This window comes from Bradyrhizobium sp. RDM12 (assembly GCF_051917485.1).
Classification (GTDB): Bacteria; Pseudomonadota; Alphaproteobacteria; order Rhizobiales; family Xanthobacteraceae; genus Bradyrhizobium.
The window spans coordinates 4,149,489-4,259,299 of record NZ_CM133064.1; the positions used below are offsets into that span (position 1 = coordinate 4,149,489).

Genomic DNA, 109,811 nt, shown 5'->3' on the forward strand with positions numbered 1-109,811 from the left:
GAGATCGGATCTCGCGACGCACATTGCGATGAGCCCGATCGTTGCGGTCGCGCTCGAATTGCTGGAGGGTGCGCCGGAATTGAACGAGTCGCTGCGGGTCACCACGGAGCGCATCCTGGCAACCCTGCCGTCAGCACGGCTTGCCTGTGTCAATGTGCTGAAGCTCAATCGCATTGCCGTCGACAAGACGCTCGACGAACAGGGCTCCAACAAGCACATCGACCGCCTCGTCGCGCTCCGGCACTGGGCGACGCCCCTGAAACTGGACGAGAGCCGGCTGTCGGTTCATGTGCTGGAGGCCGTCGATCCCGCCGCTGCGCTGCTGGAATTCGCCGAGGTCAACCAGGTCGACCATGTCATCATCGGCGCGCGGCAGGGCTCATTTCGGCGCAGTTTGCTCGGCAGTGTCTCGGCCAAGGTGGCTGAGGAGGCGACCTGCACCGTCACCGTGGTGCGGCCGCCGCGGATGGCTGCGGATGCGGGGCAAGCCGATGCGGGCGAGGCTGCGGGTTGACACATCAAGCCACGTGGGCGGCGGCTTGGCCCGAGCGCTTGCGGCGGATCGGCCAGGTGAAGTGCGGGCCAGCCTCGCCGTGATCCGCGCTGCCGCCGAAGTACTGAATGATCTCGCGGCAGGGTTCGCAGTTGAAGAGGTTACGCGACGCTGACGCCTTGGTCATTTCCTTCAGGCAGTTCGGGCAGTGCGGCTTCATCAGTCTTGGTCCAGAAGTTTTCAATGTTGGCGCGGTGACCGGAACGGGTGGTTGAGGTCCGCCGTCTCGGCGCGGGCGTCATCGATCATCTCGCCTTCGGTGCGTTCAAGCCGGCCGAAGAAAAAATCGAGGTTCGGATGCGGACGGCGCGGGATGCGGCATCTGCGTTTCGGCTGACGCTTGACGAGGGCGAGTTGCATGGCATCAGGCCCGATAGCGATCGCGGCCGACGATACCGGCCGAACGCGCGGGAGCCCTTACCGGTCCCGCCGACGGGCCGAACACAACGAACGCACAAAAACCGATCCACAACGCCACGCCAGTCCAAACCAGGGTCGTCGTCATGATGTGCTCCTGTCCAATCAGGCAGGAATCACTAGCGGTGATTTGCACGGATCAGGGAAGCCCGGAGGAGTACGGGTCCTGGTTGCAATTTTGGGCAGTGCGCGTCGCAACACCCGCAAGGATCGCAGGCTTGCGGGCGCGTAGCGGTGCTTCAGATCGCTTCGCCCCGGGCCCCGAGCGCCGCGTTGCGGATCGCTGCGATATTGGTCTTGTAGGCGTCCTGCGTGCCGCCTTTGAACACGGAGGTGCCGGCGACGAAGGCATTGGCACCGGCGGCTGCGAGCGCGCCCGCATTATCGGGGCCGACGCCGCCGTCGACCTCGATGTCGATCGGCCGGCCCGCCATCATCGCGCGCATGTCGCTGATCTTGTCGATCGCCGAATGGATGAAGGCCTGGCCGCCGAAGCCCGGATTGACCGACATCACCAGCACGAGGTCGACCAGGTCGAGCACATATTCGAGCACGCTGATCGGTGTGCCCGGATTGAGCGAGACGCCGGCTTTCTTGCCGAGCGCGCGGATCGCCTGGAGCGAGCGGTGCAGATGGGGCCCCGCCTCGGCATGCACGGTGATGTGGTCGCAGCCGGCCTTGGCGAAGGCCTCGAGATAAGGATCACAGGGCGAGATCATCAGATGCGCGTCGAACACCTTCTTGGTGTGCGGGCGCATCGCCTTGATGACGTCGGGGCCGTAGGAGATGTTGGGCACGAAGTGGCCGTCCATCACGTCGAGATGGATCCAGTCGGCGCCAGCGGCGTCCACCGCGCGAACCTCCTCGCCGAGCTTCGAGAAATCCGAGGCCAGGATCGAGGGCGCGATTGCCAGGGGGCGGGGGGCGAAGGCTTGGGTCATGGCGTGGTTCCCGTGGCGGCCGAAGGGCGTATGGCCTCGCCTAACATGGGCCCCTCGGCCGGGCAATGCAGGCAGGACGAGCATCCTGTGGGCGGAAAATTCTGCCGTCGGCGGCATGAATTGCCGATGTTCCCCGATCCAGGAGAGTGCGGCGGATGCGGATTTCGTTGAGCTTTTCGCGCTGGCACGACGCTTGCTGACCTCACGGCCAGAACATTGGCCGCGGCATGCCGCATGGGTTGGAGTTGTGCAATGTTGTTTGCGCTTGGCGCCGTCTCGGGTGCGCTCGATGCCATTCAATCGCTGACGAACTCGAAGTCGTCGTCGTCGACCCAGAAGACCGGGACGTCTCAAGCAGCGACCGATCCGTTCGCGATCGACACCAGCAGCAGCACGGGCAGTGGCGCGACCTCATCGGTCAATTCCGGCAATTGCGCGCAGATCTCGCCGGAGACGATGAGCGCGCTGATTGCCGCGCAAAGTCAGTCGTCGGAGACCAGGAGCAGCTCGACATCGGCGAGCGCGGCGTCCTCGACATCGACCAGCCGGGATGATGCGCTGAAGGATCTGTTCTCGCAGATCGACGCCAATGGCGACGGCCAGATCACCAAGTCCGAGTTCGAGAACGCGCTTGGCGCCGGCGGCACCAATCTGGCGCAGGCCGACGATGTGTTCTCCAAGCTCGATGGCAATTCCGACGGCAGCGTCAGCCTCGACGAGATGTCGAAGGCGCTGAAGAGCAGCGGACATCATGGCGGCCACCACCACGCGCAGGCCGCGAGCGGTTCGGGCGATGCGTCCGGCAGCGACAGCGACTCCTCGTCCTCATCCTCGAGCGGCGGGTCGACCTCGACCACATCGACCGGCGCCGACGGCTCGACCACCACCACCGTCACCTATGCCGACGGCTTCAAGATGACGACGACGGTGCCGGGAGCTTCCAGCTCCCAGAGCGCCTCGGGCGGCGGTAATTCGCCCTATGACTGGTTCGGCCAGATGATGCAGCGCCAGGCGCAGGCCGCAGCGGGTTCCGCGGCTTCATCGATGTCGATGAGCGTGTAAGGGCGCATTCGCGGTTAGCCCGCATATTCGCGAGTGATGTCACGATAGGCATACCGATCACGGATCTCGTGGTTGAAGAATGTACCTTTGGAGCGGGCGTTCCTAAACGCGGCCGCAACCTCGGGCGGAACATCCTCGTAGAGGTAGAGACGGCCGCTGACGAAAGTGACCTTCAATTCGCGCGTCTCGGGCGCATAGCGGAAGAAGCGGATCACGGAGGGACGGCATGACGGTGCACCTCGGCCCATCCGGATAACGCCGTATCCGGTGGTTCGTTTCTAGCCAAACCGGTCCATCCACGCCGGCTGCGCGCCGGGGAACGGCAGCGCGGTCGCGCTGTAGATGCCGCGGGCGATCGCGCGCGCGACCACGTTGGCCGCGATCATGCCGAGCTCGGTGAGGCCCGCGACCGGATCGATCGGCTTCGCGCACGTCGCGGCGGCAAACAGCACGTCCCCATCGGTCGGGGCATGCACCGGATAGATCGCGCGGGCGAAGCCGGTGTGCGCGATCATCGCCAGCCGCTTGGCCTGGGGCTTGGTCAGCGCCGCATCGGTGACGACGATGCCGATCGTTGTGTTCTCGCGCTCGGTTGCGGCGGGGCCGCCCTTGATGCGCATCTTGAGCATGTCGTCGGTGAATTTGTCGGGCAATCCGCGGCCGCCGAACTCGCCGTCGACCTCGAACGGCGCCGCCCAGAACCACGGTCCGTCGCCGACGGTGGCGCTGCCGACCGCATTGACGGCGATGAGCGCCGCGACCATGACGCCGCCGCTGGTGACGGCGGAGGCCGAGCCGAGCCCGCCCTTGAAAGTCGCGGTGGTGGCACCAAAGCCGGCGCCGACGCTGCCGAGCGCAAAATCCGTCCCGGCTGAGACCGCCGCCGCATAGCCGAGATCGCGATAGGGTGCGAAGCGGCCCCACGCCTTGTCGCCGCCGTTGAGCAGATCGAACAGGATCGCGCCCGGCACGATCGGGATCAGCGCCTCGCGGACGCGGAAACCGCGGCCCTGCTCGGCAAGCCAGGCCTGGATGCCGCCGCCGGCCTCGATCCCGAACGCGGAGCCGCCGGACAGCGCGATCGCGTCAACGCGTTCGACCGTGCTGGCGGGATCGAGCAACGCGTCCTCCCGCGTGCCGGGACCGCCACCGCGGATGTCGATCGCCGCCACCGCCGGCTGGTCGAACACGATCGCCGTCGTGCCAGAAGCGAGTTTTGCATCATGGGCGTGGCCGACGCGGACGCCGGCGATATCGGTGAGGAGGTTTTTCAAGGACGGCACTCCGCTGCATCGCCTCAGCGATAGCGCAGCCGTGCGGCATGCTCAACTCGCCAGCGCCATCCTGAGCATCTTGGCGAGCTCCGACTTGCGATAGGGCTTTGCCAGCAGCAGCACGCCGGAATCGAGCCGGCCGTGATGGACGATGGCGTTTTCCGTATAGCCTGAGGTGAACAGCGTCTTCAGCTCGGGGCGCCGCCGCGCCGCCTCGTCGGCCAGCTGGCGGCCATTCATGTTGCCCGGCATGATCACGTCGGTGAAGAGCAGGTCGATGTCCTTGTCGGCATCGATGATGGCGAGGGCTTCGGCGGCGTTGGCCGCTTCCAGCGCGGCATAGCCGAGGCTCTTGATCTGGGTCATGACATACTGCCGCACCAGCGCGTCGTCCTCGACAACGAGGATTCTCTCGTTGCCGCCGGTGATGGGCACGTTCTGGAGCGCCTCGTACTCGGTCTCCTGCACGCCGGTGGAACGTGGCAGGTAGATCTTCACGCTCGTGCCGTGGCCTTCCTCGCTGTAGATCTTGATGTGGCCGCCGGATTGCTTGACGAAGCCGAACACCATGCTCAGGCCGAGGCCGGTGCCCTTGCCGACTTCCTTGGTGGTGAAGAAGGGATCGAACACCCGCTCGATCAGGTCCGCCGGAATGCCCAAGCCGGTGTCGCTCACCGCGATCATCACGTAATTGCCGGCGACGACGTCGGGATTCATGCTGGCATAGCCGTCGTCGAGGAAGATGTTGCGGGTCTCCAGCACCAGCGTGCCGCCATCTGGCATCGCATCGCGCGCGTTCAGCGCGAGATTGAGGATCGCGGTGGAGAGCTGGCCCGGATCGACCAGAGCGGGCCAGGCATCCTCGGTGAGCTGCGGCAGGATGGTGATCTGCTCGCCGAGCGTCGGGTGCAGCAGCTTGGCGGCCTCGAGCGTCAGCGCGTTGACGTCGATCTCGCGCGGCTGAAGCGGCTGCTTGCGGGCGAAGGCGAGCAGATGTTTGGTCAGTTGCGCGCCGCGCTCGGCGGCATCGTCGATCAGCTTGGTGATGGCTGCGAGTTCGGGCCGATCGGCCACCGCGTCCGCCAAGATACCGATCGTGCCGGTGATGACGGTAAGCACGTTGTTGAAATCGTGGGCGACGCCGCCGGTCAGCTGGCCGATCGAATCCATCTTCTGCACTTGCCGGAACTGGGCTTCCGCAGCCTGCTTTTCGGTCAGGTCGCGCCCGATGAAGAAATGGCGCTTCACGGGCTCCGACCAGGTCCCCATCCAGTTCAATGAGACCTCGTGGCCGTCATAATGGTAGTAGCGTGCCTCGAAGCTGCGCACGGTCTGGCCGCGGCGCGCCGCACGCATCTCGCTCCGCGTCTTATCGAGATCGTCGGGGTGGATGAAGTCGGTCGCGCTGTGCCCGATCATGTCCCCCGGGCTCAAGCCGAGGATATCCTTCACGCTCGGGCTGACCTGGATGAAATTGCCAAAACCGTCGGTGACCAGGATCAGGTCGCGCGAGGTTTCGAAAATGCGCTGGCGCTCCTCGGTCTCGCGGCGCAGCTTCTCCTGCGATTGCTTCTCCTCGGTGATGTCATGGGCGATCTTGGAGACGCCGATGATCTCTCCGTTATCCGATCGCAGCGGCGACACGTTCAGGACGACGTCGAGTAGGCGGCCGTCCTTGCCGATGCGGACCGTCTCGTGCGCGGCGATCGACTCGTTGCTGCTGATGCGGTTGAGAATTCCCCTGGCTTCGGCCCTCCGGTCCTCGGGCACCATGAGGTCGATCGACTGGCCGACGGCATCGACGGCAGAATAGCCGAACAGGCGCTCGGCAGCCTTGTTCCAACCGGTGATGATGCCGTCGAGCGACTCGGTGATGATCGCATCGTTGGAGGACTCGACGACGGCGCCATACAGCGCGAGACGTTTTGAGTAGAAGTCGCGTTCCGAAGCCGACTGCTCGCGCAGCCGCCCGACGAGCCCCACCGTGTGCGCCTGGAGGCGGACATTCTCGATCAGCAATACCGCGAGGACAAAGCTCGCGGCGCAGAGGCCATAAAAGCGTCCGGCATAGAAACCGAGATCATAGCGCGCGACGTTGACGATCGCCGACAGCGCGATGTCGAACAGCCAGGCGCACATCGTGACCATGAGCCAGACGTCGATCACCGTGTGCGGCTTGCGGAACCACAGCGTGATGAGCGCCGCGAAGCTTAGCGACCAGACGAACGACACCACGCCGATCATGGTGGTGGTGTAGCGGCCGTCCCTCAGCAGGACCGGCAGCAGATCGTGCTGCGCCGTGACAATCCAGGCGATCGCCACCATCGCCGCGACCACGCCGAAGGCGACGAGCATGATCGGACGCCCGGTCGGTCCCTCGATCCTGTTGCTACCGTCGCCATCCTTCAGCCATGCGTAGGACAGCACGAACAGCGGGAATCCCCGTGCCAGATCATGTACAGCCAGACCGTGGTCTGTGTGCCGGCGCCCAGCAGTCCGGTCGGCGCGAACAGTCCCGGGAAGGTGAGGGCGTGGGTCATCGCCGCCGCTGCGGTGAACAGGTATCCGGTCGACAGCAGCAGCAACGCGCGGCTGCGCAGCACGGCGAATTGCGACAGCAGCAGAACTGCGGTGATGATGTCGCAGACGGCGAGCGCCGATTGGTAGCTGGCCACGAAGGCCGGCACCTGGATCAGCGGCTTGCCTGCGAACGGGACAGCCAGCGCGAACAGGATCGCGGAGATGCCGACGATCGCCAATGCTGCAGTGCGATCGCTCTGCATGGCCGGCAAGGTCGAAAGGAATGTGCTTCGGTCGTTCTTTGCGTGCACCTTGACCTCTCGTTCGGTCGGCATGGGCAGTCGACATGACTTCGTTGGCCGGCTGCCTTGGTCTTCTGCCTTGGCTTCCATGGTAGCTGGCTTCGGGCGTGTGTCCTGAGGGAACGCGCCTGCGACTCAACCGAGGGTTACAGCTTACTTAACTCGAACAGGGTATCGGAATAGGAATCGGTAAGGTTGGCTTTACCGGAGCAATCCATACTGCCTTGGCGCACCTCGCCGTTGAATTGAACCAATTAATGATGCAGATCCGGGAGTCGTTCCCATGCCCCGTGTCCTCGTTGTCGACGACCAGAAGGACGTCCGCGCCATGGTCTCGATCGTCCTTCGGGTCAATCGTTATGACGTAGTTGAAGCGGAGAGCGGCGCGGCCGGCCTGAAGACCTTCGGCGAGAACGTTTTCGACGCCGCGATTGTCGACATTTTCCTGACCGACACCAGCGGTATCGAGATCATGGCCGCTATTCGCGAGCGGGTTCCCGGATTTCCGATCGTGGCGGTATCAGGCATGACGGCGCTGGACTTCATCGGCGAGGCGCCCGGCCTTGACAGCGTCGTCTGCCTGCAAAAGCCGTTTCGGCCGAACGACCTGCTGCAAGCGCTCCGGAAGGCGCAAGAGGCTGCGGGCGGCGAACTGTCCGCAGCCGTTTGACCGGACTGCAAGAAAACGCCCCGGCGAACCGGGGCGTTGACATCGGTCGGGTGAAAGGGTCAGCCGTCCTGTCTCAGGTGCCGTTGCCCTTGATCTCGGAGTAGCCGCCCTTCGCGTCCCACTTGTAAACGACGTAGTCGAGCTGCTTGATGTCGCCCTTGGCGTCATACTCGATCGGGCCGATCACGGTGTCCCACTTGCCGGCCTTCATCGCTTCCATGACCTTCTTGGGGTCAGTGGTGCCGGCCTTCTTGGCCGCCTGCGACCAGACCTGCATCGCTGCGTAGGTATAGAGCGTGTAGCCTTCGGGATCGATGTTCTTGGCCTTGAAGGCGTCGACGATCTTCTTCGCGGTCGGCTTGTCGCGCGGATCGGGGCCGAAGGTGAACAGCGTGCCTTCCCCGGCAGGGCCGGTGATGGAGGCGTATTCCTTGTCGGCAAGCGCGTCGCCGGCCATCAGGATCGTCTTGAGGCCCTGGTCGCGCATCTGACGCAGGATCAAGCCGCTTTCCTGGTGGTAGCCGCCGACATAAACGAGATCGATGTTGTCGCGCTTCAAGCGCGAGACGATCGCGTTGAAGTCCTTGTCGCCCTTGTTGTAGGACTCGTACATCTTCTCGGTGACGCCGGCCTTGTTGAGCGCCTTCTTGGTCTCGTCCGCAAGACCCTTGCCGTAAGTGGTCTTGTCGTTGAGGATCGCGATGTTCTTGCCCTTGAAGTTCTTGGCGATGTACTGCGCCGCGATCAGGCCCTGCTGATCGTCACGGCCGCAGACGCGGGCCACGTTCCAGAGCTTGCGCTCGGTGAAGAGCGGGTTGGTCGAGGCCGGCGTGATTTCAAGCACGTTGCCGTCGGCATAGGCTTCGGAGGCGGGGATCGACGACGACGAGCAATAATGCCCGGCGACGAAGGGGATCTTGGCGCCGGCGATCTTTTCCGCAACCGAGCGCGCCTGCTTGGGATCGCAGGCATCGTCCTCGACGTCGAGGGCGAGCTTCTTGCCGTTGACGCCGCCGGCGGCGTTGATATCGGCCACGGCCATCTCGGCGCCGTTCTTCATCTGCCGGCCGAATGCGGACTCCGTGCCTGTCATCGGGCCTGCGACTGCGATGGTGACATCCTGCGCGAATGCCGCGCTCGACAGCACGATCGACGCGCCGAAAGCCAGACCGATGAGCTTCAGTGATTTCATGAGATACCTCGTGGGTGATCGCCTGTGGAAGTTGCCGGGTTGGCCCGGTTCAAACCGGCGCCATTCTTGATTGAATCCCGGGAGAAGTCACCGGCAAAATACGGGCATAAGTGCAGATATTTCGGCGCATGCCGCTGCACTGCGCTCTGGCTCGACCAGGATCCGGGCGGCCTCAGCCGTGCCGGCCGCCTTCCAGATAGGCGGCGCGAATCTCGGGGCGCTGCAGCAACTCGGCGCCGGTTCCGGCAAGCGTGATCAGGCCATTGACCATGACGTAGCCGCGATGGGCGAGCTTGAGCGCATGGTTGGCGTTCTGCTCGACGATCAGCACGGTCAGGCCGTCCTGCCGGTTCAGGGTCCGGATCGCGTCGAAAATCTGGCGGGCGATCAGCGGTGCGAGCCCGAGCGAGGGTTCGTCGAGCATGAGCAGGCGCGGGCGGCTCATCAGGGCGCGACCGATCGCAAGCATCTGCTGCTCGCCGCCGGACAACGTGCCGCCGCGCTGGACGTAGCGCTCCTTCAGCCGTGGAAACAGCGTGAACACGCGCTCCAGCGTCGCCTCGCGCTCCGCATCGGTGCATTCGGTGGCGTCCGCGCCCATCTGAAGGTTTTCCGCCACGCTCATGCGCGGAAAGATGCGGCGGCCTTCCGGCGACTGCGCGATGCGCAGATGCGCGATCTCGTGGGTGGGTACGTCGGTGATGTCGCGTCCTTCGTAAAGGATCTGGCCGGCGCGGGCGCGCGGCTTGCCGAAGATCGTCATCATCAGCGTCGATTTGCCGGCGCCGTTGGCGCCGATCAGCGCCACGATCTCGCCGGCATTGATCTCGACGTCGACGCCCTTCAGGGCCTCGATCTTGCCGTAGGCGGCGCGCAAGCTGCGAATCGCGAGCAGGGGAATGGACGCCGACGTCACGACCCGCTCTCCATCACGGCCGCAGCCTCTTCCTCGTCGGTGCCGAGATAGGCGGCGATCACCTTGGGATCGTCGCGGACCTCTTGCGGCGTGCCCTGCGCGATCTTCACGCCATGGTCCATCACCACGATGTGGTCTGAGATCTCCATGACCACCGACATGTCGTGCTCGATCAGCAGGATCGAGGTGCCGAGCTCGTTGCGGATCGACAGCAAGAGCTCGCTGAGCGCGGCGCTCTCGCGCGCATTGAGGCCGGCGGCCGGCTCGTCCAGGCAGAGAAGCGCGGGCTCGGTGCACATCGCGCGTGCGATCTCGAGCCGGCGCTGGTCGCCATAAGCGAGATTGCCGGCGGCGTCATCGGCGCGGTCGAACAGGTTGATCCGCTTGAGCCAGTCGGTGGCGAGCGCGATCGCCTGCTTCTCGGCGTCGCGATAGGCGGGGACACCGATCAGACCGAGAAACGTAAAGCCGGAGGCGCGCATCAAGGCATTGTGCTGCGCCACCATCAGGTTCTCGAGCGCCGTCATGCCGGGAAACAGCCGGATGTTCTGGAACGTGCGGGCGACCTTGGCCTGCTTCGCAATGCGGAAATCGTTGAGCCGTTCCAGCGCGATTTGTCGGCCGTCGTCGTGGGTGAGGCGAATCGCGCCGCTGCTCGGCTTGTAAAAGCCGGTAATGCAGTTGAAGACGGTGGTCTTGCCGGCGCCGTTCGGTCCGATCAGTGCGGTGATCTTCTTCCGCTCGGCCGCAAACGACAAATCCTGTACGGCAACGATGCCGCCGAAGCGCATGGTGAGCCGCTCGACGCCGAGGATTGGCTCGCCGCTCATCCGTGCCCCTCCTTGACGAGATCGGAGGAAATCGCCTTCGCCTTGGTGAGATACACGGTCGGCGCGCGATGGCCGATCAGGCCGCGCGGCCGCCAGATCATGATCAGCACCATGGCCATGCCGAACACCAGCATGCGGTAGGTTTCAAGGCTGCGGAACAGCTCGAAGCCGCCGATCATGGCAAGCGCTGCGAGCGCGACGCCGAGCTGTGAGCCCATGCCGCCGAGCACGACGATGGCGAGCACCAGTGCCGATTCCTGGAAGGTGAAGGATTCCGGGCTGATGAAGCCCTGACGGGTTGCGAAGAACGCGCCGGCAAAGCCGCCGAACATGGCGCCTGTTGCGAACGCCGTGAGCTTGGTGGTCGTGGTATTGATGCCGAGCGCACGGCACGCGACCTCGTCCTCGCGCAACGCCTCCCAGGCGCGGCCGATTGGCAGGCGGCGCAGGCGGATCGTGACCCAGTTGGTCAGCAGCGCCAGCGCCAGGATCAAATAGAACAGGAAGACGATGCGATGGGTCGGCGAATATTCGATGCCGAGCTTTGCAGCCAGGCCGTCGTCGCTGTTGTCGAGCGGAATGCCGAAGAAGGAGGGGCGGGGAATGCCGGAGACGCCGTTCGGACCCCCGGTCAGATCCTGCCAATTGATGATGACGAGGCGGATGATCTCGCCGAAGGCGAGCGTCACGATCGCCAGATAGTCGCCGCGCAGGCGCAGCACCGGAAAGCCGAGCAGCACGCCCCAGAACGCGGCAAGGATGCCGGCGAGCGGCAGGCAGACCCAGAACGACCAGCCGAAATTGGTGGCGAGCAGGGCGTAGGAATAGGCGCCGACCGCGTAGAAGGCGACGTAGCCGAGATCGAGCAGGCCCGCGAGCCCGACCACGACGTTGAGGCCCCAGCCCAGCATCACGTAGGTGAGCACGAGGATCGCGAGATCGAGGATGTAGCGCTGGTTATAGAAGATCACGGGCACCAGCAACGTGAAGATCAGCAGAGCCGGCGCGAGGTAGCGGCCGACGAACGAAATCCCGCTCTGCACGCCAGGCGGCACCAGCTTCTCGGCGCCGGTCGGGCCGATCCATTGCCTGAGCAGCTCGATCGCGATCGAGCCGCCGAACACCGCGGCGACGATCGAAGCGAGGTCGCCGAAGCGCGTCCAGTAAGTCAGCTGGCCGTCGGAGCCCGCCTCGGTGCGGATGCCGATCATCAGCGAGAACAGCACCAGCGCGATCAGCGCGTTGATGAAGGCGGTTTTCAGAAGGAAGGGGATGCCGGCGGTGCGACTTGCGTTGGTGGTCTCGTGCGGGGTGGCTGTCACGCGGGGCGGTCCGTCAGACTTTTTCGACTTCGGGACGGCCGAGCAGGCCTGTCGGCATGAAAATCAGCACGACGATCAGGATCGAGAACGCGGCGACGTCCTTGTACTCGACCGAGAAATAGGCCGACCAGAACGTCTCGATCAGGCCGATCGCAAGACCGCCGAGCATCGCGCCGGGCAGTGAGCCGATGCCCCCGAGCACAGCGGCGGTGAAGGCCTTGATGCCGGCGACGAAGCCCATGAAGAAGTCGACCAGGCCGTAATAGAGCAGGTACATCAGGCCGGCGACCGCGGCGAGCGCAGCGCCGATCACGAAGGTCATGGAGATGGTGCGGTCGACGTCGACGCCGAGCAACGCGGCCATGGTCTGGTCCTGCTCGCAGGCGCGCATGTCGCGCCCAAGCCGGGTGCGCGAGACCAGCCAAGTGAAGATTCCAAGCAGCACGATGGTGGTGACGACCACCATGATCTGGATGTTGGAGAGCTGAATCACGAAGCCGTCTGCGCTCTCATGCAGCGTGTAGCCGCCGGTGACGAAGGGCGGGATCGGCTTGACGCGCGCTCCCTGCGCCACCTGCGAGTAGTTCGTCAGCACGAAGGACATGCCGATCGCCGACAACATCGGCGCGAGGCGGAAGGAATGGCGCAGCGGCCGGTAGGCGATGCGCTCGATGGTCCAGCCATAGAGCGCTGTAATCGCCATCGAGACCAGCAGCACGACCAGCAGGATCACCGGGATCGCGGTCAGGCCGAGCGAGATCAGAATCAGGAAGGTGATCAGTGCAATGAAGCCGCCGATCATGAAGATGTCGCCATGGGCGAAATTGATCATGCCGACGATGCCGTAGACCATCGTGTAGCCAATCGCGATCAGGCCGTAGATGGAACCGAGCACGAGGCCGTTGATGAGCTGCTGGGCGAAATAATCCATAGGCTGCCGTTACCCAAACCTGACGCGACTCAAAGGGAGGTCTTCGAGAGAGTGTTTAAGTTTCTTCTCGGGCCCCGGCAGCCCTTGAGCTTTCTTCCCGTTTTGTAACAGCAGGGAACTGGTGGCTGCAACTGGCCATGCCTCGGCAGAAAGGCTTGTACAGAGATCATTTCGGCTATGGACGTCGTATCCTAGTTCCCGCAGATGCGAGGAACCGGTTCCGCGGGGCAACCAGATAGGCTTCCGCCTGTTATCTCCCCACTGACGTCCCAACAAGGGAGTTTCCCCCAATGACGAAGCAGCAGAACCAGAACCCGGGCCAGCAGAACCAGAGCCCCGGCCAGCAGCGCCCAAGCCAGCAACCGGGGCAGCAGCAGGGCGGCGGGCACAAACCCGGACAGCAGCAGCAGAATGATCCAATGCGCCAGGGCGACAAGCCCAGCCGCCAGCAGCAGGGTGGTCAGCGCGGTCAGGACGATTAGGGATCCCGAGAACCAGGAGTCGTGGAGTGAAGCTGGCCCCGCCGAAAGGCGGGGCCTTTGTCTTTGGACGGGCGATTAAGGTAAACAAAGGGTTTAAATTGCCGCCACAGTCCGATGCGAGTTAGCTCCCCGGCAAAGCCTTCCGTCCGAAGGCGCGGTGCAGGCGAAGCGGGAAGCGGCATGTTCAGGAATTGGCGGATTGGGTCGGTCAACGGCGCGCTGCTGGCGGCTTATTTCATCCCGGCTTGGACCATGGTCGCCTTCAACATCATCGTGGCGCCGGTGCACGGCCTCTATGAGCGGCCGAGCGTTGCGGTGGCGCTGTTCCTCAGCGACCAGCTTCAGATGTCCGGCCTCGGCACGGTGCGCGCCGCCTGGCTGCTGGCGCTCGGGCGTCTGACCGTGGTGGCGTTCTTCGCGATCTATCTCGCGTTGCTCGCCATTCCGCGCACCCGCAAGAGCGGGGCCAGCGACGAGGCGCTCGGCATTGCGCTTGCGATCGGCAGCCTGATCTCGTTTGTGAGCATGGTGATGGCCTCGAAGGTCGGCGAGATGGCCGCGCTTCGGCTGCACGCCACCGAGCTGCTGCTGCTGCTCGGGGCCGCAATCGTGCTGGTGATCGAGCGGCCCGCGGCTGCGCCGAAGACCGTCGAGGTCGCGGACACCGCGCTGCTAGGTCTTGAGCAGGCCGAGCTCCTGCACAATCGCTGAGGCTTCCTTGACGGCGTGGTTCGCCGCCGGAACGCCGCAATAGATCGCCTGCTGCAGCAAAATTTCCTTGATGTCGTCGGGGGTGAAGCCGCCCTCGGCGAGCGCCGCGCGCACGTGCAGGCGGAATTCGTCCCATTGCCCAAGCGCGACCATGGTGCCGATCACCAGAACCCGCCGCGTGCGCTCGTCGAAATGCGGCCGCGTCCAGATCTCGCCCCAAGCGTAGCGGGTGATCATGTCCTGGAAATCGGTGTTGAAGGCGTTGCGGTTGGCAATCGACTTGTCGACCCAGACATTGCCCAGCACTTTTCGGCGCACGTTCATGCCGGCATCGCGGCGCTTCTGATCGTCCATGTTGTTTCCTCCTTCGTCATTGCGAGCGAAGCGAAGCAGTCCAGTCTGCCACCGCGGAGGGATTCCTGGACTGCTTGGCTGCGCTCGCAATGACGGCGTTGCGAGATCAGCGTTGCGTCAAGAAGCCGACCACCGCGTCGGTGAACGCGTGCGGCTGCTCGACATTGGAAATGTGAGCGGCGTCGATGATGGTCATGCTGGCACCGGGAATGCTCGAGCGGATCAGCTCGCCCGCAGAGATCGGGGTTGCCTGGTCGTGGCGGCCGGCGATCACCAGCGTCGGGTTCTTGATGGCAGGCAGCAGCGCGCGCTGGTCGAGGGTCGACAGCGCCTCGCAGCAGGCGAGATAGCCCTCGACCGGGGTCGCGAGCAGCATCGCCTTCATCCTGGCGGTTATGTCAGGTTCGCGCTCGCGGAAATCCTGGGTGAGCCAGCCGGCGATCACGCCGTCGGCGACCGCGGCGATGCCGCCCTTCTTCACGGCGTCGATGCGCTCCAGCCATTTGGTCGGCTCGGCGTAATAGCAGGAGGTATTGGCGAGGATGAGCTTGCCGAAGCGGTCCGGCGCGTTGGCGCCCAGCCATTGCCCGACCATTCCGCCCATCGACAGACCGCACCAATGCACCTTCTCGATGTTGAGATCGTCGAGGATCGCGAGCACGTCACGGCCAAAACGTTCCATCGTATAGGGAGCGGGCGGCACGTTGGACTTGCCGTGGCCGCGGCGGTCGTAGCGGATGACGCGGAACACCTGCGTCAGTGCCTTCATCTGCGGCTCCCACATCTGCAGCGTACAGCCGAGCGAGTTGGAGAGCATCAAGGTCGGCCCGCCGTCGCGGCCCTCGACGGAGACGTTGATCAGGCAACCGTCGGCATCGATCATGGGCATTCGGCGTCTCCGTTTTAATTCCGCTCAGGGCTGCTCTATTCGCGGTCGAGGCTGTCGAGCAGCCGGTCAATCAAGGCCTGCGAGACCCCTTGATAGGCCATCGGCTCAAATAATGCCGTTATCTTCTCGGGCGCCAGATGCGCAGCGACCTGCGAATCGGCGGCGAGAACTTCGCGCAGATGTTTCTTCTCGGCAACCGCGCGCTTGCTGGCGGCCTCGATCAGGTGATGGGCATCGCTCTTGCCGATCTTGTCGGCGAGCGCAAACGTGACGGCTTCCGCCATGATCAGCCCGTGCGTCGCGTCGAGATTGCTGCGCATGCGCGCGGCATCGACATCCAGCCCCTCGGCGATGTCGACGATGGCCGCAAGCGCGCCCGAGGTGACCAGCATCAATTGCGGCAGCGTCGGCCATTCCGCATGCCAAGGCCCGGCGCTGCGCTCGTGGTCCTGCACCTGGGCTGCAAAGATCGTCGCGGCGAGTTGCGGCGCCATCATCGCGCAGCCAAGCGCGCTTGCGGCCGCGACCGGGTTGCGCTTGTGCGGCATGGTCGAGGACCCGCCGCGGCCCTCGCCGGCGGGCTCGAACGCTTCGCCGACATCGGTCTGCATCATGAGCGAGACGTCGCGCGCGATCTTGCCGCAGCTTCCGGCGAGAATCGCGAAGCTTGATGCGGCCTCTGCGATGCGGTCGCGATGGGGGTGCCAGGGGGCTTCCGGCAGCGGCAGCTTCAGCTCCTGCGCGAGCCGTTCGGCCACCGCGAGGCCGTTGTCGCCGAGGGCCGCGAGCGTGCCGGCGGCGCCGCCGAATTGTAGCGCAAGGCCCTCGCGGCGGAGCCGCCGCAAGCGGCAGCGGGCGCGGGCGAGACTGGATGCGTATTCGGCGGCCTTCAGCCCGAACGGCATCGGCAGCGCGTGCTGAAGCCAGGTCCGTGCCACCATCGCGGTGTTGCGATGGGCGCGGGCAAGTGTCGCAAAGCCCTTGATGGCACGGCTGAGGTCGGCGTCCAGTGCATCGATTGCAGCGCGCAAGCCGAGCATGGTTGCGGTGTCGATGACGTCCTGGCTGGTCGCACCCCAATGCACGTAGCGCGCGGCCTCTGCGTCGGCCTTGCCGACATTGGCGGTCAGCGCCTTGACCAGGGGGATCGCGAGATTGCCCGACCGGGTCGCGGCCTCGGCCAGCGCCGCCATGTCGAAGGTATCAGCCTTGCAGCCGGCTTCGATCGGGCCCGCCGCCGATGCGGGAATCACACCCGCGGCGGCTTCGGCCCGGGCCAGGGCCGCCTCGAAATCGAGCATGTTTTGCAGGATGGATCGGTCGTCGCAGACGGTGCGCATGGCTGCGCTCGACAACATCGGCGCAAGCAGGGGGGAGAGGGCTGTGCTCATGTTGCGCCGGACCTAATCACCATGCTTCGGCTCTGCCAATCCCTGACCGACCGCACAACGCATTTTGCAGGTGCGAATATGCATTGCACGTGACCGGGGGCTGCCCTTTCCTTTGCGGCGTCCGTGCGTTACTTGAGCAATATTATTCAGATGTGATCCAGCTCGGGAGGCGCCCCATGGCCATGACAATGAACGGCGAAGTCCAGCTTGCGGCGCCGCGCGAGGCCGTGTGGGAGAAGCTCAATGATCCCGCGGTGCTCAAGGCCTGCATCCCCGGCTGCGAGGAGCTGGAGAGGACCGAGGACGGCGGCTTCCGTGCAACGGCAAAAATGAAGGTCGGCCCGGTGTCGGCGCGCTTCAAGGGCAAGGTGACGCTGAGCGATCTCGACCCGCCGAACGGCTACAAGATATCGGGCGAAGGCGAGGGCGGGGTGGCCGGCTTCGCCAAGGGTGGCGCGGCGGTCAAGCTCGCCGAGAAGGACGGCGGCACGCTGCTGTCTTACGAGGTTGAGGCGCAGATCGGCGGCAAGTTGGCGCAGCTCGGACAGCGCCTGATCAACGGCACCGCCAAGAAGCTGGCCGACGAGTTTTTTGCGAACTTCGCCAAGGCGGTACAGGGCTGAAGGCTATCGTCTTTCGGCATGGCGCCTTGCGTCCGGGGCGATGTTGCCCCAGGGCATAATGGCCCATATGATGGGTCGGAATAATTATAAGAACCGCTTCGACGGGACCCGTCGGGGCGCTGATAGAGAGTGCTTATGGCAAAAATCTCCCTCATCGTGAATGGCAATCCTGTTACCGGCAATGTCGACCCGCGTACGCTTCTGGTGCAGTTCCTGCGCGAGAATCTGCGGCTGACGGGCACCCATGTCGGCTGCGACACCTCGCAGTGCGGCGCCTGCGTCGTGCATCTCGACGGCAAGGCCGTGAAGTCCTGCACCACGCTGGCCGTGATGGCCGACGGTCACGAGGTCAAGACCATCGAGGGGCTGGCGGCCGATGGCGCGCCACTGCATCCGATGCAGGAAGCCTTCCGCGAGCACCATGGCCTGCAGTGCGGCTTCTGCACGCCCGGCATGATCATGACCGCGATCGACATCGTGCACCGCAAGGGTCACGAGATCGACGACCACACCATCCGCGAGGAGCTGGAAGGCAATCTCTGCCGCTGCACCGGCTACCAGAACATCGTCGCCTCGATCGCCGCCGGCGCGAAGGCGATGGCGAAATCCGATCTCGCGTAACCGCGCGCCCTCCGCGATCAGGACACTCTCATGTACGAATTCAAATACCATCGCCCCGGGACCGTGCGGCAGGCCGCCAACCTCCTGGTGAAGAACGAAGACGCCAAGGTGATCGCCGGCGGCCACACGCTGATTCCGGTCATGAAGCAGCGGCTCGCCAGCCCCGCCGCATCTGGTCGACCTCTCCCACATCGAGGGGCTGAACACGATCGAGATGAAGGGCCGTTCGCTGGTGATCGGCGCCACCGCCAGGCATGCCGAGGTCGCGACCTCGGCCATCGTCGGCGAGGCGATCCCGGCATTGGCCGATCTCGCCAGCCAGATCGGCGATCCCGCCGTGCGCCACAAGGGTACGATCGGCGGCTCGCTCGCCAACAACGATCCGACCGCGGATTACCCGGCCGCCGTACTCGCGCTCGGTGCAACAATCGTCACCAACAAGCGCCGCCTCAAGGCGGAAGAGTTTTTCCAGGGCCTGTTCACGACGGCACTGGAGGCCGACGAGATCATCACGAAAGTGATGTTCCCGCTGCCGAAGAAGGCGGCCTACGTCAAGTTCCGCAACCAGGCCTCGCGCTATGCGCTGGTCGGCGTGTTCGTGGCACGGCGGCCCTCGGACGTGCGAGTCGCCGTGACCGGCGCTGGCTCGGACGGCGTGTTCCGCGTCGAGGCTTTTGAGGAAGCGCTGAAAAAGCGGTTCTCGTCGAAGGTGCTTGAAGGCATCGAGGTGCCGGCGGAAGGGCTGAACAGCGACATCCACGGCAGCGCCGAATACCGCGCCCATCTCATCGGCGTGTTGACGCGGCGCGCCCTCGACGCCGCCAACGCCAAAGAATGAGTGGGCCTCACGATCTGGCCCAATACTTGCCCTTTGTGAGGGCGTAGCGAGACTGGTTCTTTCATGACTTCAGCGACCTTGCCGGCATCGGTCGATGCGATGCTCGAACTTTTGACCTCGCGCGGCTATCTCGCCGAGCGGTCGCTGGCGACGGTGACGTATCTCTCGCTGCGCATGGGGCGGCCGCTGTTTCTCGAAGGCGAGGCCGGCGTCGGCAAGACCGAGATCGCAAAGGTGCTGTCGGCGGCGCTGGGGCGGAAACTGATTCGCCTGCAATGCTACGAAGGCCTCGACGTCTCCTCCGCGGTCTATGAGTGGAACAGCGCCGCGCAGATGATCGCGATCCGGATGGCGGAAGCCGCCGGCGATACCGATCGCGAGCAGCTATCGAGCGACATTTTTGCCGACCGCTACATGATCAAGCGGCCACTGCTGCAGGCGCTGGAGCCCGACGTCGCCGGTCCGCCGGTGCTGCTGATCGACGAACTCGACCGCGCCGACGAGGCGTTCGAGGCCTATCTCCTGGAGATCCTCAGCGACTTCCAGGTGACGATCCCCGAATTCGGCACCGTGAAAGCGCCGCATCCGCCGATCGTCATCATCACCTCCAACCGCACCCGCGAGATTCACGACGCGCTGAAGCGGCGCTGTCTCTATCACTGGGTCGATTATCCTGCCGCCGATCGCGAGCTCGCGATCGTCAAGTCGCGCGTGCCGGGCATCTCGGCAAAGCTGTCGCAGCAGGTCGTGCGCTTCGTGCAGGCGCTGCGCGACCAGGACTTCTACAAGTCGCCCGGTGTCGCCGAGACCATCGACTGGGCCACCGCGCTGTCAGAGCTCGATGCCCGCTCGCTGACCCCGGAAGTGGTCGGTGACACGCTGGGCGCCTTGCTCAAGTACCAGGACGACATCACCCGCATGCAGGGCGACACGCTGCAGAAGGTGCTGAAGGAAGCGACGAGCGATTAGCGCGTCATTCCGGGGCGCGCGTAGCGCGAACCCGGAATCCGTTGTGCAGCAGTGACGGCGGATGAATGGAGTCCGGGTTCGATGCTGCGCATCGCCCCGGAATGACGGCAGGGACAGCAGACCATGGCCATCAACCACCTCGCGCCTGAGCAGACCGAGCAGTTCGCCGACAATATCGTCGGCTTTGCGCGGGCGCTGCGTGCGACCGGCATGCCGGTTGGTCCGGGCGCGGTGATCGATGCCATGAATGCGTTGCAGGTGATCGACATCGGCAGCCGCGCCGACGTCTTCACCACGCTGGAGTCGATCTTCGTCATGCGCCACGAGCATGCGCAGATTTTCAAGCAGGCCTTCAACCTGTTCTTCCGCGCCTCCGAAGAGTGGAAGCACATGCTGGATTCGGTGCCGCTGCCGGATGGCGCCAGGAAGAAGCCGCCGGCCGGCTCGCGCCGCGTCCAGGAGGCGATGTCGCAGCCGCGGATGACGGAGACGCAGCAGCACCAGGAGCAGGATCTGCACCTGTCGGTCTCCGACAAGGAGATCCTTCAGAAGAAGGATTTTGCGCAGATGAGCGCAGCCGAGATCGTCGAGGCGCTCCGTGCCATCGAGATGATGCGGCTGCCGCAGGCAGAGCTGCTGACGCGCCGGCGCCAACCCGATCCACGCGGGCTGCGGCTCGACATGCGCCGCACGCTGCGCGCGTCGTTACGCACCGGCGGCGATATCATCGACATCCATCGGCTCGGGCGGATCGAGAAGCCGGCCCCGATCGTCGCGCTGCTCGATATCTCGGGATCGATGAGCGAGTACACCCGCCTGTTCCTGCATTTCCTCCACGCGATCGGGGACGCGCGAAAACGCGTGTCGGTGTTCCTGTTCGGCACGCGGCTCACCAATGTGACACGCGCGTTACGCCAGCGCGATCCCGACGAGGCGCTGGCAAGCTGCTCGGCGGCGGTCGAGGACTGGGCCGGCGGCACGCGGATTGCGACCTCGCTGCACAACTTCAACAAATTGTGGGCACGGCGGGTGCTGAGCCAGGGCGCCATCGTGCTCTTGATCTCCGACGGGCTGGAGCGGGAGGCCGATTCCAAGCTGGCCTTCGAGATGGACCGGCTGCACCGGTCGTGCCGGCGGCTGATCTGGCTGAACCCGCTGCTGCGGTTCGGCGGCTTCGAGGCCAAGGCCCAGGGCATCAAAATGATGCTCCCGCACGTTGACGAATTTCGTCCCGTGCATAATTTGAGCTCTATCCAGGAGCTGATCACCACGCTGTCCCGGCCGCTGCCGCCGCATCACCGCAGCCTGATCCGCCCCGCAGCCTGAGAGGCAAAGCCATGCTCGATCGCGATGAGGATATTCTGAAGGCGGCGGAGGACTGGCAGAAGGCCGGCCGTGGCGTCGCGCTGGCAACCGTGGTCGAGACCTGGGGGTCGGCCCCGCGTCCGGCGGGCTCGAGCCTCGTCATCAACGACGAGGGCACCTTTCTCGGCTCGGTCTCCGGCGGCTGCGTCGAGGGCGCCGTGGTCACCGAGGCCATGGACGTGATCGAGAGCGGCAAGCCCAGGATGCTCGAGTTCGGCGTCGCCGACGAGACCGCCTGGAATGTCGGTCTGTCCTGCGGCGGCACCATCCGCGTCTTCGTCGAGAAGGTCGGCTAGCCGTGAAGCTCGCAATCCTGCACGAACTCAATGCCGAGCGCGCCGCACGCCGGCCCGTGATTTTGGTGACCGACACCGAGAGCGGCGAGCAGCGCCTGGTGAAGGCTGCGGATTTCGCCAGGGATCCGCTGCGCGCCGAGCTGGACAAGCAGCTTCGCATGGGCAAGAGCGCCAGTATCGAGGCCGGCGGCAAGAAGCTGTTCCTGAATGTCTACGCGCCGACCGCAAAGCTCGTCATCGTCGGCGCGGTCCATATCAGCCAGGCGCTTGCGCCGCTGGCGCGCTCGCTCGGCTACGACGTCACCGTGGTCGATCCGCGCACGGCCTTTGCAAGCCCCGAGCGCTTCCCCGATATTCCGCTGGTCGCGGAGTGGCCGGACACCGCGCTGCCGCCGCTCAATGTGGACGCCTATACGGCTTTCGTCGCGGTGACGCACGATCCAAAGATCGACGACCCCGCACTGCTGCATGCCTTCGAGCGCAAGTGCTTCTATATCGGCGCGCTCGGTTCGCGGAAGACGCATGCCAAGCGCGGCGACCGGCTGCGGGCGCAAGGCGCGAAGGACAGCGACATCGCACGTATCCACGCGCCCATCGGGCTTGCGATCGGCGCAGTTTCGCCCTCCGAGATCGCGGTGGCGATCATGGCCGAGATCACGGCGGTGCTTCGGCTACCGCCCAAAGAAAAAGAAGAGGCGGCATGAAGTTCGGCCCGGCGAGCCCCAGGGATGCGATCGGCGGGGTGACCGTCCATACCCTGCGCCAGGGTCCGCTGGTGCTGAAGAAAGGCACGACGATCGGTCCCGCCGAGGTCGAGGCGCTGGAGCGTGCCGGCATCAAGGACATCGTCGTGGTGCGGATGGAGGCAGGCGACGTCTCCGAAGACGTCGCGGCTGCCAGTATCGCGCTTGCCGTCGGCGGCGAGGGCATCCATGTCGAGCGCGCCTTCACCGGCCGCGCCAATCTGTTTGCCGCGCGCCCGGGTTTGCTGGTGATCGACCGCGCCGCGGTCGACCGCATCAACAATATCGATGAGGCCATCACCTTTGCCACGCTCGCCGCCTACAAGCCGGTGGTCGAAGGCGAGATGGTCGGCACTGTCAAGATCATCCCGTTCGGGGTTGAAGGAGACTTGCGCGATGCCGCCGTGAAAGCCGCCGGCAAGGACGTGCTGAAAATCGCGCCCTACGTCATCAAGCGCGTTGGCGTGGTCTCGACGCTGCTGCCGGGCCTGTCGTCCAAGGTAGTCGACAAGACCCTGCGCGTCACCGCCGAGCGTCTCGCGCCGGCCGGTGCGAGCATCATCGCCGAGCGTCGCGTGCAGCATGACGAGCGCGCGTTATCGGCGGCGATCAAGGAATTACTCGCCCTCGGCGCCGAGCTCGTGATCGTGTTCGGCGCGTCGGCGATCGCCGACCGCCGCGATGTGATCCCGGCCGTGGTCACGGGAATCGGCGGCGAGATCGAGCATTTCGGCATGCCGGTCGATCCCGGCAATCTGCTTCTGATCGCGCGCGCCGGCAGCGTTCCGGTGCTAGGCGCGCCGGGCTGCGCGCGTTCGCCGGTCGAGAACGGCTTTGACTGGGTGCTGATGCGGCTGCTCGCCGGCATCAAGGTAACGCGCTCCGAGCTGATGGGCATGGGTGTCGGCGGCCTCCTGATGGAGATCGTGACGCGGCCGCAGCCGCGCGCAAAACCGGAGATCGAGGGTAACAGCCAGGTCGCTGCCATCGTGCTCGCCGCGGGGCGCTCGACCCGCATGGGCGGACCGAACAAGCTGCTGGCCGAGCTCGACGGCAAGAAGCTGGTGCGGATCGCAACCGAGCAGGCGCTGGCCTCGAAAGCGTCCGAGGTGATCGTCGTCACCGGTCACCAGACCGACCTGGTCGAGCAGGCGCTCGAGGGCCTGAAGGTGCGTTTCGTCAAAAATCCGGATTTCGCCGGCGGCATTGCGAGCTCGGTCAAAGCCGGCATCGGCGCAGTGTCCGAAGCGAGCGACGGCGCCGTGGTCTGCCTTGGCGACATGCCGCTGATCGATGCCGGCCTGATCGATCGCCTGATCGACGGCTTTGCCCCGGACCGCGGCAATCTCATCGTCGTACCCGTCAGCAATGGCCGCCGCGGCAATCCCGTGCTGTGGTCACGGCGCTTCTTTGCGGAGTTGATGACGCTCGACGGCGACATCGGCGCGCGGCATTTGATTGCCAAGCACACCGAAGCAGTGGCCGAGGTGCCCGTCGACGGCGAGGGCGCCTTCCTCGATATCGACACGCCGCAGGCGCTGGAAGCAGCAAGACGCGGATGACAGTGCCGTACGGTGGGTAAAGCGAACCGTGCCCACCAATCGCAGGTCACGTTGCGGAGAGATGGTGGGCACGGCGCTTCGCGCCTTTGCCCACCCTACAGCACTGTTTCCGTGGTGACACATTACAGATCGCCGTTTTCAACCACCCGTTCACCATCTGGAAACGGTCCCGCCCTTAGAGTCCTCTCACCTGCCTTGGGGGAGGGGCTTTTCCATGGTTTCGAACGTCGTCGCGCGCCGCTGCGCGATGTTTTTTCTTTGCGCTGTCGGTTTGTGTCGCCGGTGCCCGTCATATCACCGAAGCCCATGCGGCCGGCGCGTTTGCCGTCGGCAAGTGCGGCGCCTTTGGCCAGGCCTATGATTATGGTGCCGAGCACGAAGCGCGTGCCGCGGCACAAAAGCAGTGCAAGGGCGACTGCACGACCGTGACGATGAAGCGCGCCTGTGCGGCGATGTCGGTCGACATGGCCAACCCCTGCGGCGCCTATGGCTATGCTGTGAAGCCGAAGATCTCGGCGACGCTCAACGCCGCCACGCGCGAATGCTACAAATACGGCGGCAAGGAATGCGTGATCCGCGCCTGGGCCTGCGACGCCAAAGGTTGAACCAGGGGCTGAACAAGGCTGGCGCAGCCATCGATGGCTGGCGCAGCTATCCCACTTGGACCAGTTTTGCCGGTTGCTCCTGCGCATCCACTGACCAGGGCACCTTGGCCCCCGTGAATTCCGACCAGGCCTTGAGCAGGCGCGCTTCGATACCGACCATGGCATGGGCCTGCCAGCCGGCGATCGCCGCCGCCGCCATGCCGATACCGGTCGAACCCGCGTCGACGTCCGCAAGCAGTGACGTCGTCGTCGCCATGTCGTTGTAGACACCGAGCTCCTGCTGGAGGTGGGCGAGCCTCCGCGAGAAGCGCCGCGCGGATTTGCGCTGCCCGCAGAGCGGGAGCAGGAAGTCGGCGATGTAGCGCAACTTCTTCGCGGCGAGACGGACCCGGTGCCGCTCTTCCATCGGCAGCGACTTGAAGCGCCGGCCGCGCTTCAGCACCTTCGCATGCTGCGCCGATAGGATGTTTCGTGCAAAATTGATCGCCGGCTCCGCCAGTTGCGAAAGACCTTCGGGAGCAACCTCGCTACGCCAGCCGCGCGCTTCGATCCAGGCGCCGAGCCCGAGCACGAAATACTGACAGCGCCGGTCGGCGAGGGCGAGGCGGGCCTTGTCGTAACAGGCCGCGCGACGCTGGTCGGCGAGCTCACCCAGCGTGTCGAAACCGGCGACCGACGGACAGCCATGCGCGACGGTCCGCAAAGTCTCCTGCCGAAACACGTCCCAATCGCGTGCACCGGAGAGACTTGCCGCAAGCCACTTCGCCTCGGCGCGCATCACGTCGAGCTTGTTCAGCGACACCACCGATCGCATCAGGTCGAGCGCGGAGCGCAGGCGCCGCAGGGCGACGCGAAGCTGATGCATCCCCTCGGCATCGCGCCCGTCCTCCGCGGCGGGCAAGGATTGCAGCAGATGCAAAAGACAGGACCGCAGGATCTCGGAAAACGCCTCATCGAGCGATGTCGATGGATCGAGACGAAGCTTTGGCGGCTTCGGTGCCCGCGGCGGTGTGTCGGCCGCGAGGTCAAAGCCGCGCGCCGATTTGGTCCGGATCGAAGGTTGCACCGAACCATGCTCGGCGAGCCGCAGCGCCAACTCCCAGATGGCGGACGGGCTACCGCTCTTGAGCTCCAGTTCGATCTCGCTCACGGGCAGCGAGCGATCGCCTGATGTCAGATAGCCCTGATCGAAGGCAACCTCGATGGTACCGGACGGCAGGTCGACGAGGCGCTGATGCCGGTGAATGTCGCTGCTGAAGACGGCCTCGACCGGGTGACGTTCGAGATCGGCGCGCCGCTTGTCTGAAACCAGCGGCATGACCAGTGCGATGTCCGGCGCCATCGACGGGACGGCTGCCTCCCACTCGCCACGGCGCAGCGGATCGTTGCCGAAGTCCGCTTTCACCGTCTGCGTGAGCCGCGCGCCGCTCCGGCGAACCCGGAAGCTGAACCCGTCACGCCGGAGCGCGCGTTTGGGCGTGTCATAATACACGGCCTTGAGATGCTTGCGCGTCCCCTTGTTGCGCGCGTTCGTCGCGATGATCGGCGCATTGTTGAAATCCGCCAGGCGATCGGGAGCCACGATCAGCTTGAGTTCGATCTCGGTGGCGCGCGGCGTGGCGTTGCGGGACGATGGCAGTTCCGACGCAGTCGTGTCTGCACGAGCTTCATGCGCGGAGAGGGCACCCTGCAAAAACCAGGTGTGCGAAGATGCGTTGTCAGGGCGCGCGGAACCTGGCGCCTCACCAATGGCGGAAACAACAAAGCTGCTGGATTTGTTCCCGTCCTCGGGGGCGGATGGCCGCTGGCTTTCGCAAGCCGCTGTACGGGTTCGAGGGCTCGCTTGATTGCGCCAGTTTCGGACATGCACGCTTTGTGACAGTTAAGTGACAGGGCGCAGACATATACCCGAGTTGACCCGCAGGGAGAAGCGCAGGCCGTCGCATCTCCATTGAAAATTCCGAGCGGTGATCGATGGGTCAATTCGGGTTACGTTCGTGACGACCGTCGGCGCGAAGGAATCTTCGTTTGTTTCCCGACGCTTGGTTGTGTGTTCGGAGAATCCATGCAGTTCGATACAAAGATTGCCGTTGTCATTCGCAACGACCTCCAGACCTGGCAGAAGCTCAACGTCGCATCGTTCCTGACGAGCGGAGTCGCGGCTGCCTTTCCGGAGTGCATTGGCGAAGCCTATGAGGACGCCTCGGCGACGAAATATCTTGCGCTGATCGGCCAGCCGATCCTGATCTATGGTGCCGATGGTCCGGCCTTGTCACGCGCACTCGATCGTGCACTCACACGCAGCGTCACGCCCGCGGTCTATACCGAGGACATGTTCAGGACCACGCATGATGCAGCCAATCGTGAGGCCGTGAAGGTGGTTGCGCGTGCCGACCTCAACCTCGTCGGCATCGCGATGCGCGCCGATCGCAAGGTGATCGACAAGATCGTCGACGGGTTGAAGTTTCATAGTTGAGATAGAAGGTGTTGGTCGTTGACCTCTCCCGCTTGCGGGAGAGGTCGCGCCGAAGGCGCGGGCAAGGGAGCGCACCTCCGCCGTAGCAGCATTGATCGCCTCACGTTGGCGGCATCGTCTCGAACTTCGTCAACCGCGCATCGACATGATCCCAGGCATACGCGCGCGCAGCGTAAGTGACCGCTTGCGGCTTGTAGCGGGCGGGCTCGTCGAGGCTCGCGGCGCGAATGGTGAAAATGTCGGGCATCGCTGCGAAGGTCATGTAAACGGCCAGGCCGCATGTGGGACAGAACGCGCGCGTCTTCACATTGCCGCTGTCGCCGACCATGTCCCATCTCCTGGCCTCGCCTGTCACGGTGACACCGCCGCGCGCGAAGGTGGCGTACGAGCCGTGGCCGCTGCCGCTTTCACGCTGGCAGTCCCGGCACTGGCAATGGTTCGCGAACAGGGGCTCGCCGGCGATCGAATAGCGGATCGCGCCGCAGGCACAGCCGCCGGTATAGGGTTTCTCCATCGTGATCACTCCTTGCTTGTCTGTTGCTTGCCTTCGCCGCTGATCTCTTCGAGCTGCCGGACGACCTTCTTCCAGCCGCCGCTCATGATCGTGTAGGCACTCTCGTTGCTGGGCAGCACGAAGCCCGCATGCACCAATTGAATCCGCGTGCCCGCTTCGACCCGGGTGAGGGACCATGTCACGACGGTGTCGAGCGGGGCGCCGTAGCCGGTATTGCGCTCGTCACCGCCCTTCCAGGCGTAGACGAGGCGTCGGTTTGGGATGACCTCCAGAACGCGGCAATAGATGACGCCGTCCCAGTTGCCGCCCGGCTTGGTCTGGTACGTGAAGTCATTGCCGACGACGGCCTCGAAGCCGGTCGGTGGCATCAGCCAGCGCGCGATCAACTGAGCGCTGGTCAGCGCTTTCCAAATCGTCTCGGGTGCGTGAGGGAATACGTCGTCCAGCACGATGTCTTTGGTCTCGGCTTTCAACGCGGCTGCATTCACGGGTCGATCTCCTTCAAGAGGTCACGCAGGTTCTCGAAGCGCTCGCGCCAGAAGACGCCGTAATGATCCATCCAGGTCACCAGCGGCTCGAGGCCTTGCGGAGCGGCGCGGTAATAGACGTTGCGGCCCTCGGCACGCTCGGCGACGAGGCTCGCCTGTTTCAACGATTTCAGGTGCTGCGAGATAGCGCCCTGCGTCACGCCGCTGCCGCGCGTGAGTTCGGCGACGCTGATTTCCTTGCTGTCGAACACGCGCTCGAACACCGCGCGCCGGGTCGGATCGGCGAGGGCGCGCATCACGGCGGTGACAGGATTTGGGGCGGCTTCGATCATGTCGACAAATTAGCAATCACTAATTAATTAGTCAATGCTAATTCGTTTGTTCGTCGACGGTGACTGACTGGTCAGTCATAATTAAAGAATGAAAACCAGGTCCACTAAAGCAGCAAGTCGCAAGCCCGGAGCCGGCGGCGGGGAAGCGGCTGCTACGGCATCGAACCGCGCCACGCGCGCGGCGGAGCGGCGCGCGGCGATCGTCGAGGCGGCGATGGAGGAGTTCATTGCGCGCGGCTTTGCCGCGACGCGGCTCGATGACATTGCGAAGCGCGCAGGCGTCGCGAAGGGCACGATCTACCTGCACTTCAAAGACAAGGAATCGATGTTCGAGGAGCTCGTGCGCACCGTGATCGTGCCGGTGGTCGCGCGGCTCAACGCGTTGCCGCCGCCGACGGGCTCGGTGCGCGATCTGATCGAAACCTTTGCCGGCAACTTCCTCAAAGAGGTGATCGGTACACGGCGCGGCGATCTCGTCCGCCTGATCGTGGCCGAAGGGCCGCGCTTTCCGTCGGTGGCCGACTTCTACTACCGCGAGGTCGTCTCGCGCGGGATGGCTGGCATGCGCGCGCTGATCGAGCTCGGCGTGGCCCGCGGGGAGATTCGCCAGAAAGATCTCGCGCGCTATCCGCAGATCCTGGTCGCGCCGGCGATGATCGCAGTGATCTGGCAGAGCCTGTTTGCGCGGCACGCGCCGCTCGATACGCAGGACATGCTGCGCGTCCATCTCGATCTGATTTTCGGCGAACGGAGGACGACATGAGGTCGTCGCGAAGAATTTTGGAATTGCATTGGTCACCCTGCTCGCAACCGGTGTTGCCGGCTGCAAGGAGCAGCGCGATCCCGGCTTTCAGGGCTGGGTCGAGGCGGACATGATTTTCGTCAGCCCGGATGAGGCCGGCCGGGTCACCAAGCTCAGCGTTCGCGAGGGCGACGAGGTCAAGATCGGCGATGCGCTCTATTCCGTCGACGACGATCTCCAGCTTGCCGATCTCAACCAGAACAAGGCGACGCTGGCGAACGCGCAGCAGACCTATGATCGTGCGGCCTCGCTGAGCAAGACCGGCTCGGGTACGCAGGCCAATCTCGACTCGGCCGTCTCTGCCTTGCGCGTCGCCGAGGCGCGCGTGGCGACGTCGGAGACGCGCTTGTCGCGGCGCAAAGGCTTTGCCCCGGTCGCCGGCACCATCCAGCAGATCTATTTCCGCGAGGGCGAGATGGTGGCGGCGCAGCGGCCGGTGCTCTCGATCATGCCGCCCGGCAACATGAAGCTGCGCTTCTTCGTGCCGGAAACCGAGCTGCCGAAGCTCGCGATCGGCGACACGGTGCGGGTGACTTGCGACAATTGCGCTGCCGATCTCACCGCAAAGATCTATTTCATCGCGACCACGGCCGAATATACCCCGCCGGTGATCTACAGCCTCGATGAGCGCAACAAGCTCGTCTATCTCATCCAGGCCCGGCCCTCGCGGCCCGATGCCTTGCGCGTCGGCCAGCCCATCAGCGTCTATCTCAACCCAAAAACGCCGGTGGCGGACAAGCGATGAACGCCGGCAACGACATCGCGATCGACGTCAAGGGCCTGACCAAATCGTTCGGCGGCCGCGAGGTCGTGCACGATCTCTCGATGCAGGTGAAGCGCGGCTCGATCTACGGCTTTCTCGGCCCGAACGGTTCGGGCAAGACCACGACCATCCGCATCCTCTGTGGCCTGCTGACGCCCGACAGCGGCGAGGGCACCTGCCTCGGCTTCGACATCCTGAAAGACGCGGACAAGATCAAGCGCCAGGTCGGCTACATGACCCAGCGCTTCAGCCTGTATCAGGACCTGTCCGTGCGCGAGAATCTCGAATTCGTCGCGCGGCTCTACGGCCTCACCGACCCGCGCGGTGCGGCGCGCGACATGATCAAGCGGCTCGGGCTGTCGGGCCGCGAGGAGCAGCTTGCCGGCGAGCTCTCCGGCGGCTGGAAGCAGCGGCTGGCGTTGGGTGCCTGCACGCTGCCCAGTCCAAAACTGCTGCTGCTGGACGAGCCGACGGCCGGCGTCGATCCCAAGGCGCGGCGCGATTTCTGGAACGAGATCCATGCGCTCGCCGCCGAAGGGCTCACCGTGCTGGTCTCGACCCATTACATGGACGAGGCCGAGCGCTGCCACGAGATCGCCTACATCGCCTACGGCCATTTGCTGACCCACGGCACCGTGGAGGAGGTGATCGCGGGATCGGCGCTGACGACCTACACCGTCACAGGCGCGGATTTGAACGACCTCACGGCCGCGCTCACCGGCAAGCCCGGTATCGACATGGTGGCGCCATTCGGCACGTCGCTGCATGTTTCTGGTCGCGATGTTGCCGCGCTCGAGGCCAGCATCGCACCGTGGCGCGACAACAGCGGTCTGCACTGGCACAAATCGGCGCCGTCGCTGGAAGACGTGTTCATCGAGTTGATGGGTCGTTCCAAAGACAATTTTCAAGGATAGTTCCAATGAGCGCCGTCGATCGTCTCGCGCCAGCGCACGAAATCCGGGAACGTTTCGGCTTCTGGAAGCGCTCCTATGCGATGCTGATCAAGGAATTCATCCAGCTCAGGCGCGACCGGGTCTCGTTTGCGATGATCGTGATGCTGCCGGTGATGCAGCTTCTGCTGTTCGGCTACGCCATCAACACCACGCCGCACAATCTGCCGAGCGCGGTGCTGCTCCAGGAGGATTCCGATCTCGCCCGCTCGGTCCTGAAGGCGCTGGAGAATACGGCCTATTACCGCTTCATCTACGAGGTGCACGATGTCGAGGAGTTCGACAATCTCCTGAAGTCGGGCAAGGTGCTGTTCGGCGTCGAGATCCCGCGCGGTTTCGAGCGCGCGGTGCGGCGCGGCGACAAGCCGGCGCTGCTGGTCGCGGCCGATGCCACCGATCCGGTGGCGGCGAGCGCCGCACTCGGTTCGCTCGGCATGGTCGTGCAGACCGCGCTGGCGCACGATCTCTATATCGGCAATCCCCCGGAAATGCCGTTCGAGATCCGCGCGCATGCCCGTTACAATCCGGCTGCGAACTCCAGCCTCAACATCGTGCCGGGCCTGGTCGGCACCATCCTCACCATGACCATGCTGATCTTCACCGCGCTCTCGGTGACGCGCGAGGTCGAGCGCGGCACCATGGAGAGCCTGTTGTCGATGCCGATCAAGCCGGTCGAGGTGATGTTCGGCAAGATCATCCCTTACGTGCTGGTCGGTTTCGTCCAGGCCTTCCTGATCATCGGCATCGGCGTGTTCCTGTTCGGCGTGCCCGTGCTCGGCAATCTGTTCCTGCTGGCGCTGCTCTCGACCCTGTTCATCACCACCAATCTGTCGATCGGCTACACGATCTCGACGCTGGTGCAGAACCAGCTCCAGGCCATGCAGATGTCGATGATGTTCTTCCTGCCGAGCATCCTGCTGTCCGGTTTCATGTTCCCGTTCGCGGGCATGCCGAATTGGGCGCAATATATCGGCGAATGCCTGCCGCTGACGCATTACATCCGCATCGTCCGCGCCATCATGCTGAAGGGCGCGTCCATGCCAAATCTGCGCTTCGACGCGGCTGCGCTCGTCATCCTGATGCTGGTTGCCATGACCATCGCCGTGACGCGCTTCCGCCGCACGCTGGATTGAGGCAGACTGCCCCGGAATCGAGGGGGTGGAATGGTCAGCTTGGTCAGTGGGAAAGCCCGGCGGAAAGCCGTCTTGTCGGAGGAGTTCGAGCGCGAGCTGACGCGCGAGGTGCTGCGCACCGAGCTGTTGCGGGTGAAGGCGCTGATCGCCACCGGCTTGGTCATGATGGTCTTGCTCACGGCGACCTTCGTCATCGACCCTGCCATCGTGAACCGGATCTGGCGCGGGACCGAGGGCATATTCCGCGAATACGTCCTCCTGGTGGGCTTCCTGCTGTTCGAGGTCTGGGTCCACGGCCAGATCAGGCGAAACCTCAAGCTCGATCGCGACCTCCCGGTAATCAGGCGCTATATCGGCGCAACAATCGAAACGTCGCTGCCGACCCTCATCCTGATCCTCCAGATCCGCAGCATGGGTGCAAGCCAGGCGCTCGGTTTCGTGTTGCCCTTGGTCTATTTCATCTTCGTCATTCTTTCGACGCTGCGGCTCGACTTCTGGCTGTCCACCTTCACGGGATTTGTCGCCGCAGCCGGGCTGCTGGCCGTCGCGCTGTACTACAATTCGATCAGCGACGCCGGCGAACCGCTGATCTATTTCCACGTCGTGCGCAGCCTGGTGATCCTGGTCTGCGGCGTGTTGGCGGGCTCCGTCGGCGCGCAGTTGCGGCGGCAATTCGCCGCGAGCATCGCGGCGGCCACCGCGCGCGACCGGGTGACCAATCTGTTCGGCCAGCACGTCTCGCCGCAGGTGGTCGAGCGGCTGATGGCGGAGGGGACGAGCGCTGCGGGCGATCTTCGCCGTGTCGCCGTGATGTTCGTCGATTTCCGCGGCTTTACCGCCGGCGCGCAGTCGCGCACGCCGCAGGAGGTCGTCGATAGGCTCGACGGCGCCTTTGCGGTGCTGGTCGATGTTCTCGACCGCCACGGCGGCATCGTGAACAAGTTTCTCGGCGACGGCTTTCTCGCGCTGTTCGGCGCGCCGCTGGAGGCGGCCGATGCCGTGCATCGATCGGTCGCCGCAGGCCGCGAGATGCTGACTGCAATGGACCGCATCAATGCGCAGACGAGCTGGCAGCTGCGTATCGGCATCGGCATCCATTTCGGAGACGTCGTTGCCGGCAACATCGGCTCGCCCCGGCGCAAGGAATACACCGTGATCGGCGACACCGTGAACTTCGCCTCGCGGCTGGAGGCGCTCAACAAGGAGTTCGGCTCGCAGCTCCTGATCTCCGCGTCGGTGCGCGAGGCGCTGGGCGACGATGGCGGGGATGCGGTCGCGCTCGGCGAGGTCATGGTGCGCGGTTACGAGCAGCCGGTCGCGGTGTTTCAACTGGGGTGAGGGGCGCTGCTCGCGTTTCTTTGAAGGTGCGGTTGAAATATCTGACGCGGCATTCCGCTCTTGCATTCAGGACGTCGAAGACACGTCGATGTCCGCTTGTCACGCGGAGGAAATCCATGACTCGACTGACCTTCGTCTCAGCCGCCCTGATCGCCGCTTCCGTCTATCAAACCCAGGCTGCCGCCGCCCGCGATGTCGCGCTCGCGCGGCGTGCTTCAACGCACGCAACGGCGGATTGCGTCAGGGCTCCCGCGGAGGGCGCCTATGCCACGGCGCCCTACAAGGAGCCGCCCTGCATGCCCAAGACCACGAACTGACGATCGACACGGGCGAGGCCGGGCGGCGAAGTCCGCAACCCGGCCTCGCGCCGCTTCGCGAGGAGCCCGCTCCGGCATCGTCGGCATTCGCCTCAGTTCGAGGCCGACACAGGCTTACGCGAAAAACCGGCAATTCCTCGACACGCTGATCGTCGACAAGCGCGAGCGCGCGCAAGTTCTGGCATCGCGGCGACCTCTTTTCCGCTTCTGACACGCGAGCGTGATTGCTCCGATTGCTCCGAATTTTGGGGCATGACGGGCGATGTTGAGGGCTTGTAGAGTGCTGCGCGAGGTGGCCGGTTGCGGCCGCCATTTGCGTGAGGATTTTGCATGCAGCGCCGCTACATCACCGTCGACGTGTTCACCGACCGCGCCTTCGGCGGCAACCAGCTTGCCGTGGTGCTCGACGCCGGCGGACTCACAACGCAGCAGATGCAGGCGATTGCGACCGAGTTCAACTATTCCGAGACGACCTTTGTGCTGCCGCCGCGCGACAAGGCCAACGACGCCGAGGTGCGGATCTTCACGCCAGTAAGGGAGATGCCGTTCGCCGGCCATCCGAATGTCGGCACCTCCTTCGTGCTGGCGAGCCTCGCGAAAGATCCGAAGCCGCGATTGCTGTTCGAGGAGATAGCCGGGTTGGTCCCGGTTGATATCGTGCGGGAGCAAGGAAGGGTGGTCAGCACCGAGCTCACCGCGCCGCAGCCGCTGTCGCGACTGGCGGAGGTTTCCGCCGCCGACGTTGCAGCCTGCATCTCCTTGACTGCCGATGACATCAGGACCGATCACCATGTGCCGCAAGTCGTCGGCGTCGGAACGCCGTTCCTGGTGGCGGAGCTGCATTCGCGCGATGCGCTCAAGCGAGCGAGGCCCGACGCGGCCGCGTTCGGCAGGGTCTTGCCGCGCGACGAGGCCCGCTCGGTGTGGTTCTACACCCGCGATGTGCCGGCATCGGAGGCGCCCAGCGAGCGTCAGGCGCGCATGTTCATGCGCGGCGCCGGCGGTCTCGCCGAGGACCCCGCCACCGGCAGCGCCACGGTCGCGGCCGCCGCGCTGTTCGCCGATCTCGATCCCACGCGCGACGGTGAATTGAAGCTCACGGTCGGCCAGGGCTTTGACATGGGCCGGCCCAGCATCCTCCAGACCCGCGTGCGCAAGCGGGACGGCAAGATCGTCTCCGCCCATGTTGGCGGGCAATGCGTGCAGATGATGGAGGGGACGTTTCGGCTGGCGGGGTAGGGGTAAGTCGTCATTCCGGGCTCGCGCCAAGAGGCGCGCCCCGGAATGACAGCGCAGCTACACCTGGCACCCCGCCAAATTCTTCACCGCCACCCCGTCGCGCTCCTCGATGATCTCCGCGATCATCTGGCGGTGGCAGTGGGTGTGGTCGCGCTCGTAGCAGAGCAGGCAGACGGGGCCGGCCTTCTTCACCAGCGCCGAGAGCTCGTCCATCGCTTCCCTGGCCTCAGGCGCCTTCAAGTGCTTTGAGTAGATCTTCTCCAGGGCATCGTATTGGCCGCTGCGCGCGGCGAGGCGGCCCTCTTTGGGCGTGCCCAGCGCTGCGAGGTGGACATAGGCGATGCCGCGTTCGTCGAGGCCTGCGGCAAGCTGCTTCTTGGAAAGCCCGGCCGACGCGACGACGTCACCGCGCGCACGTCGACCACGAGCTTGACGCCGGCCTGCTCCAGCTCGTCCAGCACAGCCTTGGGCGGCGTCTGCTCATAGCCGATCGTGAAGAGCTTTTTCGCCCTCGCCATGAATGATCCTCAGCTCACCCGCGCGATCAGTTCCATGGCGCCGTGCGGCGCGCGCACCTTGCCCTCGTGAATGACATAGGCGAACACGTCGCGCGGTTCCTTGTTCGGCTTCGCCTTGTCGACTTTCGGCAGATCGTCGGGTTCACCACCCGCTGCCCAGGCCTGGAAGCGTTCGGCCCAGGCGTCTAATTGCTTCGGCGGATAGCAGGTCTTGATCTCGTCATTGCCCTTCTGCAGCCGGGCATAGACGAAATCGCCGGCGACGTCGGCGATGGCAGGATATTTGCCGTGCTCGGCGAATACCACCGGCGTCTCGAATTCGCGGATCAGCGCGATAAAGTCCGGCGTGCAGAAGCTGTCGTGGCGCACCTCCACGACATGGCGGAGCGCGCGGCCCTCGAGCTTGCGCGGCAACAGCTCGAGAAACTTGCCGAAATCAGCGCCGTCGAATTTCTTGGTGGGCGCGAACTGCCACAGTACCGGACCGAGATGATCGCCGAGTTCCAGCACCCCGGAATCATAGAACCGCTTGATGGAATCGCCGGCCTCGGCGAGCACGCGGCGATTGGTGGCAAAGCGGGGCCCCTTCACCGAGAACACAAAACCATCCGGCACCTCGGCTGCCCATTTGCGAAAGCTCTCCGGCTTCTGCGAGCCGTAATAGGTGCCGTTGATCTCGATCGAGGTCAGCTTCGAGGCCGCGTAGGACAGCTCCTTCGCCTGCGTCAGCTTCTCCGGATAGAACACGCCGCGCCAGGGCTCGAACGTCCAGCCGCCGATGCCGATGAAGATGTTGCCGGATTTTTTGGTCACGGTTTTTGCTTTGGCCACGGGGGATCTCGCATCGACGGGAAGGGGAGGTCTGCATCCTAGTCAAACCAGAAGTGATTGGCCAGTTGCGGCGTCCCGTCTAAGCTCACGACGAAATCTGCGCAAAAAGGAGAACAAGATGCGGATGCTGATGCTGGGAGCGGCGCTCGTCATGATGACATCTGCTGCCATGACAGCTACGGCTTCGGCTGACGATGACGATGCGAAGGGCGCGCAGAAGCTCGCCATGCAAGGCCGCGACGATTATTGGCATTGCCTGGCGCGGGAATATTCGCGCGACAGTAATCAGGGACTGTCGGAACAGGATTTCGGCCGGTCGGTTGCGGGGGCCTGTCCGTCGGAGCGGCAATATTACCGGGTGGCGCTGCTCGACTATCTCACCTCGCAATATCCGAACATCGAATCCGGCGCCCATCTCGCGACCGCGAACAGGGCGGTCGAGTCGGCCCAGAAGGACATCGTGACCGCCTACGTCAAGCACCGGCCGCCGCAGAAATAAGGAGGTGACGAATGGTCAATAGGGAATAGGGAAGACGGGCCTTGCCTTGTTCGCTACTCGCCATTCACCATTCGCCCCTTCGGCAAGCCCTTCCGGCCGCGCATTCATCCGTGGTATGACTGGCTGCATCTGGAACGGGGACGGGGTGGCATGTCGTCTGAGTCGGTTGGTGGCATCTGTGGCGTGATCGTCGCGGCGATTGTGCTTGCGGTCGCCGTCGTCTTCGGGCCGATTGGGCAGTACGGCAAGCCGCCGAAGCCAGCCAAGGTCGAGCCGGCCCCCTCCGCCATGGCGCCCGCACCTGCAGCGCCGGCGCCGCGGGGCCCGGTGATCCGGGAAGTCCCAAACCAGTAGCGGTCCGAAAAAGCGCGCTTCAGCCCCTTGCGAAGCCGGTTTGTCGTCCCCATCTAGCTTCTAACGGCGACGTTGAGCGAAAACTCCGTTGCTGGGACGACCTTGGAATTGCTTGGGCTCGCGCCGGATGTACGCGCGGTCCGCCGTTCCGGGGTCGTTGGCATTTTAGGGCCTCTTTGGGCCATCTCCAGAGAACCCCGGCCTGGCACCGCAAGACCTTGGCATCGCTGGATGCGGCGGTTATACGCTGCCGTCATGAACGAAGCGATCAGACCGGGCGTCGACGGTCAGGCCCAAGAGGGGCCTGAACTGTCGGTCATCGTCCCGACCTTCAACGAGCGCGACAACGTCACGGTGCTGTACCGGCGGCTGGAGGCGACGCTCGTTAACGTCGCCTGGGAGGTCGTGTTCGTCGACGACAATTCGCCCGACGGCACCTCGGACGTGGTGCGGGCACTGGCGCAGCAGGACAGCCGGGTGCGTTGCATCCGCCGCATCGGCCGCCGTGGCCTGTCGGGCGCCTGCATCGAGGGCATCCTGGCCTCCAGCGCGCCTTACGCCGCCGTGATCGACGCCGACCTCCAGCACGACGAGACGCAGTTGCCGCGGATGCTGCTGCTGCTCGCAAGCGATCAGGCCGACCTCGTCGTCGGCAGCCGCTACATCGAGGGCTACAAGAGCGAAGGTTTCAACAAGCAGCGCGCCGGCGCCAGTGCGTTGGCGACCGAGGTCGCGAAAAAGATGCTCCGGGTCGGGATCGCCGATCCCATGAGCGGCTTCTTCATGGTTCGCCGCGACCGTTTCGAGCAATTGGCGCCAAAACTGTCGGTGCACGGCTTCAAGATATTGCTCGATGTCGTCGCAAGCGCGCAGGGCAATTTGCGCGCGGTCGAGATCCCCTACACGTTCGGCGCCCGCCAGCATGGCGAGAGCAAGCTCGATTCCATGGTCGCGCTCGACTTCCTCGGCCTGGTGCTGGCGAAACTCACCAACGATATCGTCTCGCTCCGTTTCATCCTGTTCGCGATGGTGGGCGGCATCGGGCTCGTGGTGCATCTCACCACGCTGTTCATCGCGCTCGAACTGATCAAGGTTCCGTTCGCGGAGGCGCAGGCCGCCGGCGCCATCGTCGCCATGACCACCAATTTCATCCTCAACAACTTCCTGACCTATCGCGACCAGCGGCTGAAGGGCTTTGCGATTCTGCGCGGCCTGATCATGTTCTACATCGTGTGCAGCGTCGGCCTGCTCGCCAATGTCGGCGTCGCTTTCTCGGTCTACGACCAGGAGCCGATCTGGTGGCTGGCGGGCCTCGCCGGCGCGCTGATGGGCGTGGTGTGGAATTACGCGATGTCCGGACTGTTCGTCTGGCGCAAGAAATAGCGCGTCAAGGCTTGCAAGGAAGCTTGTATGGGCGGGGCTGACGCGCGGATCGTCCGCAATACGGTGCTGGTGATCCTTGCGCTGGTCGCATTGCGGCTGGTCGCGGCCGCCTTCACGCCGATCACCTTCGACGAAGCCTATTACTGGATGTGGTCGAAGAATCTGGCGGGCGGTTATTATGACCACCCGCCGATGGTGGCTTACGTCATCCGCGCCGGCACCATGATCGCCGGCGACACCGAGCTCGGCGTCCGCCTGGTCTCGATCCTGCTCGCGCTGCCGATGAGCTATGCGATCTATCGTTCGGCCGCGATCCTGTTCGGCGGTGCCCGGGTGGCGGCAACCAGCGCGATCCTGCTCAACGTGACGATGATGGCCTCGGTCGGCACGCTGATCGTGACGCCGGATGCGCCGCTGCTGGTCGCCTCCAGCTTCGTGCTGTTCTTCCTCGCAAAAGTGCTGGAGACCGGTCGCGGTGCCTGGTGGCTTGCGGTCGGCGTCGCAATCGGCGCGGCGCTGCTGTCGAAATACACCGCGATGTTCTTTGGCGCGGCGATCCTGATCTGGCTCGCTTCCGTGCCGAAACTGCGGCGCTGGTTCCTCTCGCCCTGGCCCTATCTCGGCGGCCTCGTTGCGCTCGCGCTGTTCTCGCCGGTGATCCTCTGGAATGCGGATCATCAATGGGTCTCGTTCGTCAAGCAGCTCGGGCGCGCCAGGATCGAGGATTTTCGCCCGGTGTTCATTGCCGAGCTGATCCCGACCCAGATTGCGTTTGCGACCCCGCTGGTCTTCATCCTCGGTGCGATGGGGCTGCATGCGCTGACCTGGCGGAGGGCAGGCGCGCTCGCCTCGCGCGCGCTGATCGAAACGATGTTCTGGACCATCGTCGCCTATTTCGTCTGGCATTCGCTGCACGCCCGGGTCGAGGCGAACTGGTTTGCGCCGGTCTATCCACCCTTCGTCGTTGCCGCCGCTGCCGCAGCCAACCTCGTGCAGTGGAAACCGGGTGCGCGACGCCTGGTGGATTTTTGCCTGCGTTGGGCCGCGCCCACCGGCATCGTGATGTTTGCCGCACTGATCCTGCAGGCCAATACGGGGCTGCTGTCCGGCTATCGCCGCGATGCGACCGTGCGCAGTGTCGGCGTCGGCTGGCGCGAACTCGCCGCCGGTATCGAGGCGGCCCGTGTCCGCAGCGGTGCGACCTGCGTGCTCACGCCGGATTACGGCACCACGGGCTGGCTCGCCTTCTATCTGCCGCACGGCACTTGCGTGGTGCAGCAGAACCAGCGCATCCGCTGGGTCAATATGCCCGAGCCGGATCCAAAGCTACTCGCGGGCAAGCTGATCTATGTCGACGAACTGCGCCCCGATGGCCATCCGTTCCTGAATGACCTTTTCACGCACGTGACGCGTATCGCCGAGCTGCAGCGCAAGCGCGGCCCGCTCGTGGTCGAGACTTACGGAATCGATCTGCTTGAGGGCGCCAAGGGCGACGTGCTGGACCGCTCGCCGCCGCCTGAGCTTGTGCCCTGAACCGGGCGCACCTCGCGGCGCGGGCTGCACTCACCAGCGGGGAATTTCACCGGTCGGAACGGTTGTCGAAACAGCGTTGTTGTTCTTGGGAATGACAAGCGGACCGAGGCAGGCGAAGGCCTCGATCGAATTGTAGATGAAGTTCATCATACCATCGACCCCCACGACCGGGATCGTGCGACCAAGCCCTGCAACCCGAAGAAACCGGTTTTCCATGGGAAAGCAGAGCTCCAGAAGTCTCTTCGCGCCCCTGGGCGAAACCACATAACCTGCCGTGCCGAAGCAATTGACGAGCCGAAACGCGGTGACCTCTGCGGTTGATCTCCGAAAAACGGCCGCGCTTTCGTCGCTTGGCTGCTTGGGCGTGAACACCATCCCGGACTTGAAGCCGGGCGTCAGCTCAAGCTCCAGAATGGAGTCCGTGTTGTAGCCGAGTGCGACGTAATCCCAGCCCTTGAGACGCTCGAGAAAGTCTAGACGCTCGGTGATGTCATTGCGGATGATCGCATCGTCCTCGAACACGAGCGCCGGCACTGCGGATTGAGCCGTCTGTTGCCAGATCCGCAGATGTGAGGCCGCGCAGGCGACGGCACCAGGCGTGAACTGTGCTCCGGGCACGACCAGGTTCATCCCCAGCACATCCTGCGATGACAACGATGCGCCGTCGGAGGCCTCAAATCGTTCGAACGCGATCTTCGACCCGGCATTCAGTCTGAGGAAGCTTTCGTATTTTTCCGGCTGACGGTTGAGGTTGACGACGAAGTTCTTCATGCAAGGACCAGATTCAAAGATCGGATAAAGCGCCGATCACTGGTTGAGGCATATCAACCGCCCCCTTGATTCGCCACGCGCCAGCGCGCGAAGGCGAAGGTGGTGTCCAGCCTCGAGCAAGCTCCAGGGAATAGTTGAGAAGCGGCAACCTTCCTGCAATCCTGGGAATCGGGTTGCCGTCTGCTCTCCCATGATCCGGAAGGTCCCCGATGAATCATCACGACGGCACTCTCGCAAGAGCAGACGAGATCTCGACAGAGCCATCATCGCCGACGCGCGATGAATACTACAGGATCTGCCTTCAACACTTGAAAACGGGTGAGCTTGAGCAAGCCGAAGCCCGTTGCCGGGGGCTGGTCTCGGACGCGAACCATGCCGGCTTGCTTCATCTGATGGCTGGCGTGTCCCTGCTCAACGGGAATTACGACGCCGCCGTGGAATGGGCTTGCCGCGCTCTCACCAGCGAGATGAAGGCGACCTATCTCGCAACGCTCGGGACAGCGCTGCAAGGCAAGGGACTTCAGGAACAGGCGTTCGAGGCGTTTCAGCGGGCCGTTGCGCTTGATCCCGTTGACCCGAGTGTCTGGGAAAATTTCGGCAACGCCTTGAACAGGGCGGGGCACGTCAACCAGGCGAGCCTTTGCTCTCTGATCGCTCGCGCGTACCAGAAATTGCCGTTCCTTGCGGAGTGCCGGTCTGTCCCTCGCAGCGGCTGGAATGCACTGACACGGCAATTCAATCCGCATCTCCAAAGCCGGCCGGGGTTGCAAGAAGCCCGCGATCCCATTCATTGCTTCTGGTCGAACGCGCCGCTGAGCGAGATGTCACGTCTCTCGCTTCAGTCGATGGTTCGTCAGGGCCATGCGGTGAAGCTTTACACTTACGACAATGTCGACGCCATGCAGGCACGTGTGCCGCCCGGCGTCATGGTGGTCGATGCCGGAGATCTCGTGCCGGGCGCGATCTACCAGCATGCCGTCCTGAACAGCGAGATCCGCTACTTCAGCGACATCTTCCGCTATGCCGTTCTCCATGAATTCGGCGGCTGGTGGCTCGATACGGACATCGTGCTCGTGAAGCCGCTGGATTTTGGCAGGGAGCACGTGTTTTCCGCGCAATGGTCGGGAGTCGAGAACGGCCATGTGTGCGTCGGCGACGTGATGCGCGCGCCCAAGGGTTCGGTTCACATGGCCAATCTGTATGCGCTTTCGCTGCAGCGGCTGTTCAGCGAAAAGCGTGTCGAATACGGCGCGGTGGGGCCGCTGTTGCTCAGCGAATATCTGCTCGCGGCAGGCGACGAGGAGCTCCGGTCCTCGATTCTCCCGCCGACGACCTTCAACGCGATCGACTGGCGTGAAGTGGATTTGTTCGCCGCCGAAAATCGGTCCGGGTTCGATCTCCTGAGCGATCCCCGTGTGACGGGTGTCCATCTCTGGGGAAAGATGTGGGCCGAGAGGGGGCTGCGCTTCGATGCGGTCCCCGAGCAGAGCGTGGCGGGCTATCTCAAAAAGCTGGTGCTCGAACCGAACTGGTTGACGCAGCTCGCGGCGAAATACGACTCCGACAAGGGTGCGGTCTACAAGGGCCAGCTCGCCCATCACTATACGCGGATCTATCACGAGTTGTTTCGATCGAAGGCCCTCGAACCCATTCGCATCCTGGAAATCGGTCTGTGCCGGGGGCGGGTCGAAGGCTGGACTCAAGACCAGGTGCCGTCGCTGCAGATGTGGCTGGACTACTTCCCGAATGCCGAGGTCATCGGCGCGGATATCGAGGACTTCAGCTGGTTCTCGCATCCGCGGGTCCGGATCCATCGCGTCGATCAGGGCGATCGCGGCATGCTGGAGCAGCTGGCGGCCAAGGAAAAGCCGCTGGACATCGTCATCGATGACGGCTCTCACGCCTCGATGCACCAGCACTTGACGCTCGGCGTGCTGTTTCCCTCGCTGAAGCCGGGCGGCTTGTTCGTGATCGAGGATCTCGATTGGCAGCCGCCGGAGATCCTGTCCAACGGCGCGCCGCTGGTCAAGGATGTGCTCAACGCCATGAAAGTGAGCGGCATGTTTGCGTCCAATGTCATGACCGAGGCCGAAGCGAAGTTGATCTCGGACGAAGTCGACGAGATCCTTCTCAACGACAGTTTCCGCGAGTTGATGTCGCGCGGCAAGCTCGGCGGCCTGGGCGTATTGAGGCGCAAGAGGCAATAGGCGGATGCGCCAGCGGCCTCAGTCGATCATCTCGACCCTGGCCGCGGACTGGCTCGGCCGATCCTGGTCGCGCCAGAACCAGACGGTCACGACGCCGGAGCGGCCACGGATCTGCGTGAGCAGCGGGCCCGACAGGACACCGTCCGGCGCGCCGTGAAAGTCGGCCGCATCGAGCAATGCGTCGGTCAATGCGAACCGCGCACCGTTTTGCGCGGCGACCTCCATCAGCCGGCTCGCGAGATTGACGGTGTCGCCGTTTGCCGTGATGTGCTGGTGGCTCTCGCCGAGGCGGGAGGCGACGATCGGGCCGAAATGCGCTCCGATCTTGAACCCGAGCCGGCCGCCGATCGCTGATGGCAGTGACGCGATCCAGCGCTCGACGCCGCGATGCAGGTCGATGGCACATTTCAGCGCACGCGCCGCGTCATCAGGCATCGCGCTCGGCAGGCCGAACAGGATCATCGCGCCGTCACCGAGGAAGCTCGTGATCATGCCGCCGCAATCGAGCGCGGCCCGGTCGATCAGCGCGTGGAACGCTTGCAGCATGTCCTGGAGTTCGTCCGGATCGATCCGCTGGCTCAGTGCGGTGAAATCGGAGAGATCGATGAAGACGATGGCCGCATCCTGCCGCACCGGCTTCGCCAGAAAATTGGGATCGCGTGCGAGCCATTCCTGCACGGCCGGTGCCTGAAATTGCGCCAGCGACCGGCTCTTGGCGGCGAGATATTGGGTGCGGCGGCCTCCTGCCCACAATTGCACGCCGACGAACAGCGCGACCGGTGGCACCGCGGCCGCAAGCGTGGTCGCGGCATCGAGCCAGACTCCGTGCGTGAACGCGAGCAGATTGAGCCCGGCCCAGGCGACCATGACCGCGGCTGCCGCGACGAAGCCGAGCGCGCTCCGTCGCCAGGCCAGCAGGCCCACCAGCAGCATCGGCAGCAGGATCGCGGTGAGCGCATCGGCGATGTGAACCCTGCGGTCGCGCACGATGCTGTCGCCGGCGACGAGATGTGTGATCGCGGTCGAGATCACCTCGACGCCCGGCATCAGGGAATCGAACGGCGTCGGGAAGAAGTCGCCGCCGCCGGCAACGGCGGCGCCGATCACGACGATCCGGTTCTCGACCGCTTTCCGGTCGAGCGTCCTGTCGAAAATGCTCTGTGCGCTCACGGTGCGGATGGTGCGGCGCGGGCCGTAATAAGTGATCGGCAGCGCAAACTCGGTGTCGGTCGGCACCGCGCGATTGCCGAGCATGAGATGATCGGGCGCGATCGTCAGCGGCTTGTCGAGTGCGCGGCTTGCGACCCGCAGCGGAAACGACAGCTCGACCTTGTCGTCTGTCCGGAACAGCATCGGCACCGAGAGCGGCGAGCCCGACTGCCCGGTCGCGACGTTGACGATTCCGACATCGGCGTGACCGGCGAAGGCCGGCAACGGCAGCAGGAAGCGCTCGGCCTGGGGCAGGGCGGCGAGCGGGCCTGCGCTTCCGGGCGCCACGGTCTCGCTCGCGCTCGGAAAGATCGCGGCGGCTGCGAGCACCATCGGACCGGTGGCGAGCGTGTGGGCCAGCGTGGCGTCGCCGATCGCGGTGCTACGGTCGACCAGCAGCAGGTCGATCGCGACGACCTTCGGCTTGAACTGCACGATGGTGTCGACGACGCGGGCGAGGTCGGCGCGCGGCAGCGGATAGGTGCCGCCCCGTTTCACCACGGTATCGTCGATCGCGACGATGGTGACGAGATCGGGCGGAGTTTGCACGCCGCGGACCTGCGTTCGCCAATCCGTCAGCGTCGCCTCGAGCCGATCGAGAAAGCGCAGATGACCGCTGGCGTGGGCGGCATAAACGCCCGCGCCCCACAGCGCGGTGAAGACAAGTGCCAGCAGAATTTGAACGCGTCGCTTCATGCCGTTGTACTGCAATCTTTCTTGCCATCCCGGCCCGACCAGGCATTGACCAAGTCCTGCCTTACTGACCGAGCCTTGCCATCAGCGCATCGACGCGCGGCTGGCCCCAAGTCTTGACGGTCAGCGTCTTGACGGTCAGCGTCTTGGCGGTCAGCGTCTTGGCGGTCAGCGTCGCCGCTTCCACGTCGATACCTTCGCCGGGGCCGAGCACCACGCCGCGCCCACGCGCCGCCCTGCGGGTCACGCCGACGCGGCCGTTGGCGACGAACACGGACGTCTTGGCCTCGGCGACATCGACCGCCCATTTGGTGCCGCGGACGGCGGCGATCGCCTGCGGCGTCAGCACCTTGAAGGGATTGCCGCCGGGCCTCTTGGGCACCTCGATCAGCAGCGCCTTGCTGCTCAACTCCACGGAGTCAATATGTCCGTCGCGGTTGGCGTCGTTCAGTTCAAATCTGGCGCCACTTTCTGCAACGATCGTGATGCCGTTGTCGCAGCGCCAGGTCTGCGTCCCCGCGGCCGATGCTGAGGCCGTGCAGCCCGCATTGGCGGCTGGCTGTGCAGTAGCAGATCCGATCAACACACATGACCACGCCAGGGCGCTAAACCCGGCGCACAAAAACCTTCTCATGTCAGCCTCCCTTTGCGTAGCTATTTTGTCGCAGCGTCCCTTTCCAGACCGCCGCGATCAACTTTCGGTCAGGGTGCGCCGTGCCGCGCGAGCGATCGCCGCGCGATGTGTGATGCGCGTGATCTGCTGCCGCCGTTCTGCTGTCATCCGCAGTTGACCGCACCAGCCTCGCGCAACGCTTCCCCGCTATCCTACGGATCGTGATGACCACGAAAACGACTTGGTTGGTGCGTCCAAAGATGCTGCCGGAGACGTTCGCTGGCCGTGCCGAGCCGGCCAAGAATTATGGTTAACAGTTTCGCTTAAGTCCGTAGTTCTGCGGGCTTTTTTCTCGAAATGGCACAGTGTTGGCGACGTGCCCCACATACGCCCGAACTTAATCCGCATTTAACTAAAAGTCGCCTTAATGACGCTCCGACCCTCTGCGAGATGCTGATCCCGGAACGTGACCAGCGGCACTTCGAAGGGGGACTGAGTGACACCGTCCTGGACGCAAGGCGAATGAGTACGAGTATCGCTGCGCAAAGTTACGCGGCACGGAAGCCCAACAATCCGAACAAGAATCCGAACAAGCATTCCCATCGGAAGTCTTCCCGGAAAATGACCACCCAAAACGTGCTTGGCGCGGCCGTGATCGGCTGCATCGTGCTTGCCGGCTGGACCGTCTACAACAACATCTTCGCCGCGAGTGTCTATCCGAGCGTCGGCAGCTCCGGCTACGATGAGCCCGTGGTCAAGCGTGCGCCCAAGGTTGCGCTGCGCGAGGCAGGCGAGGCCATCCGGGAAACCTTTGCGCTGCTGCCCGACCGGCTGCAGGTGGCGGCACCGATTTCACGCGAGATGTTCAACGAGCGCTTTGCCGCGGCCGCGACGCAGGGCGTCGATTCCAACGCGGCGAGCGCTGCGCCCGCGGCGAAGGTCGCCGAAGCCAAGGAAGCGGCGAAGCCCACCGTCGTCGCCAGGGTCGCGGACGTGCTGAAGAGCCCGGCCAAGGCCGTGGAGAAGATCGCGGACGCCGCCAAGACCAAGCGTGCTGAGGCACCGGTGCAACTCGCGTCGGCCGATCCGGCCCAGATCGTGCCGGCGCCCGAAGCGAAGCCAAAGTCGCTTGCCGATCGCGCCAAGGCCGCAGTGATGTCGATCACCGGTCCGCGCCAGTCGATGGTGGAGAAGCTCTGGGGCAAGCGCGAGCCGTCAGGCGGCTTGCTCGCGTATGCTTCGGCCGATGCCAGCGTGACCGCTTCCATCGCGCCGAAGGAGCAGAACCCGATGCTGGGCGGCTCGCCGCCCTATGACCGCTCGACCGCGGTCTACGACATCACGGCGAAGACTGTGTATCTGCCCGACGGCACCAAGCTCGAGGCGCATTCCGGCCTGGGCTCCAACCTCGATGATCCCCGTTCCTCGCGCGTGCGCATGCGCGGCGTGACCCCGCCGCACATCTACGAGCTGAAGCCGCGCGAAGCGCTGTTCCACGGCGTGCCGGCGCTGCGGTTGACCCCGATCGGCGGCGAGAATGCGATCTACGGCCGCGACGGCCTGCTTGCGCACACCTTCATGCTCGGGCCGAACGGCGATTCCAACGGCTGCGTGTCGTTCAAGGATTACTACGCGTTCCTCGACGCCTATCGCAACAAGGGCATCCGCAAGCTCGCGGTGCTGGCGCGGGTGGAGTGAGGCGCGCTCAAGCCGGCATGGCCTTGCGCAGCGCCATCTCGGTGGCGATCGCCTCCCGCACCAAGGGCCGCGCCCGCATGCGTTCGAGATAGGCCGACAATGACGGCCATTGCGCGATGTCGACGCCTGCGGCACGGAGCAGCAGCAACGCCCAGGCGAGATGTGCATCCGCAACGGTGAAGCGTTGGCCCACGAGGAATTCGCGATCCGCCAGATGTTCCGCCGGCACTGATAATGTCTGTCCGATCCTCGCGCGCGGCTTGGCGAGCGAGCCTTCGTCCTTGTACCAGAAGGTCGGAAACAGGAAGGCTTTGTGGATCTCGGCGCCGATGAAGCTCAGCCATTCCTGCAGGCGGTAGCGATCCGCTTCTCCCGGCGGCGGCGCAAGCCCGCGCTCGGGGGCCAGGTCGGCGATGTATTGCAGCACCGCCGCGCATTCCGTCAGCCGCTCGCCGTTCTCCAGCACCAGGACCGGCACCGCGCCCTTCGGCGAAATGCTGCGAAAATCGCTGTCGCCGTCCGCGACTGTCTTGGTGGCGAGATGCACCAGGTGATAGCTCGCATCGAGGCCGGCTTCCATCAGCGCGATGCGGCTCGCAAGCGAGCAGGCCATCGGCGAGAAATAGAGTTGCAGCATCGCTTGCTCCGTTACGTCAGCGCATCGCCGCGCGCGATGATCGCGAAGCGGTCGGATAGCTCGGCGAGTGCAACTTCGTGGATGGTCCGGGCGTCCAGCGTGCCGCCGAGCCCGTCGGGCAGATCGCGCGTGGCGCAGGCGTCGGCGTCGATCGTCGTGCGAAAGCCGAGGTCGAGCGCGGCGCGCGCCGTGGAGCTGACGCACATATGCGTCATGAAGCCGGCCAGGACGATGTTCTTCCTGTCGGTTGCGGCAAGGCGGGCCTGCAAATCCGTACCCGCAAACGCATTCGGCAGCTCCTTCTCGATCACCAGCTCGCCGGCAAGGGGGCTGAGCTCGGCGACGATGGCGCCGCGGTCGGCGCCGCGATCGAACAGGCTGCCGGCCTTGCCGCGATGGGCGATATGGATGATCGCGGCTCCGCTCTCGCGGGCCCGTGCCAGAAGTGCAGCCGCCCGCGCGATCGCGGGCCGGGCGCCGGGCAAGGCGAGCGGGCCTGCAAGATATTCGTTTTGGACATCGATCAGCACCAGCGCGGCGTCGCCAAGGCGCGGCGGGTTGAGATCGGCACCGGCGAGCTGCAGCAGGGTCTTTGCGGTGGTCATGGTCTTGGACATCTCCGGGGCCAAAAGCTGGGCAAACATAGCCGCGGGAATGCCTGCCGATATGCAGGGATATTGCAGCGGGTGGCTGCGATATTGCAGGCCGGTCCCGGCCGGTATAACCTCAATCGATGAATTGGGACGATCTGCGCATCATCGCTGCGGTCAGGGACGAGGGCACCTATGCGGGAGCCAGCGCGCGGCTGCGCGTCGACGAGACCACGGTCGGGCGCAGGCTGTCGCGCATCGAGCGTGCGCTCGGTTTGCGTCTGTTCGAGGCCGCCGACGGCGTCCGCAAGCCGACGCGGCAATGCGAGGCGGTGCTGGCCCATGTCGAGGCGATGGCGGCGCACGCCGCCGAGATCGCTCGCGTCGGCGACAGCCTGGCAGGCCCGGTGGGACGCCTGCGCATCGCCTCCACCAACACGGTCGCCGAGGAGGTGCTGGCGCCGCGCGCGAGCGACTTCCTGCGCGCCAATCCCGGCCTGACGCTGCAATTCCTCACCTCGAGCGAGAACGTCAACTTCTCGCGCTGGGAAGCCGATCTCGCCATCCGGCTGCGCAAACCCGACAAGGGCGACTTCGCGATCTCAAAGCTCGGCGACATCAGCATCTATTATTTCGAGCCCGTTGCGACCGAGGGCGAGCCGGTGCTGTGCGCCTATCCGGACGAGCTCGGTGCCATTCCGGAGATGCAATTCCTGCGCACGAAGCAAGCCCGCGCGCGCTGCGTCACCGACAACGTCCGCGTCATTCGTAACCTGATCCGCTCGTATCAGGTCGCCGGCGTGTTGCCCGAGTATGTCTGCGCGGATCTGCTCGGGGATCGCCGCCTGCGCGCCACGCTGCTGCCGAAGCGACGCGACGTCTGGCTGCTCGTGCAAAACCATCTCAAGCGCGACGCCGCAACGCGCGTGACGATCGACTGGGTGAGGGCGTGTTTCCAGGACATGTCGCGCGGTTGATCGTCAGCAGGCGGTCCTTTGAACGCAGCTTGGCAACTTGACGACCAAGTCACGCAGGCCTGGGGATTGTGCGCGCCCATAGGTTGCGCAACCCTGTGGCGACGACAAATCCCGGGCAGGGCAGGCGATGACCACTCTTGAGAGCACGAACCGGCCGCGCGCCAGATCCAGCGAATGGAAGGCGATCGTCATCCTGATCCTGCTCGTCCCCGTGCTGTGGTCGCCACCGTTCCTGTTTCGCATCCTCCTGTATCAGCCGTTCAATAATCCGTCGGGCTCAATGACGCCCACGCTGGTGATCGGCGACCACGGATGTAATGGCCTACTATGTCTACATCCTCGCAAGTAAGAAGCACGGCACGCTCTACATCGGCGTGACTAACGATCTCGTGCGTCGTGTGTATGAACACAAGACCAAGGCCGTTCCGGGCTTCACGACAAAATACGGTGTAGACAAGCTCGTGCCGTTCGAAATCTTCGATGATCCTGTGAGCGCTATTGCGCGCGAAAAGGAGCTCAAGAAGTGGCGGCGGGATTGGAAGACGCGGCTGATCGAAGAGCAGAAGCCGAACTGGGATGATCTCTATAGTGGGATAGCCAACTGAGGTTCGTGGTTATGGATTCCGGGCTCGCGCCCAAGCGGGCGCGCCCCGGAATGACCAGCCCACAAACAAAAACCCCGGCGTCGCTGCCGGGGTTTCGTAGTCCTCGAGGTGGCTGGACTTAGAAGTCCATGCCGCCCATGCCGCCGCCCGGGGGCATCGCCGGACCGGCGCCGCCCTTCTTGGGCAGTTCGGCGACCATGGCTTCCGTGGTGATCAGCAGGGCCGCAACCGAGGCTGCGTTCTGGATCGCGGTACGGACCACCTTGGTCGGGTCGATGATGCCCTTCTTGACGAGGTCGCCGTACTCACCGGTCTGGGAGTCGAAGCCGAAAGCGTACGACTTGTTCTCCAGCACCTTGCCGACGATCACCGAGCCGTCTTCACCGGCATTGATGGCGATCTGGCGAGCGGGCGCGGAGAGCGCCTTGCGCACGATCTCGACGCCGGTCTTCTGGTCGTCGTTCTTGGTGCGCAGGCCCTTGAGCTGCTCGGAAGCACGGAGCAGGGCGACGCCGCCGCCCGGGACGATGCCTTCTTCCACAGCCGCGCGGGTCGCATGCATCGCGTCATCAACGCGATCCTTGCGCTCCTTCACCTCGACTTCGGTCGCGCCGCCGACGCGGATCACCGCGACGCCGCCAGCGAGCTTGGCGAGACGCTCCTGGAGCTTCTCACGGTCGTAGTCCGAGGTGGTTTCCTCGATCTGTGCCTTGATCTGGGCCACGCGCGCCTCGATGTCGGCCTTCTTGCCGGCGCCGTTGACGATCGTGGTGTTCTCCTTGTCGATCATCACCTTCTTGGCGCGACCGAGCATGTTGAGCGTGACGTTCTCGAGCTTGATGCCGAGATCTTCCGAGATCGCCTGGCCGCCGGTCAGGATCGCGATGTCCTGCAGCATGGCCTTGCGGCGATCGCCGAAGCCCGGAGCCTTGACGGCCGCGACCTTCAGACCACCGCGCAGACGGTTCACGACCAAGGTCGCGAGCGCCTCGCCTTCGACGTCCTCGGCGACGATGACCAGCGGCTTGCCGGTCTGCACCACGGCCTCGAGCAGCGGGAGCAGCTCGTTCAGCGAGGAGAGCTTCTTCTCGTTGATGAGGATGTAGGCGTCGTCCATCTCAACGCGCATCTTGTCGGCGTTGGTGACGAAGTAGGGCGAGATGTAGCCGCGGTCGAACTGCATGCCCTCGACGACGTCGAGTTCGGTCTCGAGCGACTTGGCTTCCTCGACGGTGATGACACCCTCGTTGCCGACCTTCTTCATGGCGTCGGAGAGGAACTTGCCGATCTCGGCATCGCCGTTGGCGGAGATGGTGCCGACCTGGGCGATCTCGTCGTTCGAGGTGACCTTCTTCGAGTTCTTCTGAAGGTCCGCGACGACGGCTTCGACCGCGAGGTCGATGCCGCGCTTGAGGTCCATCGGGTTCATGCCGGCGGCAACCGACTTGGCGCCTTCACGGACGATCGCAGCCGCCAGAACGGTGGCGGTGGTGGTGCCATCGCCGGCCGCGTCAGCGGACTTGGAGGCGACTTCGCGCACCATCTGCGCGCCCATGTTCTCGAACTTGTCCTCGAGCTCGATCTCCTTGGCGACGGTGACGCCGTCCTTGGTGATGCGGGGAGCGCCGAACGACTTGTCGAGCACGACGTTGCGGCCCTTCGGGCCCAGCGTCACCTTCACCGCGTTGGCGAGGATGTCGACGCCGCGCAGCATGCGGTCGCGCGCGTCGACGGAGAATTTGACTTCTTTAGCTGCCATCTGGATTTTTCCTTAGGTGTTGATCTGGGTGCGGGAGGGGGCTGTTAGGCCGCCTTCTTCTTGGAAGCGGGGACGTCGAGGACGCCCATGATGTCGCTTTCCTTCATGATCAGCAGGTCGACGTTGTCGATCTTGACCTCGGTGCCGGACCACTTGCCGAACAGCACGCGGTCGCCGACCTTCAGGTCGATCGGGATCAGCTTGCCGGCTTCGTCACGGCCACCCGGGCCCACGGCGACGATTTCGCCCTGGGACGGCTTTTCCTTGGCAGTGTCGGGAATGATGATGCCGCCAGCGGTCTTCTCTTCTGCGTCAATGCGCTTGACCACGACGCGGTCGTGAAGCGGACGGAAGTTCATGCAGTCCTCCTAAGCAATTGCTCGGGTTGATGATTTCTGGGGTTGTTAGCAATCGATGCCCGTGAGTGCTACACAGGCATGGTTCAAATAGGACAGGATTTTTGCGGGGGCAAGAGCTTCTAGCAGAAAAATAAGCACTCCGGCGCTCGGTCTGCCAACTTTCTTGACCATCGTTAACCGGCCTTCACCACCGTATTAGCACGGGGCGCGATCTGCTGCTAACGCATTGAATTTCAACAGCTTGTTAAACTTTTGGGCTTGAGATGGGTTGTCAGTTTGCGTCACATTTCTCTCATGTGAGCGCATCAGTCCGGGTGGCTCGTAGGGCGCACCGACCAAGCCACCCCATGAATGCGCTCCTGCAAAGGAGGTTGGCATGGGCTTGCCGAGTGGGGCCGTTTCCGATGATTTCCGGAAACAGCTATTGGGTTACGGACTGACGACGGCGCAGATTCTTTATCGGATGCCGGATCATCCTCGCTGCTTCAGACTTACGTCTGGCAGAACTACGACATGTTTCCGAAATTTCCGGCGCTAAAGGATTTCCTGGCGTTCTGGACCGAGAAGCTCGACGGCCCGCTGCATTCGGTGACGGTGGCCCATTCCAAGCTGATCAAGCCGGCCGAGCTGCGCTCCGTGGATGGCGTGTTCCGGCTGAATTGAAGGCGGCAACGTCGGTGTCGCAGGATGGGCAAAGGTGCGCACTGCCCGCCATCTCTCCGCTTCCATTTGCAATGGTGGGCACGCTTCCGCTTTGCCCGCCCTACGGACCTTTTTCCGTGTTAGCCTCCTCGCACAACAACAGGGAGGCCGGCCCATGGCCAAGAAAACCAACAAGAAAACAAAATCGCGCAGCGCAGCCCAAACGGCGGTGAAGAAGCAGAGCAGCGCCAAATCCGCCGCGCGATCCTCCGCGCGCAAGGCAGTGAAGGCCAAGGTGCGCACGACACCCGCCAAGACGACAACGAAGACCGCAACGAAGAAACCCGCGCGCCCGAAGCAGCGCATCGCCATCAGCCATCACCGCGAGGAAGATTTCAAAGCCGATGGCCTGCGCGCCTACGCAAAATACCGCGACCTCGGCATCGCCGCTGCAAGCCACGGCCTTGCGCAAGCCCACGTCATTCGCCTACAAGGCCCCTGCGATCCGGCCGAAGTATCAAAGCTGCACTTCCACGACGTCGACTTCCAGATGGTCTACGTGCTCAAAGGCTGGGTGAAGACCTACATGGACGGGCAGGGCGAGACCTTGATGCAGGAAGGCAGCGCTTGGACCCAGCCGCCGAAGATCAAGCACATGATCTTGGATTACTCGGATGACGTGGAATTGCTTGAAGTGATCCTGCCGGCAGAGTTCAGGACGGTGGAGTTGAAGGCGTAGGCCGCGCGTCTCTCTCCGCCGTCATTGCGAGGAGCTCGCGACAAAATTGCGAAGCCATTTTGCGCTGATCCGACGAAGCAATCCAAACTATTTCCGCAGATGCTTTTCTGGATTGCTTCGCTGCGCTCGCAACGACGGTGGAGAGATCTAAGTCAACACCCCCACGATCGCGCCCATCAGACACGTCGTCAGCGTCCCCGACACGATCGACTTCAGTCCGAGCGCATTGATCTCGTCGCGCCGCTCCGGCGCCATCACCCCTAAGCCGCCGATCATGATGCCGAGGCTGGCGAAATTGGCGAAGCCGCACATGGCGTAGAGCATGATCAGGCGCGAGCGCGGATCGAGCGTACCCGGCGGCAGTTTCGAGAAGTCGACATAGGCGATCAGCTCGTTGAGCACGGTTTTCGTGCCCATCAGGCTGCCTGCGGTCACGGCCTGATCCCATGGCAATCCCATCAGCCAGCACACCGGCGCCATCACGCGCCCCAGCAGGCGTTGCAACGAGATCGCGGCGCCGCCGATGTTTGGCAGCAGGCCGAGGATGGCGTTGACGAGATAGACCAGCGCCACCAGCACCAGCAGCATTGCGACGATGTTGATGAGCAGTTCGATCCCCGCGCTCGTGCCTTTGACGATCGCATCCATCGTGCTGGACACCTCCATCTCCGGATCTTCCAGCGCGCCGCCGGTGCGCTTGTCCGAGGTCTCCGGCACCATGATCAGGCTGACGAGGATCGCGGCCGGCGCGCCCAGCACCGAGGCGATGACGAAATGCGCGGCGGAATCCGGGATGAGAGGGGCGAGGAGAGTCGCATAGAGCACCAGCACGGTGCCTGCGATGCCCGCCATGCCGCCGGTCATCACCAGGAACAATTCGCTGCGGCTCATCTGGGCCAGATAGGGCCGCACGAACAGCGGCGCTTCGACCATGCCGAGGAAGATGTTGGCGGCGGTCGAGAGCCCGACCGCACCGCCGACGCCGAGCGTGCGCTCGAGCAGCCAGGCCATGCCGCGGACGATCGGCGGCAGCACGCGCCAATAGAACAACAGCGTCGTCAGCACGCTCATCACCAGCACGATCGGCAGCGCCTGAAACGCCAGAACGAAATCGGCGCCCGGCGCCTTCAGCACGAAGGGCAGGGGACCGCCGCCGACATAGCCGAACACGAAGGAGGAGCCGGCCCGCGAGGCCGCGGAAATGGCGCCGACCGCGTCATTGATGGCGCCGAAGGCATGCGCCACGATCGGCACCTTCAGCAGCACGATCGCAGTGGCGAAAGTCACGACCAGGCCGATCAGCGCCTGCCGAAGCGAGACCGCGCGGCGATTCTCCGCCAGCGCGAAGGCGATCAGCAGCAATGCGAAAACGCCGAGTGTCGATTGCAGCCGTAGCATGATGTCCCCAAAGCCCCCGTGATTATGGCCGCGCGGGCGTTGCAAACGCAATGCCGGATGGTCGCGGGAGCGGCGCGTTGTTGACAAGCAGGCCCGCGTCAGCCACGCGGGGCGCGTCGATACCAGGGGCGGACCAGCCGAGCGTGACCGAACAGGCGATGCCAGAACAGCCAGTTTCAGCCGGTCCGGCGGTCAGCGCCGGTGAGCTCCTCCGCCACCGCGCCTTCCTGTTCTTCCTGCTCTCGCGCAGCCTGTCACGCTTTTCCAGCCAGATCGCGGCGGTCGCGATCGGCTGGCAGATTTACGACCTCACCGGCTCGGCTTTCGACCTCGGCATGGTCGGGCTCGTGCAATTCGCGCCGACCGCGCTGCTGGTCTTCGTCGCCGGCCACGCGGCCGACCGCTTTGAGCGCAAGCGCGTGGTCCAGCTCTGCCAGCTCGTGGAGGCCGCGACCGCGCTCTATCTCGCAGGGATCACCTATCTCGGCGCCGTCAGCGAGGTGCAGATTTTCGTCGCCACCTTCGTGCTCGGCATCGCCGGCGCCTTCGAGAGCCCGACCACGGCGGCGCTCTTGCCTTTGATCGCGCCGCAGGGCTCGCTCCAGCGCGCAACGGCGGTCGCGAGTGGCGCAGGCCAGGTCGCAACCATCACCGGGCCCGCGCTCGGCGGCTTTGCCTATGCGATCGCGCCGCATCTCGCCTATTCCGTGATGCTGCTGTTCTGGATTCTCGGGATGATTTTGACCGGCTTCATCCGGCCGCGTCCGCAGGCGGTCGCGAAGGAGGGAACGAGCTCGGACAATATCTTTGCCGGCGTTCGCTTCATCCGCAGCAATCCGGCGATCCTCGGCACCATTTCGCTTGATTTGTTTGCGGTGCTGTTCGGCGGCGTCACCGCGCTGCTGCCGATCTATGCCCGCGACATTCTCCAGACCGGCCCGATGGGACTCGGCGTGTTGCGGGCAGCGCCAGCCGTGGGCGCGCTGCTGATGACGACGGTGCTGGCGCGCCACGCCATCACGCGGCATGTGGGCCTGCGCATGTTCCAGGCGGTGATTGTGTTCGGGGTCGCCACGATCGTGTTCGCGCTGTCATCCTGGATGTGGCTGTCGGTGCTGTCGCTCGCCGTGCTCGGTGCCGCCGACACGATCAGTGTCGTGATCCGCTTCTCGCTGGTGCAGCTCGCCACCCCCGACGAGATGCGCGGCCGCGTCGGCGCGGTCAATTTCCTCTTCATCAACGCCTCGAACCAGCTCGGCCAGTTCGAGAGCGGGCTGACCGCGGCGTTGTTCGGCGCCATGCCCGCCGCCGTGCTCGGCGGCGTCTGCACCGTCGCGGTGGCGTTGCTGTGGATGAAGCTGTTCCCCAGCCTGCGGCAGGTGGAGAGCTTGGAGTAGGGGAAGGTCTCGTGTCCCGGACGCGGTGCAGCGCGCAAGCGGTGCGCCGCCGAGCCGGGACCCACGTTGCCGCGAATGACGTCGGAGAGAGATGGGCCCCGGCTCAGCAGCGCGTCATTGCATGCCGCGCTGCGTCCGGGGCGCGAGAGTATCGACTAGCCGCGTCCCACGAACGGCATCTTGGTCGCCATCACGGTCATGGTCAGCACGTTGGCGTCGAGCGGCAGGCCGGCCATGTAGGCGACGGCGTCGCCGACCGCCTTCGCATCCATGCGCGGCTCGTGCTTGGTGGTGCCGTCGGGCTGCAGCACGCCGGGACCGTTGACCATGCGGTCGGTCATGGGCGTGGCGGCATTGCCGATGTCGACCTGGCCGACCGCGATGTCGTACATGCGGCCGTCGAGATTGGAGGCCTTGGTGAGGCCGGTGATGGCGTGCTTGGTCGAGGTGTAGGCCGCCGAGAACGGCCGCGGCGCGTGGGCCGAGATCGAGCCATTGTTGATGATGCGGCCGCCGCGCGGGGTCTGGTCCTTCATGATGCGGAAGGCGTGCTGGGTGCACAGGAACGGGCCGGTGAGATTGGTGTTCACCACCGCCTGCCACTGCTCGAGGCTGAGGTCCTCGAAGGCGACGGCGGGTGCGCCCATGCCGGCGTTGTTGAAGAGCACGTCGAGCCGGCCGTAGGTCTGCTTCACCTTGTCGAACAGTGCGGCGATCTGCTCCGGTTTCGTCATGTCGGCGGTGACGCACAGGCTCTTGCCTGCGGGGCCGAGCTTTGCGGTCTCCTCGAGCATGTCGAGCCGGCGCCCGACCAGCACCACGGTGAAGCCGGTGTTCATCAGCGCCAGCGACGCGGCGCGCCCGACGCCGGTGCCCGCACCCGTCACCAATGCGATCTTTTTTGCTTCACTCATCGTTTCCTGCCTTTTCTTCAGTTGTCAGGTTTTGGGTTCTTTTTCGTTCTTGTAGGGCGGACGCGGAATATTCTGATGCGCCGCGCGCAACGCCGCGGACCAGCGCGAGCGCAGGTCATGGAAATAGGGCTCGCCTGCCTCGATGCGATGGTTGAGATCGGCGTCGCAGGCATCCGCGCGCACCACCAGCACGTCGATGGGAAGGCCGACGCCGAGGTTCGAACGCATGGTCGAATCCATCGAGATCAGGCCGGTCTTCAGCGCCTCGTAGAGCTCGACGTCGTAATGCATGGCGCGGTCGAGCACCGGCTTGCCGTATTTGTGCTCGCCGATCTGCAGGTACGGCGTGTCGGTGGTGCATTCGATGAAGTTGCCTGCCGTGTAGACCATGAACAGGCGCATGCGCGCGCCCTTGATCTGGCCGCCGAACAGGAAGGAGACGTCGAAGGAGACGTCCTCGGATTTCAGCGCCGGCCCTTCGGTGGCGTGCACGGCTCGGATCGCCCGACCGATGCGTTGGGCCGCCTGGAACATGGTCGGCGCGTTCATCAGCGTCTCGACCTCACCCGTGTCGGGGTCTTCCAGGCCCTCGGTCAGGGTGGAGAGCACCGACTGGCTGATGGCGAGGTTGCCGGCGCTGGCGATCGCCATGATGCGGTCGCCGGGCTTGGAGAAGATATGCAGCTTGCGGAAGGTCGAGACATTGTCGAGGCCGGCATTGGTGCGGGTGTCGGCGATCATGACCAGCCCGTCCCGGACCAGGATTCCACAACAATAGGTCATTTCCAGTCCCCGAACGCGTTTGCGCGGAATTACTAGCCAATTTCGGAAGCCGCTCCAACCCCCGATTCCGGGTGGAGACCCTTGCGGTCAGGGAAGGAACGCGGGCGCGGCTCGGACTAGCTCTGCCGCTGCGACTGCGATTGCGACTGCCCGCCACGGCTGGCCTGCTCGACTTTGACCGCGACCGTCAGCGTCTCCGCGCCGCCGCCATAGCGGGTGCCGCGCACCGGAGCCGCGCCGAGATAATCGAGCCCGATCGCAACGCGGACATGAGCGTCGGTGGCGCAGATGCTGTTGGCGGGATCGAAACCGACCCAGCCGAGATCGGGCACATAGGCTTCCGCCCAGGCATGGCCGGCGTCCTGATGCACGGTGCCGTCGGAGCGCAGGAAGTGTCCGGAGACGAAGCGCGCCGGCACGCCGCCGGTGCGGGCGCAGGCAATGAAGATATGCGCATAGTCCTGGCAGACACCGCGCTTGAGCGTGAACGCCTCGGCTGCCGACGTGCCGCTGTTGGTCGGATCTTCGTCGAAGGTCATGTGGTCGCTGATCTCGGACATCAGCGCGTGCAGGAAGCCGAGCCTGTCGGCTTCGGCCTCGCTGCGCAACTGGCGCGCGACCGCTGTCATCGCCGGATTGACGGTGGTGAGATCGGTGGTGCGCAGAAACATCTCGGCAGGAAAGCGCTCGTCGGCGCCGCGCAGCACGCCGCCGGTGTCGTGGGTCTCGATCAGCCCCTCCGCGATGATCTTGATGTCGCCGACGAGCCCACAGGACAGCACATGGGTGACATTGCCGAAGGCGTCTTCATGGATGTCGAGCTTGGTGTCGGTCGAGACGTCGATCTGCCATTCCGCCACATATTGCCCGTCATGGCTGCACGGCGTCATGCGCAGGATCTGGATCACGCTCGTCGCGGGCGGTTCGTAGCGATAGGTCGTGGTGTGCTGGATCTGCAGGCGCATGGTGTTTTGATTCCGTCATTCCGGGCTCGCCCTTGGGGCGCCCCGGACTGACCGCGTGTATCAGATCAAATACTGCTTCGTGATGATTTCGCCCAGCCTAGAATTGTCCGCGATGAATTCCTGAATGAATTCATGCACGCCATGCTGGAAAATGTCGTTCATGTTGCTGTGTTCCAGCCGGTTGCGGATGCCGCGGGCGTGGCGTTGCGCCGGGCCCTGGCGTCCATAGGCGACGCCGATCTGGTCGAGGTTGCGCGTGAGATTGTCGTAGCAGCTCGCCAGCGAGCGCGGCAGCGTGCCGTTCAGGATCAGCAGATCCGCGACCAGCCACGGTTTCAGCGTCTCGCGGTAGACCCAGTGGTAAGCCGTCAGTGCCGACACCGAGCGCAGGATCGAGCTCCACTGATAGAAGTCGAGAGGACCGCCGACGTGCTCCTCTTCGGGGAGCAGCACGTGATACTTGACGTCGAGAATGCGTGCGGTGTTGTCGGCCCGTTCCAGATGCAGACCGAGGCGCGAGAACCAGTAGGCGTCGTTGCGCAGCATGGTCCGGTACGCCGAGCCGTCGAAGCGCAGCGAGGTCTCCTGCACGAAGCGCAAAAATTTTGCGAGGTCCTCGCGTGTGGAGGTGCCTTTGTTCCAGACCGCCTGAAGCTCGATCCAGGCGGAGTTGATGGTGTCCCACATCTCGCTGGTCAGCGCCGTGCGCACCGAGCGCGAGTTCAGCCGCGCCGCCTCGATGCAGTTCCTGATCGAGGACGGGTTGTCGGCCGAGAACGAAAGGTAGTCGACGACGTTGTGCTCGTTGGCTTCCTGGTGGGTCTGATAGAAGCTTTCCGCGACGCCGGCGGTGAGCAACGCGGAGTCCCACTCGTTGGTCTTGCCGATATAGGCGGCGGGAAGCGCGGTGACGCGCAAGGTTGCATCGATGGTGCGCGCGAGATATTCGGCCCGTTCGACATAGCGGGCGAGCCAGTAGAGGTTTTCGGCGGTACGCGACAGCATCTCTCTACTCGTCCAAAATCCAGGTGTCTTTGGTGCCGCCGCCCTGGCTCGAATTCACCACGAGCGAGCCTTCCTTCAGCGCAACACGCGTCAGCCCGCCCGGCACGATCGTCGTGCTCTTGCTGCCGGTGAGCACGAAGGGCCGCAGATCGACGTGTCGAGGGGCGAGGCCGGAAGCCGTGCAGGTCGGGCAGGTCGAGAGCGCCAGCGTCGGCTGGGCGATGAAACCTTCCGGTTCGCGCTTGAGCTTCTCGCGGAAGGCTTCGATCGTTGCTTTCGTCGCGGCGGGGCCGATCAGCATGCCGTAGCCGCCGGAGCCGTGCACTTCCTTGACGACGAGCTCGCTCAAATTATCCAGCACATAGGCGAGATCCTTCGGCTCGCGGCAGCGCCAGGTCTGCACGTTCTTCAGGATCGGCTCTTCACCAAGGTAGAATTTCACGATCTCGGGCATGTAGGAGTAGATCGCCTTGTCGTCGGCGATGCCGGTGCCGACCGCGTTGGCGAGCGTGATGTTGCCGGCCGCGTAGGCCGACATCAGCCCGGGCACGCCGAGCGCAGAGTCCGGACGGAACGTGAGGGGATCGAGGAAATCGTCGTCGACGCGTCGATAGATGACATCGACCCGTTTCACGCCCTCGGTTGTCCGCATGAACACTTCGTTGTTCTTGACGATGAGGTCGCGGCCCTCGACAAGTTCGATGCCGAGCTTGTCGGCAAGGAAGGAGTGCTCGTAATAAGCGGAGTTGTAGACGCCGGGCGTGAGCAGGGCGACCGTCGGCTCGCCGGACGCGCTGTGCGGGGCGACGGAACGCAGCGCGGAGAGCAACTCGTCCGGATAGCGCTCGACCGGCGCCACCCTGTGGCGGGCGAACAGGTCCGGAAACAACCGCATCATGATCTCGCGGTTTTCCAGCATGTAGGACACGCCGGACGGCGTGCGCGCATTGTCCTCCAGCACGATGAAGTCCTCGGCATCGACCCTGATGATGTCGATGCCGGCGATGTGCACGTAGACATCGTGCGGCACCTGCTGACCGTTCATCTCGGGGCGGAAGACCGGGTTCTGAAAGATCAGATCGTCAGGCACGATCTCGGCGCGGAGGATGTCGCGGCCGTGGTAGATGTCGCGCAGGAACATGTTGAGCGCGCGCACGCGCTGCTTCAGGCCCTTCTCCAGCAGCGACCATTCCTTGCCGGACATGATCCGCGGGATCACGTCGAACGGGATCAGGCGCTCGGTGGATTCGGAGTCCCCATAGACCGCGAAGGTGATGCCGATGCGGCGGAACAGGAGCTCGGCCTCCTGGCGGCGATATTCGAGCGCCTCGGGAGGCGTCTCCTTGAGCCAGCGCGCCAGCTCCTGATAGGCGGGGCGAAGGTCCCCGCCCGGAATGTTCATTTCGTCAAACGCGACTGCCATCGATCCCGACTTGTCCCCGCAAGGCGTTGCGCCATTTGACAGGTCGTCAGGCCCTGGTGAAGACCGCAACGTCCTGGCCATGCGGCAAGAGTGCATGACTCCGAGGAGGTAGCAAGGGGCGGGCCAGCGCGATAAGCATGGTGAAAGGGCATTTGCCGGATGTGGCCGGGAAGGTGCCTGAAAAAATGGCTGAGGACTGCTTATTTCGGCAGCAAAACCGCGTGACTTCAACGCGTTACCTCGGCAAAGTCGGACCGAGAGGTGAGGGACTTAAGGCATGAGCGAGATCGTCACGGCGGGCATTCTGGTCATCGGGGATGAAATCCTGTCCGGCCGGACCAAGGACAAGAATATCGGCTTCATCGCCGAATACCTGACCAATATCGGCATCGACCTGAAGGAAGTCCGGATCGTTTCCGACGACGAGGACGACATCATCGCCGCGTTGAATGCACTGCGGCATCGCTACACCTATGTCTTCACAACGGGTGGTATCGGGCCGACCCATGACGACATCACCGCCGACAGCGTTGCCAAGGCTTTCGGCGTCGGCATCGACCACCACCCCGAAGTGGTCGCCCGTTTCCGCGAGCGCTGGAGCGAGCAGGACCTCAACGAGGCCCGCTTGCGCATGGCCCGCATCCCCGACGGCGCCGAGCTGATCCAGAGCGCGACCATCCTCGCCCCCGGCTTCAAGATCGGCAATGTCATCGTGATGGCCGGCGTGCCCTCGATCATGCAGGCGATGATGGACATCGTCTCGCCCAAGCTCAAATCCGGCGTCCGCATGCTGTCCGAATCGGTCCGCGCCAATGCGCGGGAAGGCGACATCGGCAGTCCGCTGCGCGCGATCGCCGCGGCTCATCCCGACACCATCATCGGCAGCTATCCCTTCATGGACGAGGAGCAAAAGCCGAACACCAATCTGGTGGTGCGTTCGCGTGATGCGGATAAGCTCGCATCCGCGATGGCGGCGGTGAAGGATATGCTGGCTGGATTGAACATCACCCGGTAGCAAATAGGGCCGCTGGCAGACGAAAGCAGGAGACGACGATGGCTGGTGAGGCACCGGAACTGAGTGCGCAGGAGCGGGCGGGCCGGCCCTTTCCGGTGTCGTGGGACCAGTTCCACCGGGATTGCCGGGCGCTGACCTGGCGGCTCAACGAGGTCGGCCCCTTTCACGCCGTGATCGCGATCACCCGCGGCGGCCTGGTGCCGGCCGCGATCGTGGCGCGCGAGTTGGGCGTGCGCGTGATCGATACGGTCTGTATCGCCAGCTACGATCACACCAAGCAGGGCGATCTCCAGGTCCTCAAGGGCATCTCGGATCAGGCGATGAAGCTCGGGGGCGGCACCGGCAAGGGGCTTCTGATCGTCGACGACCTTGTCGACACCGGCAAGACCGGCAAGCTGGTTCGCGAGATGCTGCCCGATGCGCATTTCGCCACCGTCTACGCCAAGCCGAAGGGCCGCCCGCTGGTCGACACCTTCATCACGGAAGTCTCGCAGGACACCTGGATCTTTTCCCCTGGGACACCGCGCTCTCCTATCACCCGCCGCTCCGCGACGGAGCGGCGTGAGTATCGCCGTCATTGCGAGGAGCGAAGCGACGAAGCAATCCAGACTGCTGCCGCGGATGCATTTCTGGATTGCTTCGCTTCGCTTGCAATGACGGGTGGACCGATCATGCCCCTGCAAAACCGGGTCACGCCGACCGGCGACATCATCGCCACCCCGCATCGCGGCCTGTTCACTGGCAATCGCGGCATCATCCATGATCCCGCGACCAAGACGCTTCTCAGGAAGCGCTGGTCGTCGCCGGCCTGGCTCACCTGCACCTGCGAATTCCGCGGCCGCCGCCGCGAGGTGATGGCGCAACGGAGCTGGACCGAGCTGTTCTTTCTCGATGAAGCCACCGCGCTCGCCGCCGGCCATCGCCCCTGCTTCTACTGCCGCCGCGACGACGCCAATCGCTTCCGCGCGGCGTGGGAGAAAGCCAACCACGTGCACGACGTCCGCATGCACGACATTGACATGGTGCTGCACCACGAGCGGCTCGATCACGGCAAGAAGCGGCTGCACGCGCTGCTGGTGCCGCTCGAGCAACTCCCCGACGGCGCGATGCTGCAGCAGGGCGCGGAGAGCTTTCTGGTCACGCAGGGCAGGGCTCTGCTGTGGTCGGCAGCCGGTTATGTTGCGGTGGAGCAGCAGCCGGACCAAGCCACGCTGCTGACGCCGCCATCGACGCTGCGCACGCTGAATGCCGGCTATCGCCCCGTGCTGCATCCGACCGCGTTGCCTTAGTGCAGCGGCTTACCCTCTTCATCCACCGTTGTCCGCGCATCCCGCAAAACCCATTCGCGGATCACCTGGCGGCAGCGCGTGAGTTCAGCCTCGTTTGTGGCGTTCGCATCTGTGGATGCGCGTTGCACCATCGCCTTGCACTTCAGCAGCACCGAGCGGTCCTCCGCGCGCGCCGTCGGCGCAAGCGCTGCCAGAATGGCGGCGACGAGCACAGGTCGGATCACGGCCGTTACCCCAGCTTCTCGCGCGCCAGCGCGGCGCCGGCGCCGAGTGCCATCAGCTTGGCTTCGGCGATGTCCCGCCGCATCGGCGCCATGCCGCAATTGGTGGTGGCGATGATGTTGCTCTTGGGCACGAATTTCGACACCGCGTCGATCACCTCGACGACGTCCTCCGCGGTCTCGACCGTATCGCTGGCGACATCGATCACACCGGCCTGCACGATCTTGTTTTTCAGCAGTGCGAGCAGATCGAGCGGTACCTTGGAATTGCGGCACTCGATCGCGACCTGCTGGATCGGGCTCGCATTGATCGCTGGAAAAATCTGTTCATACTGCCGCCACTGCGCGCCGAGCGTCTCCTTCCAATCGGTATTGGCCTTGATGCCGTAACCGTAGCAGATGTGCACGGCGGTGGCGCAGGTGAGCCCCTGCGCGGCGCGCTCGAGTGCCTTGATGCCCCAGTCGTTGACCTCGTCCATGTAGACGTTGAAGGCCGGCTCGTCGAACTGCACGAGATCGACACCGTCGGCCTGCAACGCCTTGGCTTCCTCGTTCAAAAGCTCGGCGAAGGCAAAGGCCATCTTGACGCGATCGCCATAGTAGCGGTCGGCGATAGTGTCGATGATGGTCATCGGGCCGGGCAGGGTGAATTTCAGTTTCTTCCGTGTGCGTGCGCGCCACGCGCGCCTCGTCGGCATGGACGCGACCCTTCAATCGCAGCGGCGCGACCACTTGCGGCACCATCGCCTTGTAGCGATCTTTCCGGATGCCCATCTCGACCTTGTGGGCGAAGTCGATGCCCTCGATCTTCTCAAGAAAACCGTGCACGAAATGCTGCCGGGCCTGTTCGCCCTCGGTAACGATGTCGATCCCGGCGTCCTCCTGGACCTTGACCGCAAGCATCGTCGCGTCGCGTTTGGCGCGTGCAAGCTCGTCACCTTGCGACTTCCAGGGCGCCCAGAGCATGTTGGGCTCGGCGAGCCATTCCGGTTTCGGCAAGGAGCCGGCGATCGTGGTTGAAAACAGCATGGGTCCCTCCCGGCGGGTTGTGTTGCGCACCTTCCTGCCATGTCTTAGCGTTGAGGTACAGAACAACAAAAGTCCTCATTTTGGCCGGCAATGCCGACAGGGAAACGCCATGATCGAATTCTTCTTCGACTGTTCCAGCCCTTGGACCTATCTCGCTTTTCACAATATCCAGCCTCTGGCGAAGCAGTTCGGCGCCGAGATCGTCTGGCGGCCGATCCTGGTCGGCGGCATCTTCAACACGGTTAATCCAAGCGTCTACGCGCAGCGGGAGACACCGGTGCCGCTGAAGGCGCGCTACATGAAGAAGGATCTTCAGGACTGGGCGCGCTCGGCGGGCCTTGCGATCAAGATGCCGCCGGCGGTGTTCCCGGTGAACAGCGTCAAGGCGATGCGCGGCTGCCTCTGGTTGGGCAAGGAGATGGTTCCGTTCGCAACCGCATTGTTCGAGACCTATTGGGGCGGCGACAAGGACATCTCGCAGGACGCGGTGCTGGCCGAGATCTGCAAGAACGTCGGCATCGACGAGCAAAAATTCTTCGTTGGCATCTCGGAGCAAGCGATCAAGGACCAACTCAAAGCCAACACGGAAGAGGTCGTCGCCCGCGGCGGGTTCGGCTCGCCGACGATATTCCTTGACAAGACCGACATGTATTTTGGCAATGATCGCCTGCCGCTGATCCGCGAGGCGCTGCTGCGTAGCAAGGCGAGCGCGGCCTGATGGTGCGGGCTGTCGTCTGCCGCGCGCTCGGCGCGCCCGAAACGCTGCGGTTGGAAGAGTTTCCGTCGCGGCCCCTGAAATCGGGTGAGGTTCGGGTCGCGATCCGCGCCGCCGGGCTGAATTTTCCCGACGTGCTGATGTCCGCCGGCGAGTATCAGCTCAAACCGGAGCTGCCGTTCACGCCCGGCATGGAGGCGGCTGGCGACGTGACCGAACTAGGCGCAGAGGCGACGGGTGTCGCTGTCGGCGACAAGGTCATCGTCAAGATGCGCCACGGTGCTTTCACCGACGAAGCCGTGGTGATGCCGTCGCAGCTCACGCCGATGCCCTCGAACTTTGATTACGCCGAGGGCGCGACCTATCTCGCCGGCCACGGCACCGCCTATCACGCACTGATCGATCGCGGCCGGATCGAGCCGGGTGAGGTGCTGCTGGTGCATGGCGCAGGTGGCGGCGTGGGACTAGCCGCCGTCGAAATCGGCAAGATGCTGGGCGCGACGGTGATCGCGACGGCGTCCAGCGATGAGAAGCTGGCGATTGCGAAATCGCGCGGCGCCGATCATCTCGTACGTTACGACCGCGAGCCGTTTCGCGACGCGGTCAAGCGCATCACCGACGGCCGGGGTGCCGACGTGGTGTTCGATCCCGTCGGCGGCGAGGTGTTCGAGAACTCAATGCGGTGCATCGCCTGGGGCGCAAGGCTGCTGGTGATCGGTTTCACTGGCGGAATCGGCTCGGCCAAGACCAATCTCTTGCTGATCAAGGGCGCGAGCGTGCTCGGCGTGCGCGCGGGTGAAGCGGTGCGGAAAAATCCCGCGCTGGGCGAAGTGCGCCTGAAGGCGCTGCTGCAATGGGCGGAGGAGGGCAAGCTGCGCCCGAACATCTCGCACCGCCTGCCGCTGAAAGACTTCGCCAAGGCGATGCGGTTGTTGCTCGACCGCAAGGCGATCGGGCGGGTGGCGCTGGTGATGGAGTGAAGGTGCCGTGGTGACGGTGCCGTAGGATGGGCAAAGGCGCTCTTGCGCCGTACCCACCCTCTATCTGAGAGTGAAATCGAAATGGTGGGCACGCTTCGCTTTGCCCACCCCACGAAAACGTCACTTGTACTCCCGCTCCGTCCACCATGGGAAATAGTCCGGCATATCGCTGGACACCTTGTTCTTGAACTGCGCCGGCCGCTTCTCTAGGAACGACACCACGCCTTCCTTGACATCATCGGAGCGGCCGCGGGCGTAGATGCCGCGGCTGTCGACCTTGTGCGCTTCCATGGGATCGTCGGCGCCCATCATGCGCCACATCATCTGGCGGATCAGAGCTACCGACACCGGCGCGGTCTTCGCTGCGAATTCCTTGGCGAGTGCGCGGGCGGTCGGCAGGAGATCATCGGGGGCGACGACCTTGCTGACGAGGCGGCCCGCCAGCGCTTCCTGCGCCGGGAAGACGCGGCCCGAGTAGCACCATTCCAGCGCCTGCGAGATGCCGACGATGCGCGGCAGGAACCAGCTCGAGGCCGCCTCCGGCACGATGCCACGCTGCGAGAACACGAAGCCGAAGCGCGCGGCGTCCGAGGCGATGCGGATGTCCATCGCAAGCTGCATGGTGACGCCGATGCCGACGGCAGGACCGTTCACCGCGGCGACCACGGGCTTCAGGCACTTGAAGATGCGCAAGGTCACCTGGCCACCGCCGTCGCGCACCTGCGGATCGCTGTAATCGACCTTGCCGTCGGCAAAACGCTTCACCGGCCCGCGCCGCGCGTCGCGATCGAACGTATCGGCGCCGGAGGACAGATCGGCGCCCGCGCAAAAGCCGGGGCCGGCGCCGGTGACGATGATGGCGCGGACGTTGTCGTCCTTGTCGGCGGCGTCGAATGCGTCGATCAGTTCGGCCTGCATCTGCGCGTTGAAGGCGTTGAGCTTGTCGGGCCGGTTCAGCGTAATGATGAGGATCTGCTCGGCGACCTCATATTTGATCGTCTCATACGCCATGGGTGGTTTCCTTGCCTGGTTTCTTTGTCGTTATCTCTAGCACGTCATTCCGGAGCGCGCGAAGCACGAGCTACGGTGCGCAATTGCGCACCTGAGAATCCATTTCTCCACACTACTTGTGCGGATCAATGGATTCCGGACTTGCGCCAAGAAGGCGCAAGTCCGGAATGACGAGAGCGTGTTTTTACTTCGCCGGTGGCTTGGGCCAGGGCTTCTGCGGACCGCGCAGGGCTTCAAACGCCTTTGCCATGCCGAGCACGCCGGTATCGTCGAAGCGGCGCCCGATGATCTGCACGCCGATGGGAAAACCCTTGGCGTCGAAGCCGCCATTGATGGAGACCGCCGGGTTCTCCGACATATTCCACGGCACGGTATAGCAGATGTGCTCGAATGGCCTCATGGGATCGTTGGTGGGCGAAGCCCACTCCGCCGCATAGTTCACGTTGGGCGCGGTCGGCGAGATCACGTAGTCGAGCTCGCAGAACAGCTTTGAGGCCGCTGCACGAATCGCCATGGTCTGGTTGAAGCCGCGGATCACGTCGACGCCTGTCAGTTTTGCGCCGGACTCGCCCCATTTGAAAATATACGGCAGCACCTTTGCCTGTTCGGCCGCCGTCAGTTTGGACAGATCGTCCCACATCCGCGCGCGCCAGAAATTGTCGAGGCCGTCGAGCATGTCGCGGGTCAGGATGCCGTCGACCTCGGTGACGACGGCACCTGCGGATTCGAATGCCTTTGCGGCCTTCACCGCAACCTCGCGCACCGGCTTTTCCGCCGGCAGGCCGACGCCGGCGTCGAGCATCAGGCCGATCCGCAGCTTGCGCGGGGACTTTTCGAGTCCCTTCCAGTTGAGTGGCTCGGCGGGCAAGCTCATGCCGTCGCGCCGGTCGGGCTTTGCGATCACGCTCATCATCAGCGCGCAATCGTCGACCGTACGGGTCATGGGACCGGCGACGCGGCCGACATAGGTGGGATCGATCGGCACGCGGCCAAAGCTCGGCTTCAGGCCGACGAGGCCGCACCAGCCTGCGGGCAGGCGCACCGAGCCGCCGATATCGGTGCCGAGATGCAGCGGGCCATAGCCAGCTGCGGCTGCCGCACCCGCACCGGCACTGGAGCCGCCGGGATTCTTGAGAGGTCCCAGGGATTGCGCGCGAGTGCATGGAAGGAGGAGAGCCCCGAGGACAGCATGCCGTAATCGGGCATGGTGGTTTTCGCGAAGATGATTGCGCCGGCCTCACGCAGGCGTGCGGCGGGCGGGGCGTCCTTCTCGGCCGGGACCAGCTTGACGCTGGCCGCCCCCAGCGGCACCGGCACGCCCTTGGTCGCGATGTTGTCCTTGACCGTCACGGGCACGCCGTCGAGCGCTCCGGAGGGCTCGCCGCCGGACCAGCGCGCGGTCGAGGCAGCTGCCACCTCGCGCGCGCTGTCGGGATCGAATGCATAGAGCGCCTTCAGGTGCGGCTCCCACACGGCGACATGCGCGAGCACGTCCTCCAGCACCTCGCTCGGCGAGAACTGTTTGGCGCGATAGCCCGCGATCAGATCGACCGCGGAGAGATCGTGCAGCGAGGTGACCGCCTCTTCGACGCCCTTCTTGTGCATCGTTAAGCTACCGGCATGCGCGTTTCGATGATCCGGGCGAACATGCTGGCGCCGATCGGCAGGATCTTGTCGTCGAGCACGAAGCCGGGATTGTGCACGGGCACGGAGCCCTCATGCCCGACCCAGAAATAGGCGCCGGGAATGGTTTGCAGCATGTCGGCAAAGTCTTCGCTGCCCATCTTCGGTTGGCTGCGGGTGATCACCTTGGCGGGATCGACGATGGTGCGCGCGACGTCCTCGACCACCTTGGACTGCTCGACCTGGTTGACCAGCACACCAAAGGTGTCGCGGATATCGACATCGATCGCGCACTGATAGGCGCTCGCGATGCCGGCGCAGATCGTGCGGATGCGCTGGCTGATCAGGGCGCGGACTTCATCCGAGAAGGTGCGGATGGTGCCGCAGAGATGGGCTTCGCCGGGAATGACATTGTAGGCGGAGCCGGCATGGATCTGGGTGATGGACACCACGGCGGCCTGGAGCGGCTCGACGTTGCGGCTGACGACCGTCTGGATCGCCTGTGCCAGCGTGGTCGCGATGATCACCGCGTCCTTGGAGCGCTCGGGCATCGCGCCATGCGCGCCATAGCCAGTGATGCGGAGGTCGAAGAAGTCGGCGCCCGCCATCGCCGGGCCGGGCAGGATTGCGATCTCACCCAGTTCAAGGTCGGGCGCGTTGTGCAGACCGTAGAGCTCGTCGCAGGGGAATTTCTCGAACAGGCCATCCTTGATCATCGCCCGCGCGCCGCCGAGGCCTTCCTCGGCCGGCTGGAAGATCAGGTGCACGGTGCCGTCGAAGTTCTTCGTTTCCGCGAGGTAGCGCGCGGTGCCGAGCAGCATGGTGGTATGGCCGTCATGCCCGCAGCCGTGGAAGCGGCCGGGGATTTTCGAGCTCCATTTCAGATTGGTGTTCTCCTCCATCGGCAGCGCGTCCATGTCGGCGCGCAGACCGATGCGCTTGCCGCTCGAACCCTTGCCCTTGATGATTCCGATCACGCCGGTGCCGCCGAGGCCGCGATGCACCTCGATGCCCCAGCTCTTCAGCTTGTCGGCGACGATGCCGGAGGTGCGGACCTCCTCGAAGCCGATCTCGGGATGAGCGTGGATGTCGCGGCGGATGGCGGTGAGTTCGTCGGCGTAGCCGTCGATGCGGTCAATGGTGGGCATGTGTCCTGTCCGGTTGGCGTGACTTGATTAGCGAGATTTGGGCGTGAAAGCCGGGCCGTTCGGCTTGATGCGGATGCCCGGCCGCAGGCGCGTCCAGGGCAGCGAGGCGGTATCGGCCGGCATCGCGCCTGGCGCGGCGCAGATCATCAGCTTCTCCGCGATCGGTTCGAAATCGGCGCGGAAATGCACCGAGCTCTTGTTGACCAGAATCTTCTCTGCCGTCGGCTCGATGCCGACATAGCGGTACATCGCCTGATCGGCGAGCTGCGCCTTGTGCGAGGAGACGACGATTCGGACGTCGCCGATGCGCAAGGCCGCCGACGGGCCCATCTCCATCTCGCGGCCGCCATAATAGGGACCGGGCGCGATGAAGCGGCCGTCCGACAGCTTTTCGACGACAAAGGTCTCGGTGTACGGCTCGTCGCCGGGAATGCCGGACTTGCCGCCGAGCGCGAGCGTGACGGTGGCGCCGACGCCGGCTTCATGTGCGGCCTTGGCCGATTGGGGATCGTAGATCGCGCCGGTCGCGGCGCTCGCCTTGTTGCGCACCAGCGCGCGCAGCATGCCGGTCGTATCGGAATCGCCGCCGGCGCCGGGATTGTCCTGGGTGTCGGCGATGATGATGGGCTTGCTCGCGCTCTTCGCAAGTTCCATGGCGTGGCGGACGCCATCATCGGGCGACCAGATCTTGCCGTCGAAATCGTCCTCGTGGCTCTCGATCAGCTTGACGATCGCATCCGCCGCGCGGTCGGCATCGGCCTGCGTCTTGCCATAGGCGAATACGCTCGGCCCGCAATCGCGGAAATCGGCCGCGGGGAAGCCCGGCGCGAAGGACAGCGTCGGAACCGCATCGCTTTCGAGCGCGGCAAGCTTCTCGTAGATGCCCTTGGTCGGATAATCATTGGTGCATTGCCAGCTGATCGCGATCAGGAACGGCAACTGGCGGAACGACTTTGCGAAACGCTGCTTCGTCTTCAGCAGCAAGGCGAGGTGCCTTGCAGAGGCGCGGCCGGTCTCGGCCATGTCGACATGCGGGTATGTGCGGTAGGCAATCAGCGCATCCGCATGTTCCATCATCTCGGGGGTGACGTTGGCGTGGAGGTCGAGGCTCGCGACCAGCGGAATATCCTTCCCGATGACGCGGCGCACGCGCGCCAGAATCTCGCCTTCGCCGTCATCGAGATGCTCGGTGACCATCGCGCCATGCAGGTCGAGATAGACCGCGTCGATCGGGCCGGCGGCCGCGATGCCGTCGACCATCACCTTCACGATGCGCTCGAATGCGTCCTTGGTGACGTGCGCCGACGGGCTCGCACCGCAGGCGATCGTCGGAACGAGCTCCCAGCCATTGGCTTCGGCGCTGTCGACGAAGCCGGCAAGGCCGACATTGATGCGCCGCATCACCTTCAGCACGTCGGCACCCTCAGTCATCGCCGGCCAGCCGCCGCCATGCTGGAAATCCGCGTACGTCGCCTTCGTCGGCGCGAAGGTATTGGTCTCGTGCAGGAAGCCGCCGACGGCGATACGTGTCATCAAATCAAGTCCAGCGATTGAAGGTGCGCGAAATTAGCCATGGCGCTGCGGCGAGAGCAAGCGAGGAGCCCATGCGGTCGCGCATAGGATCAGATCGTTTTTGGGCATGCTGCTCCGCCGTCATTCCGGGCCGCGCCATTTGGCGCGAGCCCGGAATCCATTTTGCGGCAAACTGCGCGGTTGGATGGATTCCGGGCTCATCGCTTCGCGATGCCCCGGAATGACAGCTACATCGTGGCCGCCACGCCCTCCGACACCGGACGGAAGTTCGCAAAGTCCCAGCCGCGGCCGGGCGCTGCTTCGAGCAAGGCTCTCGTGTAGGCCTCCTGCGGATGCGTCAGCACCTCGCCGGCCGGGCCCTGTTCGACGACGCGGCCGTGCTGCATCACCACGACCTCGTCGCAGATTTGCGCGGCGACGCGCAGATCGTGGGTGATGAACAGGATGGCGATGCCGAGCCGCTTCTGGATCTCGTCGAGGAGTTCCAGCACCTGCGCCTGCACGGAGACGTCTAGCGCGGAGACGGCTTCGTCCGCGACCAGCACATCGGGATCGAGAGCGAGCGCGCGCGCGATGGCGATACGCTGGCGCTGGCCGCCGGAGAACTGGTGCGGATAGCGCGACACCGCGTCGGCCGGCAGGCCGACCAGCTCGAGCAGCTCGCGGGCGCGCTTCATGGCATTGGCGTGCGACACGCCGTAATTGATCGGGCCTTCCGCGATGCTTTCGCCGACGGTGACGCGCGGGTTGAGCGAGCGGTAGGGATCCTGGAATACGATCTGAATCTTCTGCCGGTGCGGCTGCAGCAGGCGGCGCGAAATGTCGGAGATCTCGCGCCCGGCGAGGCGGACGCCGCCGGAGGTCGGATCGATCAGGCGGACGATGCAGCGCGCCACCGTCGACTTGCCCGAGCCGCTTTCGCCGACGATGCCGAGCGTCCGGCCCTTGCGCAGCGTCAGCGTGACCTTGTCGGCCGCGACGACCTCGCGGCCTTTGCCGAAGAACGCGCGCTCCTTGTAGACCTTGTTGAGGTCGTTGGCTTCCAGCACCACCGGCTCTTTGGTCTCGGGCCGCGCCGCGCGCGGCACCAGGCTCGGCACCGCAGAGAGCAAGTTGCGGGTGTACTCCATTGCCGGATTGCGCAGGATGGAATCGAGCGTGCCGGTCTCGACCAGGCGACCCTGCCGCATCACCGCGACGCGGTCCGCGATCTCGGCGACCACGCCCATGTCGTGGGTGATGAACAGCACGGCGGTGCCGTGATCGCGCTGGAGGTCGCGGATCAATGTCAAGATCTGCTTCTGCGTGGTGACGTCGAGCGCGGTGGTCGGCTCGTCGGCGATCAGCAGCTTTGGCTCCAGCACCAGCGCCATCGCGATCATGATGCGCTGCCGCTGGCCGCCGGAGAGGCGGTGCGGGTAGGAGGCGAAGATGCGCTCGACCTGGGGCAGGCGCACCTGCTCCATCATGTCGAGAATGCGCTGCTTGCGCGCCCTGGCGTCGAGATCGGTGTGGGCGCGCAGGACCTCGTCGATCTGGCGGCCGACCGGCACCACCGGGTTGAGCGCGGTCATCGGCTCCTGGAAGATCATCGCCATCTGCGTCGCGCGCAACTGCCGCAAACGACGGTCGGTCGCACTGAGGATCTCCTCGCCGACCAGCCTCACGCTGCCGCTGGTCGGAACCAGCGTGCCCTTCGGCAGCAGGCCCATCGTGGTGAGCGAAGTCACCGACTTGCCCGAGCCACTTTCGCCGACGAGGCACAGCGTCTCGCCCTTGTGCACCTGGATCGAGATGCCGTCGATGATTTTCTGCCCGCCCGGCTTCTTGCCGACGGAGACGACGAGGCTGTTGATGTCGAGGATGGGGTTGGTCATCAGGTCACTCCATCGTCATCGCGAGGAGCCCGCGACAAAACTGCAAAGCAATTTTGCGCTGAAGCGACGAAGCAATCCAGAAATCTTTCCGCGGAGGCAGACTGGATTGCTTCGCTTCGCTCGCAATGACGGAACAAGGGGCGGGGCCGGCAAGACGGATCATTTGCCTTCCCGCTGCTTCATGCGGGGATCGAGTGCGTCGCGGGCGGCATCGCCGATCAGATTGATGCTGAGGATGGCGATCGAGAGCAAAAGACCCGGCCAGAAGATCAGCGTCGGCTTGAGCTGAAAATACTGGCGGCCCTCGGCCATGATGTTGCCCCAGGTCGGCGTCTCCGGCGAGATGCCGGCGCCAAGGAAGGAGAGAATGGCCTCGGTGAGGATCGCGGAGGCGCAGACATAGGTGCCCTGGACGATCAGCGGCGCGATTGTGTTCGGCATCAGATGCCGCCACATGATTTTTGGCAGCGACGAGCCGACCGAGATCGCCGCTTCGACATAGGGTTCTTCGCGTGCCGACAGCACTACCGAGCGCACCAGGCGCGCCACGCGCGGGATCTCGGGAATGGTGATCGCGATCAGCACGGTCGAGATGCTGGCGCCGGACAGCGAGACTACAGCGATGGCGAGCAAAATGCTCGGCATCGCCATCAGGCCGTCCATAACGCGCATCAGGACGGAATCGATCAGCTTGAAGAAGCCGGAGACAAGACCGATCGCAAGGCCAATGACGATCGAGAGGATGGCCGAGCCGATGCCGATCAGGAGCGAGATGCGGCCGCCATAGATGACGCGCGACAACAGGTCGCGGCCGTAGGCGTCGGTGCCGAGCAGGAACTGCGCCGAGGAGGGCTTGAGCCGCAGCGATGGCGCCAGCTGGACCGGATCATGCGGCGCGATCAGCGGCGCCAGGACCGAGATCAGCACGATCAGGGTGAGCAACACCGTTGCCGTGGCGATGATCGGTGTCGAGGTGAGGAAGCCGAAACGCGGCCGCAACGGCGCCGTGATCGGAATGGACGACTGGGGAAGGGTATCGACTGACATTTTGTTGTTGTCCTTGCCTCAGTACCTGATCCGGGGATCGAGCAGCGTGTAGGCGACGTCGATCAGGAGATTGACGACGACATAGATCAGCGAGGTCAGCAGGATCATCGCCTGGATCACCGGATAGTCCCGCGCCAGCACCGCATCGACGGTGAGGCGGCCGATGCCGGGGATGTTGAACACGCTCTCGGTGACGACGACGCCGGAGATCAGGAGCGCAAAGCCGGTGCCGATCACGGTGATCACGGGCACGGCGGCGTTGCGCAAGGCGTGCCGCATCATCACCGCGACCTCGTTGATGCCCTTGGCGCGTGCCGTTCTCACGTAATCTTCGCCGAGCACATCGAGCATCGCCGCGCGCGTCATGCGCGCAATCAGCGCGACATAGATGAAGGAAAGAGCGCAGGTCGGCAGGATGATGCGCTCGAAGAACTGGCCGAAGCCGGCCGAGATGCTCTTGAAGCCCTGCACCGGCACCCAGCGCAGGTCGATCGCAAAGACTTCGATCAGGACATAGCCGACCACGAACACCGGCACCGAGAAGCCGAGCACGGAGAGGCCCATCACGAAACGGTCGATCCAGGTGCCGTGCTTCCAGGCCGCGATCACCCCCAACGGCACGGCGACGATGACGGCGAGGATGATGGTCGACAGCGCGATCGAGATCGACGGCTCGACGCGCTGACCGATCATCTTCATGACCGGCAGGTTGGAGATCAGCGACGTCCCGAGATCGCCGTGCAAGAGCTTGCCAACCCAGGTGATGAACTGCACGATCAGCGGCTCGTTGAGGCCGAGCGAGGCGCGAATGCGCTCCAGCCGCTCCGGCGTTGCATTGTCGCCGGCGAGGATCGCGGCCGGGTCGCCGGGCGTCAGCCGCAGCAGCAGGAACACGAACAGCGCGACGACGCCCATCACGGGCACCGCAGCCAGAACGCGGCGAATGAGATAACCTAGCATGCACCTATCTCCGGCTGCGGAACTTGCGACGCCCGGGGGCGCCGGTGGATTCTGTCGTGTCTAGCATGTGCGCTTGTCATTGCGCCGGAAAAGCCGGCCGGAGAACGTCCCCTTGGGGCAAATTGTGTGCCAAGGGCAGGGCAGTCGCAAGGGGCCGCCCCCAATCGACTTGCGGCCTGTGTTGAAGAACACGTCGGACATCGAGCCCCGCGCACCACCGGCATCATGTTGGACATCATCGGCCGGAGCCGCCACGGAACAACGTGAGACGTCTCGCCCCCCGATAAGGCTAAATTTCAACCGCGTCTGCCAACGCATTGTGCAGTGCGAACATTCGTCATTCCGCGGCGATGCGTCCGCATCGGACTCCGGTGCGCAATTGCGCGCCTGAGAATCTCAATATTGCAGGTCTGGTGCTCCGGACCATCCCGGAATGACGGCTGCGCTGTCACTCAAGCGTTGCCAGTAATCCCGCCATCAGGCGCCCGCGTTCGACGAGGCTCTCGACCTCGATGAACTCCTCGAGCGTGTGGCCGTTGCCGCCGCGCACGCCGAGACCATCGAGCGTCGGAATTCCCATCGCACCCGTAAAGTTGCCGTCGGAGCCTCCGCCGGAACTCGCGTGCGGTAATTCCGCGCCGAGAGAATTGGCGATGCCGCGCGCCTTTTTCATACAGCGCCATGGTGCCGGCATCGGGCTCCCACACCGGCCGCGTCACGCCACGCGTCACCTTGAAGGTGACGTCGTTCGCGGTGCCCGACAATGCCAGCATCCGCTCGACGCCCCGGTCGAGATCGGCTTGGCGCTTGGCCATGGAGAGCGCTTCGCCGATCGCGGTCGTTGCAACGCAATTGACCCACTGGCCGCCATGCACGACGCCGACCGAGAAGGTGCAGTCCTCCGTCGTCATCGCGTCGATCGCGAGAATCTGCCGCGCCATCTCGCGGATCGCGGAGCGGCCCGCCGACAATGTCGCGCCGGCGTGGCTCGGCCGTCCCGTCGCTTCAAGATTGAATCGAGCGATGGCGTAACGTCCGGTGGTGACGCCATTGTCGGCGCGGCCGGGCTCGGGCACCAGCACATATTTGTTGCGCGCAGCTTCCGCCTCGATGATGTCGCGCGTCGAGGGCGTGCCGACTTCCTCGTCCGGCGTGAACAGGATGGTGATCGGCAGCGGCGTGGTGAAGGACGCACGCGCCAGCTGCCGGATCGCTTCCAGCGAGAGATAGTTGCCGCCCTTCATGTCGTAGATGCCCGGGCCGTAGCACTTGTTGCCCTCGCGCCGCCATTTCAGCTTCTCGATGGTGCCGACCGGGTGGACGGTATCCATGTGCCCGGCGATCAGGATGCCCGGCTCGCCTTGCTTCGGATGCGGGAAGCGTGCGCGGACGACGCCGCCGAAGCCCTGACGGCCAGCGATGCGTTCGATCGTCGCACCCATAATCGCCATATCCCGCGCTGCGATATCGAGCATGCGGTTGACCGCGCCTGCGTCCCAGGTCGGGCTCTCGCATTCGACCCAGGGACGCAGGCCCTCGAGCATCGCCTCGGAATCGAAGGGAAGATTGGCTGGATTCATCTTGATGTCTCTCAAGCTTCGAAAGATGGAATGCGCATTGCATCGGCGCGGGCAGGATAAGCGGAAAGAGTGTAGAGCCAAATCGATCCCTGTGGAGCCCGCGCGTGCGATGTCATGGGCTGCGCCGAAACCGGATTGACGCGCTCAACACTGTCTGCAAGTCTCGAAAAGATAAAGGCATTGCATGAGGTTAGTTCGCCTAAGGAACGAACCGAATGCCCAACCAATAACCTGCCTTTGAACAGTTTCACGTCAGGAGAAACTTTTATGTTGAGCTTGATGCGCCGGGGGCGACGCGCGTTCGCCTCCACACTCGCGCTGTCGGTCGTCGCGCTTGCGACGGCGATGGCCTCGCCGGTGTTTGCGGCGGGCAAGACGATCACCGCGGTGATGCATTCGGATCTGCGCATTATCGATCCGATCTTCACCACGGCCTACATCACGCGTGACCATGGCTACATGGTCTATGACACGCTGATCGCGACGGATTCGAACTTCAAGATCCAGCCGCAGATGGCAGACTGGAAGATCTCCGACGACAAGCTCACCTACACCTTCACGCTGCGCGACGGTCTGAAGTGGCACGACGGCGCGCCGGTGACTGCCGAAGACTGCGTCGCCTCGCTGAAGCGCTGGGCCGCCGTCGACGGCATGGGCCAGCAGATGATGACCTTCACGGCCAGCATCGAGGCGACTGACGCCAAGACCATCACGCTGAAGCTGAAGGAGCCCTACGGCCTCGTGCTGGACTCCATTGGAAAACCCTCTTCGCGCGTGGCCTTCATGATGCCGAAGCGCCTCGCCGAGACGCCGCCCGACAAGCAGATTCCGGAGCAGATCGGCTCGGGTCCGTTCAAGTTCGTGCAGGGCGAATTCCAGCCCGGCGTAAAGGCGGTCTACGTCAAGAACACCGACTACGTGCCGCGCAAGGAGCCGGCAAGCTGGACCGCCGGCGGCAAGGTGGTGAAGGTCGACCGCGTCGAGTGGATCACCATGCCGGACTCGCAGACCGCCGTGAACGCGCTGCAGTCGGGCGACATCGACTTCATGGAAGTGCCGCCGTGGGATCTGCTGCCGGTGCTTGAAGGCAATGCCGACCTCAAGGTCGAGACGCTGAACAAGTTCGGCTACCAGACGCTCGGCCGCATGAACTTCCTCTATCCGCCCTTCGACAATCCGAAGATCCGTCGTGCGGCGTTCCTGGCGATGAACCAGAAGGACGTGCTCGACGCGCTCGTCGGTAATCCGAAGTACTACAAGATCTGCGGCGCATTCTTCATCTGCGACACCCCGTTCGCAACCGACGTCGGCTCCGAGACGCTGGTCAAGGGCAACGGCATGGCCGAAGCCAAGAAGGCTCTCGCCGAGTCCGGCTATGACGGCACGCCCGTCGTGGTCATGGTGCCCGGCGACGTCGTGACGCTGAAGGCGCAGCCGACGGTGGCGGTGCAGCTGCTCCGCGAAGCCGGCTTCAAGGTCGACGCGCAAGCGACCGACTGGCAGACGGTGGTGAGCCGTCGCGCCAGCCAGAAGCCCCCGAAGGAGGGCGGCTGGAACATGTTCTTCACCAACTGGGTCAGCGCCGACGTATCCAACCCGATCTCCAATCTCTCGATCGGCGGTCAGGGCAAGAAGGGCGGCTGGTTCGGCTGGGCGGAAGACGCCAAGATCGAGAAGCTCAAGGACGACTTCGTCCGCGCTGCCTCGCTCGACGATCAGAAGAAGATCGCGACCGAGATCCAGAAGGAAGCTTATGACCAGGTGATCTACGTGCCGCTCGGCCAGTATCTGGCGCCGAGCGCATGGCGGAAGTCGCTCTCCGGCGTGCTCGACGGCCCGGCGACCCCGGTGTTCTGGAACATCGACAAGTCCGAGTAAGGCCAACTCCGAGTCAGGCGAAGGCGCGTCAGCGCGCCTTCTGTCCCGACCTGTCACGCGGCGCCGCTGTCATCAGCGGCGCTGCTCGCCAGGAGAATTCGTCAGGAGAACTTGTCGGCAGAACTCGTCAGGAGAACTTCAATGGTCCAGCTCATGCGCCGGGGGCGTCGGGCGTTCGCCTCCACACTCGCGCTGTCGGTCGTGGCGCTTACGGCGATAGCCTCGCCGGTTCTTGCCGCAGGCAAGACCATCACCGCCGTGATGCATTCGGATCTGCGCATCCTCGATCCGATCTTCACCAGCGCCTACATCGCGCGTGATCATGGCTACATGGTGTACGACGCGCTGATCGCGACGGATGCGAATTTCAAGATTCAGCCGCAGATGGCGGACTGGAAGATCTCCGACGACAAGCTGACCTACACCTTCACGCTGCGCGATGGGCTGAAGTGGCATGACTGTACGCCGGTCACCGCGGAAGATTGCGTTGCGTCCCTGAAGCGCTGGGCCGCTGTCGATGGCATGGGGCAGCAAATGATGCTGTTCACCGCGAGCATCGAGGCGACCGACCCCAAGACGATCACGCTGAAGCTGAAGGAGCCGTACGCGCTCGTGCTGGAATCGATCGGCAAGCCGTCCTCGCGGGTCGCCTTCATGATGCCGAAGCGTCTCGCCGAGACGCCGCCGGAGAAGCAGATCCCCGAGCAGATCGGCTCCGGGCCCTTCAAGTTCGTGCAGACTGAATTCCAGCCAGGCGTGAAGTCGGTCTACGTCAAGAACACCGACTACGTGCCGCGCAAGGAGCCGGCGAGCTGGACCGCCGGCGGCAAGGTGGTGAAAGTAGACCGCGTCGAATGGATCACGATGCCGGACGCGCAGACAGCGTTGAACGCGCTGCAGTCGGGCGACATCGATTTCATGGAGAATCCCGCCTTCGAAATGTTGCCCACCATCGAAGCCGACAAGGAGCTCAAACTCGAGATTCTGAACAAGTTCGGCTTCCAGACCGGCGCGCGGATGAACTTCCTCCATCCGCCATTCGATAACGTCAAGGTCCGCCGCGCAGCCCTCATGGCGGTCAACCAGAAGGACGTGCTCGATGCGCTGATCGGCAATCCCAAATACTACAAGACTTGCGCCGCAGTCTTCATCTGCGACACGCCGTTCGCGACAGAGATCGGCGGTGAGACTCTCGCGAAGGGCGGCGACATTGCTGCGGCCAGGAAGGCACTCGCCGAGTCCGGTTACGACGGGACGCCAATCGTGCTCATGGCGCCGGGCGACGTGCTGACGCTGAAGGCTCAGCCGATCGTCGTGGCCCAGCAACTGCGCGAAGCAGGTTTCAAGGTCGATCTGCAGGCGACCGACTGGCATACGGTGGTGAGCCGGCGCGCCAGCCAGAAGCCCCCGAAAGAGGGCGGCTGGAACATGTTCATCACAAACTGGGTCAGCGCGGACGTGGTCAATCCGATCTCCAACGTCGCTGTCGGCGGGCAGGGCAGGAAGGGCGGCTGGTTCGGCTGGGCGGAGGACGCCAGGGTCGAGCAGCTCAAGGACGCGTTCGTTCGGGCGGCCTCGCTCGATGATCAGAAGAAGATCGCGACCGAGATCCAGAAAGAGACCTATGACCAGGTGCTATATGTCCCGCTTGGCCAGTACCAGGCGCCGAGCGCATGGCGGAAGTCGCTCTCCGGCGTGCTCGACGGTCCGGCGACCCCTGTGTTCTGGAACATCGACAAATCCGAGTAAGGCGAGCGGGAACAGGAGAAAGGTGCACCCTTCCCTTCGTCCCCATCATCAGCAGTGGCTGTCGCGGACCTGCTCGAGCCCTTCGCTCGCAAAGGGTGGATTAACGACGGCTTGTCCGACAGGCGATGGCGACTTTTCCGTCCGCCGCGGGTCCTGATCGTGACGCTCGTCCTGCTGTTCCAGTTCCATGAGGCGGCCTCTCGAAAATGCTGCAGGACAACATCGAGGCGTCTGCGAAGTTCCTCACACGATGGGGCGATGATGCGGCTTGAACAGCCGTCCCTTCTCCACCACCAGAACGATCGCGAGCGCTGCAAGCGTCGACAGGAAGAATCCGGTCGAGAACGGCAGCAGCGTGCCGTCAAAACTCTGGCCGATCACCGTTCCGACCGCGATCCCGATCAGCGTCGTGATCGAGCCGTAGAGCGAGGAGGCCGTGCCGGCGATATGGCCCTGCGGCTCCATCGCGAGCGCGGTGAAATTGGCGACCATCATGCCGAACGAAAACATCATCAGCGCCGACAGCACCATGAACAGCGGAAGCGGCAGCACGCCGAGGATCTCGGTCAGCAGCATCACGCCGGCCACCGCGGTGTAGAGCGTCAGCGCGCCGTGCGAGATCACGCGCATGCCGAGCCGCCCGACCAGCTTTGCGTTGAGGAAGCCGGCGACGGCTGTGCCGGCCGCGATCGCCGCGAAGGCGAGCGGAAAGTAATGGCCGAGGTGATAGATGCCGGTGAATACCTGCTGCGCCGAGAACACGTAGGCGAACAGCGCGCCCATGACGGCACCGGCGGCCGTCGCATAGCCGATGGTCTGGCGGTTGGTGAGGGTCTGGCGAAAGGCCGAGAGCACGTCGACGGGCGCGAGCGATCTGCGTTCGGACTCGGGAAGGGTTTCGGGCAGTCGCAACACGCTCCATGCGAGCGCGAGCACGCCGTAGAGCATCAGCACGACGAAAATGCCGCGCCATTGCGTGACCAGCAGCACGGCCTGTCCGAACGAGGGCGCGATCACGGGTACGGCGATGAAGATCATCATGGCAAGCGACATCACGCTCGCCATGCGGCGGCCGGCATAGCAGTCGCGCACGATCGAGGTCGCGATCACGCGCGTCGCGGAGGTGCCGAGGCCCTGCAGTGCGCGGGCGAGCAGCAGCGTCTCGAACGAGGGCGCCGCGACCGCCAGCACGCTCGCCACCGCATACACCGCCATGCCGCCGAGCAGCACCGGGTGGCGCCCGAACCGGTCCGACAGCGGACCCATGACGAATTGTCCCGCGCCGAAGCCGATCAGGAAGGTCGATAGCACGAGCTGGAGATGGTTGGCATTGGGAATGCCGAAGGCCGCCCCGATATTGGGCAGCGCGGGCAGCATCATGTCCATCGCGAGCGGATTCAGCGCCATGATGGACGCGATCACGACAACGAATTCGGGAAACCCCATCGGACGGTGTCCGGAGGACACCCAGTCGTCGGCATTGACGTCGGACAAGCAGCTCACCTCTGATTCCAAAGGGCATATCTAATGCCTATGCTGCAGCGCACAACCCATGTTTTGGGATGGCTGTCCGGCGGGGCCGGGGACGGACAACAAATGGTGAAGACGCCCTCGGCTCGGGCAGATCGAAATCGACCCGCAAAGCGGTTTTCCCTCGCGACAAAAGCGGAACGCGTTCACGCGGAGATCATGCCGAAACAACAGCCAGGAGCCCGATGATGATCGTCCTAATTTCATCGCGCTCCAGGCGCGATTTGGAAACCGGGGATTCACCATAACAGCGGGGACGGCCCGTCGGGGAGATGAATCCGCAACGTATCCTGTCCAATGTGGCCTGACCGGACGCCGGATCAGGCGCGAGAGAACTTGGGGAATAGGCAGGTATCAGACGTGTCCGACATCACCGGAGCAGCACGATGGTCGGGACCGTCGGCCGAGATGGCCGGCAAGCGCAATGCCTGGCTTGCCTGCCTGATCGCGTTGGTGGCGGTGCTGGTGCTCGGTAATCTCGCCAACGATACCGCGCTCGGTCTGAATTACGGCTGGGACATCCGCGTCAACTGCGCCGCCGTCGATGCGCATGCCGACGGGCTCGATCCGTACTACGTGAAAAACCTGAAGGGCACCAAGCTCTCTTATCCCTATCTGCCTGCGACGCTGGACGTCTTTCGTCCACTGTGTGCGGATGGCTTTCTTGTAGCCCATCACCGCGGCGTCTTTCTGCTCATCGCCGTGCTCTGCGGCCTGGTGCTGCCCGGGATCGGCCGGACACGCAACTTGCGTGACGTGGTGCTGAGGAGCCTCTACGTGCTCGGCGCGTTCGTTGGTTTCGAATGGGTGCTGGCCTCGGGCAATTTCGCGATCCTCGGCGGCGGACTGACCGCCGCAGCACTTGCCCTTCTGCTTCGCCCCGCGAAGCCCGAGGCAGGCCACGATCGGAATGACGCGCCTCGTGTCGCGGGTGCCGCGTTGCTCGGCCTTGTCATGTCGTTCAAGTTGGTGTTCTGCCCGGTGTTGGCTGCGCTCTATCTCCTGCCCCTGCCGCGTCGGAAGAAACTTGTCTTGATCATGGTGGCGGGCGTCAGCTTCGTGCTTCCGATCCTTATCTCGGTCGTCTTCTATCCCAACCTGTTCCAGAGCTGGTTGCTCGCCATCAGCGGAGGGATCCCTGACCAGCATTCGGTCCAGACCGATGGAACCAATCCGTCACTGCTGCTACTGGCGCAAAATGTCGTCGATCGCGTCGGACTTCCCGACAGCAAGCCGATCGTGTTTGTCATCTATCCGTTGACGGCGAGCACTTTCGTGCTCGCGCCACTCGCTTGGTCGCTGCTGCGTGCGATCCGCAACGGCGAGGGCTCGTTGCCGGCGCGCCTCGACCGCTGGCTGGTCGATCATCCGCAGGCCGCGATGCGGATCGCGGTGCTGGTGATGTACGGCCTCTATCTCTGCGCCCCGCGCCTGAAGGAATATGCCTTCCTCGAACTGGCGGTCTACGCCGCAATCCTCATCGTCGATCTTCCGGCCGCAGCCCTGGCCGCCGTGCTGATCATCGGCATCGCAGTGCCGACGCTGGTCTCGATCACGGGGAGCATGATCGAGGGCGGCTTCGTCCAACTCACGGTCGCGCTCATCTGCTTCTGGATCCTGCTGTGGGCGCAGTCAGCCCCGTCAGCTCAAATGGTGCGGGCAGCCGGGGTCGAACCGGCACAGCGCTTGCGCACCGAGGGATTTTAAGTCCCTTGCGTCTACCAATTCCGCCATGCCCGCTTGATCCAAAGAGATCAAACACTTAAGTCCCGTCCAGCCGTCTGGAATTGGCGCCTGTCGTGCTGGGCGGGTGGTTCTTCCTTAAGCGAGCCGGCGGCACAAGGCAAAGCCTCAATCCGGACATCTGGCCCTGCTTTAGGCATTCTCAATTCACGGGGACTATTTTCCGGCCATGCCTGCTTCGCTTTCCTCGTCCCTGCGCCTTGGTTGCGCGGTTGCTGCGCTGGTCGCGGCCGGCTTCGCGCTATCCGGCTGCGCCGGCATGAGCGAGACGATTGCTCCGGCCTTTGCCGATCCCGCCAAATACGAATTGTATGACTGCAAGCAGCTTGAAGCGGAGCGCAAGGCGCTCGCCGCCCGCACCGAGCAATTGCAGAAATTGATGGACAAGGCGGAGACAGGGACCGGCGGAGCGGTTGTGTCCGAGCTCGCCTATCGCAACGATTACGTGGCGGTCCGTGGCTCGGCGCAATTGGCCGAAGACGGCTGGCGCAGCAACAGGTGCCGGGAAACGCCGCCGAATGCGGCGCCGGCGACCGCTGTGCCGCAGCGTCCGGACATCAAGCCCGCTCCGAAACGCTAACGCGCGTCATCATGCTTCAGGCTATTGTTTGAGCATGATCTCCGCGCAAACGCGTTCCGCGTTTGTCGCGAGGGAAAACCGCTGCGCACTTTTCCTCTAAGGCCGCCAGCCGTAGATCCAGTCCTGCCGCGCCAGCATGCGGTCCGGCCCGAGCGCACGGATCGCGAGATCGCGCGCGAGCGCAAATGCGCCGCCGAGATGATAGATCCGGCCTTGCCGCCGCGCGGTGCGCTGCACCTTCCTGACACGGGCCTGACGTATCAGGCCGTATTGCTTGAGAGCCGCCGCAACGCCGGCTGCATCTTCGGCGGCTTCGACGTTCAGATGCCGGGCGAGCACGGCCGCATCCTCGATCGCCATGCCGGCGCCCTGGGCTGCGAACGGCAGCATCGCGTGCACGGCGTCGCCGAGCAGCGCGACCCGGCCCTCGCTCCAGGGGCATCCGTCCGGAACGCCGAACAAGGCCCATTTGCGCCAATTGTCGACGGCGGCGAGCATCATCCGCGCCGTCGGCGGCCAGCGCGGCGCGGCGAACGCGTCCATCACCTCGAGGGAATCGCCGGGCGTGCTCCAGCCCGGCCTGTTCCAAGTGCCCGGCAGCACCGCGACCACGTTGAGCTGGCGGCCGCCCGCGATCGGGTAGGCGACGAGATGGGCGTTTGAGCCCATCCAGAGCTGCACCCGCCGTGCGGTATACTCCTTGGGCAGCTGCGTGGCATCGAGCGTGCCGCGCCAGGCGATCAAGCCGGAGAAGCGCGGCTGCACCTCGGGAAACAGATGCTGGCGGACTGTCGACCAGATGCCGTCGGCGCCGATCAGGGCGCTGGCGAGATCGCTGCGGCGGATGGTTCCGCTGCGATGGACGACCGTCAGTCCTTTGGCATGGGGGGCGACATCCTCGAATGTCGCACCCAACTTCAGGTCGATATCGGGATGCTCGGCAACCGCGCCGGCGAGCGCGGATTGCAGCTCGGCGCGATGGACCACCCAATAGGGCGCGCCGGCGCGCTGGGCCGCGGCCTCGCCGAGCGGCATCCGCAAAAGTTCGCCGCCGGCCCGCGCGCTCATGATCGAGACCGCATCCGGGACGACAGCGCGCAGCTTCAGCCGTTCCGTCAGACCGAGCTCGACCAGCACGCGGCTGGCATTGGGGGAGAGTTGCAGGCCGGCGCCGACCTCCTCGAGCCGCTCGGCCTTTTCCAGCAAGACGATGCGAAAACCGCGGGCGGCCAGCGCAAGCGCAGCCGTTAGTCCTCCGATTCCGGCACCGGCGATGACGATCGTTCGCGGGAGGGCCACCCCTGACCGGGATGAGCGGTCAGGCCACCTTGTCCTTCAGCACGCATTCCGGCGGACGGGCTTCACCCGCCTTCAGGTCGGCCGCGAAGCGATACAACGTCGAGCAGTACGGGCAGATGATCTCGTTGTCATTGCCGAGGTCCAGAAAGACGTGCGGATGATCGAACGGAGGGTTGGCGCCGACGCACATGAACTCTTGCGAGCCGATCTCGATGACGGGGACACCGGCATCGTTGTGGAAGTGCGGGACGACATGGTCGGACATCGTAACTCATCCTGGAGTGGCAATGGCGGCAGACACAATCACGAACTGACGCGGCATCATTAAGGCGCCGCGGACCATACTGATGGGTGCAGGTGATTGCTAGTCCAGCGGAACCGAAAGCTCCGCAATTGCCCCATGCTCATTTGCTCATGCAAATTCGACACAATCTTGCGGCTTGAGAGAAGCCCTTCTTTCGTCGGGGACGTTGTGTCGCAATTTTGGCATACTATGTCTGTGGACGCGTACAATTGCAGCAAAAGACGAACTATCAAGCGCAACTGATCTCAGGACCGTCCAGGCTTTCAGCATGAAGTGGCTGCGAATCAGCTCAGCGTTGACCGGGATCGCTGCATGCAGCTTTGTGCTCGCGCAGGTAGCGCCGCATGCCCGCGAGGCCGGCGCGATTCTCGCCGCCCGGGGCGATCCCGCTGCCCTGTCCGAACTCAAGCTTGATGCGGCTCTCGCGCATGACGAGCGCCTGGTTCAGGACAATATCGAGGCCGCGCTTGCGGCGGGCGATGCCGATCTCGCCGACAGTTTTGTCGCGCTCGCGCATGACCGCAACATCGCGCTGCCGGATGATCTCCTGAGCCGGGTCAGCGATGCCGTCAAAACCGAAAATTCCACCTCGCATTTCGCCAGGCGCTTTGCCACCGGGCTCGTCACTGGCAATGCCGATGATGTCGCGAGCCTGTCCGGGACGATGGCCGGCGATCTCTTCGTGATCGGCGACGTCAGGGACGTCGTCCGCGAAAGCAAGCATCTCGCCATGGGCGAGGACACCGACCGCCTGGTGCTCGGCCTTGCGACCGCGGGCCTCGCGGTGACGGCCGTGACCTATGTGTCGGCCGGCGGTGCCGCGCCGGTGCGCGCCGGGCTGACGCTGGTGAAGGACGCCCGCAAGGTCGGGCGGCTCGGCGAAGGTCTCGCCGCATGGGCCGGCCGGTCGGCGCGCGAAGTGGTGGACACGCCGATGCTCCAGAATGCGGTCGCGTCCGGCTCGGTGCTGCGGCCCGGTGAGACGGTGAGCGCGATCAAGGCCGCGTTCCGCGTCGAGAAGGCCGGCGCGCTGGTCCGGCTCGGCAAGGACGTCACGCGCGTGGCCGAGAAGACCGGCGCGCGCGGCGCCATGGACACGCTGCGCATCGCCGAAGGGCCCAAGGATGTCGCGCGCGCGGCGCGGCTTGCGGAAGCGCAAGGCGGCAAGACACGCGCGATCATGAAGCTGCTCGGCCGCGGAGCGCTGCTGCTCGTCGGCGGCGCATTCGATCTCACGCTGTGGCTGCTCGGCGCGGCCTTGACGCTGTTCGGCCTGTTGTCCTCGATCAAGGCGACCACCGAGCGCCTGACGCAAGCCTGGTGCGATCGGAGGCGGCGCCGCCGCCTCCGCCGGGCGCAGCTGGCTGCCGGCGCCGCTCTGGCAAACACGGCCGTCACCGCCTAAAGCGCGATCTTCGTCGCGCTTTAGGTTAGTGTTTGAGCATGATCTTGCCGGAAAACCGCTACACACTTTTCCGGATCATGCTCTAAGATCAATCTTCCCCCACAAACACTGCGGAACTGCTGATGCCGAGCTTTCACAACGGCGCCGTTGAAATTGCTTATCTCGACGAAGGCGAGGGCGATCCGATCATCCTGGTGCACGGCTTTGCCTCGAGCAAGAACGTGAACTGGGTCTATCCGACCTGGGTCTCGGAGCTGCGCAAGAACGGCCGCCGTGCCATTGCGCTGGACAATCGCGGCCATGGCGACAGCGCGAAGCTCTACGAGCCCGGGCAATATTCGATTCCGACCATGGCCGGCGACGTGCTCGCGCTGATGGACCATCTCGCGATCCCGCAGGCCGACATCATGGGTTATTCGATGGGCGGGCGGATGACGGCCTGGCTCGGGTTGAACGAGCCGCAGCGGCTGCGATCGGCGATCCTCGGCGGCATCGGCATCGGCGGGCTGATCGAGGGCACCGGGCCCGGCGAGAACGTCGCCAAGGCACTGGAAGCGGCCTCGCTCGACGAGGTCACCGATCCCGTCGGCCGCACGTTTCGTGCGTTCGCCGACCAAACCCGTTCCGATCGCCGTGCGCTCGCCGCCTGCCTGCGTGGAACGCGCGATCTCATGACCAGGGACGAGGCCGCGCGCATCGACGTGCCCGTGCTGATCGCGGTCGGCAGCGCCGATGATGTTGCGGGCTCGGCCAGCGCGCTCGGTGCGATCATCCCCGGTTCGGAGGTGCTCGATATTCCAGGGCGCGATCACATGCGCGCGGTCGGCGACAAGGTCTACAAGACCGGCGTGCTGGATTTCCTGTCACGCCGCGGCTGAGTTCTCTTCCGCCGGCCCGTCGTCGCCAGACGAGCGGAATAGCGCCATCAGCACCACGAAAGTCGCAACCCACACCATGCGCGCGCCGTAGCGGTCGTGCGGGCCCGAGATCACGCCGCAGATGAAGGCGTTGCCGAGCAAGGCCAGCGTCACGGTCGCCGCCAGCAGCGTCAGATCGTCCAGCCGGCGATTTGCGAGTGCGTGTCCGAGCAGCCCGACCAGCGCCAGCATCGAGACCAGCGCGACGGGGACGTGCAGCCAGTTGACGTAGTCGAAATTGAGGCCCCAGTTTTGCTGGCGCGCCGCGCGCATCGGCGCCACTTGCGCCGGGATGTAGCGTTCGATGATGCCGTAGGTGTGCGGGATCCAGACACTGGCGCCTTCGCCGGTTGCGACATGCAGCAATTGCTGGCCCATCGCCCGCAGCGCTGCACCGGCCTGCCACGCAGGATAGTCGGCGAGTGAGCGCACGACGATGGTGCCCATCTCGTCGTTGAGCCCGTCGAAGCGGCCGAGCGTATTGAACATGCTCTTGCCCCAGAGGAATTCGTCGGCCGTCGCCGGCAGCTCGTTGCGATAGGGACAGAGCTTGAAGCTCTCAAGCGGGCAGTGATCGCCAAGATAGCGCGCGACGATGCCGTCCTGCATCATGCGGCCGAACGCGACGCCATAACCGCCGGGCGTCCAGGCCCATTTGCCCGAGAGCGCGTGGTTCGCCGAGATCAGCATCAGGCCGCCCACGACGATGGTCAGGCTCGCCTGCGCCAATCCGGCAATCGGGAGGCGACGCCCGAGGAACGGCCGCGCCATCCAGCCGGCGACGCAGAGCCCGAGCAGCACACCGAGCGTGGCGCTGTGGGTCGCGGCGGCAAAGGCGGTGAAGCCGAACAGCGAGATCTTTTCGAGCACCGACGTCCGGCTTGCACCAGTGATCAGCAGGAACAGCGATAGGATCGAAAGTCCCGCAAAGATGTCGGTGAGCAGCATGCTGGCGAGCCAGGGCAGCGCCGTCGACAGGATCAGCAGCACGCTGATCGCGACGAAACGGAATGTCTGCATCAGGCCGAGCACGCGCAGCGTGAGCTGCAACAGCCACAGCGTCGCCAGCGACTGGACCGCAAGATTGATCCAGAAGCCGAAACTCTCGCCGTAATGCAGATAGAGGCCGAACACGGTGGAGCGGCTGGGAACGAGATAACCTTCGTACCAGCGCGCCAGATAGCCGCCGGTATCCCATTGCAATAGCGGATAGCCGTTCCAGAACGCCGGCGCGATCATGAGGAGGGGCAAAGCCACCAGCGCCAACCGCAGCCAAAACGTACCCGCGGCGCGCGCGCGCAATTGATCGGTGGTGATGCTCAAATCCGCTCCGTCCTTGTCGGGACCATGCCCGCAATAACGGTTGGGGCGAAATTCACCAATAGTTTGACGCCGCCCGGCTTGAATTTGGCGAGACTCTGACCATTTTGAGCCGACCTTGCCGCTTGGGGGCGTTCTGAGAAACTCTTGTTTCTCAATGTGTTGGTATGCTTTCACGGGGCAAGGCGCTGTTCACTCTCAGGCAAGCCCGTCAGGACTTCGTCGCCTAGACTGTGCTATAGAGCCAGTCAAACGAGCCAATTCGAAAGAGCAGATCCCATGGCAGTGCATCAGGTCAATCCGGGAGGAAAGCTCGCAACGCTCGATCCGATCTGGGAGCGGATCCGCGGCGAGGCGGAGGACATCGTCCATCGCGAACCCGAGCTCGCGACCTTCATCTATTCCACCGTGCTGCATCACAGCCGTCTCGAAGATTCGGTGGTCCACCGCGTCGCCGACCGGCTCGATCACGCCGCGCTCTCGGGCGACCTGGTGCGCCAGACCTTTGACGAGGCGCTGCGCGACGATCCCGATCTGGGCAACGCCTTCCGTGCCGATCTCGTCGCCGTCTACGACCGCGATCCCGCGACCTCGCGCTTCATCGATCCCTTGCTCTATTTCAAGGGCTTTCACGCCATCCAGACCCATCGCCTCGCGCACTGGCTCTATCTGAAGGGTCGCAAGGATTTTGCCTATTACCTCCAGAGCCGTGCGTCTGCGGTTTTCCAGACCGACATCAATCCTGCCGCGCGCATCGGCCGCGGCATCTTCCTCGACCATGCCACCGGCTTCGTCTGCGGCGAGACCGCAGTGATCGAGGACGACGTCTCGATCCTGCACGGCGTCACGCTCGGCGGCACCGGCAAGGAGAACGAGGACCGTCATCCGAAGATTCGCCACGGCGTGCTGATCGGCGCCGGCGCAAAGATCCTCGGCAACATCGAGATCGGCCATTGCGCGCGCATCGCGGCCGGCTCGGTCGTGGTCAAGCCGGTGCCGCACAACGTCACGGTCGCGGGCGTGCCCGCCAAGATCGTCGGCGAGGCCGGCTGTGCCGAGCCGTCGCGCACCATGGATCAGATGATCAACGCGATGGGGCTTTAGACGCGCGTTAAGGGCCGGATCTTCCGGCCCTTTTCGTCCCCAAATTGTTTGGCAATTCATGCTGGCGGTTCGCCGCGTCTCGTCCTAAAACCCGCCGACCAATTTTGATCGGAGACTTGCCGTGGACGTCAAAGAAGTCAGAAAGCTCGATGCGTATCTGAAGCGCGTATTCGGCAATCCCAAGATCCGCGTCGTGCCGCGGCCGAAGAAGGACGATTCCGCCGAGGTCTATATCGGCGAGGAGTTCATCGGCGTGCTCTTCGTCGACGACGAGGACGATGATCGCTCGTTCCAGTTCCAGATGGCGATCCTGGAAGACGATCTGGTCGATCAGGAATAGGCGCGGGGCATTCCGTAAGCGGGGGACCTCTGGCCCTCACGAATTGGTGTCTACGGGGGCAATGCGATCTGTCGCCCGTCCCCCTACATCCCGCTCATGAGAGCTGTGCTGATCTCGGGAGCAGGGATTGCTGGTCCCACGCTTGCATTCTGGCTGAAGGCCGCAGGTTACGAGCCAACGCTGGTCGAACGTGCGGCTGCGCCACGCAGCGGAGGCTATGTCATCGACTTCTGGGGACTCGGCTACGATATCGCCGAGCGGATGGGACTGACCCCGGCCATCACCGCCGCCGGCTATCACGCCCGGGAGATGCGGATCGTCGGAGCTGACGGCCACCGGATTGCAGGCTTCGGCACCACGGTTTTCAACGAACTCACCGGCGGCAGATACGTGACGCTCGCGCGAAGCGATCTGTCCCGACTCCTGCTGGAGAAGATCAGCGGGTCGACCGAGGTCATTTTTGACGACCAGATCGTCGCCATGGAGGAGCAACCCGACTGCGTTCGGGTCCGGCTACGAGGTGGCGGTGAGCGTCGATATGATCTGGTTGTAGGGGCAGATGGATTGCATTCGTCGGTTCGACGGCTGGCGTTCGGACCGCAAGACTCGTTCGAGAAGCGTCTCGGCTACGCCGTCGCGGCGTTTCAGACCAGCGGTTATCGGCCGCGCGACGAGAACGCCTACGTCATGTACGGACAGCCGGGGCGAATGATCGGGCGCTTTGCGCTGCGAGACGATCGCACGCTGTTTCTCTTCGTGTTCGCGACCGATATCGACCATGTCGCGACCTCTCCGGACGAACACAAGGCGGTCCTCCATCGCATCTATGGCAAGTGCGGCTGGGAATGTCCGCGCATCCTCGCCGCGTTGGATGCTGCGAATGAACTGTATTTTGACCGGGTGAGTCAGATTCGAATGCCAAGATGGTCATGCGGCCGCACGGTCCTGATCGGCGATGCTGCATTCTGCGTTTCTCTCCTCGCCGGCCAGGGCTCGGCGCTCGCGATGATTGCAGCGTATGCTCTTGCCGGCGAGTTGCTCAACGCAGGCGGAGATTACCGGCATGCTTTCGACGCGTACGAATCCCGCCTTCGCGCCTGTATCGGTCGCAAGCAGCAAGGCGCAGAGCGCTTCGCCGCCGCCTTCGCGCCGAAGACGCGATCCGGGCTGTGGTTTCGCAACCAGGTCGTCAGGGCATTCGCATTACCAAGCATTGCAAAGCTCGCGATCGGCAGGGACATCGCCGACCGCCTGGATGTTCCCGCCTACGACTGGCGCATGCCCGGTTAGGTAGATGTCGGCCCGCGTGGCTGCACCATCATCTCGTGGGATGGGCTGAGCTCTTCGCGAAGCGAGCCATATACTCCACGATGCCAATGTGCCCCTGTTTTGCCCGACGGGTCAAGCCGGATTCGCAAAATACGAAGTCCGATGATGCTCGGCTACTGTGCATGGGGTTGTTTTCGAGTTTTTGTTGCGGTGGCTCGCGCTCAGCTTCGCGGTCCGCGCAACTGCGCCGTCAGCTTCTCCATCGCGTTCGCGACGTCACGCCATTGCGACAGCCAGCTGCGCGGAAAGCGGAAGGTGAGGTCGGCGCCGCCGATGCGGCGGTCGGACAGGCACATGCCGGGCGTGGCTGCATCGCGCGTGCAGCGCGCAGTGAGCGCGGGGCTCGTTGCGGAATAGAGATCCTCGCTGCCATAGGGGGTGTCGCCGCGGAACGCCCGCATCGTCAGCCCGTCTTCCGGTGCTGCCGCAGCCTGGTCGAAATAGCGCGGATAGATCGTCGCGGCTCGCTGCTCGGGCGACAGCGCATCGTGATGCGCCGCGATGGAGAGGAAGATGCGGTCGATCGGCTGCATCGCCGTGTCCACCGTTTCAGCAGTCACGTGCCTCGGGGCGCTGGGCGCTTCCAGCGAGGGGTAGAGGAAATCGAGATCGATGCGCTCCTGCGGTCCGGAGTGCCGCTGGATCTTCATCCGGATCGCCGGTATCGGCAGGTTGAACAGCGTTCCGCCGACGCTGACCGGCAGCCTGTCGGGCGCGTCGGCACCGCTCGTGCTCCAGGTCGGCCACAGCAGATAGGCGACCAGCGCGATCGCGCTCGCCGCGAATACGCCGGTAAGCACAAACGGGACGAGATGCGCCCGGGCGCGCATCCTTGCGCTGGTCCTGGGAGAACGGGGGGAGGTTGCCGAAAACACCGTCATGACGTCGCGCAAATGGGCCCGGGGGGTCGGCCGGTGGCCGACGAATCACCGGCGAATATGCCACGTGGCAGCGAAAGCGCGGAGGGTTCCCGGCCACCGGGAACGGAGGAGGGCTCTGCGTGGGCCGGGCCGCGGTGTTAACCTTCGCTTAAGGATAATGTAGCGTTAAGCGGCACTATTTGTCACAGGAAGGTACCTCGCGTTGCGTATGGGCGGACTGTTCCGATGACACCTGAAGCTTTCAATACTCTCTTCTCGATCGGCATCGGCTTCGCGCTCGCGGGCGCGCTCGCAAATGGATACCAGGCGATGTCGCAACGGCCCGCCGGTTTCGGGCTGTTGCAGGAGGGCGTGGCTCCCAGGACGTTTGCGGCGGTGCCGTTCCTGGTGTTCGCGGCGCCCTTCATCATCATGCGCAACACGCTCCGCGGCATGCGGCTGGAAAGCCGCCGCTTTGAGTTCGTGATGATGGCGACCGTCATCGCTGGCTTCTGGAGCATGATGAGCGGCACCTTCTTCCTGATGACGCTGCGCGCGACCGGCGTGCTGGGCTGACGCCTTGCAGGGCTGCGTGGCGCGGCGGCCCTTTGCCTCCGCGCCGTCGTTTCGCTATGGCTGGGGTTGACGCGACAGGAGACCTCCATGGCGATCTACGAGCTTGACGGGCAGGCGCCCGATCTTCCCTCTGACGGCAATTACTTCATCGCGGAGACTGCGACCGTGATCGGCCGCGTGCGCCTCAAGCCGGGCGCGAGCGTCTGGTTCGGCGCGGTGCTGCGCGGCGACAACGAGTGGATCGAGATCGGCGAGGGCACCAACGTGCAGGACGGCTCGACCTGCCACACCGATCTCGGCTTTCCCATGCTCGTCGGCAAGAACTGCACCGTCGGCCACAACGTCATCCTGCACGGCTGCACCATCGAAGAGGGAGCGCTGATCGGCATGGGCTCGATCGTGATGAACGGCGCGAAAATCGGCCGCAACAGCATCGTCGGCGCCGGCTCCGTCATCACCGAGGGCAAGGAGTTTCCCGAACGCTCGCTGATCATCGGCTCGCCCGCGCGCGTGATCCGCACGCTCGACGACGCCCAGGTGCAGAAGATGGGAAGTGCTGCGCGTTTCTATGTCGCCAACGGTCCGCGCTTCAAGAATGGCCTGAAGCGGATCGGCTGAGCTCAGCTTCCCTCGGACTCGCGGGATTCGATCGCGCCCGCGACCTTCTCGTGTCCGGCTGCCCATAATGCATGCTCGTCGCTGCCATCCTGATACGGATTGGCTTCGGCCGGAATGTTCTCGCGCGCTGCGCGTTCGCCCTCTGCAAAGGGATCGCGATCCGTCATCGTGATTTGCCTTCCGGGTTCTTGCTTATCGAACGTGTCCTCGTCCAACGCGATCGGTTTGCGCATGATCGTCGCCGTCTCACTGTTTCAAGCTGATATGATCCGATTTGTTCCGAGGCCGATGCTGCGGCGAACGCCGAGAACCGGCTGCTCGACAGGAAGATGAAGAGCATCTGCCGCGGCTGCCGATGCTCGCGCGGAAGTGAGCCACCCCGCCTATCATAGATGATCGAGTGACATTAGCTTGGCCCGGTTTTGAAGTGTGGAGCGTTTCCACGCAGAGGGTGAGTTGATGTTACGCAAGATGATCATGGCCGCACTGGCCATCGCGGCTGTCGGTCTCGCAGCGCCCCAGGCGGCGCAGGCGCGGGGAGGTGGCCATTGGGGCGGCGGCGGCTGGGGTCATGGCTGGCACGGCGGTGGCTTCTGGCCTGGTGTTGCAATCGGCGCCGGCCTCGCGGGTGCCGGCTATTATGGTGCCTATGGCTACGGCTACCCATCTTATTACGGCGCCGGCTATGACGATGGCGGTTATGGCGCTCAGTGCTACCTCGCGCGGCAGCGCGTGATGACGCAATCGGGCTGGCGCGTCCGCCGCGTTCAGGTTTGTGAATAGGGCTGCGACCAGCGCGGTGCTCGGCCGAGGCACCCAAATACCGCGGCAGTAAAAAACAAGGCCGTTGACGCAGTATACCGTCAACGACCTTGCCAGCCCCGGATATCAAAATCGGCTCACGCCATCCGGTATGGCAAGCATCGCGTGGAATCATACGGATGAGTGTGATCCATTTCACAAGTGGCAAAAATAAAAGGCAGGCCGCGTATCGCCGGTCAGCCGCGTGAGCGCTTATGCGCGCTGGCGTGGACGCGATGACGCACCGGTTTCCTTGGGGTAACCGAGGGCGTATCCGCCTCGGTGGAGCGGACGCTGGCAAAGGATTGCCGCAGACCGTCGATGGATTCGTTCAAATTGGCGACCTGCTCCGACAGGCGCTTGGTGTCGGCCTGCTGCGAGGCGAGCAGCCGCTTCATGGTCAAAAGCTGGTCCTGCACGACCTGGAGCTGGTCGATGGATTCCTGCTGGGTCGCCTCCAGCCCCTTTGTCTTCTCGACGAGCTGCTCGGAGGCCTGCGCGGTGCGCGCCTGAAGCTGCCGCGATGCGACCACCCGGTCGGTCTCGGGCGCAGCGCCGGTATAGGCGCGCCAGATCGCGATCGAGGCGACGCCGACGATCAGCAGCAGCAGCGCTGCAGCCGTCAACGCGATCGGCTGGGCACCGAGACGGAGGAGGGGATTGGACCTTGTGTCCTCTGCGAGATCGATCATCGCTGACAAAACCCAAATTGAAACTTGGTGAGTGGCGAAGAGCGGCAGCGCGTGAACGCAGAACGAAGGCGGCCGGGGCGTCCCGAAAGCGTTACAGTTCAGCAACAAATGGGACGAAAAGGTGACCGCCGGCGGAAAAAACGCAATTGACCCAAGGCGACGGCTCTGGAGAGCGAGGGCAGCAGGCCCGAAAGAAGTCCCTGTCCGGGCCGAATTCGGCTTGAGCGGAGAGTATCAGGGTATAGCCTGTGAAGCGAAAGTGCCGCAGAGGCGGACCGGTCTCACGCTGGAGGGGAGACTTACGGCTGAAACGGCGCAAACTGGCCTGAATAGGTCTTCGAACGCGGCGCCGCGTAGGGGCCGAGCCGGGATGTCGTCAGTCCAAGCCGCACCAGTCCCTCGGCCAGCGTCACCGCCGCCGCAACGCCGTCGACCACCGGTAGGCCGTGGCTGACGGAGAGTTCGGCGGCAAGATCGGCCATGCCAGCGCACCCCAGCACGATGGCCTCGGCGCGGTCGTCCCGAGATCGCGGCCGCGATTTCCGCGGAGATTTTGCCAAGGGCGTCCGCGTTGCGCTCCTCGAGCGCGAGCACCGGGACCTCCGCGGCCCGCACGCGGGCGCAGCGCTCGGCGAGGCCGTACTTTTTCAGATTATGCTCGATCGGCACGACGGAGACACCGAGCGTCGTCACCACCGCAAAGCGTGCCGCGATCAGGCTCGCCACATGGAAGCCAGCCTCGCCAATGCCGATCACCGGCGCTTTCGCCAACGCGCGCGCGGCGTCGAGGCCGGTGTCGTCGAAGCAGGCGATGATGTGTGCGTCCGCGCCGTCGCGGTCGGCGTCGCGGATGCAGCCGAGCATGCCGGGGACGGCAAAGGCTTCGTCGTAAAATCCCTCGATCGAGACCGGGCCCATCGACGGCTGGCGTGCGTCGATCACCGTGCCGGGCAGCGCGATTGCGCGCGCCGCCGCGGCGATCTTCGCCGTCATCGACGCGGTGGTGTTGGGATTGACGATGTGCAGTCGCATCGCAGTTAGACAAGCCCTTTGCCTGCGTCCGAGCCCTTGGCCGCCTGCCGCTTGTTGAGCATGTGGATGGTGCCGAGTGCAAGCGTGATCACCGCGAAGGACACCGCGGAGATGATGGTGCCGAGCGCATAGATGTCCGGGTTCGTCACCGTCGTGGTGAGGCCCTGGAGATCGAGCGGCAACGTATTCACCGCGCCGATCGCCTGGCTGGAGCGCGCGAGTTCGTCCCAGGACAGCGTGAAGCCGAACAGGCCGATGCCGATCACCGAGGGCAGGATGATCGGCAGCACGACATGACGGAAGGCCTGCCACGGTGTCGCACCGAGATCGCGCGCGGCTTCCTCGAGCCGGGGATCAAAGCGGTTGAAGATCGCAAACATGATCAGGAGGCCGAACGGCAGCGTCCAGGTCAGATGCGCGCCCAGCCCGGAGGTGAGCAGGCCCATCGAGGTCTCGAAATTCCCGTTCCAGTGCGCCTTGATCAGATCGTCGATGATGCGGAATTCGAGCGAGATCCCGAGCGAGGTGATGATCGAGGGAACGATGAGGCTCGCGATCGCCGAGTAGAACAGAATGCTTTGCGCCTTGAACTTCCGGCGGAAGGCCATGCCGGCGGCGACCGACAGCACGACGGTGACCGCCATCACGATGACACCAAGCAGCAGCGAGCGGCGGAACGCCGCGCCGAGATCGACGATGCCGGTGCCCTGGAACAGCTTTGCTAGCCAGAAGGTCGACACGCCGTTCATCGGGAAGGTGAGGCCGCCTTGCGGTCCCTGGAACGACAGCACGTAGATCGCGATCATCGGGCCATAGAGAAACAGCACATAGGCCGCGAAGAAGATCGCGAGCACGTAGAAGGAGCGGGGGCGTCCTTCCTTCATCGCCTACAGCTCCTTCTTGATGTCGACGATGCGCGACATCATGGTGATGATCAGGAAGGTGATGACGAGCAGGATAACGGCATTGGCGGCCGCGGCCGGGAATTGCAGTGCGTTCACCCGCGTCTCGATGATCTTGCCGGCAGCCGCGATCTGCTGGCCGCCCATCACGCCAATGGTGATGAAATCGCCCATCACGATGGTGATGACGAAGATCGAGCCGATCACGATGCCGGGCTTGGCGAGTGGAATGATGACATTGACCAGCGTCTGGAAGCCGGTGGCGCCGGCATCGTAAGCCGCCTCGATCAGCGACTTGTCGATGCGGATCATCGAATTGAAGATCGGCACCACCATGAAGAAGGTGAAGAGGTGAACCAGCGCCAGCACCACGGAGAATTCGGAAAACAGCAGCCATTCGACAGGTTGGGTGATCAGGCCTGTCTTCATCAGGCCGGAGTTCACCAGGCCATTGCGTCCGAGCAGCGGGATCCAGGCGATCATGCGGATGACGTTGGAGGTCCAGAACGGGATCGTGCAGAGCAGCGACAGTCCCATCTGCCAGGTCTTGGACTTGACGTGGAAGGCGAGGAAGTAGGCGACCCAGAAGCCGACGAAGAGCGTGATGGCCCAGACCAGGAAGCACAGCTTCAGCGTCTTCAGATAGGTCTTGGCGATGGTGCAGAGATCGGGCAGCTGCGCGATGCAGCCTTCGAACGTGTCGGTGTAGCCGCGGCCTGAGAAGGCCGGCAGCAATTGATATTCGTTGTAGTCCCAGAACGAGACGATGACGACGAAGACGAGCGGAATCAGGAAGAAGGCGAGAAACACCAGCATCATCGGCCCGGCCTGCAGCCAGGAGACGAAGGACGGCGACAAGCGCGCCGCTTTTGCAGGGCGCGCTGTGTCCGATCCCCGGACGAGGTCCGGGGATGCCTGTTGCAGGATGTCTTCCGACGTATCCATCACGCGGCGATGAACTCGTTCCACTTGCGGACCATGTAGTCGTTCTCGTCCATCACGGCATTCCAGCACGCGACGCCGCCCATGCGATCCTCGTAGGAGCCGCCGTCACGCACGGAACCTGCCTTCTCCAGCAGCGAGCCGTCGGGCGCCTTGATGTCCTTTTCGGCCGGCTTGCCTTCCATCCAGTACGCCCACTCGTAGGGCTCCATGTTGGCCTTCGCGGTCGAGAGCACGGCCGAATAGTAGCCCTGGCGGTTGAGGTAGGCGCCGGCATAGCCGGACAGGAACCAGTTCACGAACTCATAGGCCCAGTCGAGCTTCGGACCCGAGACGCCCTTGGAGACGCAGAAGCCCGAGGCCCAGGAGCGATAGCCTTCCTTGAGCGGCTGGAAGGTGCAGGCGATGCCCATCGAGCGCACCTTCGTCACCGCCGGCGACCACATCGACTGGATGACGGTCTCGCCCGAGGCCATCAGGTTGACGCTCTCGTTGAAGTCCTTCCAGAACGCGCGGAACTGGCCGGCCTTCTTCGCCTCGGTCATCACCTTCATGGTGAGATCGATCTCTTCCTTGGTCATGTTGCCTTTGTCGGCATATTTGTACTTGCCGGTGGCTTCCACCACCATCGCGGCATCCATGATGCCGATCGAGGGGATGTTGAGGATCGAGGCCTTGCCCTTGAACTCGGGGTTGAGCAGTTCAGACCAGGAGCTGATCGGGCGCTTGATGATGTCGGGACGGATGCCGAGCGTATCGGCATTATAAACGGTCGGGATCAGCGTCACGAATTCGGTCGCCGTCTTGGCGAAGGTTTTGGAATCCTTGCCCTCGAGATAGAGCACCTTCCAGGGCGCGGTGCCCTGGCCGCCGATCTTCTTGCCGCCGGGCGTCTCGCCCTTGGTGAAGACGGGCGTGATGTTGTCGAATTCCTTGATCTTCTTGGCGTCGAGGGCAAGGATGTTGCCCGACGGCACGATCTTTTTCAGCGAGAAATATTCGGTGTCCAGCACATCGAAGGAGTTCGGCTGGGTCATCACGCGCTTGGTGACGTCGTCGGTGGTCGCGGTGATGTATTCGATCTTGATGCCGGTGTCTTTCAGGCACTGCTTGGAGATGTCGTCGCCCTCGTTCACGGCGGTGCCGAGATAGCGCAGCACCTTCGGCTCGGCCGACATCACGTAGGGGAAGCCGGTGATGGCGCCGGAGCCGGCAGCAAGGCCGGCGAGACCTGCGGTGCTCTTGAGTAGCGTGCGGCGGCTGACGCCGGTCTTTCTGGTGGTCTCGGTCATTCCAGTCACTCCTCTGTGTTGCGCATTCTCTATGATGACGGCGCTATTGCAGGCGTTGCGCCTTGGCGGGATCCCAGGTGACCAGCACGCGATCGCCTGGACGGAACGGGTGGACGTCGAAAGCGGCTTCGGAAACATGGGAGAACAGGGCGGTGCCGTCGTCGAGCGTGAGCGAGACGGCGACGTAGGAGCCCTGGTACTCGGTCTGGGTCAGCAGCGCCGGCGCACCGAACGCGCCGTCGGTGACCGGCTTGATGCCGAGCTGATCGGCGCGCACGGCGATGAGGTTGCCGCCGTCGCTGATGACGTTGTGGCCGCCGATGAAGCGGGCCACGAATTCCGTGCGGGGATGATGGAAGATGTCGCGGGCCGTGCCCTGCTGCTCGATCTTGCCCTGGTTCATCACCACGATGTGGTCGGCGAGCGCCATCGCCTCTTCCTGGCCGTGGGTGACCTGGATGAAGCTGATGCCGAGCTCGCGCTGCAGCCGCTTCAGCTCGCCGCGCATCTTCACCCGCAGGAACGGGTCGAGCGCCGACAGCGGCTCGTCGAGCAGCAGAATCTGCGGCTCGGTGATAAGGGCACGGGCGAGGGCGACACGCTGCTGCTGGCCGCCCGAGAGCTGGGCCGGCAGGCGGCCGGCGTAAGGGCTCATCGCCACCAGCTCCAGCAATTCGCCGGCCCGCTTATGCCGCGTCGCGCGATCGACGCCGCGCATTTTCAGGGCAAACGCAACATTGTCGAGCACGCTCAGATGCGGAAACAGCGCGTAGGACTGGAACATCATCGCCGTGCCGCGCTTGGCAGGCTCGAGGTCGGTGACGTTCTGCGGGCCCAGGATGATGTCGCCCTCGCTGACCGCCTCGTGGCCTGCGATCATGCGCAAGGTGGAGGTTTTGCCGCAGCCGGAGGGGCCGAGCAGGCAGCAATAGGTGCCGGCAGGAATCTTCAGATTGACGGTGTCGACGGCCAGCGTCGTGTCGTAGCGCTTGGTGACGGCGGCTAGTTCGAGAGCGGCGGGAGTGGCCATGGCTTGTCCGCGAGAGGGGCGACGTTCCGCCTCTCTCCGCAAGGTCCGTGCCAACAGTGCAAATCTGGTCGAATTTAAAAACTGTGCAGCGGAGTCAGCTCGTTAGATCAAATCCGGCGCGGTTGTGCGGCGCACGGGCCGGGCACGGACATGCACACGAAATGGGCGAAGATTGTATAAAGTTTCGCCTGTGATTGGATACAGCTCGTCGACTACCATTCGACACCTGATGTCGTCGCGCGTGTCCTCAAACCCACCCTTCGAACTAATGGCCGCCAAATCCCGCCCGAAATCCGATGCGCCCGACGTGAGCGATCGCGTCGGCCGGATCAGAGAGGGCGTGACTGCGGCCATCCTCGAGCATCGGCTGCTGCCGGGCATCAAGCTCGGCGAGGACGAGATCGGCGAGATCTATGGCGCGAGCCGCACGCTGGTTCGCGCCGCGCTGCAGCAGCTCGCGCACGAGGGCATCGTCAACATCGAGAAGAACCGGGGCGCCTTCGTCGCGCGCCCGACGCCTGCGGACGCCCGCGAGGTGTTCGAGGCGCGCCGGCTGATTGAGCCTACCATCGTCGATCACGCTGTCGACGCCGTCTCGCCGGCATGGGTGAATCGCCTTCAGCAGCATCTTGCCGAAGAGCGCGAGGCGGAGCTGCGTGGCGACGCGCGTGCCTCAGTCCGGCTCTCCGGCGAATTTCACCGGCTCATCGCCGAGATGAGCGGCCACAGCATTTATCTCGGTTTCCTGAAAGAGCTGATCGCGCGCTCCTCGCTGATCATCCTGCTCTATCGCCGTCACGACACACCCGCCTGCGGCACCGATCATCACGCCGAGATCGTCACCGCGATCCGCAAGCGTGACAAGCAGGCTGCGCGTTCGCAGATGCTGTCGCATCTGAACGAGATCGAGGCCGAGCTGTTCCTGAAGGATCCCGCCGCCGACGAGCTGCGGCTCGCCGACGTGTTGGGCGCGTAAGCGAGTCGCATCGGCCGGCTAGGGCAGCGAAGATCCTTGGTTGCGCCTGACGATCTTCAGCACCAGCAGAACAGCACCAGTGACTAGCAGCAGGATACCGACGAAAGTCGTGCCGCTGGATTCGAAGGTCACGCCGAGCGCGGTCAGCAGGCATCCGATGATGATTGCGAAGAGCCCGCCGAGTTTCTTGATGAGCAGGACCTGTCCGTCACTTGTTTGTGCCACCATGTTACGCCTCCCATTGGTCTCCTGCCGCGCAGATCGCTCGATCGTACGCCTGCCAGTTTGATTTGCAATCTGTCGTTGTCTGATGGCTTGGAGTTAGATGCGAGCGAGGCAGCCTGACTTACTTATTTGCCGGAATTTCCCTGCGAATGCTTGCAGAGATATCTTCACCGGACGCGTATGGCTGAATTGCAAAATCGATCTATAGTTGTAAATTGACTCCGCTTGACCATGAGCATCAACTCGGTCTCGCGCGGTGAGTTCTGGATCTGCTTCGGCGACAGTTGAGTCCGTTCCGCGGAGTAGTGCAATGGCTCCGAGCACCCGCGATCTTGCGGTGATGGGCGCGACGTTGGCCGATGGCGGCGTCAATCCGGTCACCAAGCAGCGCAGATCGGCCCTTACGGCTTTGCGCTCTGCACCATCGCGCGGGTCTGGCTCGCTCTTGTTGTGCGTAACGACAGGAGTGAGGTCCCGTGCCGTTCGGGACCACAGCGAAAACGTGAGTTCGAACACGGGCAGGGGAGTTGGCGAAGGAGAGCCCCATGAATGAGATGGATCGTCGCGCCGCGCTGCGCATCGTGCTTGGTGGCATCGCGGCCGCCGCCATTGCGGCTGGCGTTGGCATTAACCGAGGGAGGATGTCATGACGACTTACGATCATAGCGCGCCGATGGGCGCGACCGGGCTGCCGCAGCCGCCCCGCTGGGTCTGCGTGCTGCTGGGTCTCTTCATGGTGTTCACGGGGCTGATGGTGCTGGGCGATGTTGCGTTCTTCACCGTGATCAGCGCGCTGTTTATCGGCTGGATGGCGATCGCGACCGGCGCCTTCGAGATTTTTCACGCGTTCTGGACCAAGGGCTGGGGCGGCTTTGTCTGGCAGGTGGTGCTTGGCGCTCTCTACATGGCCTTCGGCATCGTTCTCATCAGCCAGCCGCTGACCGGCGCGCTGCTGCTGAGCTACGCGCTCGGCCTCGCGCTCCTCGTCTCCGAATCGTCCGTATGCTGATCGGCGTCGGCCGTTGGCAGCAGGGCGGCGGCATCATGCTGGCATCCGGCCTGTTCGGCGCGCTCGCTGGTCTCATCATTCTCACCGGCTTTCCGATGACCGGGCTCTGGGTGCTGGGTATGCTCCTGGGCATCGATCTGCTGTCGCACGGCATCGGTTGGCTGACCTTTGCCTGGCGGTCTGTCGCAGCGCCCGCATAGCCGCACCCCCGCGCGGAGATTGAATATGCCGAGATTGAGTGCGCGGGCCGGCGTCGCGGTGCTGCTCGCAACGATTATGTGCAGCGCATCGCCCGCGCCGGCCCAGCAGGATTCTGCCGTCCTGTTCCGCAACGTCAAGATCTTCGACGGCAAGAATGCGACGCTCTCGGCCGCATCCAATGTTCTGGTCAGGGATGGCAAGATCGAGAAGATCTCGACCGCGGACATCGCGGCCACTGGCCAGATGATCGATGGCGGCGGCCGCGTGGCGGCCGAAGCGCTCACGATGGCGACGTCGACCAATGCCGAGCTCTTGAGCCTGTCGGGCCCGCGCAATCCCTATCCCGGCAAGCTCGGCGTGGTCGAGGAGGGCGCGCTCGCCGATCTCCTCCTGGTCGACAGCAATCCGCTCGACAACATCGCCCTCGTCGAAGATCCCGCGACGAATTTTGTAGTGATCATGAAAGCGGCAAGCTCTACAAGAACATCCTGCCGCGCTGAGAGCTGCTCCAAAAAAGTTGCGGCCAGCCATTGGGGGATGGCTGGCCGCGCGCGAACCGGTCCGGGACGGGGAGGGGTGGGGATGTGACCGGGTCGCGTAACTCCTGCGTTTGTCTCTACTGATCTCTTGCGCTGGCGGTGGAGACCGCCGGCTTGGCATCGCCGAGCGACACCCAGACGTTGGGGTCGGCCTGCGACTGGCGCTTGACGAAGCGGTAGCCGGTCTCCGTCCAGGCAACGACGCTCTCGTTCTGATTGTCGAGAACGAATTCGCCCTTGTCGGTCTTCACCGTCAGCACTGCGTGTCCTTCGCCCTTCCTGTCGCGCACGACCGTGATGAGCAGGGCCTCGCGCGGCCATCCGGCATCGATCAGCATCTTGCGCTTCAACAGCACGTAGTCTTCACAGTCGCCGTAACCGTCGGTCGGCAGCGACCACTTCTCGATCACGCCCCAGTGGTCCTGGTCGGTCAAAGGCTTGATGGTCTCGTTGACCCAGCGATTGACCTTGGTCAGGTCGCGCCACGCGGTCTGCGACATCACGATGTCGCGCGGCTGCGTCGGCCCGCCCTGACACTGAGCGGCATTCTCTGCACAAAACTCTACCCAGCCGATCGGCGCACGCGTGGTGTCGCCAAGGCTCGCGTAGAGCAGACGGCTTTCACCGGCCTGCGCCGTCGCGCTGATCCCGAAGAGCATGGCGGCGATCGCCAGTCTCTTCCCCTGTCCCCTGAAGTCCAACATTGCGGTCCCCGTTTCTTGTTGGGACCACATTTCGCACGGAGCTTTTGAGTTGCCGCTAAGTCAGCCAAGTCAAGTCGAGACGAATGCAAGTAAAAGACGCGACGATTTCGATTTATACTTGAATAGAATCCGAATAAAATTTGATAATACTGAAATTGATTCAAATTGTAGGGATTAACGCGGAAACGCTGGCGGAACTGCAGATTCGGTGCGCGAAAAAGCCGCCCGTTAACCGGCGCGAGGCCGCAACCGGGCGCGAAAAAGGCGGCATCCGGATCGCGGAAGCCGCCTTTGAGGCTCAGAAATCAGGGGTTTTGGCGCGCTTTCGCTTTACCGCGCGGTAACGCTCTCTTCGAGAGTCTCGATCGGCTGCGAGTGCAAGAACTCCAGCGCGAAGCCATCTTCGAGGTTTCGGACCACGCGGCCCTGGACCCGGCCGAGCAGAACCGTCGATTTCAGCGGCGGACGGTTCTCCGCGGCGATGGCCGCGCCCGACAGCGACAGGTCGATGATGCGGCAGGTCATCTTGGTGCCGTCCTCGAGCGTCAGCACCGCGATGGGGTTGCGCGGCACGATACGGTCGTGGCGGCGGTCCTCCGGCAGATTGAGGATGTCGCGGTTGGCGAGCCAGGTCAGCTGGGCCGCGAGCTTGTCGCGCTTGCGCGGCGTGGCCCCGACCGTCATGGCAAAGCCATTGTCGATGATCCGGGTGATCTTGCCCTCGACCCGGCCGATATGGTCGAGATAGGCGACCACGCGATCGCCGACATTGCCGATGCCGGGCGCGAGTAGCGCCAGGCCGCCGGGCGACATGTTGATCACCTGGCAGGGAAATTCACGGCGATCCGGCAGCATGTAACGGCCGAGCAGGTGAACCTTCACACGCTGGAAACGCCGACGTTCCTCGGCGGCCGGAAGAAATTTTTTGTTCGCCAACGCCATTTTCACTACCCGACCCCCCGCCCGGGCGGAGTCCGGCACGACCCTAAGGTGCACAGGGTTAATGCCGCGTTATGATTTGGCGCGGCGATGACGCACCGAAACAATGCGTTCAAAAAGCCACATCAAGAGCGGACAGGCCAATACCGTCAGTGCGCCGAGGTCGAGCGCGACCGCCGCAGTCCCCGCCGATTTGGCCAGCCACCCCGCCACCGCCGGCCCCAGCATCATCGCGCCATAGAAGAGAGTGTAGAACACGCCCATGCCGATCGCCCTGGTCTGCGGCACGAGCACGCGGGCGGCGAGACTCATGATCGGGCCGGCCGGATGGCCGCCGATCACGCCGATCAGGACGAGGATGGTGATGACGGCATCCGACCGGCTCAGCCAGGCCAGCAGGGCTGCCACGACGAGGCTGGCGGCAATCGCCAATACAAAGGGCCGCTTGAAACGATCGGCAAGATACCCGCCCGCCGGCACCGAAACCACCGATAGCCACATCACGACGCTGATTGCCGAGCCGGCCGCCGCAATGCTCCAGCCGCGCTCGGCAAGCAAGGAGGGGCCGAACGAGAAGATCATGGCGAAACCGACATTATAGAGGCCCCAGATCATGCCCGCGACGATCACCGCCAGCACTGCAAGCGGATCGAGCCGGCCTGAGCCGGCCGCGGTGACCGTTGCGCCCGGCGGCGGCTGGTAGAGCGTGATCAGCACGATGCCGATCGCGCTCAGCGCACCGGTCGCCACGAATACGGCGCCCGCGCCATAGGCGGTGCCGATCGCCGGCAGCACCAGCAATGAGATGGCAATGCCCGCCGGCCAGGAGTTGACGAAGATCGCCATTGCGGTCGCGATCTCTTTTCCGGCGAACCAGTCGGTGCCCATCTTGGTGAGCTGCACCGTCAGCAGCACGCCGCCGGCGCCGGAGACGAGTCGCCCCGCCATCTGCAGGCCCCAGATGTCGGTGGCGGCCATCACGAGACTACCGGCCGTCATCAGCAGCAGCGCCGCGATCGTGGTCGGCTTGTCGCCGAGTGCCCGGCCGATCGCGCCGCCGGGCAGCGCCAGCACGACGCCCGGGGTGAAATAGAGCCCGATCAGGAGGCCGATATCGGCGAGCCCGACGCCGAAGGTCTTTTCAAGCAGCGGTGCGACCGCCGCCACGCTCTGGAACTGGAACGCGATGGTGAGGCGAACGACGAACAGGATCGCAAGAATAGCCCAGCGATTGCGCAATGCCTGATCTCCCCAACCTGCTTTTCGAGCGTGCGGTGGGGAGGGACGAGAGTCAACCTTCTGTCTTCCGTGTTGCGCGTTGATAGAGAAGACACAGCATTGCCAGCAACACTGCGGCCGACAATCCCAGCGACCGGTGAATTCCGATCGCAGCACCAAAGACGCCGACGGTGATGCCGCTGAAGGCACGCATCGAGCCCGGCCATATTGTAGAGACCGACGACGCGGCCGCGGATGTCGGGTGGCGCATTCAACTGCACCAATGCCTGCGCCATGGTGTTGAACGACAGCTCGAAGAAGCCCGCAAAGAACAGCAGCACGATCGCAGCTGGATAGATCCGTACCGCGGCAAAGCCGAGCAGCGCCATGCTCCACAGCGTTGCGAGCAAGATCGCGGTGCGCGGCGTGCCTTTCAAGCGCCCCCAGGATTCCAGCGCGATGCCCGCGAGCAGCGCGCCGGCCGCGTCGGCTGCGAGCAGCACGCTGTAGGATACGCCGGGATCGCCATGGCCGAGGTCGCCGGCAAAGCCCGGCATCTGCGCGTGATAGGCGTTGCCGATCATGAAGGAGGTGAGGCCGGCAAGCCATGTCATCGCCGTCAGTACCGGCCGGGTGCCGATCGCACGCATGGTGTCGATGATGTCGGTAAAGCCGCGCACGGCGAACCGCCGCACCGCGAGGCTCTTGTCACGCACCGGCGCCCAGAACAGCCACAGCAGCATCGGCAGATAGAACAGCGTGTTGAAGATGATGCCGTGCGAGGTGCCGAGCGTCAGCATGATCACACCTCCCACCGCGGGCCCGACCAGAATGCCGAGATAGCGTGCCATCGCGTTCAGCCGCACAGCGCTCGGAAGATCTGCCGGCCCAACGAGATCGTAGAGCAGCAGCTGGTTCGGCGTTTGCCAAAGGACGCCGGCGCAGCCGTGGATCACCAGCAGCAGCATCGCGTGCCACATCCCGATCGTGTCGGTGATGAAGAAGAAGCCCCATCCCGCCGAGGCCACGATGAACAGCAGCATGCCGCACTGGATGATGCGGCGCGGATCGAACCGGTCGGCGAGCCCGCCGACCGCGACCGAGAACAGCAGGAACGGCAGCCAGTGCGACAGCACGGCAAAGCCCCCAGCGTCGGCGAGTGGAATTTCTGGAACACCACCCAATAGCTGATCACGTGTTCGATATTGTCGGCCATCATCGCCAGCACGTAGGCGATGAATTGCAGCCGGTAGGGCACGGACTTCATCGCCGCGAACGAGCCGGACGCGGCAACGGGATTTTGGGGGAGAGGATTCAAGCGTTCACCGGGAGAGGACTCTTTGGCGCCTTACACGTTCGCTGGCGAGCGCTCAAGACACTTGGCTGGAGTGGAGGCTTGTGCCCGTAGCAATGGTCTCGTAGCCCGGATGAAGCGAAGCGCAATCCGGGAACGCCGGCCCCGCATTCCGCTACGCTTCATGCGGGCTACGAGGCTACCGGCCCGCACCTTGGCACGCCCGCGCATCTCACATACGCTTCGCTCAGGCCCGCACCAAACAAACATAACAAGCGGGCGGCAAGGAAACGGCCATGCAACAGATCCGCGTCTGCACCCACGCCGGACCGGGCTCAGAGCCCGTGATCAAAAGCGTGCCGTGGCCTCGGGTCGGCCGCAAGGGGCGCTGATCAAGATCGGCGCGTGCGGCGTCTGCGGCACCGATTTGCACATCCTGAAAGGTCATTGGCCGAAGCCGCTGCCCTGGCCGTTCACGCTCGGCCACGAGATTGGCGGTGTCATCGTCGAATGCGGCGATGAATTCACGGAGGACTTCATGAGCAAGCCGCTCAAGGTCGGATCGAAGGTGATGATCCCGCCGCTGATGCCGTGCGGCCGCTGCTACTACTGCATCCATTATCCGCAGACCGCCAACAAATGCCTGACGCCGGTCTATTACGGCCGCTACCTCGGCTTCGACAAGGCCCCGCACATGTGGGGCGGCTGGGCCGAATACGTCTATGTCGATCTCGACATGCTGCCGGGCACCAAGATCTACAAGCTGCCCGACGACATGTCGCTGCGGCTGGGCGCGTTGTCCGAGCCGCTGACCTCCTGCATCCGCGCGTTCAACCGCGCGACTCGCGCCGGCGGCTTCACCTGGGGGGACACGGTGGTAATCCAGGGCTCGGGCCCGATCGGCATTTTGGCGGTCGCGGCCGCCAGGGAGATAGGGGCAGGGCGCGTCATTTGCGTCGGCGCGCCGGAAGAGCCGCGCCTCAAGCTTGCGCGCGAGTTCGGCGCGGAAGCGACCGTGAACATCGAGGAGATCACATCGCCGCAAGACCGTATCGCACGCGTGCGCGAGATCGTCGGTGGCTTCGGCGCCGATCTGGTGATGGATTGCTCGGGCCACCCGTCCGCGGGCCCCGAAGGCATCGAGATGCTGCGAGACGGCGGCACCTATGTCGAGATGGGCCAGTTCACCGATGCCGGCTCGA

General features: G+C 64.2%; 107 protein-coding genes, 1 tRNA gene and 12 pseudogenes (2 of these 120 cut by a window edge). 56 read left to right on the top strand and 64 right to left on the bottom strand.

The genetic code is table 11. The annotated features are described in order from the left end of the window. A protein-coding gene (locus tag ACTGJ9_RS20000) for a serine/threonine protein kinase (protein ID WP_456672524.1) crosses the window boundary here: on the top strand, positions 1-514 show its 3' portion. 926 nt of this gene lie to the left of the window's left edge; 514 of the gene's 1,440 nt are visible here — the last part of the coding sequence; its start codon lies beyond the left edge, outside the window; it ends in the stop codon at positions 512-514. Between the two features lie 4 nt (positions 515-518). Here the strand turns inward: ACTGJ9_RS20000 and ACTGJ9_RS20005 are convergent, their stop codons facing one another. The 4 genes from ACTGJ9_RS20005 to rpe all read right to left on the bottom strand — a co-directional run bounded on the left by ACTGJ9_RS20005 (position 519) and on the right by rpe (position 1,911). Further along, the gene (locus ACTGJ9_RS20005) at positions 519-713 is read right to left on the bottom strand and encodes a hypothetical protein (protein ID WP_456672525.1); all 195 of its coding nucleotides are present in this window, start codon (positions 711-713) and stop codon (positions 519-521) included. Positions 714-733: 20 nt separating this feature from the next. Then, a complete protein-coding gene (locus ACTGJ9_RS20010; RefSeq protein WP_456672526.1) occupies positions 734-913 on the bottom strand; it encodes a hypothetical protein in 180 nt (59 codons plus the stop codon). Positions 914-917: 4 nt separating this feature from the next. Beyond that, positions 918-1,058 (bottom strand): hypothetical protein, encoded by a 141-nt coding sequence (locus tag ACTGJ9_RS20015; RefSeq protein ID WP_456672527.1) that lies wholly within the window; start codon positions 1,056-1,058, stop codon positions 918-920. A gap of 151 nt (positions 1,059-1,209) precedes the next feature. Beyond that, positions 1,210-1,911: a ribulose-phosphate 3-epimerase gene (rpe, locus tag ACTGJ9_RS20020; protein WP_456672528.1), complete on the bottom strand. Its 702-nt coding sequence runs from the start codon at positions 1,909-1,911 to the stop codon at positions 1,210-1,212. A 252-nt stretch (positions 1,912-2,163) separates the two neighbouring features. On the opposite strand from rpe, the gene ACTGJ9_RS20025 reads away from it, so the two are divergent. After that, positions 2,164-2,973, top strand: a complete 810-nt coding sequence (locus ACTGJ9_RS20025) for an EF-hand domain-containing protein (RefSeq protein WP_456672529.1) — start codon at positions 2,164-2,166, stop codon at positions 2,971-2,973. A 14-nt stretch (positions 2,974-2,987) separates the two neighbouring features. On the opposite strand, the gene ACTGJ9_RS20030 is transcribed toward ACTGJ9_RS20025, so the two are convergent. The 3 genes and pseudogenes from ACTGJ9_RS20030 to ACTGJ9_RS20040 all read right to left on the bottom strand — a co-directional run bounded on the left by ACTGJ9_RS20030 (position 2,988) and on the right by ACTGJ9_RS20040 (position 7,102). Then, positions 2,988-3,188, bottom strand: a complete 201-nt coding sequence (locus tag ACTGJ9_RS20030; protein WP_456672530.1) for a KTSC domain-containing protein — start codon at positions 3,186-3,188, stop codon at positions 2,988-2,990. 63 nt (positions 3,189-3,251) lie between these two features. After that, complete coding sequence (locus ACTGJ9_RS20035; protein WP_456672531.1) at positions 3,252-4,247, bottom strand: P1 family peptidase; 996 nt, start codon at positions 4,245-4,247, stop codon at positions 3,252-3,254. A 51-nt stretch (positions 4,248-4,298) separates the two neighbouring features. Further along, a pseudogene (locus ACTGJ9_RS20040) lies at positions 4,299-7,102 on the bottom strand (PAS domain S-box protein). A 250-nt stretch (positions 7,103-7,352) separates the two neighbouring features. Between ACTGJ9_RS20040 and ACTGJ9_RS20045 the strand changes: the two are divergent. Then, positions 7,353-7,739 carry a response regulator gene (locus ACTGJ9_RS20045; protein ID WP_456672532.1) on the top strand — a complete coding sequence of 129 codons (387 nt, stop codon included), beginning with the start codon at positions 7,353-7,355 and terminating at the stop codon, positions 7,737-7,739. Positions 7,740-7,812: 73 nt separating this feature from the next. Here the strand turns inward: ACTGJ9_RS20045 and ACTGJ9_RS20050 are convergent, their stop codons facing one another. From ACTGJ9_RS20050 to ACTGJ9_RS20070, 5 genes are all read right to left on the bottom strand, one after another. Further along, the gene (locus tag ACTGJ9_RS20050; protein WP_456672533.1) at positions 7,813-8,931 is read right to left on the bottom strand and encodes a branched-chain amino acid ABC transporter substrate-binding protein; all 1,119 of its coding nucleotides are present in this window, start codon (positions 8,929-8,931) and stop codon (positions 7,813-7,815) included. A 172-nt stretch (positions 8,932-9,103) separates the two neighbouring features. Continuing rightward, positions 9,104-9,847, bottom strand: a complete 744-nt coding sequence (locus ACTGJ9_RS20055; RefSeq protein WP_456672534.1) for an ABC transporter ATP-binding protein — start codon at positions 9,845-9,847, stop codon at positions 9,104-9,106. Next, positions 9,844-10,677 carry an ABC transporter ATP-binding protein gene (locus tag ACTGJ9_RS20060; RefSeq protein ID WP_456672535.1) on the bottom strand — a complete coding sequence of 278 codons (834 nt, stop codon included), beginning with the start codon at positions 10,675-10,677 and terminating at the stop codon, positions 9,844-9,846. Before ACTGJ9_RS20060 ends, ACTGJ9_RS20055 begins: the two co-directional genes overlap by 4 nt. After that, the gene (gene livM / locus ACTGJ9_RS20065) at positions 10,674-11,999 is read right to left on the bottom strand and encodes a high-affinity branched-chain amino acid ABC transporter permease LivM (RefSeq protein WP_456672536.1); all 1,326 of its coding nucleotides are present in this window, start codon (positions 11,997-11,999) and stop codon (positions 10,674-10,676) included. Before livM ends, ACTGJ9_RS20060 begins: the two co-directional genes overlap by 4 nt. Positions 12,000-12,012: 13 nt before the next feature. Next, positions 12,013-12,930 (bottom strand): ABC transporter permease subunit, encoded by a 918-nt coding sequence (locus ACTGJ9_RS20070; RefSeq protein ID WP_456672537.1) that lies wholly within the window; start codon positions 12,928-12,930, stop codon positions 12,013-12,015. Between the two features lie 290 nt (positions 12,931-13,220). Between ACTGJ9_RS20070 and ACTGJ9_RS20075 the strand changes: the two genes are divergently transcribed. Together ACTGJ9_RS20075 and ACTGJ9_RS20080 are read left to right on the top strand one after the other, a co-directional pair. Continuing rightward, entirely contained in the window at positions 13,221-13,412 is a 192-nt protein-coding gene (locus ACTGJ9_RS20075; RefSeq protein ID WP_456672538.1) for a hypothetical protein, read from the top strand. Between the two features lie 180 nt (positions 13,413-13,592). Beyond that, on the top strand, positions 13,593-14,123 hold the full coding sequence (locus ACTGJ9_RS20080; RefSeq protein ID WP_456672539.1) for a hypothetical protein: 531 nt from the start codon (positions 13,593-13,595) through the stop codon (positions 14,121-14,123). Here the strand turns inward: ACTGJ9_RS20080 and ACTGJ9_RS20085 are convergent. The 3 genes from ACTGJ9_RS20085 to ACTGJ9_RS20095 all read right to left on the bottom strand — a co-directional run bounded on the left by ACTGJ9_RS20085 (position 14,085) and on the right by ACTGJ9_RS20095 (position 16,757). Further along, complete coding sequence (locus tag ACTGJ9_RS20085; protein ID WP_456672540.1) at positions 14,085-14,477, bottom strand: carboxymuconolactone decarboxylase family protein; 393 nt, start codon at positions 14,475-14,477, stop codon at positions 14,085-14,087. The two genes, ACTGJ9_RS20080 and ACTGJ9_RS20085, sit on opposite strands and share 39 nt — an antisense overlap. Before the next feature lie 106 nt (positions 14,478-14,583). Then, positions 14,584-15,366, bottom strand: coding sequence for a 3-oxoadipate enol-lactonase (gene pcaD / locus ACTGJ9_RS20090; RefSeq protein WP_456672541.1), 783 nt, complete (start codon positions 15,364-15,366; stop codon positions 14,584-14,586). 35 nt (positions 15,367-15,401) lie between these two features. Further along, entirely contained in the window at positions 15,402-16,757 is a 1,356-nt protein-coding gene (locus ACTGJ9_RS20095) for a 3-carboxy-cis,cis-muconate cycloisomerase (protein ID WP_456672542.1), read from the bottom strand. 176 nt (positions 16,758-16,933) lie between these two features. On the opposite strand from ACTGJ9_RS20095, the gene ACTGJ9_RS20100 reads away from it, so the two are divergent. The 9 genes and pseudogenes from ACTGJ9_RS20100 to ACTGJ9_RS20140 all read left to right on the top strand — a co-directional run bounded on the left by ACTGJ9_RS20100 (position 16,934) and on the right by ACTGJ9_RS20140 (position 24,379). Continuing rightward, positions 16,934-17,380: an SRPBCC family protein gene (locus tag ACTGJ9_RS20100; protein ID WP_456672543.1), complete on the top strand. Its 447-nt coding sequence runs from the start codon at positions 16,934-16,936 to the stop codon at positions 17,378-17,380. Positions 17,381-17,515: 135 nt separating this feature from the next. Further along, positions 17,516-18,001 (top strand): (2Fe-2S)-binding protein, encoded by a 486-nt coding sequence (locus ACTGJ9_RS20105; RefSeq protein WP_456672544.1) that lies wholly within the window; start codon positions 17,516-17,518, stop codon positions 17,999-18,001. 30 nt (positions 18,002-18,031) lie between these two features. Further along, positions 18,032-18,839: pseudogene (locus ACTGJ9_RS20110) on the top strand (FAD binding domain-containing protein). A gap of 63 nt (positions 18,840-18,902) precedes the next feature. Then, the gene (locus tag ACTGJ9_RS20115) at positions 18,903-19,808 is read left to right on the top strand and encodes an AAA family ATPase (protein WP_456672545.1); all 906 of its coding nucleotides are present in this window, start codon (positions 18,903-18,905) and stop codon (positions 19,806-19,808) included. A gap of 123 nt (positions 19,809-19,931) precedes the next feature. Further along, the gene (locus ACTGJ9_RS20120; RefSeq protein ID WP_456672546.1) at positions 19,932-21,134 is read left to right on the top strand and encodes a vWA domain-containing protein; all 1,203 of its coding nucleotides are present in this window, start codon (positions 19,932-19,934) and stop codon (positions 21,132-21,134) included. 11 nt (positions 21,135-21,145) lie between these two features. After that, on the top strand, positions 21,146-21,469 hold the full coding sequence (locus tag ACTGJ9_RS20125) for an XdhC family protein (RefSeq protein WP_148751517.1): 324 nt from the start codon (positions 21,146-21,148) through the stop codon (positions 21,467-21,469). 2 nt (positions 21,470-21,471) lie between these two features. After that, positions 21,472-22,173 (top strand): XdhC family protein, encoded by a 702-nt coding sequence (locus ACTGJ9_RS20130; protein ID WP_456672547.1) that lies wholly within the window; start codon positions 21,472-21,474, stop codon positions 22,171-22,173. Next, positions 22,170-23,774 carry an NTP transferase domain-containing protein gene (locus ACTGJ9_RS20135; RefSeq protein ID WP_456672548.1) on the top strand — a complete coding sequence of 535 codons (1,605 nt, stop codon included), beginning with the start codon at positions 22,170-22,172 and terminating at the stop codon, positions 23,772-23,774. Before ACTGJ9_RS20130 ends, ACTGJ9_RS20135 begins: the two co-directional genes overlap by 4 nt. Before the next feature lie 263 nt (positions 23,775-24,037). Beyond that, a complete protein-coding gene (locus ACTGJ9_RS20140; RefSeq protein ID WP_456678578.1) occupies positions 24,038-24,379 on the top strand; it encodes a DUF4189 domain-containing protein in 342 nt (113 codons plus the stop codon). 46 nt (positions 24,380-24,425) lie between these two features. On the opposite strand, the gene ACTGJ9_RS20145 is transcribed toward ACTGJ9_RS20140, so the two are convergent. Then, the gene (locus ACTGJ9_RS20145; RefSeq protein WP_456672549.1) at positions 24,426-25,961 is read right to left on the bottom strand and encodes a CYTH and CHAD domain-containing protein; all 1,536 of its coding nucleotides are present in this window, start codon (positions 25,959-25,961) and stop codon (positions 24,426-24,428) included. A 483-nt stretch (positions 25,962-26,444) separates the two neighbouring features. Here ACTGJ9_RS20145 and ACTGJ9_RS20150 point away from each other — a divergent pair, with 483 nt between their 5' ends. After that, complete coding sequence (locus tag ACTGJ9_RS20150) at positions 26,445-26,855, top strand: DUF2000 family protein (RefSeq protein WP_456672550.1); 411 nt, start codon at positions 26,445-26,447, stop codon at positions 26,853-26,855. Between the two features lie 100 nt (positions 26,856-26,955). On the opposite strand, the gene ACTGJ9_RS20155 is transcribed toward ACTGJ9_RS20150, so the two are convergent. The 3 genes from ACTGJ9_RS20155 to ACTGJ9_RS20165 are packed head-to-tail and all read right to left on the bottom strand — an operon-like array spanning position 26,956 to position 28,189. Beyond that, positions 26,956-27,369 (bottom strand): GFA family protein, encoded by a 414-nt coding sequence (locus ACTGJ9_RS20155; protein ID WP_456672551.1) that lies wholly within the window; start codon positions 27,367-27,369, stop codon positions 26,956-26,958. A gap of 5 nt (positions 27,370-27,374) precedes the next feature. Beyond that, complete coding sequence (locus ACTGJ9_RS20160; RefSeq protein ID WP_456672552.1) at positions 27,375-27,857, bottom strand: SRPBCC family protein; 483 nt, start codon at positions 27,855-27,857, stop codon at positions 27,375-27,377. Then, positions 27,854-28,189 (bottom strand): ArsR/SmtB family transcription factor, encoded by a 336-nt coding sequence (locus ACTGJ9_RS20165; protein WP_456672553.1) that lies wholly within the window; start codon positions 28,187-28,189, stop codon positions 27,854-27,856. Before ACTGJ9_RS20165 ends, ACTGJ9_RS20160 begins: the two co-directional genes overlap by 4 nt. 88 nt (positions 28,190-28,277) lie before the next feature. Between ACTGJ9_RS20165 and ACTGJ9_RS20170 the strand changes: the two genes are divergently transcribed. The 7 genes from ACTGJ9_RS20170 (at position 28,278) to ACTGJ9_RS20200 (ending at position 34,731) form a co-directional block, all read left to right on the top strand. Beyond that, positions 28,278-28,952, top strand: a complete 675-nt coding sequence (locus ACTGJ9_RS20170; RefSeq protein ID WP_456672554.1) for a TetR/AcrR family transcriptional regulator — start codon at positions 28,278-28,280, stop codon at positions 28,950-28,952. Positions 28,953-28,974: 22 nt separating this feature from the next. Next, complete coding sequence (locus ACTGJ9_RS20175) at positions 28,975-29,736, top strand: HlyD family secretion protein (protein ID WP_456678579.1); 762 nt, start codon at positions 28,975-28,977, stop codon at positions 29,734-29,736. Beyond that, positions 29,733-30,668, top strand: coding sequence for an ABC transporter ATP-binding protein (locus ACTGJ9_RS20180; protein WP_456672555.1), 936 nt, complete (start codon positions 29,733-29,735; stop codon positions 30,666-30,668). The genes ACTGJ9_RS20175 and ACTGJ9_RS20180 overlap by 4 nt, the downstream gene beginning before the upstream one ends. Positions 30,669-30,673: 5 nt before the next feature. Then, positions 30,674-31,837, top strand: a complete 1,164-nt coding sequence (locus ACTGJ9_RS20185) for an ABC transporter permease (RefSeq protein ID WP_456672556.1) — start codon at positions 30,674-30,676, stop codon at positions 31,835-31,837. A 30-nt stretch (positions 31,838-31,867) separates the two neighbouring features. Continuing rightward, positions 31,868-33,175, top strand: a complete 1,308-nt coding sequence (locus ACTGJ9_RS20190; protein ID WP_456672557.1) for an adenylate/guanylate cyclase domain-containing protein — start codon at positions 31,868-31,870, stop codon at positions 33,173-33,175. Between the two features lie 116 nt (positions 33,176-33,291). Then, positions 33,292-33,492: a hypothetical protein gene (locus ACTGJ9_RS20195; protein ID WP_456672558.1), complete on the top strand. Its 201-nt coding sequence runs from the start codon at positions 33,292-33,294 to the stop codon at positions 33,490-33,492. Between the two features lie 330 nt (positions 33,493-33,822). Continuing rightward, positions 33,823-34,731 (top strand): PhzF family phenazine biosynthesis protein, encoded by a 909-nt coding sequence (locus tag ACTGJ9_RS20200; RefSeq protein WP_456672559.1) that lies wholly within the window; start codon positions 33,823-33,825, stop codon positions 34,729-34,731. Positions 34,732-34,788: 57 nt separating this feature from the next. Here the strand turns inward: ACTGJ9_RS20200 and ACTGJ9_RS20205 are convergent. Both ACTGJ9_RS20205 and ACTGJ9_RS20210 read right to left on the bottom strand, forming a co-directional pair. Next, positions 34,789-35,249: pseudogene (locus tag ACTGJ9_RS20205) on the bottom strand (DUF488 domain-containing protein). Positions 35,250-35,258: 9 nt separating this feature from the next. Continuing rightward, the gene (locus ACTGJ9_RS20210) at positions 35,259-36,080 is read right to left on the bottom strand and encodes a DUF72 domain-containing protein (protein WP_456672560.1); all 822 of its coding nucleotides are present in this window, start codon (positions 36,078-36,080) and stop codon (positions 35,259-35,261) included. Between the two features lie 118 nt (positions 36,081-36,198). Between ACTGJ9_RS20210 and ACTGJ9_RS20215 the strand changes: the two genes are divergently transcribed. The 4 genes from ACTGJ9_RS20215 (at position 36,199) to ACTGJ9_RS20230 (ending at position 39,849) form a co-directional block, all read left to right on the top strand. Then, the gene (locus ACTGJ9_RS20215) at positions 36,199-36,579 is read left to right on the top strand and encodes a hypothetical protein (protein WP_456672561.1); all 381 of its coding nucleotides are present in this window, start codon (positions 36,199-36,201) and stop codon (positions 36,577-36,579) included. Between the two features lie 150 nt (positions 36,580-36,729). Continuing rightward, positions 36,730-36,933: a hypothetical protein gene (locus ACTGJ9_RS20220; RefSeq protein ID WP_456672562.1), complete on the top strand. Its 204-nt coding sequence runs from the start codon at positions 36,730-36,732 to the stop codon at positions 36,931-36,933. Positions 36,934-37,188: 255 nt separating this feature from the next. Beyond that, positions 37,189-38,316, top strand: a complete 1,128-nt coding sequence (locus tag ACTGJ9_RS20225; RefSeq protein ID WP_456672563.1) for a glycosyltransferase — start codon at positions 37,189-37,191, stop codon at positions 38,314-38,316. A gap of 27 nt (positions 38,317-38,343) precedes the next feature. Continuing rightward, positions 38,344-39,849 carry a glycosyltransferase family 39 protein gene (locus ACTGJ9_RS20230; protein WP_456672564.1) on the top strand — a complete coding sequence of 502 codons (1,506 nt, stop codon included), beginning with the start codon at positions 38,344-38,346 and terminating at the stop codon, positions 39,847-39,849. A gap of 30 nt (positions 39,850-39,879) precedes the next feature. On the opposite strand, the gene ACTGJ9_RS20235 is transcribed toward ACTGJ9_RS20230, so the two are convergent. Then, entirely contained in the window at positions 39,880-40,620 is a 741-nt protein-coding gene (locus ACTGJ9_RS20235) for a glycosyltransferase family 25 protein (RefSeq protein ID WP_456672565.1), read from the bottom strand. 392 nt (positions 40,621-41,012) lie between these two features. On the opposite strand from ACTGJ9_RS20235, the gene ACTGJ9_RS20240 reads away from it, so the two are divergent. Next, on the top strand, positions 41,013-42,827 hold the full coding sequence (locus ACTGJ9_RS20240; protein ID WP_456672566.1) for a glycosyltransferase: 1,815 nt from the start codon (positions 41,013-41,015) through the stop codon (positions 42,825-42,827). 18 nt (positions 42,828-42,845) lie between these two features. Here the strand turns inward: ACTGJ9_RS20240 and ACTGJ9_RS20245 are convergent, their stop codons facing one another. Both ACTGJ9_RS20245 and ACTGJ9_RS20250 read right to left on the bottom strand, forming a co-directional pair. Next, positions 42,846-44,732, bottom strand: a complete 1,887-nt coding sequence (locus ACTGJ9_RS20245; RefSeq protein ID WP_456672567.1) for a CHASE2 domain-containing protein — start codon at positions 44,730-44,732, stop codon at positions 42,846-42,848. Positions 44,733-44,793: 61 nt separating this feature from the next. Beyond that, the gene (locus ACTGJ9_RS20250) at positions 44,794-45,363 is read right to left on the bottom strand and encodes a FecR domain-containing protein (protein ID WP_456672568.1); all 570 of its coding nucleotides are present in this window, start codon (positions 45,361-45,363) and stop codon (positions 44,794-44,796) included. Positions 45,364-45,963: 600 nt separating this feature from the next. On the opposite strand from ACTGJ9_RS20250, the gene ACTGJ9_RS20255 reads away from it, so the two are divergent. Beyond that, the gene (locus ACTGJ9_RS20255; RefSeq protein ID WP_456672569.1) at positions 45,964-47,040 is read left to right on the top strand and encodes a DUF2778 domain-containing protein; all 1,077 of its coding nucleotides are present in this window, start codon (positions 45,964-45,966) and stop codon (positions 47,038-47,040) included. A gap of 7 nt (positions 47,041-47,047) precedes the next feature. Here the strand turns inward: ACTGJ9_RS20255 and ACTGJ9_RS20260 are convergent, their stop codons facing one another. Next, positions 47,048-47,677, bottom strand: a complete 630-nt coding sequence (locus tag ACTGJ9_RS20260) for a glutathione binding-like protein (protein WP_456672570.1) — start codon at positions 47,675-47,677, stop codon at positions 47,048-47,050. 11 nt (positions 47,678-47,688) lie between these two features. Then, the gene (locus ACTGJ9_RS20265) at positions 47,689-48,282 is read right to left on the bottom strand and encodes a cysteine hydrolase family protein (RefSeq protein ID WP_456672571.1); all 594 of its coding nucleotides are present in this window, start codon (positions 48,280-48,282) and stop codon (positions 47,689-47,691) included. Positions 48,283-48,410: 128 nt separating this feature from the next. Between ACTGJ9_RS20265 and ACTGJ9_RS20270 the strand changes: the two genes are divergently transcribed. The 3 genes from ACTGJ9_RS20270 (at position 48,411) to ACTGJ9_RS20280 (ending at position 49,849) form a co-directional block, all read left to right on the top strand. Continuing rightward, complete coding sequence (locus tag ACTGJ9_RS20270) at positions 48,411-49,244, top strand: LysR family transcriptional regulator (protein WP_456672572.1); 834 nt, start codon at positions 48,411-48,413, stop codon at positions 49,242-49,244. 127 nt (positions 49,245-49,371) lie between these two features. Then, entirely contained in the window at positions 49,372-49,593 is a 222-nt protein-coding gene (locus tag ACTGJ9_RS20275; RefSeq protein ID WP_456672573.1) for a hypothetical protein, read from the top strand. Further along, positions 49,562-49,849, top strand: a complete 288-nt coding sequence (locus tag ACTGJ9_RS20280; RefSeq protein ID WP_456672574.1) for a GIY-YIG nuclease family protein — start codon at positions 49,562-49,564, stop codon at positions 49,847-49,849. The genes ACTGJ9_RS20275 and ACTGJ9_RS20280 overlap by 32 nt, the downstream gene beginning before the upstream one ends. A 118-nt stretch (positions 49,850-49,967) precedes the next feature. Here ACTGJ9_RS20280 and groL read toward each other — a convergent pair whose 3' ends face one another. Both groL and ACTGJ9_RS20290 read right to left on the bottom strand, forming a co-directional pair. Continuing rightward, positions 49,968-51,608, bottom strand: coding sequence for a chaperonin GroEL (groL, locus tag ACTGJ9_RS20285; RefSeq protein WP_456672575.1), 1,641 nt, complete (start codon positions 51,606-51,608; stop codon positions 49,968-49,970). Positions 51,609-51,652: 44 nt separating this feature from the next. Beyond that, on the bottom strand, positions 51,653-51,967 hold the full coding sequence (locus ACTGJ9_RS20290; RefSeq protein ID WP_007611913.1) for a co-chaperone GroES: 315 nt from the start codon (positions 51,965-51,967) through the stop codon (positions 51,653-51,655). 376 nt (positions 51,968-52,343) lie between these two features. Here ACTGJ9_RS20290 and ACTGJ9_RS20295 point away from each other — a divergent pair. After that, positions 52,344-52,630, top strand: a pseudogene (locus ACTGJ9_RS20295) (usg protein). 154 nt (positions 52,631-52,784) lie between these two features. Further along, a complete protein-coding gene (locus ACTGJ9_RS20300; RefSeq protein WP_456678580.1) occupies positions 52,785-53,348 on the top strand; it encodes a cupin domain-containing protein in 564 nt (187 codons plus the stop codon). A gap of 147 nt (positions 53,349-53,495) precedes the next feature. On the opposite strand, the gene ACTGJ9_RS20305 is transcribed toward ACTGJ9_RS20300, so the two are convergent. Continuing rightward, positions 53,496-54,746 carry a NupC/NupG family nucleoside CNT transporter gene (locus ACTGJ9_RS20305; RefSeq protein WP_456672576.1) on the bottom strand — a complete coding sequence of 417 codons (1,251 nt, stop codon included), beginning with the start codon at positions 54,744-54,746 and terminating at the stop codon, positions 53,496-53,498. A 158-nt stretch (positions 54,747-54,904) separates the two neighbouring features. On the opposite strand from ACTGJ9_RS20305, the gene ACTGJ9_RS20310 reads away from it, so the two are divergent. Then, complete coding sequence (locus ACTGJ9_RS20310; protein WP_456672577.1) at positions 54,905-56,143, top strand: MFS transporter; 1,239 nt, start codon at positions 54,905-54,907, stop codon at positions 56,141-56,143. Positions 56,144-56,298: 155 nt separating this feature from the next. On the opposite strand, the gene ACTGJ9_RS20315 is transcribed toward ACTGJ9_RS20310, so the two are convergent. From ACTGJ9_RS20315 to ACTGJ9_RS20335, 5 genes are all read right to left on the bottom strand, one after another. Then, positions 56,299-57,057, bottom strand: a complete 759-nt coding sequence (locus ACTGJ9_RS20315; RefSeq protein ID WP_456672578.1) for an SDR family oxidoreductase — start codon at positions 57,055-57,057, stop codon at positions 56,299-56,301. Positions 57,058-57,081: 24 nt separating this feature from the next. After that, positions 57,082-57,840 (bottom strand): proteasome-type protease, encoded by a 759-nt coding sequence (locus ACTGJ9_RS20320; RefSeq protein ID WP_200519941.1) that lies wholly within the window; start codon positions 57,838-57,840, stop codon positions 57,082-57,084. Between the two features lie 116 nt (positions 57,841-57,956). After that, positions 57,957-58,805, bottom strand: coding sequence for a transglutaminase family protein (locus ACTGJ9_RS20325; RefSeq protein WP_456672579.1), 849 nt, complete (start codon positions 58,803-58,805; stop codon positions 57,957-57,959). 60 nt (positions 58,806-58,865) lie between these two features. Continuing rightward, positions 58,866-59,810: an alpha-E domain-containing protein gene (locus ACTGJ9_RS20330; protein ID WP_456672580.1), complete on the bottom strand. Its 945-nt coding sequence runs from the start codon at positions 59,808-59,810 to the stop codon at positions 58,866-58,868. Between the two features lie 4 nt (positions 59,811-59,814). Further along, complete coding sequence (locus ACTGJ9_RS20335; RefSeq protein ID WP_456672581.1) at positions 59,815-61,233, bottom strand: circularly permuted type 2 ATP-grasp protein; 1,419 nt, start codon at positions 61,231-61,233, stop codon at positions 59,815-59,817. 277 nt (positions 61,234-61,510) lie between these two features. Here ACTGJ9_RS20335 and ACTGJ9_RS20340 point away from each other — a divergent pair, with 277 nt between their 5' ends. The 3 genes and pseudogenes from ACTGJ9_RS20340 (at position 61,511) to ACTGJ9_RS20350 (ending at position 63,537) form a co-directional block, all read left to right on the top strand. Next, positions 61,511-62,248, top strand: coding sequence for a competence/damage-inducible protein A (locus tag ACTGJ9_RS20340; RefSeq protein ID WP_456672582.1), 738 nt, complete (start codon positions 61,511-61,513; stop codon positions 62,246-62,248). A gap of 38 nt (positions 62,249-62,286) precedes the next feature. Further along, positions 62,287-62,813: pseudogene (gene gpt, locus ACTGJ9_RS20345) on the top strand (xanthine phosphoribosyltransferase). Positions 62,814-62,919: 106 nt separating this feature from the next. Continuing rightward, complete coding sequence (locus ACTGJ9_RS20350) at positions 62,920-63,537, top strand: hypothetical protein (protein WP_456672583.1); 618 nt, start codon at positions 62,920-62,922, stop codon at positions 63,535-63,537. On the opposite strand, the gene ACTGJ9_RS20355 is transcribed toward ACTGJ9_RS20350, so the two are convergent. Then, on the bottom strand, positions 63,534-63,749 hold the full coding sequence (locus ACTGJ9_RS20355) for a hypothetical protein (RefSeq protein ID WP_456672584.1): 216 nt from the start codon (positions 63,747-63,749) through the stop codon (positions 63,534-63,536). The genes ACTGJ9_RS20350 and ACTGJ9_RS20355 overlap by 4 nt on opposite strands. A 17-nt stretch (positions 63,750-63,766) precedes the next feature. Then, positions 63,767-64,787, bottom strand: a pseudogene (locus tag ACTGJ9_RS20360) (methionine synthase). A 109-nt stretch (positions 64,788-64,896) separates the two neighbouring features. Here ACTGJ9_RS20360 and ACTGJ9_RS20365 point away from each other — a divergent pair. Both ACTGJ9_RS20365 and ACTGJ9_RS20370 read left to right on the top strand, forming a co-directional pair. Further along, the gene (locus tag ACTGJ9_RS20365) at positions 64,897-65,505 is read left to right on the top strand and encodes a DsbA family protein (RefSeq protein WP_456672585.1); all 609 of its coding nucleotides are present in this window, start codon (positions 64,897-64,899) and stop codon (positions 65,503-65,505) included. Further along, positions 65,505-66,482 (top strand): NADPH:quinone oxidoreductase family protein, encoded by a 978-nt coding sequence (locus tag ACTGJ9_RS20370; protein WP_456672586.1) that lies wholly within the window; start codon positions 65,505-65,507, stop codon positions 66,480-66,482. Before ACTGJ9_RS20365 ends, ACTGJ9_RS20370 begins: the two co-directional genes overlap by 1 nt. A 120-nt stretch (positions 66,483-66,602) precedes the next feature. Here the strand turns inward: ACTGJ9_RS20370 and ACTGJ9_RS20375 are convergent, their stop codons facing one another. The 8 genes and pseudogenes from ACTGJ9_RS20375 to ACTGJ9_RS20410 form a co-directional block, all read right to left on the bottom strand. Further along, entirely contained in the window at positions 66,603-67,493 is an 891-nt protein-coding gene (locus ACTGJ9_RS20375) for a crotonase/enoyl-CoA hydratase family protein (RefSeq protein ID WP_456672587.1), read from the bottom strand. Between the two features lie 184 nt (positions 67,494-67,677). Further along, a pseudogene (locus ACTGJ9_RS20380) lies at positions 67,678-69,098 on the bottom strand (amidase). A 2-nt stretch (positions 69,099-69,100) separates the two neighbouring features. Continuing rightward, positions 69,101-70,264: a M20 aminoacylase family protein gene (locus tag ACTGJ9_RS20385; protein ID WP_456672588.1), complete on the bottom strand. Its 1,164-nt coding sequence runs from the start codon at positions 70,262-70,264 to the stop codon at positions 69,101-69,103. A 27-nt stretch (positions 70,265-70,291) separates the two neighbouring features. After that, positions 70,292-71,797 carry a M81 family metallopeptidase gene (locus ACTGJ9_RS20390; protein ID WP_456672589.1) on the bottom strand — a complete coding sequence of 502 codons (1,506 nt, stop codon included), beginning with the start codon at positions 71,795-71,797 and terminating at the stop codon, positions 70,292-70,294. A gap of 227 nt (positions 71,798-72,024) precedes the next feature. Continuing rightward, entirely contained in the window at positions 72,025-73,674 is a 1,650-nt protein-coding gene (locus tag ACTGJ9_RS20395) for an ABC transporter ATP-binding protein (RefSeq protein ID WP_456672590.1), read from the bottom strand. Between the two features lie 159 nt (positions 73,675-73,833). Continuing rightward, positions 73,834-74,721, bottom strand: coding sequence for an ABC transporter permease (locus ACTGJ9_RS20400; protein ID WP_456672591.1), 888 nt, complete (start codon positions 74,719-74,721; stop codon positions 73,834-73,836). Positions 74,722-74,739: 18 nt separating this feature from the next. After that, positions 74,740-75,681: an ABC transporter permease gene (locus ACTGJ9_RS20405; protein ID WP_456672592.1), complete on the bottom strand. Its 942-nt coding sequence runs from the start codon at positions 75,679-75,681 to the stop codon at positions 74,740-74,742. Between the two features lie 448 nt (positions 75,682-76,129). Further along, a pseudogene (locus tag ACTGJ9_RS20410) lies at positions 76,130-77,261 on the bottom strand (M20/M25/M40 family metallo-hydrolase). A gap of 267 nt (positions 77,262-77,528) precedes the next feature. On the opposite strand from ACTGJ9_RS20410, the gene ACTGJ9_RS20415 reads away from it, so the two are divergent. After that, positions 77,529-79,139: an ABC transporter substrate-binding protein gene (locus ACTGJ9_RS20415; protein ID WP_456672593.1), complete on the top strand. Its 1,611-nt coding sequence runs from the start codon at positions 77,529-77,531 to the stop codon at positions 79,137-79,139. A 141-nt stretch (positions 79,140-79,280) separates the two neighbouring features. Next, entirely contained in the window at positions 79,281-80,888 is a 1,608-nt protein-coding gene (locus ACTGJ9_RS20420; protein WP_456672594.1) for an ABC transporter substrate-binding protein, read from the top strand. Positions 80,889-81,131: 243 nt separating this feature from the next. Here the strand turns inward: ACTGJ9_RS20420 and ACTGJ9_RS20425 are convergent, their stop codons facing one another. The 4 genes from ACTGJ9_RS20425 to ACTGJ9_RS20440 form a co-directional block, all read right to left on the bottom strand. Next, a complete protein-coding gene (locus tag ACTGJ9_RS20425; protein ID WP_456678581.1) occupies positions 81,132-82,382 on the bottom strand; it encodes a multidrug effflux MFS transporter in 1,251 nt (416 codons plus the stop codon). 390 nt (positions 82,383-82,772) lie between these two features. Continuing rightward, entirely contained in the window at positions 82,773-83,567 is a 795-nt protein-coding gene (locus tag ACTGJ9_RS20430) for a hypothetical protein (RefSeq protein ID WP_456672595.1), read from the bottom strand. Between the two features lie 36 nt (positions 83,568-83,603). Continuing rightward, on the bottom strand, positions 83,604-84,005 hold the full coding sequence (locus ACTGJ9_RS20435) for a hypothetical protein (RefSeq protein WP_456672596.1): 402 nt from the start codon (positions 84,003-84,005) through the stop codon (positions 83,604-83,606). A 64-nt stretch (positions 84,006-84,069) separates the two neighbouring features. Beyond that, positions 84,070-84,158 (bottom strand) — tRNA-Leu (locus ACTGJ9_RS20440). Positions 84,159-84,330: 172 nt separating this feature from the next. Here ACTGJ9_RS20440 and ACTGJ9_RS20445 point away from each other — a divergent pair. Continuing rightward, positions 84,331-84,741, top strand: a complete 411-nt coding sequence (locus tag ACTGJ9_RS20445; RefSeq protein WP_456672597.1) for a twin-arginine translocation pathway signal — start codon at positions 84,331-84,333, stop codon at positions 84,739-84,741. 96 nt (positions 84,742-84,837) lie between these two features. Here ACTGJ9_RS20445 and ACTGJ9_RS20450 read toward each other — a convergent pair whose 3' ends face one another. Next, entirely contained in the window at positions 84,838-86,040 is a 1,203-nt protein-coding gene (locus ACTGJ9_RS20450) for an FAD-dependent monooxygenase (protein ID WP_456672598.1), read from the bottom strand. 19 nt (positions 86,041-86,059) lie between these two features. Beyond that, the gene (locus tag ACTGJ9_RS20455; protein ID WP_007602543.1) at positions 86,060-86,305 is read right to left on the bottom strand and encodes a zinc-finger domain-containing protein; all 246 of its coding nucleotides are present in this window, start codon (positions 86,303-86,305) and stop codon (positions 86,060-86,062) included. Between the two features lie 307 nt (positions 86,306-86,612). Here ACTGJ9_RS20455 and ACTGJ9_RS20460 point away from each other — a divergent pair, with 307 nt between their 5' ends. Together ACTGJ9_RS20460 and ACTGJ9_RS20465 are read left to right on the top strand one after the other, a co-directional pair. Further along, on the top strand, positions 86,613-87,749 hold the full coding sequence (locus tag ACTGJ9_RS20460; protein WP_456672599.1) for a hypothetical protein: 1,137 nt from the start codon (positions 86,613-86,615) through the stop codon (positions 87,747-87,749). A gap of 122 nt (positions 87,750-87,871) precedes the next feature. Continuing rightward, positions 87,872-88,627 carry an alpha/beta fold hydrolase gene (locus ACTGJ9_RS20465; RefSeq protein ID WP_456672600.1) on the top strand — a complete coding sequence of 252 codons (756 nt, stop codon included), beginning with the start codon at positions 87,872-87,874 and terminating at the stop codon, positions 88,625-88,627. Here ACTGJ9_RS20465 and ACTGJ9_RS20470 read toward each other — a convergent pair. Continuing rightward, a complete protein-coding gene (locus ACTGJ9_RS20470) occupies positions 88,613-89,989 on the bottom strand; it encodes a hypothetical protein (RefSeq protein ID WP_456672601.1) in 1,377 nt (458 codons plus the stop codon). The genes ACTGJ9_RS20465 and ACTGJ9_RS20470 overlap by 15 nt on opposite strands. Before the next feature lie 276 nt (positions 89,990-90,265). Between ACTGJ9_RS20470 and cysE the strand changes: the two genes are divergently transcribed. The 3 genes from cysE (at position 90,266) to ACTGJ9_RS20485 (ending at position 92,720) form a co-directional block, all read left to right on the top strand. After that, positions 90,266-91,090: a serine O-acetyltransferase gene (cysE, locus tag ACTGJ9_RS20475; RefSeq protein ID WP_456672602.1), complete on the top strand. Its 825-nt coding sequence runs from the start codon at positions 90,266-90,268 to the stop codon at positions 91,088-91,090. Positions 91,091-91,211: 121 nt separating this feature from the next. Further along, positions 91,212-91,430 (top strand): DUF3126 family protein, encoded by a 219-nt coding sequence (locus tag ACTGJ9_RS20480; RefSeq protein WP_007602550.1) that lies wholly within the window; start codon positions 91,212-91,214, stop codon positions 91,428-91,430. Positions 91,431-91,526: 96 nt separating this feature from the next. Beyond that, complete coding sequence (locus ACTGJ9_RS20485; RefSeq protein WP_456672603.1) at positions 91,527-92,720, top strand: FAD-binding domain; 1,194 nt, start codon at positions 91,527-91,529, stop codon at positions 92,718-92,720. Between the two features lie 200 nt (positions 92,721-92,920). Here the strand turns inward: ACTGJ9_RS20485 and ACTGJ9_RS20490 are convergent, their stop codons facing one another. After that, a complete protein-coding gene (locus ACTGJ9_RS20490) occupies positions 92,921-93,640 on the bottom strand; it encodes a hypothetical protein (RefSeq protein ID WP_456672604.1) in 720 nt (239 codons plus the stop codon). A gap of 225 nt (positions 93,641-93,865) precedes the next feature. Here ACTGJ9_RS20490 and ACTGJ9_RS20495 point away from each other — a divergent pair, with 225 nt between their 5' ends. Further along, positions 93,866-94,195, top strand: coding sequence for a DUF6949 family protein (locus ACTGJ9_RS20495; protein ID WP_148752872.1), 330 nt, complete (start codon positions 93,866-93,868; stop codon positions 94,193-94,195). An 87-nt stretch (positions 94,196-94,282) separates the two neighbouring features. Further along, positions 94,283-94,813, top strand: a complete 531-nt coding sequence (locus tag ACTGJ9_RS20500) for a gamma carbonic anhydrase family protein (protein WP_456672605.1) — start codon at positions 94,283-94,285, stop codon at positions 94,811-94,813. A gap of 2 nt (positions 94,814-94,815) precedes the next feature. Here the strand turns inward: ACTGJ9_RS20500 and ACTGJ9_RS20505 are convergent, their stop codons facing one another. Continuing rightward, on the bottom strand, positions 94,816-95,046 hold the full coding sequence (locus ACTGJ9_RS20505; RefSeq protein ID WP_456678771.1) for a hypothetical protein: 231 nt from the start codon (positions 95,044-95,046) through the stop codon (positions 94,816-94,818). 226 nt (positions 95,047-95,272) lie between these two features. Here ACTGJ9_RS20505 and ACTGJ9_RS20510 point away from each other — a divergent pair, with 226 nt between their 5' ends. Next, positions 95,273-95,596 carry a hypothetical protein gene (locus tag ACTGJ9_RS20510; RefSeq protein WP_456672606.1) on the top strand — a complete coding sequence of 108 codons (324 nt, stop codon included), beginning with the start codon at positions 95,273-95,275 and terminating at the stop codon, positions 95,594-95,596. Positions 95,597-95,811: 215 nt separating this feature from the next. Here the strand turns inward: ACTGJ9_RS20510 and ACTGJ9_RS20515 are convergent, their stop codons facing one another. From ACTGJ9_RS20515 to ACTGJ9_RS20540, 6 genes and pseudogenes are all read right to left on the bottom strand, one after another. Beyond that, positions 95,812-96,306, bottom strand: a complete 495-nt coding sequence (locus ACTGJ9_RS20515) for a hypothetical protein (RefSeq protein ID WP_456672607.1) — start codon at positions 96,304-96,306, stop codon at positions 95,812-95,814. A gap of 299 nt (positions 96,307-96,605) precedes the next feature. Continuing rightward, a pseudogene (locus ACTGJ9_RS20520) lies at positions 96,606-97,338 on the bottom strand (aspartate/glutamate racemase family protein). A gap of 5 nt (positions 97,339-97,343) precedes the next feature. Then, the gene (locus tag ACTGJ9_RS20525; RefSeq protein WP_456672608.1) at positions 97,344-98,222 is read right to left on the bottom strand and encodes an ABC transporter permease; all 879 of its coding nucleotides are present in this window, start codon (positions 98,220-98,222) and stop codon (positions 97,344-97,346) included. Positions 98,223-98,225: 3 nt separating this feature from the next. Beyond that, complete coding sequence (locus tag ACTGJ9_RS20530; RefSeq protein ID WP_456672609.1) at positions 98,226-99,185, bottom strand: ABC transporter permease; 960 nt, start codon at positions 99,183-99,185, stop codon at positions 98,226-98,228. Next, positions 99,185-100,474 carry an ABC transporter substrate-binding protein gene (locus tag ACTGJ9_RS20535; protein ID WP_456672610.1) on the bottom strand — a complete coding sequence of 430 codons (1,290 nt, stop codon included), beginning with the start codon at positions 100,472-100,474 and terminating at the stop codon, positions 99,185-99,187. Before ACTGJ9_RS20535 ends, ACTGJ9_RS20530 begins: the two co-directional genes overlap by 1 nt. Before the next feature lie 43 nt (positions 100,475-100,517). Next, positions 100,518-101,504: an ABC transporter ATP-binding protein gene (locus ACTGJ9_RS20540; RefSeq protein WP_456672611.1), complete on the bottom strand. Its 987-nt coding sequence runs from the start codon at positions 101,502-101,504 to the stop codon at positions 100,518-100,520. A gap of 268 nt (positions 101,505-101,772) precedes the next feature. Here ACTGJ9_RS20540 and ACTGJ9_RS20545 point away from each other — a divergent pair, with 268 nt between their 5' ends. After that, positions 101,773-102,480, top strand: coding sequence for a GntR family transcriptional regulator (locus ACTGJ9_RS20545; RefSeq protein WP_456672612.1), 708 nt, complete (start codon positions 101,773-101,775; stop codon positions 102,478-102,480). A gap of 18 nt (positions 102,481-102,498) precedes the next feature. Here the strand turns inward: ACTGJ9_RS20545 and ACTGJ9_RS20550 are convergent, their stop codons facing one another. Next, positions 102,499-102,708, bottom strand: coding sequence for a hypothetical protein (locus tag ACTGJ9_RS20550; protein ID WP_456672613.1), 210 nt, complete (start codon positions 102,706-102,708; stop codon positions 102,499-102,501). A gap of 643 nt (positions 102,709-103,351) precedes the next feature. On the opposite strand from ACTGJ9_RS20550, the gene ACTGJ9_RS20555 reads away from it, so the two are divergent. The 3 genes and pseudogenes from ACTGJ9_RS20555 to ACTGJ9_RS20565 form a co-directional block, all read left to right on the top strand. Further along, entirely contained in the window at positions 103,352-103,714 is a 363-nt protein-coding gene (locus tag ACTGJ9_RS20555) for an HdeD family acid-resistance protein (protein WP_456672614.1), read from the top strand. Next, positions 103,708-103,914 (top strand): hypothetical protein, encoded by a 207-nt coding sequence (locus ACTGJ9_RS20560; RefSeq protein ID WP_456672615.1) that lies wholly within the window; start codon positions 103,708-103,710, stop codon positions 103,912-103,914. The genes ACTGJ9_RS20555 and ACTGJ9_RS20560 overlap by 7 nt, the downstream gene beginning before the upstream one ends. Before the next feature lie 271 nt (positions 103,915-104,185). Continuing rightward, positions 104,186-104,415, top strand: a pseudogene (locus ACTGJ9_RS20565) (amidohydrolase family protein); the annotation flags it as partial. Between the two features lie 116 nt (positions 104,416-104,531). On the opposite strand, the gene ACTGJ9_RS20570 reads toward ACTGJ9_RS20565, so the two are convergent. Then, entirely contained in the window at positions 104,532-105,158 is a 627-nt protein-coding gene (locus ACTGJ9_RS20570; RefSeq protein WP_456672616.1) for a transglutaminase-like cysteine peptidase, read from the bottom strand. A gap of 155 nt (positions 105,159-105,313) precedes the next feature. Between ACTGJ9_RS20570 and ACTGJ9_RS20575 the strand changes: the two genes are divergently transcribed. Further along, complete coding sequence (locus ACTGJ9_RS20575) at positions 105,314-105,502, top strand: hypothetical protein (RefSeq protein WP_456672617.1); 189 nt, start codon at positions 105,314-105,316, stop codon at positions 105,500-105,502. Here the strand turns inward: ACTGJ9_RS20575 and ACTGJ9_RS20580 are convergent. The 3 genes and pseudogenes from ACTGJ9_RS20580 to ACTGJ9_RS20590 all read right to left on the bottom strand — a co-directional run bounded on the left by ACTGJ9_RS20580 (position 105,489) and on the right by ACTGJ9_RS20590 (position 108,582). Further along, positions 105,489-106,100 carry a PilZ domain-containing protein gene (locus tag ACTGJ9_RS20580; RefSeq protein ID WP_027536189.1) on the bottom strand — a complete coding sequence of 204 codons (612 nt, stop codon included), beginning with the start codon at positions 106,098-106,100 and terminating at the stop codon, positions 105,489-105,491. The two genes, ACTGJ9_RS20575 and ACTGJ9_RS20580, sit on opposite strands and share 14 nt — an antisense overlap. A gap of 69 nt (positions 106,101-106,169) precedes the next feature. Then, positions 106,170-107,336: an MFS transporter gene (locus ACTGJ9_RS20585; RefSeq protein WP_456672618.1), complete on the bottom strand. Its 1,167-nt coding sequence runs from the start codon at positions 107,334-107,336 to the stop codon at positions 106,170-106,172. Between the two features lie 52 nt (positions 107,337-107,388). After that, positions 107,389-108,582: pseudogene (locus ACTGJ9_RS20590) on the bottom strand (MFS transporter). A 323-nt stretch (positions 108,583-108,905) separates the two neighbouring features. On the opposite strand from ACTGJ9_RS20590, the pseudogene ACTGJ9_RS20595 reads away from it, so the two are divergent. After that, positions 108,906-109,811, top strand: a pseudogene (locus tag ACTGJ9_RS20595) (zinc-binding dehydrogenase) (it continues 245 nt past the right edge of the window).

What these genes read in the sequence shown, in the direction of transcription:
- ACTGJ9_RS20215 (WP_456672561.1), top strand. Translation starts at nt 36,199, where the DNA reads ATGCGGATGCTGATGCTGGGAGCGGCGCTCGTCATGATGACATCTGCT.
- ACTGJ9_RS20420 (WP_456672594.1), top strand. Translation starts at nt 79,281, where the DNA reads ATGGTCCAGCTCATGCGCCGGGGGCGTCGGGCGTTCGCCTCCACACTC.
- ACTGJ9_RS20200 (WP_456672559.1), top strand. Translation starts at nt 33,823, where the DNA reads ATGCAGCGCCGCTACATCACCGTCGACGTGTTCACCGACCGCGCCTTC.
- ACTGJ9_RS20460 (WP_456672599.1), top strand. Translation starts at nt 86,613, where the DNA reads ATGAAGTGGCTGCGAATCAGCTCAGCGTTGACCGGGATCGCTGCATGC.
- ACTGJ9_RS20005 (WP_456672525.1), bottom strand. Translation starts at nt 713, where the DNA reads ATGAAGCCGCACTGCCCGAACTGCCTGAAGGAAATGACCAAGGCGTCA.
- ACTGJ9_RS20230 (WP_456672564.1), top strand. Translation starts at nt 38,344, where the DNA reads ATGGGCGGGGCTGACGCGCGGATCGTCCGCAATACGGTGCTGGTGATC.
- ACTGJ9_RS20535 (WP_456672610.1), bottom strand. Translation starts at nt 100,474, where the DNA reads ATGACCGAGACCACCAGAAAGACCGGCGTCAGCCGCCGCACGCTACTC.
- ACTGJ9_RS20015 (WP_456672527.1), bottom strand. Translation starts at nt 1,058, where the DNA reads ATGACGACGACCCTGGTTTGGACTGGCGTGGCGTTGTGGATCGGTTTT.
- cysE (WP_456672602.1), top strand. Translation starts at nt 90,266, where the DNA reads ATGGCAGTGCATCAGGTCAATCCGGGAGGAAAGCTCGCAACGCTCGAT.
- ACTGJ9_RS20195 (WP_456672558.1), top strand. Translation starts at nt 33,292, where the DNA reads ATGACTCGACTGACCTTCGTCTCAGCCGCCCTGATCGCCGCTTCCGTC.
- ACTGJ9_RS20335 (WP_456672581.1), bottom strand. Translation starts at nt 61,233, where the DNA reads ATGGCAGTCGCGTTTGACGAAATGAACATTCCGGGCGGGGACCTTCGC.
- ACTGJ9_RS20270 (WP_456672572.1), top strand. Translation starts at nt 48,411, where the DNA reads ATGAATTGGGACGATCTGCGCATCATCGCTGCGGTCAGGGACGAGGGC.
- ACTGJ9_RS20415 (WP_456672593.1), top strand. Translation starts at nt 77,529, where the DNA reads ATGTTGAGCTTGATGCGCCGGGGGCGACGCGCGTTCGCCTCCACACTC.
- ACTGJ9_RS20170 (WP_456672554.1), top strand. Translation starts at nt 28,278, where the DNA reads ATGAAAACCAGGTCCACTAAAGCAGCAAGTCGCAAGCCCGGAGCCGGC.
- ACTGJ9_RS20225 (WP_456672563.1), top strand. Translation starts at nt 37,189, where the DNA reads ATGAACGAAGCGATCAGACCGGGCGTCGACGGTCAGGCCCAAGAGGGG.
- ACTGJ9_RS20045 (WP_456672532.1), top strand. Translation starts at nt 7,353, where the DNA reads ATGCCCCGTGTCCTCGTTGTCGACGACCAGAAGGACGTCCGCGCCATG.
- ACTGJ9_RS20550 (WP_456672613.1), bottom strand. Translation starts at nt 102,708, where the DNA reads ATGGTGGCACAAACAAGTGACGGACAGGTCCTGCTCATCAAGAAACTC.
- ACTGJ9_RS20255 (WP_456672569.1), top strand. Translation starts at nt 45,964, where the DNA reads ATGACCACCCAAAACGTGCTTGGCGCGGCCGTGATCGGCTGCATCGTG.
- ACTGJ9_RS20465 (WP_456672600.1), top strand. Translation starts at nt 87,872, where the DNA reads ATGCCGAGCTTTCACAACGGCGCCGTTGAAATTGCTTATCTCGACGAA.
- ACTGJ9_RS20290 (WP_007611913.1), bottom strand. Translation starts at nt 51,967, where the DNA reads ATGAACTTCCGTCCGCTTCACGACCGCGTCGTGGTCAAGCGCATTGAC.
- ACTGJ9_RS20315 (WP_456672578.1), bottom strand. Translation starts at nt 57,057, where the DNA reads ATGAGTGAAGCAAAAAAGATCGCATTGGTGACGGGTGCGGGCACCGGC.
- ACTGJ9_RS20245 (WP_456672567.1), bottom strand. Translation starts at nt 44,732, where the DNA reads ATGAAGCGACGCGTTCAAATTCTGCTGGCACTTGTCTTCACCGCGCTG.
- ACTGJ9_RS20395 (WP_456672590.1), bottom strand. Translation starts at nt 73,674, where the DNA reads ATGACCAACCCCATCCTCGACATCAACAGCCTCGTCGTCTCCGTCGGC.
- ACTGJ9_RS20250 (WP_456672568.1), bottom strand. Translation starts at nt 45,363, where the DNA reads ATGAGAAGGTTTTTGTGCGCCGGGTTTAGCGCCCTGGCGTGGTCATGT.
- ACTGJ9_RS20505 (WP_456678771.1), bottom strand. Translation starts at nt 95,046, where the DNA reads ATGCGCAAACCGATCGCGTTGGACGAGGACACGTTCGATAAGCAAGAA.
- ACTGJ9_RS20185 (WP_456672556.1), top strand. Translation starts at nt 30,674, where the DNA reads ATGAGCGCCGTCGATCGTCTCGCGCCAGCGCACGAAATCCGGGAACGT.
- pcaD (WP_456672541.1), bottom strand. Translation starts at nt 15,366, where the DNA reads ATGCCCATGATCGATGCCGACGGTTGCCTGATCAACGTCTCCGTCGAG.
- ACTGJ9_RS20580 (WP_027536189.1), bottom strand. Translation starts at nt 106,100, where the DNA reads ATGGCGTTGGCGAACAAAAAATTTCTTCCGGCCGCCGAGGAACGTCGG.
- ACTGJ9_RS20445 (WP_456672597.1), top strand. Translation starts at nt 84,331, where the DNA reads ATGCCTGCTTCGCTTTCCTCGTCCCTGCGCCTTGGTTGCGCGGTTGCT.
- ACTGJ9_RS20150 (WP_456672550.1), top strand. Translation starts at nt 26,445, where the DNA reads ATGCAGTTCGATACAAAGATTGCCGTTGTCATTCGCAACGACCTCCAG.
- ACTGJ9_RS20165 (WP_456672553.1), bottom strand. Translation starts at nt 28,189, where the DNA reads ATGATCGAAGCCGCCCCAAATCCTGTCACCGCCGTGATGCGCGCCCTC.
- ACTGJ9_RS20540 (WP_456672611.1), bottom strand. Translation starts at nt 101,504, where the DNA reads ATGGCCACTCCCGCCGCTCTCGAACTAGCCGCCGTCACCAAGCGCTAC.
- ACTGJ9_RS20180 (WP_456672555.1), top strand. Translation starts at nt 29,733, where the DNA reads ATGAACGCCGGCAACGACATCGCGATCGACGTCAAGGGCCTGACCAAA.
- ACTGJ9_RS20235 (WP_456672565.1), bottom strand. Translation starts at nt 40,620, where the DNA reads ATGAAGAACTTCGTCGTCAACCTCAACCGTCAGCCGGAAAAATACGAA.
- ACTGJ9_RS20070 (WP_456672537.1), bottom strand. Translation starts at nt 12,930, where the DNA reads ATGGATTATTTCGCCCAGCAGCTCATCAACGGCCTCGTGCTCGGTTCC.
- ACTGJ9_RS20300 (WP_456678580.1), top strand. Translation starts at nt 52,785, where the DNA reads ATGGCCAAGAAAACCAACAAGAAAACAAAATCGCGCAGCGCAGCCCAA.
- ACTGJ9_RS20330 (WP_456672580.1), bottom strand. Translation starts at nt 59,810, where the DNA reads ATGCTGTCGCGTACCGCCGAAAACCTCTACTGGCTCGCCCGCTATGTC.
- ACTGJ9_RS20370 (WP_456672586.1), top strand. Translation starts at nt 65,505, where the DNA reads ATGGTGCGGGCTGTCGTCTGCCGCGCGCTCGGCGCGCCCGAAACGCTG.
- ACTGJ9_RS20390 (WP_456672589.1), bottom strand. Translation starts at nt 71,797, where the DNA reads ATGACACGTATCGCCGTCGGCGGCTTCCTGCACGAGACCAATACCTTC.
- ACTGJ9_RS20350 (WP_456672583.1), top strand. Translation starts at nt 62,920, where the DNA reads ATGCCCCTGCAAAACCGGGTCACGCCGACCGGCGACATCATCGCCACC.
- ACTGJ9_RS20320 (WP_200519941.1), bottom strand. Translation starts at nt 57,840, where the DNA reads ATGACCTATTGTTGTGGAATCCTGGTCCGGGACGGGCTGGTCATGATC.
- ACTGJ9_RS20025 (WP_456672529.1), top strand. Translation starts at nt 2,164, where the DNA reads ATGTTGTTTGCGCTTGGCGCCGTCTCGGGTGCGCTCGATGCCATTCAA.
- ACTGJ9_RS20240 (WP_456672566.1), top strand. Translation starts at nt 41,013, where the DNA reads ATGGCTGGCGTGTCCCTGCTCAACGGGAATTACGACGCCGCCGTGGAA.
- ACTGJ9_RS20500 (WP_456672605.1), top strand. Translation starts at nt 94,283, where the DNA reads ATGGCGATCTACGAGCTTGACGGGCAGGCGCCCGATCTTCCCTCTGAC.
- ACTGJ9_RS20060 (WP_456672535.1), bottom strand. Translation starts at nt 10,677, where the DNA reads ATGAGCGGCGAGCCAATCCTCGGCGTCGAGCGGCTCACCATGCGCTTC.
- ACTGJ9_RS20485 (WP_456672603.1), top strand. Translation starts at nt 91,527, where the DNA reads ATGAGAGCTGTGCTGATCTCGGGAGCAGGGATTGCTGGTCCCACGCTT.
- ACTGJ9_RS20105 (WP_456672544.1), top strand. Translation starts at nt 17,516, where the DNA reads ATGGCAAAAATCTCCCTCATCGTGAATGGCAATCCTGTTACCGGCAAT.
- ACTGJ9_RS20260 (WP_456672570.1), bottom strand. Translation starts at nt 47,677, where the DNA reads ATGCTGCAACTCTATTTCTCGCCGATGGCCTGCTCGCTTGCGAGCCGC.
- ACTGJ9_RS20560 (WP_456672615.1), top strand. Translation starts at nt 103,708, where the DNA reads ATGCTGATCGGCGTCGGCCGTTGGCAGCAGGGCGGCGGCATCATGCTG.
- ACTGJ9_RS20385 (WP_456672588.1), bottom strand. Translation starts at nt 70,264, where the DNA reads ATGCCCACCATTGACCGCATCGACGGCTACGCCGACGAACTCACCGCC.
- ACTGJ9_RS20095 (WP_456672542.1), bottom strand. Translation starts at nt 16,757, where the DNA reads ATGAGCACAGCCCTCTCCCCCCTGCTTGCGCCGATGTTGTCGAGCGCA.
- ACTGJ9_RS20050 (WP_456672533.1), bottom strand. Translation starts at nt 8,931, where the DNA reads ATGAAATCACTGAAGCTCATCGGTCTGGCTTTCGGCGCGTCGATCGTG.
- ACTGJ9_RS20515 (WP_456672607.1), bottom strand. Translation starts at nt 96,306, where the DNA reads ATGATCGATCTCGCAGAGGACACAAGGTCCAATCCCCTCCTCCGTCTC.
- ACTGJ9_RS20525 (WP_456672608.1), bottom strand. Translation starts at nt 98,222, where the DNA reads ATGAAGGAAGGACGCCCCCGCTCCTTCTACGTGCTCGCGATCTTCTTC.
- ACTGJ9_RS20280 (WP_456672574.1), top strand. Translation starts at nt 49,562, where the DNA reads ATGGCCTACTATGTCTACATCCTCGCAAGTAAGAAGCACGGCACGCTC.
- groL (WP_456672575.1), bottom strand. Translation starts at nt 51,608, where the DNA reads ATGGCAGCTAAAGAAGTCAAATTCTCCGTCGACGCGCGCGACCGCATG.
- ACTGJ9_RS20135 (WP_456672548.1), top strand. Translation starts at nt 22,170, where the DNA reads ATGAAGTTCGGCCCGGCGAGCCCCAGGGATGCGATCGGCGGGGTGACC.
- ACTGJ9_RS20375 (WP_456672587.1), bottom strand. Translation starts at nt 67,493, where the DNA reads ATGGCGTATGAGACGATCAAATATGAGGTCGCCGAGCAGATCCTCATC.
- rpe (WP_456672528.1), bottom strand. Translation starts at nt 1,911, where the DNA reads ATGACCCAAGCCTTCGCCCCCCGCCCCCTGGCAATCGCGCCCTCGATC.
- ACTGJ9_RS20115 (WP_456672545.1), top strand. Translation starts at nt 18,903, where the DNA reads ATGACTTCAGCGACCTTGCCGGCATCGGTCGATGCGATGCTCGAACTT.
- ACTGJ9_RS20010 (WP_456672526.1), bottom strand. Translation starts at nt 913, where the DNA reads ATGCAACTCGCCCTCGTCAAGCGTCAGCCGAAACGCAGATGCCGCATC.
- ACTGJ9_RS20325 (WP_456672579.1), bottom strand. Translation starts at nt 58,805, where the DNA reads ATGCGCCTGCAGATCCAGCACACCACGACCTATCGCTACGAACCGCCC.
- ACTGJ9_RS20430 (WP_456672595.1), bottom strand. Translation starts at nt 83,567, where the DNA reads ATGCTGGTCAGGGATCCCTCCGCTGATGGCGAGCAACCAGCTCTGGAA.
- ACTGJ9_RS20340 (WP_456672582.1), top strand. Translation starts at nt 61,511, where the DNA reads ATGAGCGAGATCGTCACGGCGGGCATTCTGGTCATCGGGGATGAAATC.
- ACTGJ9_RS20530 (WP_456672609.1), bottom strand. Translation starts at nt 99,185, where the DNA reads ATGGATACGTCGGAAGACATCCTGCAACAGGCATCCCCGGACCTCGTC.
- ACTGJ9_RS20120 (WP_456672546.1), top strand. Translation starts at nt 19,932, where the DNA reads ATGGCCATCAACCACCTCGCGCCTGAGCAGACCGAGCAGTTCGCCGAC.
- ACTGJ9_RS20400 (WP_456672591.1), bottom strand. Translation starts at nt 74,721, where the DNA reads ATGTCAGTCGATACCCTTCCCCAGTCGTCCATTCCGATCACGGCGCCG.
- ACTGJ9_RS20085 (WP_456672540.1), bottom strand. Translation starts at nt 14,477, where the DNA reads ATGGACGATCAGAAGCGCCGCGATGCCGGCATGAACGTGCGCCGAAAA.
- ACTGJ9_RS20555 (WP_456672614.1), top strand. Translation starts at nt 103,352, where the DNA reads ATGACGACTTACGATCATAGCGCGCCGATGGGCGCGACCGGGCTGCCG.
- ACTGJ9_RS20075 (WP_456672538.1), top strand. Translation starts at nt 13,221, where the DNA reads ATGACGAAGCAGCAGAACCAGAACCCGGGCCAGCAGAACCAGAGCCCC.
- ACTGJ9_RS20190 (WP_456672557.1), top strand. Translation starts at nt 31,868, where the DNA reads ATGGTCAGCTTGGTCAGTGGGAAAGCCCGGCGGAAAGCCGTCTTGTCG.
- ACTGJ9_RS20490 (WP_456672604.1), bottom strand. Translation starts at nt 93,640, where the DNA reads ATGACGGTGTTTTCGGCAACCTCCCCCCGTTCTCCCAGGACCAGCGCA.
- ACTGJ9_RS20155 (WP_456672551.1), bottom strand. Translation starts at nt 27,369, where the DNA reads ATGGAGAAACCCTATACCGGCGGCTGTGCCTGCGGCGCGATCCGCTAT.
- ACTGJ9_RS20275 (WP_456672573.1), top strand. Translation starts at nt 49,372, where the DNA reads ATGACCACTCTTGAGAGCACGAACCGGCCGCGCGCCAGATCCAGCGAA.
- ACTGJ9_RS20455 (WP_007602543.1), bottom strand. Translation starts at nt 86,305, where the DNA reads ATGTCCGACCATGTCGTCCCGCACTTCCACAACGATGCCGGTGTCCCC.
- ACTGJ9_RS20080 (WP_456672539.1), top strand. Translation starts at nt 13,593, where the DNA reads ATGTTCAGGAATTGGCGGATTGGGTCGGTCAACGGCGCGCTGCTGGCG.
- ACTGJ9_RS20570 (WP_456672616.1), bottom strand. Translation starts at nt 105,158, where the DNA reads ATGTTGGACTTCAGGGGACAGGGGAAGAGACTGGCGATCGCCGCCATG.
- ACTGJ9_RS20125 (WP_148751517.1), top strand. Translation starts at nt 21,146, where the DNA reads ATGCTCGATCGCGATGAGGATATTCTGAAGGCGGCGGAGGACTGGCAG.
- ACTGJ9_RS20305 (WP_456672576.1), bottom strand. Translation starts at nt 54,746, where the DNA reads ATGCTACGGCTGCAATCGACACTCGGCGTTTTCGCATTGCTGCTGATC.
- ACTGJ9_RS20220 (WP_456672562.1), top strand. Translation starts at nt 36,730, where the DNA reads ATGTCGTCTGAGTCGGTTGGTGGCATCTGTGGCGTGATCGTCGCGGCG.
- ACTGJ9_RS20310 (WP_456672577.1), top strand. Translation starts at nt 54,905, where the DNA reads ATGCCAGAACAGCCAGTTTCAGCCGGTCCGGCGGTCAGCGCCGGTGAG.
- ACTGJ9_RS20545 (WP_456672612.1), top strand. Translation starts at nt 101,773, where the DNA reads ATGGCCGCCAAATCCCGCCCGAAATCCGATGCGCCCGACGTGAGCGAT.
- ACTGJ9_RS20405 (WP_456672592.1), bottom strand. Translation starts at nt 75,681, where the DNA reads ATGCTAGGTTATCTCATTCGCCGCGTTCTGGCTGCGGTGCCCGTGATG.
- ACTGJ9_RS20510 (WP_456672606.1), top strand. Translation starts at nt 95,273, where the DNA reads ATGTTACGCAAGATGATCATGGCCGCACTGGCCATCGCGGCTGTCGGT.
- ACTGJ9_RS20365 (WP_456672585.1), top strand. Translation starts at nt 64,897, where the DNA reads ATGATCGAATTCTTCTTCGACTGTTCCAGCCCTTGGACCTATCTCGCT.
- ACTGJ9_RS20265 (WP_456672571.1), bottom strand. Translation starts at nt 48,282, where the DNA reads ATGACCACCGCAAAGACCCTGCTGCAGCTCGCCGGTGCCGATCTCAAC.
- ACTGJ9_RS20495 (WP_148752872.1), top strand. Translation starts at nt 93,866, where the DNA reads ATGACACCTGAAGCTTTCAATACTCTCTTCTCGATCGGCATCGGCTTC.
- ACTGJ9_RS20100 (WP_456672543.1), top strand. Translation starts at nt 16,934, where the DNA reads ATGGCCATGACAATGAACGGCGAAGTCCAGCTTGCGGCGCCGCGCGAG.